The sequence below is a fragment of the Saccharothrix sp. BKS2 genome, assembly GCF_047689505.1.
GTDB lineage: Bacteria > Actinomycetota > Actinomycetes > Mycobacteriales > Pseudonocardiaceae > Actinosynnema > Actinosynnema lopnurensis.
In genome coordinates this window covers 1-115,343 of the sequence record NZ_JAUQOL010000010.1, presented here as the reverse complement: position 1 = coordinate 115,343, position 115,343 = coordinate 1, and the positions used below count along the sequence as shown (strand labels likewise).

Genomic DNA, 115,343 nt, shown 5'->3' with positions numbered 1-115,343 from the left:
CCTGGTCACCGGCTTCATCGCCGAACCCGCGATCGCCGAGCTGATCTCGCCCGTGCTGGGCGCGGTCGGCGTGCCGGACTCCGCGGCCGACCCGATCTCGCTGGCCTTCGCGCTCGCGCTGGCCACGTCGCTGTCGATGGTGTTCGGCGAGCTCGTGCCGAAGAACCTGGCCATCGCCAAGCCGCTGGAGACGGCCCGCGCCGTCGCAGGCGTGCAGGCCGGGTTCTCGGCGGTGTTCCGCTGGCTGATCACCGGCCTGAACGGCGCGGCGAACTGGCTGGTCCGCCGCATGGGCGTGGAGCCCGCCGAGGAGCTGGCCTCCGCCCGCTCGCCGCAGGAGCTCGGCGCCCTGATCCGGTCGAGCGCCGAGCACGGCACGATCGACGCGGGCACCGCGACCCTGCTGGACCGCTCGCTGCGGTTCGGCGACCGCACCGCGGACGAGCTGATGACGCCGCGCGTGCGGGTGGAGTCGCTGCGCTCCGACTCGACCGTGCTCGACCTGATCGCCAAGGCGCGGGAGACGGGGTTCTCCCGGTTCCCGGTGCACCAGGGCGGCTTGGACGAGGTGCGCGGGATCGTGCACGTCAAGCAGGCGTTCGGGGTGCCTCGGCAGCAGCGGGCGACCACGCCGCTGTCGGCGTTGACCAGGCCGGTGCAGACGGTGCCCGCGACGCTGGAGGGCGACGCCCTGCTGGACCGGCTGCGCGGGTCCGGCCTCCAGACCGCGCTGGTCGTCGACGAGTACGGCGGCACGGCCGGCCTGGTGACGCTGGAGGACCTGGTCGAGGAGATCGTCGGCGACGTGCGCGACGAGCACGACCGCCGCGAGACCTCGCCGGTGCGCCCGCTGGGCCGCGACAGCTGGCTGGTGTCCGGCCTGCTGCGCGACGACGAGGTGTCCGAGGCAACCGGGTTCCGGATGCCCGAGGGCGACTACGAGACGGTCGCGGGCCTGGTCATGGCCCGGTTGGGCCGCATCCCGTCCGTCGGTGACGAGATCCGCGTGGACGGCTGGCGGATCACCGTGGTGCAGATGGACCGGCACCGGGTGGCCGAGCTGCGGGTGGCGCGGATCGAGCCGACGCCCACCTCCTCCGACGTACCGGGGGTGACGCGGTGAGCCTGCTGTTCGTATTGCTGCTGGTGGCGGGCAACGCCTTCTTCGTCGGCGCGGAGTTCGCGATCATCACCGCCCGCCGGGACCGGCTGGAGGCGCTGGCCGAGCGGGGCAGCGCCCGGGCGCGGGCGGTGATCCGGGCGGGCCGCGAGCTGCCGCTGCTGATCGCGGGCGCGCAGCTGGGCATCACGCTGTGCTCGCTGGGCCTGGGCGCGCTGGGCGAGCCGGCCGTGGCGGCGATGCTGGAGGCGCCGTTCCACGGCGTCGGCGTGCCGGACGCGGTGCGGCACGGCGTGGCGTTCGCGCTGGCGCTGATCATCGTGGTGGCGCTGCACACGGTGCTGGGCGAGATGGTGCCGAAGAACCTGGCCATCGCGGGCCCGGAGCGCACCGCGCTGCTGCTGGTGCCCGCCCACCTGTGGTTCTGCCGGCTGGTCGCGCCGCTGCTGCGCGGGTTCACCGTGGTGGCGACGGCGGTGCTCAAGCGGGTCGGCGTGACGCCGCGCGAGGAGCTGGAGTCGGCGTACACGCGGGACGAGCTGGCGCTGCTGATCCAGCAGTCCCGCCGGGAGGGCCTGCTGGAGGACTCGGAGCACCGGCGGCTGGCGCAGACGCTGTCGTCCACGGAGCGCACCGTGGCCGACGTGCTGGTGCCGCTGGAGCGGATCACGTCGGTGTCGGCGCGGCCGACGATGGGCGAGGTGGAGGCCGCGGTGTCGGCCACCGGCTTCTCCCGCTTCCCCGTGCGCGACGGGGACCGGCTGGTCGGCTACCTGCACGTGAAGGACGTGCTGGACATCGCCGACGCCGACCCGTCGGCGCAGGTGCCGCCCGGTCGGGTGCGCGGTCTGCCGGAGGTGCCGGTGGACGCGCGGCTGGCCGAGGCGGTGGCGGTGCTGCGGCGCGCGCAGAGCCACCTGGCGCAGGTCGTGTCGCCGGACGGCTCGACGCACGGCGTGGTGGCCCTGGAGGACCTGGTCGAGGAGTACGTGGGCACCGTGCGCGACGGCACGCACGTGCGCCGGGAGCTGTGACGCGGACCGGGCGGGCGCACCCGCGCCCGCCCGGTCGAACCCGCCGGACAGGTGCCCGGTTCGGTCCCGAACCCGGTCCCGAACCCGGTCCCGCACCCGTGACCCGACCCATCCCCGGCACCCGACCCGTCCCCGGCCCCGTTCGACCAGGACCGGAGACCGGGCCGGGCCCCGTCACGCCGAGCGCACGGCGGACATCCCCATCAGCCCCTGGTTCTCACCGCCGGCCGGCGCCCCGTGGCCGGCGGCCTCCCGGGCCTGGCGCTCGACGCCCTCCAGCGACGGCACGCCCATCAGCTCCAGGTCCTGCTCGGCCGCCCGGTCGAGCGCGGAGACCACCCACGCCTCGAAGTCGGCGTTGGCCGCCGCGGCGGCCCGCCGCCACCGGTCCAGGGCCTCGCTCGCCGCGCTGACCCGCGGCAGCACCGCCCGGTAGGACCTGGAGTTCGGGTCCCGGTGCTCCCGCAGCGCCCGGCGCAGCGTGGTCCGCGACCAGCTCTCCCGCTCGGCGCGGTCCAGCCACCGGTCCTGCTCGGCCGGCGACAGGGCCGCCACCTCCGCGTGGTGCTGGAACGGCAGGCCCGGCCGGCGGCGCGACGGCTCGAACTTGCGCGCGATCCACGCGTAGTTGCGCAGCGTCTGGTAGTCCAGCCCGACGGCCTCGACCGCCCGTCGGTACCGATCGGTGTACTTGTCCTGGCCGAACACGAGCCAGTCACCGAGGTACCACGCGGACGAGCTGGCGATCCGGGAGATCCGCCTGCCGGCCTGCTCCCACGACTCGAACGTGACGTCGCGGGGGAACGCCAACCCCACCGGCGTGGTCAGGATCTGCTTCTCGGCCGGGTTGGCGCCCTGTCTGCGCCGCACCACCGCGTTCACCTTGTTCACTGGTACCCCCCAAGTGTCCGCTCCTGGGTCATTGCTTACCGGGAGGCCCTCACACACCGGTCAACTTCCGCTCACACCGCCCGGGACGGGGTGGGACCGGCGGGCCCGGCGCCGGCCCACTACGGTGGCCGCGTGGACCCGCGCGACGACGAAGAAGAAGAGGACGACTTCGACCCGGAGGACGAGTTCGACCCCGAGGTGGAGGACGAGTTCGACGAGGAAGAGGACGAGGACGACCTGTTCGGGGTGACGTCGGACGCGCGCACGATCTGCCAGCTGTGCGGCGGGGCCGGTTTCATCGCCAACCCGACCTCGGCGGTCATCGGCGGCGCGCCGCGCACGGTCGACAACGGCCGGGAGTGCCCGCACTGCAACGGGGGGCGCAAGTTCCCGGGCCTGGTACCCCCGCTCTGACCGGGAGCGGGCCCCTAGCGGCCCGCCGCCACCAGCTCGGCCTCGCGGAACGCCCTCGGCGACAGCCCCGCCCACGTGACGGCCAGCGCGGCGAGCTGGATCAGGGCGCCCATCACCCACACCGCCCGCAGCCCGAACTCGGCCGCCACCAGCCCGCCGGCCAGCGCGCCCAGCGGTGTGCAGCCCCACGCCAGCGCCCGGTGGCTGGTCAGCACCCGCCCCAGCAGGGCGGGCGGGGTGAAGCGCTGCCGGCTCGACTGCGAGCACACGTTCCACACCATCACGATCGCCGACTGCGCGAACCCGTTGACCGCGATCGCCCACGCCCACGGCGGCAGCACGGCGACCAGCCCCACCGTCACCACCATGCCCGCCTGCGAGCAGCGCATCGCCCACGAGTACCCCAGCCACCGCACGACCGGCCCCACGACCAGCGACGACGCGATCCAGCCCGCCGACACGCAGGCCAGCAGCACGCCGTACCCGACGGCCCCCAGGTGCAGGACCTGCTGCGCGTACAGCACGAACATCGAGATCGCCGCGCTGGCCCCGAACGAGCCGAGCGCCACGGCCAGCGTGATCCAGCGCAGCAGCGGCGTGCCGACCAGGTGGCGCAGCCCCTCGGGGATGTCGCGCAGCGGGTGCTGGTCCGACGGCGCGGCCGGCGCCGAGCGCAGCCCCCTGAGCAGCACGAGCGCGACCAGCGCGGCCACCACCGCCACCCACGCGGGCGTGCCCAGGCCGACCCCGACCAGCACGCCCATCACCGGCGGCACGCCGAACTGCACCACGCCCCGGTCGAAGGCCATCAGCCGCGTGTTCGCGGCGGGCAGCCGGTCCGGCGGCACCACCTCGGGCACCAGCGCGCCGGACGCGCCGTCGCCCAGCACCTGCGCCGAGGTCGCCACGAACGCCACGACCAGCAGCAACGGCAGGCTGAACGCGTCGAGCACCCCGGCCGCCGCGACCGCGAGCGCCGCGCCCAGCTGCACCGCGTAGGCCGTGGCCAGCACGGCGCTGCGCCGCACCCGGTCGATCAGCACCCCGGCGAACAGCGAGAACAGCAGCCACGGCGCCTGGCCCACCACGTTGACCAGGGACACCTGGCGCGGGTCGTCCGTGATCGTGGTCGCCACCCACGGCAGCAGGGTCACCACCAGCCCCTCGGCCACCGAACCGGACACCGCGACGGCCTGGAGCCGCACCCACCTGGTCATGGGTCCACCTAACCAACGGGCCCGCGCGGGGCCGAACGTTTTAGCGCGGGGTGACGCCCCCGGCCTCGACCCGTCGCCGTGCCGGCGCCAAGTACGCTGACGGGGTGGGGGAAGCAGTCCTGTCCGAGGTCGAGTGGACCGCGCGCCGCGACGCGCACGCGGCCCGCGCCCGGCGGTGGACCGGCCCGCACCACGAGCGCCGCGCCGCCGGCCGCAAGCACCCGGTGCTGGACTTCCTGTTCTCCTACTACTCGCACCGCCCGTCCCGGCTGGAGCGCTGGCACCCCGGCCCCGGCGTGGTGCTCGAAGGCGCCGCGGCCCGCGACTACCTGCGGTGGCCGGTCTACCGGGAGACCCCCGACGGGGTGACCCTGGACGTGGCGGCGTTCGCGCGGGAGCGGGCGAACACGGTCGACTTCGCCCGCCGGCTGCTCACCGCCACCGCGTCCCGCCCGCCGCGGCTGGGCTGCTTCGGCTTGCACGAGTGGGCGATGGTCTACCGGCAGCGGCCGGAGCAGGTGCGGCACGACGCGTGGCCGCTGCGGCTGGGCGGCGCGGGCACGGACGCGGTGGTCGAGTCGCAGCGCGTGCAGTGCGGGCACTTCGACGCGTTCCGGTTCTTCACGCCCGAGGCCCGGCCGCGCAACGCGCTCCAGCCGACCCGGGAGACCCAGGTGGAGCTGGAGCAGCCGGGCTGCCTGCACGCCAACATGGACCTGTTCAAGTGGGCCTACAAGCTGGACCCGGCGACCCCGTCCGAGCTGGTCGTGGACTGCTTCGAGCTGGCGGTGCGCGTCCGCGGGCTGGACATGCGGGCGAGCCCCTACGACCTGGCCGCGCTCGGCTACCCGCCGGTCCGGGTGGAGACGGCCGAGGGCCGGGCGGAGTACGCGCGGCAGCAGGCCGCGTTCGCGGAGGAGGCCGCCCCGCTGAGAGCCCGGCTGATCGGGCTGACCGACGTGCTGTCGCGCGAGCTCGTTCCCGGTGGGTAACCCGCGGTCGCTTCACCCGATCCCCAAATGTCACCTGTTAGCGTGACGCCCGGTCGGGAGCCGCCAGTCGTGGTCGACGCTGAGAGGGAAGAGACGATGTCTCGACACCGCGCGCTGCGGACGAAGGTGCGGCGCGGCATCGCCAAGTGGCCGGTCGCGATCATCGGCCTGGTGGCCCTGATCGTGCTCGGGTGGCTGGGCTGGACCTGGGTCGGCGGCGTCGCGGACCGGCGCGCGGCGGTCGAGGCCGGCGACTGCAACGAGGGCGAGGCGCCCCTGCGGGTGTCCGCGGCGCCCAGCGTGGCCGAGGCGGTCAAGCAGGTCGCCGAGGCGTGGAGCAGGCAGCGGCCCGTCGTCTACGACCACTGCATCCGCGTCGAGGTGCTGTCCATCGACTCCGAGACCGTGCTGGCCGGCCTCACCCAGGGCTGGGACGAGGCGAAGCTGGGCGAGCGCCCGCACGCCTGGGTCACCGACTCGACGCTGTGGGCGAACCGGCTGAGCGCGCAGGACGCCTCGCTGCTGGGCGCGGTGCCCGAGTCGATCGCGGCGAGCCCGGTGCTGCTGGCCCTGCACCAGGAGCCGGCGCAGGCGCTCCAGGCCGGTGACGGGTTCCGGTGGACCGACCTGCCCGACCTGGTCGGCGCGCCCGACGGGTGGGGCCGGTTCGGCAAGCCCGAGTGGGGCCGGTTCGAGGTCGCCATGCCCGACCCGGCGACCAACGCCGCCACCGCGATGGCCGTGCAGTCCGCGCTGGCCGGCGCGAGCCCGGAGGGCAGGGGCCCGGTGACCAGCGGCATGCTGGCGCTCGACCCGGTGAAGACCACGCTGGGCAAGCTGACCGCGGCCAAGCCGCGGGAGTCGCCCGCCGGGACGTGGGAGGCGCTGAACCTGCTGGCGGACACGACCGGCGTGAACGAGGCCGGGTTCAGCGCGGTGCCCGTGTTCGAGGTGGACCTGTACCGGCACAACACCGGCAAGGACGGCGGGACGGCGCCGCTGCACCCGCTGTACGGGGTGGCCGGGGGCGGGCCGACGCCGGTCGCGGACTTCCCGTTCGTGGCGCTGGCCGGCGACTGGGTCGGCGAGGCGCAGGTGCGGGCGGCGCAGGCGTTCCGGCAGTTCCTCAAGGAGGACGAGCAGCAGCGGACCCTGGCGCTGGCGGGACTGCGGGTGGACTCGACCACCGACCGGCCCAGGGAGTCGCCGGGCGTGCGGTGGGCCGCGATCACCGACCAGCTCGCCCCCGCCGACGCCAACACCACCCAGCAGATCTCGGCCGCGTGGGCGACCGCGGACGACGGCCAGGTGGTGCACGTGCTGGTGGACACCTCCAGGTCCGTGGAGGAACCGGGCGGGGACGGGCGCAGCCGGGTGGAGTGGCTGCGGGAGGCGCTGTCCGGGCAGGTCAACCGGTCCGTGTCGGGTTCGCTGGGGCTGTGGGAGTTCTCCCGGGAGCTCGACGGCGACAAGCCGTACCGGCAGCTCGTCCCGACCGGTCCGGTGGCGACCCAGCGGCAGGCGCTGCTGGACGGGGTGGCCGCGCTGGCGCCGCGCAGCGGCACCCAGCTCTACACCAGCGTGCTGGCGCTCTACGAGCACGCCGTGGCCGACCACCAGGCCGGCAAGCGCAACCGGGTCGTGGTGCTGACCGACGGCGCGAACGACGGCGGCCTGACCTTCGACGAGCTGAAGTCGCGCCTGGCCTCGGCCAAGCAGCCGGGCAGGGACGTCGCGGTCAGCATCATCGCGATCGGCCCGGACCCGGAACGCGCCCCGCTGACCGAACTGGCCCGCTCCACCGGCGGCACCCTGTCGGTGGTCGAGGACGGCCGGGGCATCGACGCCGCCCTGGCCCAACTGCTGTCGACCTGAGCGTTGAACTCGGGGGTCCTGAACGTACGACACGGTGGTCCCGAACGTACGACTCGCGCGCGTGTCGAACACTCGCGCCGCGCGAGTCGTACGTTCAGACCGCGCGAGTCGTACGTTCAGACCGCGCGAGTCGTACGTTCAGGACGCGCGAGTCGTACGTTCAGGTTGGGTGAGTTGTGCGTTCAGGTTGGGTGAGTTGTGCGTTCAGCGCTGCCGGGACCTTCGGCTGGGCCGCTGCCACCGCGCCCGGCTCCGGCTCGGCCGCCGGCTCACCGGCCGTCATCCGGCCGCGCGACCGGAGCAGCAGGAGCACCTGGCGCGGTTGTTCAGCCTTCGTCGTACAGCGGTCGGGCCCCGACCCTGAACAACCCCGGACGGGTAGAACTGGATGCGCCGGAGCAGGGGGGCCGACCTCCGGCACGGGGGAACGGGGGTGGGGGAACGAGGTCTGGTCGTTCCCCCACCCCCGATCACCGGTCGGGGACCCGTCAGCCGCCGTAGGCCGACACCGGCGGGCAGGAGCAGACCAGGTTCCGGTCGCCCTTCGCGCCGTCGACGCGCCGCACCGGCGGCCACGCCTTGACCGCGGTGACGCCCGCCGGGAACACCGCCACCTCGCGGCTGTACGGGTGGTCCCACTCCGCCGTCACGCAGGCCGCCGTGTGCGGGGCGTTGCGCAGCGGGTTGTCGTCCGCCGGCCACTCCCCCGCGCCGACGCGGTCGATCTCGCGCCTGATCGCCACCATGGCGTCGATGAACCGGTCGATCTCGGCCAGGTCCTCGCTCTCGGTGGGCTCCACCATCAGCGTGCCCGCCACCGGGAACGACATGGTCGGCGCGTGCAGCCCGTAGTCGGCCAGCCGCTTGGCCACGTCGTCCACGGTCACGCCGGTCGCCTTGGTGATCGGCCGCAGGTCGAGGATGCACTCGTGGGCCACGAAGCCGCCCTCGCCGGTGTAGAGCACCGGGAAGTGCTCGTCCAGCCGCCGCGCCACGTAGTTCGCCGCGGCCACCGCGGTCAGGGTCGCCCGGCGCAGGCCGTCGGCGCCCATCATCCGCACGTACGCCCACGAGATCGGCAGGATCGACGCCGAGCCCCACGGCGCGCCGCTGATCGGGCCCACGCCGGTCTCCGGACCCGCGGCGGGCTGGAGCGGGTGGTTGGGCAGGAACGGCGCCAGGTGCGCCCGCACGCCGATCGGGCCGACACCGGGGCCGCCGCCGCCGTGCGGGATGCAGAACGTCTTGTGCAGGTTCAGGTGGGACACGTCCGAGCCGAACCTGCCGTACCGCGCCAGGCCGATCAGGGCGTTGAGGTTCGCGCCGTCCACGTACACCTGGCCGCCGGCGTCGTGCACCAGCCCGCACACCTCGCGCACGGTGTCCTCGTACACGCCGTGCGTCGACGGGTAGGTGATCATGATGGCGGCCAGGTCGTCGCGGTGCGCCTCGACCGTCTCGCGCAGGTGCCCCAGGTCGACGTTGCCCTTGTCGTCGCACTTGACCACCACGACCCGCATCCCCGCCATCACGGCCGACGCGGCGTTGGTGCCGTGCGCGCTGGACGGGATCAGGCACACGTCGCGGTGCACGTCGCCGTTGGCGCGGTGGTAGGCGCGGATGGCCAGCAGGCCCGCGAACTCGCCCTGGCTGCCCGCGTTGGGCTGGATCGACACCGCGTCGTAGCCGGTGACCTCGGCGAGCCACCGCTCCAGGTCGCCGATCAGCTCCAGGTACCCGGCGGCGTCCCCGACCGGCGCGAACGGGTGCAGCTCGGCGAACTCCGGCCAGGTGATGGGCTCCATCTCGGCCGCGGCGTTGAGCTTCATCGTGCACGAGCCCAGCGGGATCATGCTGCGGTCCAGCGCCACGTCCTTGTCCGACAGCGACCGCAGGTAGCGCAGCAGCGCGGTCTCCGAGCGGTGGGTGTGGAACACCGGGTGGGTCAGGTAGTCGGAGGTGCGGCGCAGGTCGACGGGGATGCCGTCGGCGGTGTCGGCGTCCAGGGCGTCCACGTCGGTCACGGTGACGCCGAACGCCCGCCACACCAGCCGCAGGTGCTCGCGCGTGGTGGTCTCGTCGCAGGCGATGGAGACCACGTCGTCGTCCACCCGCCACAGGTTCACGCCCAGCTCGCGCGCCGCGGCCACGACCTCGGCGGCCCGGCCCTCGACGCGGGCCCGCACGGTGTCGAAGAACTCGCCGTGCACCACCTCCACGCCGGCCTCGCACAGGCCCGCGGCCAGCACGGTCGCCATCCGGTGGGCGCGGGTCGCGATCGCCTTCAGGCCCTCCGGGCCGTGGTAGACCGCGTACATCGAGGCGATCACGGCCAGCAGGACCTGCGCGGTGCAGATGTTGCTGGTCGCCTTCTCGCGGCGGATGTGCTGCTCGCGGGTCTGGAGCGCCAGCCGGTAGGCAGGGTCGCCGTCGGCGTCCACGGACACGCCCACCAGGCGGCCCGGCAGCTGCCGCTCCAGGCCCTGGCGCACCGCCATGTAGCCGGCGTGGGGGCCGCCGAAGCCCATCGGCACGCCGAATCGCTGGGTGGTGCCGACCACGACGTCCGCGCCGATCTCGCCCGGCGGGCGCAGCAGCGTCAGCGCCAGCAGGTCGGCGACGACGACGGCCTGCGCGCCGGCCCGGTGGATCTCCTCGACGACGGACGCGTGGTCGAGGACCGCGCCGGACGCGCCGGGGTAGGACAGCAGCACGCCGAAGAAGTCGCCGCCCAGGCCGAGGCCCTCCAGGCCCTGCGACAGGTCGGCGGTGACGACCTCGATGCCCAGCGGCTCGGCGCGGGTCTCGATGACGGCGAGGGTCTGCGGCAGCGTGTCGGCGTCGACCACGAACCGGTTCGACTTCGCCCGGCCCGCGCGGCGGACCAGCGTCATCGCCTCGGCGGCGGCCGTGGACTCGTCGAGCATGGACGCGTTGGCCACGGGCAGGCCGGTGAGGTCGCCGACGACGGTCTGGAAGTTCAGCAGGGCCTCCAGCCGGCCCTGGGAGATCTCCGGCTGGTAGGGCGTGTACGCGGTGTACCAGGCAGGGTTCTCCAGCACGTTGCGGCGGATCACCGGCGGCGTGGTGGTGCCGTAGTAGCCCAGGCCGATCATCTGGGTCATCGGGCGGTTGCGGGCCGCCAGGGCGCGCAGCTCGGCCAGGGCCTCGGTCTCGGTGGCGGGCGCGGGCAGGTCCAGCACCAGTTCGCGCTCGCGGATCGAGTCGGGCACGGCGCGCTGGGCCAGCTCCTCCAGGGAGCCGACGCCGATCACGTCGAGCATCCGCGACAGCTCGGCGGGCCGGGGGCCCACGTGCCGGTCGGCGAAGGGGGTGCCGTGCTCAAGAGCGGCGAGGGGGATGCGGTCCTGCGTCATGAAGCGCCTCCGGGCTGCGGGCAGACTCCTGCCGTGGCCCTCCCCCTCTGTCTCCCGCCCGTCGCCGGGCGCCTGAGAGCTTCACCCGGTGGTGACCGGGCTTGCACCGTCGGCGGGGTCGGTGGCCCGACCCGCTTTCCAGAGGCGTCTCACCCACGCGGTCCTTGCGCCTGAGAGGTTCCGGGGAGGATTTGCTCCTTCGGCGCCGAGCGGGCTCGGACTCTCCCGCGCGGGATAAAGCGACTGCGCGCGAATCGTACCCAACCGGGACGCCGCCGGTCCTGCCGGCGCGACGTGGATCTCATCACCTGGACAGCGGGGTTTGAGCGGGTTTTCCAGCGGGCACATTCCTGGTACCCGGCTGTAACAGGTCGTATTCGCGCCGTGCCCGATCCGCGGTTCCGCTCACCCCGCCGCCGGCCTTTTCCGCTTTCGCGCCCGGCGGTCCCCCGCGGACGCTCTCAGCCGGTGGCCCGGGTGCGCCTGCGGCGCGACAGCTCGTCGTTGGAGGCCGCCACGACCTCGGCGCCGTCGGCGCGCTCGGCGGGGAACTCGTGGATGGTGCCGCTGATCTCCCGCATGGCGCCGCTGACCGCGATGCCGAACACGCCCTGGCCGCCCTGGAGCAGGTCGACGACCTCCTCGGGCGAGGTGCACTCGTAGACCGTGGTGCCGTCGCTGAACAGCGTGATGCGGGCCAGGTCCTGCACGCCGCGGCGGCGCAGGTGGTCGACCGCGACCCGGATGTTCTGGAGCGAGACGCCGGTGTCCAGCAGCCGCTTGACGACCTTCAGGACGAGGATGTCCTTGAACGAGTACAGGCGCTGGCTGCCGGAGCCGTGGGCGCTCCTTATGGTCGGGCTGACCAGGTCCGTGCGGGCCCAGTAGTCCAGCTGGCGGTAGGTGATGCCCGCGATCTGGCACGCGGCCGGGCCGCGGTACCCGACCAGCTCGTCCGGCAGCGAGGAGTCCGGGAACAGCTCGCCCTGTTCGCCGGAGCCGGAGCCCGCCCGGATGATGGGCGCTTCCTGGACCACGCCTGCCTCCCCTCGGTCCGGCCACGACGACCGGCGACCAACGTGAAGCCGCCGCGGTGCCTGAATCACACCGTGGCAATTCACCTGAGCTCGACGGTAAGACCGGGTAGGGGGCAGGTCAACGCGACGCGCGGGACGCGTCTGACCTCAACCTGAGGTAGAGGTTGAGAGAGTCGGCCGTTGTAAGCCATTCGGGTGACGTTTAGTGATCGTTTAGCGGCGGAAAGCTGACGTTGTGTAATCCAGAAGTGTGACACCGGGGGGTGGCACGCGGGGTTGATCCACAACGCACCGCACACACCCGCGAGGGGTTCGGCCGCTGGTCGGACCTCTCGCAGGTGGTACTCGCCCGGCGCGGGTGGAGGGTCGGCGGCGGGGGTTTGACGGGGGTCGGCGCGGGGGCCTCCGGCGGCCGGCGCGGGCCGGGGAGGCGGCCTCCCGGAAGTTCGCCCGACCGGTGGGCACGGCGGGCGGGGCCTGAACGCCACCGTCCGGGTCCGGGTCGGCGTGGCGGGACCGCACACCCGGGGCCCACGCACCACACCGGGACCGCTCACCACGCTCGTCCACCGGCGGAGCCGGTCGGTGTGGCGGGGGGACACCGGGGCCGGGCCGTCCCGGCCCGAGAAGCACGACAGGGCCCCCGCACGGGGACCCTGTCGACGAGATGACGGGAGAGCCGGCACCGCTCAGGTGTCGGCACCCCGGAAGTCCTCCGGCGACACGGAGTCGAGGAACTCGCGGAACTTCTCGACCTCGTCCTCCTGCTCGTCCGGGATGATCAGCCCCGCCTCGGCCAGCACGGACTCCTCCGCGTGGATGGGCACGCCGACCCGCAGCGCGAGCGCCACCGAGTCGCTGGGCCGCGCGGACACCCGCACGTCGCCGTCGAACACCAGCTCCGCGAAGTAGGTGCCCTCCTGGAGGTCGGTGATCCGCACCTGCTCCAACTGCCGCCCGAGAGCGCCGATGACGTCCTTGAGCAGGTCGTGGGTCAGCGGGCGGGCCGGGCGCACGCCCTGCTGCTCCAGCGCGATCGCGGTGGCCTCGACGGACCCGATCCAGATCGGCAGGTACCGCTCGCCCTCGGTTTCGCGCAGCAGCAGGATCGGCTGGTTGGCGGGCAGTTCCACCCGCACACCCACGACGCGCATCTCGCTCATCGGGTCTCGCCTCCCTCAGCGCGCTGAAATCCTGGCGTCCCCGCTGTATGAACGAGGATCCCCCAAGTACCCTTTCGACGCTACCCGCCAAGCGGGCCCCGTGCGCAACCGCCCGCCCGCTCCGGCATCACGATGCGGACACTTGTTCACCTCGACGAAACGCGCTTACCTGCGACATCGCGCAACCCGACCTCGACCAGCAGCGCGTGCAGCGTGACCGAGAGCGCCGTCAGCTCGCGCACGACCTCGTCGGCCCGCGCCCGGTGCGCCGCCGCGGCGGCCTGCTCGACCAGGGCGACCTCGCGGTCCGCCGCGGCCCGGAACGGGCGCAGGTGCCGGGCCTGGAGCCCGTGCCGGGCCATCGCCCGCACGGTGGTGGCGATCTGCACCGACTCGTGGTCGTAGAACCCGCCCGGACCGGCGCTGACCAGGCCGTGCTGCTCCAGGTCGGCCAGGTCGGCCGACTCGATGCCCGCGCGCGCCAGCAGGTCGTCGCGGGTGATCCGGTGCCCCTGGCCCGGCGCGGCGTCCGCCGCGCGCACGCCCTGGTCGGCCGCGTCCAGCTGCTCCCTGATGACCTTGAGCGGCAGGTACCTGTCGCGCTGCGCGGACAGCACGTACCGCAGGCGCTCGACGTCCGCCGGGGTGAACTGCCGGTACCCCGAGGGCGTGCGCGCCGGGCGGACCAACCCCTCCGATTCCAGGAACCGGATCTTGGAGATGGTGACGTCGGGGAAGTCGGGTCGGAGCTGCGACAGCACCGCCCCGATGCTCAACCCCCCGCGTGGCCGCCCGGCCGCCGTCACCGGAGCCCCACCGTCAGGCCCCCTGGCCCCCGGCGCCCGGACCGGTCAGGAACACCAGGCGGAACTTGCCGATCTGCACCTCGTCGCCGTTGGCCAGCACGGCCTGGTCGACGGGCTCGCGGTTGACGTAGGTGCCGTTGAGGCTGCCCACGTCGATCACCACGAACTCGCCGCCCTCGCGGCGGAACTCGGCGTGCCGGCGCGAGACCGTCACGTCGTCGAGGAAGATGTCGCTGTCGGGGTGCCGTCCGGCGCTGGTCGTGTCGCGGTCGAGCAGGAACCTGGACCCCGCGTTGGGGCCGCGCTTCACCACCAGCAGTGCCGACCCGGCGGGCAGCGCGTCGACACCGGCGACCGCCGGCTCCTGGGCGGGCGCCTCGGCGCCCTCGACCTCGGCGAGGAAGTCGGCCCGGAAAACGGAGGTCCGCTCCGGGGACTGCTCGGGCGGGACGCCTGGCCCGTCGTTCGTGCTCACCTGAGCTCTCCTCCTGCTGCTGGAACCGTCGAGTTCGTTAGAACCTATCGTGCCCGAACCCTTGTCTGAGGAGCGGCTCCCCCACCGACCGAAGAGCCGCCGGAAGATCGACGTCACCCCTGCGCCGCCAGCTCCTGGTACGCGGCGGCGTCGAGCAGGTCGTCGACCGCGGTCGGGTCGTCGAGCCGGAGCTCCACCATCCACCCCTCGCCGTAGGGGTCGGAGTTCACCAGGTCGGGCTGCTGGTCGAGGAAGTCGTTGCGCGCGACGACCTCACCCGCGAGCGGGGCGTAGATGTCCGACACGCTCTTGGTGGACTCGACCTCGCCCAGCGTCTGACCGGCTCCGACCTGCTCGCCGAGCTCCGGGAGCTGGACGAACACGACGTCCCCGAGCTGCTCCTGGGCGTAGTCGGTGATGCCCACGCGCACGGTGTCCTCGCTCGTGCGCAGCACCCACTCATGTTCCTCGGTGTACTTGAGCTCCTCGGGAATCACCGCGGTGCGCTCCTTCATGACGGTGGATCTTCGGTGCCGGATCTTCCCACGTCCGGTTCAGGCCGGCGCGACCCCCGGCCGCCGGCGCAGTGCGAGGGTGAACTGGTAGACGTACAGGGCGCCCGACCACAGGTACAGGGCCCCGCCCCAGATCATGAACGCGTAGGCGAGGGGCCGGAGCAGCTGGGCGGCCGTCGACCCGCCCTGGGCGAGCAGGAGCATGGGGAACGCGTAGAGCAGGTTGAAGGTGGCGGCCTTGCCCAGGTAGTTGACCTCGAACGGGCCGTAGCCGCGGCTGCGGAGCACGGGCAGGCAGGCGCCGACCACCAGTTCCCGTCCGACCAGGACCACCACCACCCACCAGGGGATGATCCCGCGCACGACGAACGCCACCAGGGTGGCCAGGATGTACAGGCGGTCGGCGGCGGGGTCGAGCAGCACGCCGAGCTTGCTCATCTGGTTGAACCAGCGGGCGATCTTGCCGTCCAGCCAGTCCGACAGGCCGGCGACGACCAGCACGACCACCGCCCACCCGTCCGCCCGCGGCCCCAGCAGCAGGTACAGGAACAGGGGCACGCCGAGCAGCCGGAGGACGCTGAGCGCGTTCGGGACGGTCAGCAGCCGGTTCGCGGGCTCGACGTGATCGTGCGGCACAGGCGGGGACTCTAGTGCCGGACCGGCCGCGGGGCTCGCGACCAGGCCCGGGACGGCGGTGCCGACCGGTGCGGCGCCGCGCGACCGGGACCGGTCGCCGGTGCGGCGGGGGTGGTCCGCGGCGGGGTTCACGCGAACCGGTGACGCGACCCGGCGTCAGTTCGTCCGGCTGCGGCTCCACCCGCGTCGCCGCAGCTCGTCGCCGCTGAGCGCCCGCGGGCGGCCCCGGTCGTCGACGCCGACCCAGCGGCCCTGGGCGCCCTCGAGCACGTAGGCGTGGCCCTTGCTCCAGACCACGCTGCACGGGGTGGTGGGCAGCGCGGTCGCGCCGTCGCCACCGACGCGCGCCGCCACGGGCTTCGCGGGCTCGGACTCGGCTTCCTTCGTGGTGTTCATCATGAGATCCCTCCACCAGGGGTGTCGCTCACGCGGCTCGCGGCGTTATCCCCGACACAGTGGATTCTGCTCCGACCCTGTCGGCGATCAGGTCCGTTCTCACCGGATTTCGGTCACCGGTTGCTTGACGCGGCAAGGTGCGCGACGTCTTACCCCGGGGTGTAGCCGGTGGGTTCGGGATCAAACCGTTCACCGTCCGTCATCCACCGCACACCGAGAACCGCACTACACTGGTACCGATCAAGCCGCACCCGTACGGTGGCGGCGCAGCGGTTGAGCCAACAGCCGCGCCGGGGAGTCCTGGCTCGCGGACGTGTCCGTCACGCTGCCGTTCCACGCTGCTCACGCACCGCCGCGAGCCGTGGAACTCCCACCGGTGTTTCCAGTTGAAGAGGAGAACCTCGTGACGGTTCAGGACCCGGACGTGGTGGCGACGAGCGGAGCCGAGTCCGCCGCGGCGACCGGCCCGCGGGCCGGGCAGATCGGCATCGCCGTCCGCGGGGCGGGTGAGGGTGTCGTCGTGGTCGCGGTCAGCGGGGAGATCGACATGCTCACCGCGCCGCAGCTGCGGGCGGACGTGCTGCCCCGCCTCGACGCAGGCGACACCGTCGTGCTCGACCTGTCCGGGGTCAGCTTCCTGGGCTCGGCCGGGCTGGCCGTGCTCGTGGAGGCGTCCCAGCACGGCAAGCGCCGGGGCTCGGCGTTCCGCGTCGTGGCCGTCGAGCGGGCCGTCATCCGCCCGCTCGCCGCGACCGGCCTGGGCGAGGTGTTCAGCGTGTTCGAGTCGGTCGACCGCGCGCTGGGGGCCGACGAGCCCCGCTGAACGCGGGTCCGGGGCGCCCGCCCGGCTCAGCCGTGCGGCACCACGTCCACGACCTGGTCCACGCCCGCCGCGACGAGTGCGCGGCGGGCGTGGCCGTTCACGGGTGCCCGCACGATGACCTTGTTGCCCGCCGCGGCGGCGGCCTCGGCCACCGGCCGCAGGCTCCTGATCAGCCCGTCGCTGCGCTCACCCAGGGCGCGCAGGTCGACCACGATGGGCACGGTGCCGCCCCGGGCGGCGGTGAGGATGCGGCGGCGGACGGCGGGCGCGGCGTGCGCGGGCACGTCGCCCAGCACCACCACCTCCACCCAGCCCTCGCACTCGGTGACCACCACGGGCTCGGGCGGCGCGGCGTTGAACGTGCCCCGCGTGGCGTGCCGCCGGGCCAGCACGAGGGTGACGGTGGTGCCGGACGGTTGGCGGTCGACGAGCACCTCGTCGACGTTCTCCCGCATCAGCAGCAGGCCCCGGCCGCGCGTGGAGAGCGCGGGGGGTGGCACGCGCCACGTCCCGCGGTCGGTGACGACGACCTGCACGCTGCCGTCGGGCCGCGCGTCCGCGTCGATGGTGACCACGCCGGCCCGGTCGGGGCCGTAGGCGTGCTCCACGGCGTTGCTGGCGGCCTCGTTCACCGCGATGAGCAGGTCGTACCGGTCGTCCTCGTTGAGGCCGGTCCGGGCCAGCCAGCTGTCGAGCTGAGCACGAACCGCCGCGAGCTCCCCGGCCTGCGCCGGGAACTCCACTCCCCAGTGGTGGTCCGCGAGTTGATCGGTCAAGTGGCCCTCCCCGTTGCACCTGTCAGTCTTCCCGGCCGGCGTGTCCGCTACACGTGTGAGCGACGATCAGTTCGGGTACCGATAGCGTCAGCAGCACAACCAGCACAGAAACGGACGTCGAGGTGAGCGTGTCGCACACTGAGCCGCGGAGCGGTGAGTCGGAAAGCGCCCTGACCGGGGTCGAACTGCGGATGTCAGCCGATCCCACGCAGCTGTCGGTCGTCCGGGCGGTGGCCGCCGACATCGCCATGCGCCAGGACTTCGACCTGGACTCCATCGAGGACCTGAAGCTGGCGGTGGACGAGGCGTGCTCGACCCTCATCTCGCTGGCGGCGCCGGCCGCGGTGCTGAGCGCCCAGTTCGTCGTGGTGGAGGGCTCGGTGCAGGTCTCCACGAAGGTCAGCTCGCAGCGGTCGGCCCCGCCGGACCGGGACAGCTTCGGCTGGCGGGTGCTCAGCGCCCTGGTCGACTCGGTCACGACGTGGGTCGCGCCACAGGCCGACGCGTACGAGGTGCACATCGACCTGGTCAAGCGGTCACTGGGGACGGTGGATGCGTGACGGCGTCGGAAGGGAGCACGACGCGATCCGGCACGCAGGGTGATTACGACCACCTGGCGCCGCTCTTCGTCCAGCTCGCCTCCCTCCCCGCCGGCGACCCGGCGCGGGAGCGGTTGCGCGACGAGCTGGTCACCGAGCACCTGCCGGTCGCCAAGCACATCGCCCGGCGGTTCGGCCACCGCGGCGAGCCGCACGACGACCTGGTCCAGGTGGCGACGGTCGGCCTGATCAACGCGGTCGACCGGTTCGACCCGGAGCGGGGCAGCGACTTCCTGTCGTTCGCCGTGCCGACGATCATGGGCGAGGTCCGGAAGTACTTCCGGGACTCCAGCTGGTCGGTCCGGATGCCGCGGCGGCTCAAGGAGCTGCACCTGGCGATCAACGCGGGCTCCGCGCGGCTGTCGCAGGAGCTCGGGCGCGCGCCGACGCCGAGCGAGCTGGCCCAGCACCTGGGCCTGAGCCGCGAGGAGATCCACGAGGGCCTGGCGGCGGGCAACGCCTACCACAGCGCTTCGCTGGACGACCTGCTGGTGGCCGACGACAGCTCCATCTCGCTGGGCAGCACGCTCGGCGAGGAGGACCCGGAGCTGGAGGCGATCGAGCAGCGGGAGGCGCTGCACCCGCTGCTGGAGAAGCTGCCGGAGCGGGAGCGGAAGATCGTGGTCATGCGGTTCTTCGGCAACATGACGCAGACGCAGATCGCCCAGAAGGTCGGGATCTCGCAGATGCACGTGTCCCGGCTGCTGGCCAAGACGCTGCGGCAGCTGCGGGACGGGTTGAGCGAGTAGCACCGCCGGAGGTCCGTATCCACGGAGGTCCGGGTTCACACCGGGGATTCACGCCGAAGGGGCCGCCCGCGCGGGCGGCCCCTTCGGCGTTCTTCGGGGGCCCGGGGGTCGGGAACGGGCCCACCCGCGTGCCGCGGGTCCCGTGTCGGGGTGTGGCACGCGCACGTTCCCGGGCGCCGGTCGTGGCGGATCGGGGACGTGGGATGTCGGTGGTCGAGCCGGGCCGGGCCGCGATGACCGGCGTGCTGCTCGATGGGGTGCGGTGTTCGTGGTGCTCGTGGTGCGGTGGTCTCCGGCGGTGGCCGCTCGGCGTTGAGCGGACCGGTGCCGGGGACGCGAGGTCGGGGCAACCCGGTCGCGGGGTCCGTCCGCGGTGCGGGGGGCCGGTCCGCGGGGTCCGGTCGCGGGTGACCGGGGTGCGCCGGCCGGGAGCCGGCCGGGCGCTGGGTCAGGCCGCGACGCGGCGGCGCGAGGCGGCGATCAGGCGGCGGCGCTCGTCCTCGCCCATGCCGCCCCAGACGCCGTAGGGCTCCTGGACGGCCAGGGCGTGCTCACGGCACCTCAGCAGGACCGGGCATCGGCCGCACAGCTCCTTGGCCCGGTCTTCGCGCGCGGCGCGGGCGGCCCCCCGTTCGTTGTCGGGGTGGAAGAAGACGGCGCTGTCGCGGCCGCGGCAGAGCCCGTCCTTCTGCCAGTCCCAGACGTCGGTCACGGGCTTGGGCAGGCGTGCGGTGCTGGTCATCGGGTGGACCCCCTTGCGGTGTTGCGGTGCTTGATCACGGCTTACCCGCTGTCTGCGGGCGGACAAACGTGGTGTGCTCGATCGGATTAAGCGGTTCGCAGGGCCGGGGCCACGGACCCGGCCCAGAAGCGGAAGAACTCCTCCTGGTCCGGCCCGATCTGCTGGACGTACAGCTCGTCGTAACCGGCGTCGGCGTAGGAGCGGACCGCGTCGACGTAGGGCTCGACGTCCGGGCCGACGGGCAGCGACGAGCCGACCATCTCCTCGGTGACGAGCGTCGACGCCTGCTCGAAGTGCGCGGGCGTGGGCAGCACCTGGGCGAGTTCGCCGGGCAGCTGCTCGTTGGCCCACAGGCGGTGCGCGGTCTTCGCGCCGGCCTCGGCCGAGTCGGCGTGGCAGACCTTGAACCCGGCCTGCGCGGGCTTCGACCCGCCGCCCCCGGAGCGGAACCGCTCGACCAGCGACCCGTCCGGGATGGTCGAGCAGAACCCGTCGCCGATGCGGGCCGCCAACTCGGCCGCCTTCGGCCCGAACGCCGAGACGTACACCGGGACGGGCTCGGGCGGCAGCGTGTAGAGCCGCGCGTTCTCGACCGTGTAGTGCTTGCCGCGGTGGGTGACCTCCTCGCCCGTCCACAGGGCGCGCATCACCTCGACCGCCTCCTCCAGCATCTCCAGGCGCACCGGCGCGGGCGGCCACGCGTCGCCGAGGATGTGCTCGTTGAGCGCCTCGCCGGAGCCCACCCCGAGGGTGAACCCGCCGCGGCACTGGACGGCGGCGGTCGCCGCGGCCTGGGCCACCACCGCCGGGTGGACGCGCACGGTCGGGCAGGTGACCGCGGTGGTGATCGGCAGCGAGGTGACCTCGGACAGCGCCCCGATCACGGACCACACGAACGGGCTCTGCCCCTGCTCGGAGTTCCACGGGTGGTAGTGGTCGGAGATCCACAGCCGCTCGAAGCCCGCTTCCTCCGCCCACCGGGCCTGCCGGACGAGCTCACGAGGGTCGAACTCCTCGCACGAGAGGAAGTAGCCGATGCTGACCATGGCGTCCGGTTACCCCGGCGAACCGGCCTGAACCCCGCGTGACCGAAGCACCACCGACCCGGATGACGTGCGGTGCGACACGTCGCCGCGCACCGGCGGGAGAGGGCCGGTTCAGACCTCGACCGGCAGCAGCACCCGCCCGCCCAGCAGCAGGGCGCCGACCACGACGACCGCGAACAGCAGCACCCACACCAGCCCCGGCACGCGGGTGATCCGGGCCAGCTGGTCGGCGTCGGACCCGGGCGCCCGCCCGCGCAGCCGCCGGCGCTGGAGCTCGCCCACCGGCCGCACCCCGCCCAGCAGCAGGAACCAGGTGACGAACAGCGCGAACGCGGCCTGCCACTCCTCGGACGCGTACCAGGAGACGAGGAACACCACCCCGCCGGTGAGCACGACCGACAGCACCCCGAAGGCGTTGCGGATCATGACCAGCATCCCGGCCAGCAGCACCACGGTCGCCCACAGCAGCGGCCGGACCTGCCCGGCGGTCACCAGCGCGGCCGCGCCCAGCCCCAGCAGGGACGGGGTCACGTAGCCCGCGAAGTACATGAGGACCACGGCGACCCCGGTGGGCCTGCCCCGCGACACCGTTACGCCGGAGGTGTCCGGGTTGAGCTTGATGCCCTCCAACCTGCGGCCGGTGAGCAGCGCGACGACGGCGTGCCCCGCCTCGTGCGCGATGGTGATCACGTGCCTGCTGTACCGCCACAGCCCCGGGCCGGCCACCAGTGCCAGCGCCGCGACGACGGGCGCCCACTTCGCGAGAGTCGACATCGACGTCCAGCATGCCAGGCCCGGCCCGGAGCGCGCTCCGGCACCCGGGCTGCCCTACGGCGGTCGTGGACCGCTCCGCTCCGCCTCGTCGAGGCGACGGCGGGTTCCCGGACGACGCGCGGGCCCGAGGGGTCGGGGCACGACGACGCGGGGCCCGGTCCACTGTGGACCGGGCCCCGTCGTGGTGGTGGTGCGGGGTCAGCGCAGGTGCCGGGCCTTGTGCTGCTCGGCGATGGCCGGGTCGATCGGTTGCGTCGGCCGCATGGCCGGGTCGATCGGGCGGTTGGCCGTGGTCGGGTCCACCGACTCGATCCGGTCGTCGTGGTGGGAGCCGGTGTGGGTGGTGTCGACGCGCTGCGTCGGCATCGGCCGGGTCTCCGGCTCGTCGGCCACCGGGCGCGGGGCGCGGATGGTCTCGTCCCGGTCGAAGTGCCGCGCGTCGTGCTCCGCGATCTCCTCCTCCGGCACCACGATCTTGCGCCGGGCCGGCAGCACCGCGATCAGCAGGCCGGCGGCGGCCAGGCCGAGGTGCAGCCAGTTGTCGTTGGTGTTGAGCGCCAGCGGGTTGCCCAGGCCCGAGACCGGGTTGCTCGCGAAGATGCCCGAGAGGGCCAGGCCCCACAGCAGCACGGCGCCGTAGGACAGGAACACGATCCAGCCGTAGACCCTGGACAGGCCCGAGCTGGTCGCCATCAGCAGGCCGAGCACGCCGAACGCCAGGTGGATCACGTTGTGCAGCGGGTTCACCGCGAACCCGAGCAGCATGGCGTGCTGGTCGCCGGAGAAGTCGCCGAACCCGGTCTTCACGAAACCGGCGATGCCGGCGACGAGGAAGACCAGTCCGAGCAGGCCCGCCAGCACCTGGGCGGGCTGGAGACCCGCGACCTTGACGCGGCCGACGGTCGATTGGGTCATCACGCCCTCCAAACGAGGACCACGAGCCCGCCTTCCGGGCTCCGGACGACCACCGGCTACCCGTGGGCCGGAGAAGGCAAACGGCACGTCCGGGGTGGGTGGTCGGCGGGGTGGGGCGTGGGGCAAAGACGGCGGGACGGGGTGGCGGCGCGAGGCGGGACGGCGCGGCGCTGGACTGGACGATGCGGCAAGGCGGCGGGGGCGGGCGCTCGGGCCCGCCCCCATTGTTCCGACAGGAGTCGGCGCCCCGCCGTGCCGGGTTCACACAATCCCGGTCCACCCCGTCGGAACCGGGAGCACGCGGTACCGGAAATTGAATTCCGATCACCGCGACAAATGAGGGCGATCAGGTTTGCGGATGGCTCGCGGAGCACCGTCCGGGGCCACCTGAGCCCAGGTCAGACGTGCAGTTCAGCGCTGGGAACGACGCGTCGCCGAGCCGTTCCAGTCGGTCTGCCTGCTGTTCACGAAATCCCCCTGCTTGGTCGTGACACCATCGTGGTGTTGAGCTGAATTGTCCCTTCGACGACCCGCGGCCGTCAAAGCAATTACCGCATGCACCAATTGACGCGCGCCATGGTCATCCGGTTCCCGGCGCGGTCCACAACATCGAGTAGCGCCAGTAGAGGTGCCGGCGGAACCGGGCGCCGGGCACGATCCCCGCCGCGGCGGCCCTGATCTCGCGCAGCGACAGCGAGCAGTCCGCGACCGGGGCGGTGCCGCGCGGGTCGTCCCGGACCAGGCGCCGGGCGAGGTTCAGGGGCACCGACGCGAGGCTGAGCGCCCGGTCCCACGCGCCCTCCTCGCGCGCCGGCCCGAGCACGGCCACCACGCCACCGGGCGCGACCAGCGACCGCAGCCGCGCCAAGCCCGCCTCCAGCGGCATGTGGTGCAGGGCGGCGATGCACGACACGAAGTCGTAGGGGCCGCCGAGGTCGTCGGTCAGCGCGTCGGCCCGCCGGAAGTCGATCAGGGAGTCCACCCCGGAGCCCACCCCGGAGTCCAGCCGCGAGTCCACCCCGGGCAACGCCACCCCCGCCGCGCGGTCCACCGCCGTCACCGCGAGCCCCCGGGCGGCGAGGGCGCGCGCGAACGCGCCGTGCCCGCAGCCGACGTCCAGCGCCGTGCGCCCCGACGGGCACCGCGGCCGGCAGGACCGGGTGGTGGTGCGCGTTGTGGTCGAAGTGCCTCACACCCCCTTGACGCGCGGAGCACCGCCCCGGTTGAGCGGCGGTCCCGATCACTTGACCTCCAGCAAGCTCGAACTCCTAGCGTGACCGGCGTTCCGAGAAGAGGGGGGTTCCACATGCGCGCCATCCGGCAGCACGAGTTCGGCCCGGCCGAGAACCTGCGCCACGAGGAGGTGCCCGACCCCGAACCCGGCCCCGGCCAGGTGCGCCTCGCGGTGTCGGCCGCGGGGGTGCACCTGCTGGACACGTCGATCCGGCGCGGCGAGCCGGGCGGGCCGTTCCCGCTGCCCGAGCTGCCCGCGGTCCCCGGTCGCGAGGTGGCGGGCGTGGTCACCGCGCTGGGCGAGGGCGCGGACGCGCACTGGCTCGGCAAGCGGGTCGTCGCCCACCTCGGGCAGGCCGGCGGCGGCTACGCCGAGCAGGCCGTGGCGAACGCCGGTTCGCTGCACGAGCTGCCCGACCACGTGTCCGACGACGCGGCGGTCGCCATGGTCGGCACGGGCCGGACCGCCGTCGGGGTGCTGCGCATCGCGCGGTTGACCGAGGACGACGTGGTGCTGGTGACGTCCGCGGCCGGCGGCCTGGGCGCGCTGTTCGTGCAGGCCGCCAAGGCGGTCGGGGCGCGGGTCGTCGGCGCCGCGAGCACCGCGAAGCTCGACCTGGTCCGCGAGCTGGGCGCGGACCTGGCCGTCGACTACACCCGGCCGGGCTGGTCCGACGGCGTCGGCGCGGTGACCGTCGTGCTCGACGGCGTGGGCGGCGAGGCCGGGCGCGCGGCCCTGGAGCTGCTGGGCGTGGGCGGGCACGTCGTGCTGTTCGGCTGGTCCTCCGGCACTCCCACCCGCGTGGAGACCGCCGACCTGTACCGCCAGGGGCTCACCGCGTCGGTCGCGGTCGGGCCGCGGCTGCTCAAGGGCACGAGCCTGCGCGAGCTGGAGCAGCGCTCGCTGGAGCTGCTCGCCGAGCAGCGGCTCACCCCGCTCACCACGACGTTCCCGCTGCGCGACGCGGCCCGCGCGCACACCGCGCTGGAGACGCGCGCCACCACCGGCAAGGTCGTGCTCAGGCCGTGAGACAGGTCGGGTGGCCCCCGCGCCGGGGGCCACCCGACCCGCTAGACGGGCACGGTGACGATCCGCCGGTCGTCGAAGTCGCGGACCTCGACGGCCACCACGTCCCCCGGCGCGATCAGCGCGGAACCGTCGAGGTTCGTGCCGTCCTGCTCCCCCGCCGCGGAGACCAGCCAGCTGCCGGCCTCCTGCCTGCTGCCGTCCCTGGCGACCACGAAGAGCCTGCACCTCGCGTTGGCCGCGATGCCCGCCACCGAGGCGTTCACCCGCACCCACCCGGCGGCGGGCCTGACCTGCACCGTCATCCGCGCGCCGGTGTCCGGGTCGGTCGCCGTGCCCAGCCTGGTGCCCGCCGGCGGCGCGGGGGCCGTGGACGGGGTGGGCAGCACGAGCTCGTCCGGCGCGGTCCCTCGGCCGACGGCGAACCCGCCGCCCAGCACGACCGCGGCCACCGCCGCCGCGACCAGGCCGAGGCCCACCCGGCGGCGGCGCAGCCGACCGCCGCGCTCCGACCGCACCTGGCGCAGCGTGCGCTGGAGCAGCAGGTCGCCGCCGTCCGGCGGGCCGTCGAGCAGCGCCTCGGGCGGCACCTCGCCCATGGCCTCCTCCACCGCCCTCAGCCCGGCCAGCTCGGCGCGGCACGACGGGCAGGCCGCCAAGTGGTCCTCCACCGCACGCGCCTCCTGCTCGTCCAGCGCACCCAGCACGTAGGCGCCGAGCAGCTGTGGATCGTGGTTCGCGGTCATCCGGCCACCCCCTTCAGCGCGACCTGTTGTCCGGCGAACGTCTCTCTCAGGGCACGTAAGGCGTAGTGCGACCTCGACTTCACCGTGCCGGGCGGCACCCCCAGCGCCTCCGCCGCCTCGGTCACGCTCCGGCCGCGGAAGTAGATCTCCAGCAGCACGTCCCGGTGGTCGGGCGACAACCGGTCCAGCGCCTCCAGCACCACCACCGAGTCCACCACGGCGTCGGCGTGGTCGCGCGCCACCGGCGGGGTCGCCGGCGTCTCGGCCACCTCCTGGGGCCGGGCCGCCCTCGCCCTGACCCGGTCGGTGACGAGGTTGCGCGCCACCGTGAGCAGCCAGCCGCGGACCGAGCCCTTGCCGTTGACCAGGGCGTCCGGGTGCCGCCAGGCGCGCACGAGGGTCTCCTGGACCACGTCCTCGGCCGCCGCCCGATCGCCGGTCAGCCGCGTCGCGTAGGCGAGCAGCGCCCGGCCGTGCTCCTCGTAGAGGGAGCGGATCAGCGCCTCGTCGGCCGCGGCCTCCCGTTTCCGGGACCACAAAGCCGCCATCCACCCGCTCCTCTCGTCGACCCGCCCCCACCCGTCGCCACGGACACGGCTCCCGGGCGGGTTCGGTTCAGCGCGGCGGGGAAAAAAGTTCGCCGGGCCGGGTCACGAACAGGCGCGGCCGGTGTTCAGGCAGGTCACGACCTCGGCCATCAGGGCGTCGGGCATGACGTTGATGAACATGGCGTGGTCGGTGCGCGGGTCCCGGTGCTGCTCGGGGAAGCTGTCGACGGCGAACGGCCGGCCCGGCGGCACGTCCTGGGCCACGACCAGGCGCAGCCTCGGCACCGGGAAGGTGCCCTGCCGGCACACCCCGTTCGGGGCCGGGAACTCCAGGTGCGCGCGGTGGCCGGGGCTGTCGGTGTTGCGGCCGTCCCAGCAGCTGGGGAACTCGAAGGCGCGCAGCACCCGGCTTCCCGGGGCGCACCCGGGGTAGCGGTCGGTCCACCGGTCCTCGAACCCGGTGCAGCTCCACCGCGCCCGGCCGCGACCGGTGGTGGCCGCGGCGGGGTCGCCGGTGATGGCGCGCAGGAACCGGGGCATCGCGACGACCTCGCTGACCGGGCTGCCGGTGAAGGTGACGGAGACGCGGTCCGGGGGCAGCACCTCACCGGTGTTGCCGTGCGCTCCCCCGCCCTGCGCGTGCTCGTCGTGGCCCGTGCGGTCGGTCAGGCGCAGGACGGGCCAGTAGTAGGTGGACAGGTCGCCCGCGGAGCAGGTGGTGCCCGCGGCGGCGAGGGACTCGTCGGTGGAGTGGGCGTCGGTGCCGGTGTTGCCGACGTACTCGTGGGTGTGGTGGGCGCCGAAGGGGCGGCCCGGGGTGATCACCACGTTGTCGGCGTTGAGGTGGCGCCGCTCGTTGCGGCCGCAGTCGAGGGTGAAGGAGCCGGTGGAGGCGTCCCCGGTGGTGGTGACCTCGTCCACCGCGACGGGCACCTCGTCTATCTCCACCGTCCGGCTCTCCGAGCAGCCTGCCGCCAGCGAGAGGACCAGGAGCGCGGATAACCACCTCACGCCGTCCAGCTTATTCGGCCGGGGCCCGGGGTGGCGGCCTCGTCACCGGCTGAGACGCGGCGGTCCTGGGGTCCTGAACGTTGAACTCGGGGGTCCTGAACGTACGACACGGTGGGTCTGAAGGTACGACTCGCGCGGTCTGGACGTACGACTCGCGCTGGATCAGGGGGTGGGGGCGGTGATCAGGGTTTGGTTGTCGGTGGTGACGACGCTGATGGTGGCCAGGTCGGGGAGGGGGACCACGACGGCGCCGGTGAGGGTGGTGCGGGTGGCGGACGGCGCCACCCAGCCGCCCGCCACGTAGTGGTTGCCGGCGGTGTCGGTGACCACCAGGCGGCAGCGGGAGCCGGAGGGGATGCCGTCGACCTCCGCGCGCAGGCGGACCCAGCCCCCGGCCGCGGTGACCTCGGTGGTCAGGTGGACCCCGTCCGGTGAGGAGGCGGTCAGGAGCCGCGTCCCGGGCGCGTGCTGCCGGCCCAGGTGGACGCCGCCGGCCAGCACCGCGGCGGCCAGGGTCGTGCCCAACGCCGCGACGATGCCGCCGCGGCGTCGGCGGTTCCGGGTCCGCTCGGATCGGACCAGGCCCAGGGTGCGGTCGAGGATCGGATCGCGCATCTCGTCTCGTTCGGCCGGGGCCCGGGGCCTGTGCTCCGAGCGGGGGACACCGGCTACACGGGTTTGGCGGGTGGGTGGTTCAACGGAAGGCGGAGGGCGGAGGGTGGAGGGCGGGAAAGGACGCGGGGCCGCGCCGTGGTGGCGTGGCCCCGCATCGGGAGGGTGGGGAGGGGTTAGTTGAGCTGGACGCGCAGGATTCGGCTGTCGGAGTTGTTGGGGACGCTGTCGCGGTCGCCGGTGCTGGTGGTCAGCCACAGGTTGCCGTCCGGGGCCCGTTCCACGGTGCGCAGGCGGCCGTAGGTGCCCTGGAAGTGGGTGGTCTCGCCGCCGACCGAGGTGCCGTTGAGCTGGAGGCGGTAGAGGCGGGCGCCGCGCAGCGAGGCCATGTAGAGCGAGTTGTTGACGATCGCGATGCCGCTGGGCGACGCGTTGGCCGTGCTCCAGGTGCGCTTCGGGGCGACGTAGCCCGAGCAGCTGCCCGAGGTGCCCTCGCACGACGGCCAGCCGAAGTTGCCGCCCCGCTCGACCAGGTTCAGCTCGTCCATGATCGTGTTGCCCAGCTCGGCCTGCCACAGCCTGCCCTGGCCGTCGAACGCCAGGCCCTGCACGTTGCGGTGGCCGTAGGACCACACGTAGCGGGCGTTGCCGCCGCTGCCGTAGAAGGGGTTGTCGGTCGGCGCGCTGCCGTCGGGGTTGAGCCGCAGCACCTTGCCGCCCAGGAAGTTCCGGTCCTGCGCGCCCTGGGCGTTCTGGCCGTCGCCGGTGCCGACGTAGAGCTTGCCGTCCGGGCCGAAGCGCAGCCGGCCGCCGTTGTGGTAGCGGTTGCGCGGGATGCCGGTGAGCAGGACCTGCACCGAGCCGGCCACGATCGCGTTGTTCTGCACCTTCAGCCGCACGACCCGGTTGTCGCCGGTGCTGGTGTGGTAGGCGTAGAGGTAGTTGTCGGTGGCGAAGGTCGGTGAGACCTCGATGCCGAGCAGGCCGCCCTCGGCGTCCGTGCCGACCACGTTGGGCACCACGCCCAGGGTCGTCCGCGCCCCGGACGGCGACAGCTTCACCAGGTCGAACGCGTCGCGCCGGCTGTAGACACCGGAGCCGTCGGGCAGGAAGGCCAGGCCCCACGGCACGTCGGTGTCGGCCGCCAGCTGGGTGACCGCGCCGACCTGGTCGCCGCCGCCGGACGTGGTCGCGGTGACCGGCGCGCTCGGGTCGGAGGCGTTGCCCACCGCGTCGAACGCCCGCACCGTGAACGTGTAGGCGGTGTTCGGCGCGCGACCGCTGATGGTGGCCGAGGTGCCGGTGGCGTCGCCCACCTTCGCCCCGGCCGCGTGGACCTCGTAGCGGGTCACGCCGATGTTGTCGGTGGCCGCGCCCCAGGTCAGCGAGACCGAGTTGGCCGTGACGCCCGTGGCGCGCAGGCCGGTGGGGGCGGTCGGCTTCTCGTTGTCGGCCTGGGCGGGCGGGGTGCGCACCTCGACGTTGTTGCTCGCCTGCGAGACGTTGCCGGCGGCGTCCTTGGCGTTGACGTAGAACTGGTGGGTGCCGTTGGGGTTCAGGCCGGTGACCCGGGTGGAGGTGCCGGCGACGGCCTTGACGAACTGGCCCGACTGGTACACCTCGTAGGAGGTGACGCCGACGTCGTCGGTCGCCGGGTCCCAGGAGAGGTCGACCGAGGTGGCCGTGGTGTTGGCGGCCCGCAGGTTCGCGGGCGGCGACGGCGGGGCGGTGTCGCCGGAGGTCTCGCCGTAGACCTGGAACTCCACCACCGTGTAGCCGCCCGACTGGTTGCAGCGCTGGGTGGCGTACAGCCGCACGTACCGGCCGGCGCCGCCGACCGCGAGGTCCTCGACCCCGCCGGGACCGTTCGCGGTGCTGTGGGCGGTGGTCCAGGCGGCGGCGTCGGGCGAGGTCTCGACGCGGTAGGCGCGGGCGCACGAGTTGCCCCACTGCAACCGGACCCGGCTGAGGCGCGCGGTCACGCCCAGGTCGACCTGGAGCCAGGCCGGGTCGACGCCGGACCGGCTGCTCCAGCGGGTGCCGAAGTCGCCGTCCACGGCGAGCCGCGCCTCCAGGCCCGGTCCGCTCGTGGTCGAGGCGGTGACCGGTTTGCCCTGGGACAGCAGCACGGGGGCCGCGCTCGCGGGCGCGGCGGACACCAGCGCGGTCGCCACCACCGCCAGTGCGGTGCTCAGGGCGGACAGCCGCCGCCGGGTAGGGGGTGCCACAGGTGCCTCCCGCGGTCGTTGGGGAAAGGCGGCGGCGGAGGACTGGTGGCGGCGGCCAGTCGCGGGCGGGGCGTCGGTGGTCCCGATCGGGGAGTTGCGCAACTCCCCGCCCTCGACCACCCGGTCCCCCGCTCGCACCCCGAACGTAAGCGCTGCCGCCGGATCGGTCCAGTCCCGCCTCAATTGGCGCGATCGGGCGAACCGGGCGGCGGCCTGCTGTCTACTGTGGACTGTCCGAGCGGGTGGAGCCGTACACCGACCGCAGCCACACGCAGGTCAGCGTGTCCACCAGCTCGCGGTCGCGGACGGTGGAGCGGCGGGAGCGCGAGCGGCTCAGGAAGCCCTGCTCGTTCATCGACATCAGGACCGCGGCCAACGAGCGGGCGTCCGGACCCGCCGGCGCCGTGCCCGCGGCGCGCTCCAGCTCGATCTGGGACGCCGTCGCCTCGACGAAGCGGCGTGCCACCCCCGACCAGAACTCGCGCATCATCGGGTCGGTGTCGCGGGCCCGGACGGCGGCGCGCAGGACCGCGCCGTGCTTGCGCCACAGCGCGAGGCCCGCGCCCAGGGCCCGGCGGATCGCCACCTCCGGCGGCTCGTCGCCCCGGCGCAGCCAGGTGGACGCCGACTCGTACAGGGCGTCCAGCACGGCTCCGGACAGGGCGTGGAGCACCGCCTCCCGGGACGCGAAGTGGAAGTAGAACGTCGACCGCGAGATGCCCGCGCCCGCGGCCAGCTCGTCGACCGAGATGTCGTCCAGGGAACGGGTCCGCAACAACCGCGCGGCGGTGTCCAGGATCGCCTGGGAGGTCAGGTCGCCCTTGCTGGGCCTGCGCCGTGACCCGACCGTGCCGGCACGTGGGGACATGGCGGACATCCTGGGTTCAGCGGACCGGCAGCCGCAAGCTTTTCGCGCACACCGCGATCGATTCGAGCAGATCGGGCAGGGGGAGGTGGAGGGCGGCAGAGGGCGACGGGCGGCGGGTGTCACCGAGAGCGGCAGGCGTCGGCGGGCGTGCGCCGCCCGGTCGCGGTACACAGGACCCGTGGACCCCCTCTGGGCATTGCGGCAGGTCGCGCTCCGGTTGGAGCGCGCGGGCGAGCCCGTGTACCGCGTGCGGGCGTTCCGGCGGGCCGCCGACGTGGTGGGGGCGCTCCCCCGGGACGAGCTGGAGCGCCGCGCCGAGGAGGGCACGCTGACCGACCTGCCCGGCATCGGCAGGTCCACCGCGGGTGTGGTCGCCGACGCGCTCGCCGGGCGGGAACCCGCCTACCTGAGCCGGTTCCGCGAGCCGCCCGCGGTCGGCGGGCAGGGCCTGCGCGCGGCGCTGAGGGGTGACTGCCACACGCATTCGGACTGGTCCGACGGCGGCAGCCCGATCCGCGAGATGGCCGAGGCCGCCCGGGACCTCGGCCACTCCTGGATGGCGCTGACCGACCACTCCCCCCGGTTGACCGTGGCCAACGGGCTGTCCGCCGACCGGCTGAGCCGGCAGCTGGAGGTGGTGGCGGAGCTGAACGCCGAGCTGGCGCCGTTCCTGGTGCTGACCGGGATCGAGGTGGACGTCCTCGCCGACGGGGCGCTCGACCAGCGGGAGGACCTGTTGGCGCGGCTGGACGTCGTGGTGGCGAGCGTGCACTCGAGGCTGCGGATGCCCGCGCCCGAGATGACCGCCCGCCTGGTCGCCGCGGTGTCCAACCCGCACGTGGACGTCCTGGGCCACTGCACCGGGCGGCTGGTCACCGGCAGGGGGCGGCCGGAGTCGGAGTTCGACGCGGTGGAGGTGTTCGCCGCGTGCGTCGAGCACGACACCGCGGTGGAGGTGAACTCGCGGCCGGAGCGCCGGGACCCGCCGGGGCGGCTGCTGCGGCTGGCCGTCGGCATGGGGTGCACCTTCGCCGTCGACAGCGACGCGCACGCGCCCGGCCAGCTGGACTGGATCTCCTATGGGTGCGAGCGGGCCGAGGACTGCGGGGTCACGCCGGACCGCGTGGTCAACGCCCTGGACGCGGCCGAGCTGCTGGCCCGCTGAGGCTGGGTCAGCGTGCCGGGGGGTGGCTCGCGGGGGTTGGCGGAGGGGTGGCGCGGGAGGTTGGCGCGCCGGGGGGTTGGCGCGAGGGGCGCACCCCGGCTTCAGCACACCCCGGCTTCAGCGGCCCGCGGTCGCCGGCCGCTGGATCCGCGAGGCGCGGACCAGGTGGCCGTACCAGGTGATCAGCGGCCCGGTCCGGCCGTCCAGCAGGCGCTGCCAGGTGGTCCGGCACAGCGCCAGGAACGGGGCCGGGTCCCAGGTCCGCGCCAGCTCGGCCAGCGGCCGGTCCTGGACGTTGCCCAGGCCGTAGCGGCGGTCGAACCCGTAGGAGACCGGGACGGCCGCGCCGTTCGCCTCGACGACCAGCGGGGTGAGCCAGTGGCCCAGCGGGCTGGTGTCCTCGATCGGCGCGGCCATGAACGCCCGCGGCCGGCGGGCCAGCACCGTCCTGGGCACCGCGTCCAGCTGCACTGCCAGGCCGTGCTCCTCCGCGATCCGGCCCAGCTCCACCGCGGCGTAGGCCAGCTCCACCGCGTCGGGCCGCTCGCCCGCCATGAGGCGGTTGGCCGCGCCCTCGGGTTCGAGCGGGTGGACCTGGAGCAGCAGGGCGCCGGACCGGGAGGCGGCCGCGGCGACCTCGCCGAGCTGGGTGGCGTTGCCCTGGGTGAGGGTGGTGACGACGCCGACCGGGATGCCCGCCTCGGTGAGCCGCCGGATGCCGGCCAGCGCCCGGTCGAAGCAGCCCTCCTGGTCCCGGATGCGGTCGTGGGTGGCCCGGTCGCCGTCCAGCGAGACGGCCACCAGGTCGACCAGGCCGCGCACGACGCCGATCCGGCGCTGGTTCAGCGCGACGCCGTTGGTGGTGACGGTCGTCCGCATCCCCGCGTCCCGCGCGGCCCGCAGCAGCGCGGCCAGCTCCGGGTAGAGGAAGGGCTCGCCGCCCGACACGTTGAGCACGTCGTAGCCGAGCGCGGCGGCGTCCCGCACCACCCCCGACAGCACCGGCATCGGCACCGACTCGGCCACGTCGGGCCCCGAGCTGGAGTAGCAGTGCCGGCAGCGCAGGTTGCACAGCCTGGTCGGGTGCACCTGGAGCACCGCCCGACCCCCCGTCCGCCCCATGCCACCCTCCCGAGCGCTCGCCTATCCATATGGAGCACGCGGGTTGGGCCGTGATACGTCGGTGAGTCACGACATTCGGAGCCGGTTCCCACGAACGTGGGAACCTCTGTCCTGGTTGAAACGGCCTATCTCACGGTGACGATTTCCTTGGCAGGCGGACCCGCCCGAGCGCACACCCAGTGGGGAGGGACCATGCGCCGCGAGTTGCCGGTTCCCACCGACGTGGCCGACGAGGTGCGGCGCAGGCTGTTGCGCGACCTGCACGACGGGTTGGGCCCCTCGCTGGCGGCCGTCGCGCTGGGGCTGCGAGCGGCCCGGCACCTGGCGCAGCGGGACCCGGCGTCCGCCGGGCGGCTGCTGGCCCGGCTGGAGGACGAGGTGCACGCCGCGGTGGGCGAGGTGCGGCGGCTGGCCGCGGGCGCGTACCCGGCGGTGCTGGCGCGGCTGGGACTGGTGGGCGCGGTGCGCGAGCACGTGGCCTCGCTGTCGGACCGGCACCCGGTGCGGGTGGACGTGGAGTGCGCCGGCCTGCCGGAGCTGCCGGTGGCGGTGCAGGTGGCGGCCTACCGGATCGTGTGCGAGGCGCTGACCAACGTGGTGCGGCACGCGGGCGCGCGGCACTGCGCGGTGCGGCTGGCGTTCGACGACCGGTTGCGGGTGGAGGTGGTGGACGACGGCGTCGCGCCGTGGCCCGCCGGGGTCGGTGGGGACTGCGGGAACGGGGACTGCGGGGTCGGCGGGGACGGGGTCGGGCTGCGCTCGATGCGCGAGCGGGCGCGTGAGGTGGGCGGCACGTGGCGGGTGGAGCGCGCCGCCGGCGGCACGCGGGTCGCCGCCGACCTGCCCCTGCCCGAAGGGGTGTGACGCGGTGCCTGCGCTGCGGGCCCTCGTGGTGGACGACCACCCGCTGTTCCGCTACGGGCTGTCCGCGGCGCTGGCCGACGCGCCCGGCCTGGAGGTGGTCGGCGAGGCGTGCGGCGGGGTGCCGGCGGTGGCGATGGCCGCCGCGCTGCGCCCGGACGTGGTGGTGATGGACCTGAACATGCCCGACCTGGGCGGGGTCGAGGCGACGCGGCGGATCGTGGCGCGCGACCCCGACGTGCGGGTGCTGGTGCTGACCATGTTCGACGACGACGGGTCGGTGTTCGCCGCGATGCGCGCGGGCGCGCTGGGCTACCTGCTCAAGGCCGCCCGGCCGCAGCAGATCGTGCGGGCGGTGCGGGCCGTCGGCGAGGGCGAGGCGATCTTCAGCCCGGCCGTCGCGGTGCGGCTGCTGGCCTACTTCGGCAGCGCGCCGCCCGACCCGCCGGCGGCGTTCCCGGAGCTGACCGCGCGGGAGCGGGAGGTGCTGCGGCTGATGGCCGGTGGCCGGGGCAACGCCACCATCGCCCGGCACCTGGTGCTCAGCCCCAAGACCGTGCGCAACCACGTCTCGCACATCCTGCGCAAGCTCCACGTGGCCGACCGCGCCCAGGCGGTGTCCCGGGCCAGGCGGGCCGGTCTGGGCGACGGACCGGGACACATCGGGACACCGGGTCCGTAGTGCCGGGGCGCGCCGGCCCGCGACGATGGCCGTGGGCAGTTCGGGCGGCGCCGAGGGGCGCGGGCGCGGCCCGTCGGGGCGGATGGCGGGAGCACGAGATGAACGGTGAGCAGATCGCGGTCGTCCTGCACGCGACGGACTCGATCACCAGGGCGGGGGTCACCGCGGCCCTGCGGTCGCGGCCGGAGGTCAGGCTGGTGGAGCCGCCGGAGCCGGCCCCGGTGGCGCTGGTGGTGCTGGAGCGGTGGGACGCCGAGGCGCGGCAGCTGCTGCGCCGGCTCCAGGTGCCGGGCGGCGCGGGCATCGTGCTGGTGGCGGGCGACATCGCGGACCCGGAGCTGCTCAACGCGGTCGGCGGCGGCGTGTCCGCGGTGGTCCGCCGGGCGGAGGCCACGCCGGACGCGCTGGTCCGGCTGGTGAAGGCCACCGCGGGCGGCCAGGGCGCGCTGCCGGCGGACCTGCTGGGCAGGCTGCTGGACCGGGTGTCGCGGTTGCAGCGCAACGTGCTGAACCCCAACGGGTGGACGATGGCGGGCATGTCCGACCGGGAGACCGAGGTGCTGAGGTTGATCGCGGACGGCTTCGAGACCCGCGAGATCGCCGAGAAGCTGTGCTACTCGCAGCGCACGGTCAAGAGCATCCTGCACGACATCACCAACCGCTTCCAACTGCGCAACCGGGCGCACGCGGTGGCGTTCGCGCTGCGCGAGGGCCTGATCTAACGCAGCGCGCGGACGGCAGCCGGGCAAGTTCTCGAAAAGACCCTCAGGGCACGTCCACCGCGCGGCCGGAGAACGACACCGACGGCGTGCAGTTGCCCTTCTCCGCCGGGTTCTGGCAGCTGACCTGGAGCACGACCTTCTCGCCCTTGCGGAACTGGAGCGGCTCCACGTAGTGCCGGTCGAGGTCGCGGAAGTTGGCCAGGCCCACCTCCAGCAGCACGCCGCGGGCGCCGTCGGCCGCCTCGCGCAGCACCCGGACGGTGCCGGTGTCGCCGCGGGGGTTCTGGAGCACGATGTCCGAGATCAGCAGCACCGCGTCCGCGGGCGGCGCGGAGGCGAAGTCGGAGAACTGCTCGGGATCGGCGGTGACGCGGGCGTCGGCGGCCACCCGGAAGTCGGTCGGCCGGCCCTCGGCGGCGGCGCCGGGCCGCGCGGTGGGCGGCGAGCCGGGCGGGGCGCTCGGGTCCAGGCCGACCTCGCGCATCGCGACCTCCGAGTTCACCTTGGCCCGCTCGGCCTCCCCCTGGGCCTGCCGGGCGCCTGCCTGCGCCTGCTCCGCGACGGCCCTGACCTCGTCGGCCTGCTCCACGGCGGCGTCGCGGGCCGCCGACTTCACGGCCGGCCGCAGCACGGTGAACCACAGCGCCACCAGCGCGATCGCCAGCGCCAGCAGCGCGGCCAGGGCGGGCAGCAGCCACCGGGGCAACAGCTGCCGCTGCACCAGGGTGCCCGCGGTGGTCAGCGAGGGCCCGGCACTGGGCACCACCTCCACCCGGAACGGCCGCGGCTGCGACGGCCCGCGCAGGAAGGTGTTGCGCGGCTTGGCGACCAGCCGCGCGAACGCCACCGTGCCGGGCGCGAGCACCAGGTCCGGGCGGTCGAGCCGGAACTCCAGCTCGCCGTCCGGGTCGGCCGGGTGCAGGCGCACCGCGACCGGCGAGTTGCCGAGGTTGTCGACCGCCACCTCGAAGCGGCCCCTGGCCCCCGCCTCGACCCTGGCGGGCACCAGCTCGGCGGACAGGTCGGTGAACTCCCCGACCTCGATCGAGCCCTCCTCGACCACCGAGCCGTGCGGGTCCTCGCGCGAGGTGACGCGGACGCCGAAGGCCACCGCGCCCGCCGTCACCCCGGGCGCGCGGGGCGGCGCGAACCGCACCGCCACCGAGGCGTCCGCCCCGGGCACCAGGTTCACCGACGCGGGTTCGGCGGTGGCCCAGTCGGCGGCGTCGCCGACGACGTCCACGGCGAAGGCGTCGACCAGGTCGCCGGTGTTGCGCACGACGACCGTGCACGTGACCTCGTCGCCCGGCGCCACGGCCAGGCCGGTTGCGGACAGCGTCGCGGTTGCACCCATGGTGGCGATCCTCCGGGAGTCGGCCGGGTCCGGGGACCGGCGCGGGGGTGGGGAGCGGTGCGCCCGCCGCTTCCCCATCGGGCAGCCGTGCGGGTTCACTCCCGGCTGGCGAAGTCGGGTGGTTGCAGGGTCCGGGGCACCACCAGGAACTCGCCGGACCGCACCGGGCCGAACCTCGGCCCGAGCACGGTCGTGCCCTCCAGCCGTCGAGGTCCGACGAGGTCGTTGTGGAACACCAGGAACTGGGTCTCCCAGGTGCCGTCCGGGCGCACGACGACCTCGCCGGGCACGGGCGAGACGCCGACCGTCCAGGCGAGCCGGACGGTCGCGCCGGGCGGGAAGTCCCGGCCGGTGGCGCGCGGCACGAAGCCGGTGGGCCCGATGCCGGGTTCGACCGCGAGCACCGGCTGCCGCACCAGCACGCGGGCCACGGCGGTGTTGTCGGCCGGGTCGAGGTCGGGCCCGGTGCCGAGCACCGAGCCGCCCGCGGTGGTGTCGACGGCGGCGCGGGCGGGCAGGGTGACCCGCACCTCGGCCTCCTGGCCGGGCGCGAGCGTACCGAGCTCGCAGGTGGTGCAGCCGGCGGCGGGCGGCAGCCGCGGCGGCAGCGCGGTGACCACGCGGACGTCGGTCATCGGCTCCGCCGCGCCGTTGCGGACCCGGTAGGACAGCACCAGGTCCTCCCCGCCGACGAAGGACTCCGCCGGCCGCACCGCCAGGGCCAGCGACAGCGAGCCCGGGTGGTCCGGCGGCCGGACCTCCTCGGCGACCTCCACCGCCGACCCGGCCGCGTTGTCGCCGGGGTTGACGTCCCCGGGCAGCTCCGCCCGGACCAGGTGCCGCCCGGCGGCGACCCCGGTGAGGGCGAGGGTGACCTCGGCGCGGGCGCCGGGGGCGAGGCGGCCCAGCGCGCAGCCGGCCGGCGCGCACGTGCCCGCGGTGGTGGTGACCGAGTCCAGGCGCAGCCCGGCGGGCACGGTCAGCGCCAGGTCCGCCGCGCGCGGCGGGGCCAGGCCGGGATTGGTCACGGTGAACCGCGCGGTGGTCGTGCCGCCGAACGCGACCGCGCCGGGCGCGACCACCCCGGTGACCCGCAGGTCCGGCAGGGGTCGGAACGCGGGCCGCGCCACGTCGTCCGCGCCGAAGTCGACCACCGGGGCGGGGTCGCCGCCGGCGGGCGGGACCACCCACACGCGGGCGGGCCCCTCGCCGTCGTGGCGGGTGAACGCGAGGAGCGCGCCGTCCGGGGACCACGCGGGGCCGTCCGGGTAGCCGCCCACCACGGGGCGGGTGGTCCGGGAAGCCGGTTCCAGCACGCACAGCGCCTCCCCGGACGAGTAGGCCAGGCGGGTGCCGTCGGGTGACCAGGCGGGCGCGTCGTCGGTCCGCCCGCAGCCCTCGGCGAACGCGTGCGTGAGGTCGACCTGGCGGTGGACCCGCGTCCCGACCAGCTCGGCCAGCCAGATCGTCCGCGCCCGCCCGTCCCGCGGCCGCAGGACGGTGGCGGTGGTGCTCGCGGTGGCGGTGCGGCCGGCGTCGGTGGCCGTGCAGGTCACGGTGGTCAGCCCGACCGGGAACAGCGTGCCGGGTCCGGCGTCGCAGTCCGGGGGAAGCGGCCCGCCACCCGCGTCGGTCGCGGTGGCGGTGAGGGGCACGGGCACCGGGTCGCCGTCGGGGCTCACCCCCGCGCCCGCGCCCACCACGACCGAGGGCCCGGCCGCGCGGGTGATGGTGAGGTGCTGCTCGTGGGGCCGGTCGGGGACCTCCCCGTCGAACTCGAACCGGATCGCGCAGCCCAGCTCGCCCGCCGCCCGCGACGACGGCCCGCCGTCGAGCCGCACGTGTTCGGTGAAGCGGACCTCGGTGCCGCCGGGCACGGTCGCCGCGGGCGGTTCGAAGGACACCGACACCCCGGGCGAGCAGTCCGCGACCGGTCGCACGGTCACCGGGATGCCGCTGATGCCCCGCTCCACGGCGGCGGCGACCCGCTCCGGCGGTGCGCCCTCCGCGACCAGCGCGCCGCCGGTGGCCCGGGTGATCCCGGTGGCCTGCCCCCGGCTGTCCAGGCCCTCGTAGGGGGAGGTGACGACGGGCACGCCGACCACGCGGATGTCGCGCGGCTCGTCCTCGCCGCCGCGGGTGGTGAGGTCGGTGACGACCGTGCCGCGCTGCCAGAACGGTCCGCAGCCCGGTGGTTCGGCCGCCGCGGCGGGGCCGGCCGGTCCGGACTCGGTCAGCCGGCACTCCTTGCTGCTCGCGTCGCCCACCAGCACGACGATCCGGCTCGTGCCGGGTCGGTCGAACAGCTCGTACCCGCCGTCGGCGTCGACGCCGCGCGCCACCTCGTGCAGGGCGTTGAACCAGTCCTCGGACACGTCCGGGCCGCCGTGGGCGGGGTCCACCACGACGCCGTCCAGCGCCTCCCGCACCGCCGCCCGCTCCCCCGGTTCGAGCAGCAGCCGGTAGCGGCGGTCGCCGTCGTCGAAGTCCTGGTAGGTGGCCAGGCCGAAGGTCGCGCCCGGCTGCTCCCGCTCGACGCGCTCCATGACCTCGCCCAGGCCGGCGCGCAGCCCCTGGACCGCGTCGCCCATGGACCCGGTGGTGTCGACCAGGAACAGGATCTCCGGCCGCGCCGGCGTCGCCGGGGTCCGCAGGGTCGCGGTGGTGGTGAACCCCTCGGCCGCCGACGCGCCGACGGCGAGCGGCGTGACCCGGGGCTCGGTGACGTCCCCGGTGTCGCGGACGAACGCGATCGCGTCGCCGTCGGGCGACCACGCGGGCCCGCTGTCGTCGGAGTGGGCGTGCGCGGGGCGGGGCACGCGGTCGAGCACGGCCCCGTCCGACACCCGCAGCACGGTGATCCCCCGGTCCCGGTCGGTGACCGCGAGCATCGTGCCGTCCGGCGACCACGTCGGGTCCTCCTCCCCGAACCGGCCGCTCGGGTAGCGGGGGTTCGCGCCGTCGGCGTCCGCGACCACCACCCGGCCGGGCCCCTCCGGGCCGTCGCGCTCGGTGTAGGCCAGCGCCGCGCCGTCCGGCGAGTAGGCCGGGTCGGTCTCGTACCGCTCGGCGGAACCGGTGGCCTGGCGCGGGTCGTCGCCCGCCGCGTCGGTGCTCCAGATGTCGGGGGGCCGGCCGCGCGCCACGCCGATCCGGTAGGGCGTGACGGGGTCCGCCTGGGCGCGGGCCGGGAGCGGCCGGTCCGCCGGGAGCGGGCCGCTCACCAGGCCGCTCAGCAGGAGCGCCACCAGGGCCAGGTGCTTCACCACGTCACCTCACCGCGAAGAACTCGATCTCGGCGAGCGCCACCCGGTCGCCGCGCAGCGACCGGTGCAGCTCGACCACGTGCACCTCGACCTGCGAGGCGCCCGCGCTGTTCCCGATCCCGACCCGCTGCTCGTCCGGCGTGTCGGCCAGCTCCACGTCGAACGCCCGGCCGGTCGGGTAGACCAGGTGCAGCTTCTTCGGGCGGTGGGCGGACTGGAAGTCGTCCGGGTCGCCGATCCGCACGATCGCCTCCCGCAGGTCGACCTCGCGGCCGAAGTCCAGCACCAGGGCCGGTGGCTCCGGGACGACCGGCGCGAGCCAGAACGTGTTCTTCGCGTTGTCGGCCGCCAGCAGCGCCGGGTGGTCGGCGGCCTCGGCGGTGGCGGTGATCGCGGTCGGGCGGACCGGGGTCAGCTCGGCGCCGAAGATCCCCCGGACCTCCCGGGCCCGGTCGAGCGCCCAGGTGTCGACGCCGCCCCGGACGGCGGGCACGAGCCCGTAGAGGCCGACCGCGCCGAGCAGCGCGACCAGGAACGACCAGCGGAGCACCCGGCCGACGAGGCGGCCGACGCCGGTCCGGCGGCGGCGGGTGCCCGCCTTCGCCGGTGCGCGCTCGGGCAGCAGCCGGCGCCACCACGGCCGCGCCACCACCTCGGCCTCGGTGAGCGAGGAGCCGCAGCGGGAGCAGAACCTGCGGGTCGGCGCGTTGGCCTCGCCGCACTGGCCGCAGATCAGGTCGCCGGGGCGGGGTTCGCGGCGCTCGGTCAGGCGGGGGGTGGGGGTGGTCGGGGCCTTCCGGTCGGTCGGCCGCATGGGCGCGGGCCGGCGGGCGGGCGGCTGGTCGCCGGGCGGTGGGGCCGAAACCTGGTCAAGCGGTGGTGCCGGGGTGGGCGGTGCGGTGGACGGCGGTGAGGTGGCCGGCGGTGAAGTGGCCGGTGAAGTGGCCGGTGACGAGGTGGCCGGTTGCGGGGACACCGGCGGGGAGGGCACCGGGTGCGGCGGCACCGGGTGCGGGGCGTTCGGCCGGGGTTCCCACTCCAGGTAGGTCCCGCAGGCGCCGCAGAACTCCGCGCCCGCCCCGTTCCGCTCGCCGCACTGCGCGCACACCATCATGCCCCCACCACCTCCAGGTCCACCTCGACGTGCGCGGGCACCGCCGAGGCGATGGCCGCGCGCAGCCGGGTCCGGTCCACCTCGTCCGGCCGCGCCACGCGCACCCGGACCACCACCCGCGGCGCGTCCTCCGCCACCGGCAGCCCCGGCCGGTCGGTCGAGGTGACGCCGCCGCTGTCGCCCACCTCCACCTGCCCACCGGTCATCAGGGCCACGTGCTCGGCCAGCCCGCGACGCGTGCCGCGCCACCGGTGCAGCTCCACCGCCCGCGCCACCAGCAGCCGGCGGCGCGCCGGCGACCAGCCCTCGCCGACGTCGAGCGCCACCCAGTGCGCGAGCCACTCCAGGAAGTCCTCGGGCGCCAGCCGCGGGTCGAGGTAGGCGGCGAACCCGTCCAGCACCGTGAACACCGGCTCCAGCACCTCGTCGAGCGCCGCCAGGAACCGCTGCGTGAACAGGTCCTCCAGGTACACGGCGGGCAGCCGGTCGGCCAGCGGGTGCGGGGTCACCTCGACACCCGCACCTGGTGCCCGTAGGAGAACGCCAGCCCGTTGGCCGGCAGGTCCAGCCGCGCCGCGGCGGCGCCGCGCTCGCCGGTCACCGGGTCCGCGCCGAACAGCTTGATCTCCTCGACCAGCTCCACCCCGGGCAGGCGCTGGAGCACCGCGAACACCTCGCCCGACTGCACGGGCCGCCCGAACGGCCACCCGGTGCCGCCCGGACCGCCGCTGACCGGGTTGAAGTAGTCGTACAGCGCCCGCACGGCCCGCGTCCGCAGCACCTCCTCGGGCGTGCCCGCGGCGGCGTTGAGCCGCGCCACCACCGTGACCCCCTGGTAGAACGGCGGCTCCACGGACACCCGCGCGCCGACGCACCGGCGTTCCTCCAGGTACCGCTCGATGCGCTCGCGCACCTCCGCACCCGGCTGGAGCGCGCCGAAGTCCGACCCCTCGTCCGCCGCGACCGACGGCACCACCAGCACCCGCACCGCGGCCGACCCCGGCCCGGCGGGCACGCACCGCACGCGGCCGATCTCCGGCGCGGCCTCGCGGGTGAGCAGCTCGTAGTCCTCGGCGGTCACCGCCCGGTCGCGGGTGCGCAGCAGCAGCGGCCCGCGCAGCGCCGCGTCCCGCACCGACTCCCCCGCCACCCCGCCGGACGCGGGCCGCCGGTTGGTCACCGAGCTGACGAACGGCGCCGGGTCCCGCTGCACCCGCAGCTGCCCGCGCGCCACGTTGCCGCGCGGCCCGCCGCCCGTGCGGTACTCGGGCACCCGGACGGCGGCCGACTTCGCGGGCACCGCGCCGTGGTGGCGCACCCCGCCGCCGGGCTGCCGCACGGCCGGGCCGAACAGCACCACGCCGCCGACCCGGTCGAGCACCACGTGCCGGTCGTCCGGCCCGGAGTCGGCGAAGGACCGCACCTCGCGCCACCGCTCCCAGCCGCCGGGCGCGGCGACCTCCACCACCAGCTCGCCGTCGCCCACCACCACGGGGGTGCGGGCCAGCGGGAACCGCTGGCCGGGCACGCCCTCGGACACGCCGACGGTCTCGCCGCGCACCACCTCGGCGTGCGTGGCGGTGGTGGTGCCGCCGACGGTGGCGGCGGTGACCGCGAGCAGCTTCGGCGGGCGCTGGTAGAACGGCCGGTCGGGCGCCGGTTCGACGGCGCGGCAGCGCAACCAGCCCGCGCGCCGCCGGGCGACGACCGACACGGCGTGCGAGGCGGGCACGTGCAGCACCACGTCACCGGGCTGGTTGAAGCCGCCGGTGGTGTCGCGGTCCACCTCGCACGGGCTCCACCCCGCGCCGTCCCACGCCTCCCACGCCCACGGCGGGTCGCGCGGGTCGACGCCGCGGCCCTCGGCGTGCGCCTCGACGCGCAGCAGCACCGCGCACCCCGGCACCGCGTCCGACAGCCCGAACAGCACCGCGTCGCCCGCGGCGGGCGGGTCGGCGAACACCTCGGGCGCCTTGCCGTCGAGCAGCTCGTCGGTGCGGTCCGCGGGCGGCACGTCCCCGTCGCCCACCGCCGTGACCAGGTGTGCCAGCGAGCACGGCACCACGGTCAGCTCCCGATCCACGGTGAACACCACCGGGTCCTCGACCTCGCCGCGCTCGGTGGCGACCTGCGCCCCGGCGGGCACCACCACGGGCGCGTCGCGCGGCGCGGACAGCCAGAACGTCACGTCGCCGCACGCCGTGGTCGGCGGGAACAGCCGCACCCCGATCAGGTCCAGGAACCGCAGGTAGTGCAGGTCGGGCACGCGGTTGAGCCGGTACAGCAGCTCGTCGACCATGTGCGCGAACGCCTCGATCAGCGTCACGCCGGGGTCGGAGACGTTGTGGTCGGTCCACTCGGGGCAGTGCTGCTGGACGCGGCGCTTGGCCTCGTCGACCAGGTCCTGGAAGCGGCGGTCGTCCAGGTTCGGCGTGGGCAGGGACATCGGCGTCGGCAGGGACATCAGGCGCCTTCCTCGTCGGCCTCGTGCGGCGGGATGACGTAGAAGGGGAACACCAGGTTGCGGGGGTCGTTCGTGCCGCGCAGCGCGTACCCGATGTCGATGAGCAGGGTGCCCCGGTCGACCTCGTCGAAGCCGACCGAGACGTCGTGGAGGGTGATCCGCGGTTCCCAGCGCTCCAGGGACAGCCGCACCTCGTAGGCGATGCGGCCCGCGGTGGCGGCGTCGGCGGGCGCGAACACCAGGTCGTGGATGGCGCAGCCGAACTCCGGGCGCATGGCGCGCTCGCCGGGCGCGGTGGCCAGGATCAGCCGGATGCTCTCCACCACCTCGCGCTCGCCGCCGACCAGCGCCAGCGAGCCGGTCGGGTCCGTGTGCACCGGGAAGGCCAGGCCGCGGCCGATGAAGTCCACGTCATCCCCCGATCAAGACGGTCGGGCAGCCGGCCAGCACCGGTGCGCCGCAGCCCGCCAGGTCGCCGACCCGGGCCGCCGGACGACCGCCGATCAGCACGGTCGGGCAGCCGGGCGGCAGCACGGGCGTCGGCGGGTGCGGTGGCAGGCCGGGGAACGAGCACGTGTGCGCGCCGCCGACGGTCGCGGCGGGCAGGCCGCCGACGAGCACGGTCGGCACGCCCGGCGGCGCCAGCACGCCGGGGTGGCCGGTCGGGTCCCCGACCCTCGCCGCTGGTGGCATTCCCCGCACCCCCTAGTTGATCCGGACCACCGCGCCGCGCACCGTGACCGGTCCGCTCGCGGTGAGTTCGGCCTGCCCCTGACCGGCCACGGACACCGTCGCGCCCTCGACCCTGACCCCGGCCCGGCCGGCGGCGGTGAGCCGCGTGCCCGCCTCGATGGCCACGTCGGTCACCGCCTCGGCGGTGATCCGCTGCCCCTTCAGCTCCAGGGGGCCGGCGCCCGCGTCGATGGTCACGCCGTTGCCCGCCTTGATCGTCACGGCGTTGCCGCTGGTCACCTCGACGACCTGGGTCTTCTGGTCGAGCCTGACCACGAACCGCCCGTCACCGCTGGCGATGACGACGCCCTCGTCCTCGACGAACTCGACCCTGTGGTGCCGGCGGGAGACGAACGCGCGCGTGGCGACCGCGCCGGTGCCGGCGTCCACCGGTTCCCGGAGCAGCCGCGGCGGCGCGTCCTTGCCGTTGTAGAGGCCGCCGAGCACGTAGGGCGCGTCGAAGTCGCCGTGCTCGAAGCCCACCAGCACCTCGTCGCCGACCTCGGGCAGCGCGAGCGCGCCGTAGCCGTTGCCCGCGCTCGCGTGCACGGTGCGCGCCCAGCCGCTGGTGAAGTCCGCGGCCAGCCAGGGGAAGGTGAGCTTCACCCGGCCGGTCTTCGCCGGGTCGCGCACGTCGCTGACCACGGCGGGCACCAGGCCGCGGCCCGCCGCGCCGCGCGGGCCGCCGTTGGCCAGCCCGTACAGGGAGCGCTCCTGGCGGCCGGACACGGTGAACTCGGTGGTGTAGCCGACGTCGGCGGAGAACAGGTGCCGGGTGCTGGTCAGGGTGTACCTGCCGGAGAACGGCTCGCCGATGTTGGTCAGCGCCACCGCGGTGCCCGCGCGCAGCTCGGGGTTGCCGCGCGCCACGCCCGCCAGCTCCGCGCACGCCCCGCCGAGCTGCGCGGCCAGCGCCGCGGCGGCGGCCGTGACCGCGCTCTGGGTGCGGTGCGCGCCGGCGGCGAGGAAGGGCGGGGCGGCGAACTTCCCGGCCAGCGCCACCGGGTCCACGCCGGGGATCTCGGTGCCCGCGGCGGTGGCCGGCCGGACGCCCAGGACGTGCTGCTTGCCCTCCACGTCCCAGCCCCGCACCTGCGCCTCGGGCACCTGCTCGGCGGCGGTGACCGCGGCGCGCAGGGACAGCAGGGTGCGGTGCATCTCCAGCACCAGCGGGCTCGTCGCGGCCTTGGCGGTGGGCGCGGGCGCGGCGGTCGGCTCCTCGGGCAGGCGGAACTCCAGCCTGCCCCCGACCACCGCGATCTGGGCGCCGACCAGCGCGGCGAGCCGGGACAGGAAGTCCCAGTCGCTCGTGCCGTCCTGGCTGAGCTGGGTGTGGGGGCGGCCGAAACCGCGCACGTCGTCGACCCGCCCCACCGGGATGCGCGCGCGCCCGGCGACCTTGCGGACCACGTCGGCGATGGTCATGTTCGGGTAGGAGGCCACCCGGTGGCCGCGGAACAGGCGGTGCGCCAGGTCGTAGCCGCGGACCTCGGTGAACGTGCCGCCCGCGTCGAACTCCACGCCGAGCGCGGTGACCTCGCCGGTCATCAGCGGCCGCGGCCCGCCCGGCCCGGAGGTCTGCACCTTCAGCGCGATCGGCGCGCCGATCCGGAAGCGGCCCTTGCCGAGCACGACGTGCCCGGGGTCGCGGAAGCGCAGCACGAACTGGTCCGGCAGGTTGCGGCTGCCGTCCACGTAGGCGTGGGTGAGCATGCCCTTCACGTCCGCGGGCAGCGGACCGCCGCCCACCTCGACCACCAGCGAGTTGGCGAAGGACTCAGCGACCACCGCGCACCTCCTCCAGGGCGGGCACCAGCAGCCGCCGGCCCGGCCGCAACCGCATCGGGTCGTCGATGTCGTTGGCCTCGGCGATCTCCCGCCACAGCCCGGGGTCGCCGTAGGCGCGGTAGGCCAGGGACTGGAGGGTGTCGCCCGAGACCACGACGTGCGAATCGCGGGCCGCGAGGGCGCCCGAGGTCGGGTTCTGCCCGCCCGGCTCGCCGGCGATCTCCTCCAGCTCGACCGAGCAGGTGGCCCGCACCGGCACGCCGGCGGGCGTGAACAGGGTGTACCTGGCGCTGACGCTCGCCACGAACGCGGGGAACCCGGTCATCCCGCCCCACTTGAACACCACCCACGGCGGCGAGCCCTTGCCCTGCCGCCGGCTGTCCTCGGTGGGCACGCAGCAGGCGAACAGCTGCTCGACCTTGCGCACCACGCCGTCGTCCATGCGCTCGGTGGCGTCGAGGAAGACCTCCAGGGCGAGCCGGCACGGCTCGGAGCCCTTGAATTCCGGGGTGCCGCTCTTGGGCACGTTCGGCTGGGGCGTGCGCTCCCACCGGGCGTTCTTGGTCAGCGACAGCTGTTTGGGGTTGAACTGGAGGGTGATGTCGTGCATCAGGCCGCCGGGCTTGGCCGTGCCGCCGGCCTTGGGCGGGTGGTGCACGCTCAGCATGGCCTTCTGGAGGTTGGTCGGGGCGGCGTGGCCGGTGGCCCTGGCGGAGCCGGCCGAGGTGAAGGTGATCGGGGAGGCCACCGCGGCTCACCTCGCCGTGCCGAGGAAGCCGTGGTGGGCCAGCTCCAGGGTCTCGGTGGCGACCTTGGGCGAGTCGGCGGACAGCTGCGGTCCGCTCCACCGCACCGGGACCACGCCGGACAGGGCCCAACTGGCGATCACGGTGCCGCCCAGGGTGCGGGCCTCGATGATCGCGGTCTTGCGCGTGACGCCCGCGGCCATGCCCGCGATCCAGTCGATGATCCTGGCGCTGTCCCGGGTGACCGGGCGGGACAGCCTGACGTTGGAGTACCTGATGCGGGTGGGCAGCTGCCACACCATGCCGTTGTTGCCGCCCTCCTCGCGCTGCTCGAGGGTGAACTCGACGCCCAGCCCGTCGCAGCTGCTGAACGAGCCGAGGCTCTGGTCGTCGATGCGGACCACGAAGCACACCGAGACCGCTTCCTCCACCTGCGTCATCCCTCTCACCGCCGTTCTCGTGTCAGTGCCGTTCCCGTGTCAGTGCCGTTCTCGTGTCAGTGCCACCGGTCGGTCAGCGACCCGCGGCGTTCGCGGTCCAGCCACAGCTCGGCCTTGAGCCGGCGGACCAGCGGGTCGTAGAGCTTGTCGAGCAGTTCTTCCGGGGCCGGGGCCCGCGCCCGTGGTGGCGCCTGGTGGGGGTGCGGCGGCTCGTTCCCGTGGGTGGGCGGTTGTTCGGCCCGCTGCACGGGGGTGGCGGGCGGTGGGGTGTGGACCCGGGGCGGGGGCGGGGCGAACTCGATCCGCTCCGGTGGTGGTGGGGTCGGGGTCGTTTCGGCGCTGCGCTGGACGGCGACCGGGAGACCCAGGCCGCGGCGCGGGGTGCTCGGTGGGGCGGGGTCGGGGGTGGGACCGGGGTCCGGTGGTGCGGGCACCACCGGCATCCGCGACACCACCGGCTCGACCGCAGGCTCCACCACCGGCCCCGCAACCGACCTCATGACCGGTCCGACAGCAGGCCCCACGACCGGCCCCACCACCGGCCGCGCAACCGCCCCGGCAACCTCCCCCGACCCGACCTCCGGCCCCCACCCCCCGGGCGTCTCGACGACGCGCTGCACCACGCCCTCGACCACCCCCGACGGCCCGTCGGCGTCCACCCGGTGCCCCAGCGGCACCAGGTAACCCGGCGACCGCCACGACGCCAACACCCCCGAGAACCGCTCCACCGGGTTCACCAGCGGGTGGTCGGGCACCACCCGCTGGACCGGCGGCAGCGACCGCCACTCACCCCGGTGCACCGGCAGCGCCGGCGGCTCGGCGACGGCCTTCGCCGCCGCTCGTCGGAACGGCCACACGTCCCTCACCGCCCCTGGCTGATCCGGGTGTTGATGCGGGCGATCTCGGCCACGTACCGCAGCCGGTCCGCGTGCTCCAGGTCGAGGATCGAGTCCCACGACCAGTGGAAGTGGTAAGCCACGTACGCGACCTCCTCGTGCAGCCGGTCGGCCGCGTACGTCACGATTCCCCCGGGCGACCGCCCGCGACGTCCACGCTGAACCCGTGCCCGCACCCGGGACAGGCCACCGCCGCGCGCGTGTGCCCCTCGCTGTTGATCCGCCGGTAGACGTCCTGGAGGAACGCCAGGTCGGCCGCGAACAGGTTCTCCACGACCCCGGCGTGCACGTCGGTCACCGAGCCCAGGCGCACGACCACCCGCGCCAGCAGCACCACGGTCAGGTAGGCGGGGTTCTCCCGCACCCGGTCGTCGCGCAGCGGCACCAGCTCGTCCCGCGCGGTGGCCAGGCGCATCACGCCCGACCGGTGCACCACGCCGGTGTCGTCGACGTACCCGCGCGGCAGCTCGAAGGCGAACTCCGTGCGCATCGGTTCGGCCGCCGGGGGGCCGGAGCCCACCGGGGCACCCGCCACCGGCTCCGCGACCGGCGCGGTGGGCGGAACAGCCGTCATCACCCTGCGCATCGCGTCACTCGATTTCCATCATCTCGTAGGTGACGACCAGCTTTTCGGTGAGCACGCTGGTGTCACCTGCCTTGAGCGACCCGATCTCCAGCGACTTCGGCCACGCGTTGGTCAGCTTGTAGCGCTTGATCGCCGTGCCCTCGTAGTCGTAGACGATGATCGCGCCGCCCTTGCGGGCGTTGCCCATCTTCCCGAAGTGCGCGTCCTTCACCCACTTCTCGAAGCTGTTGTCCCCGGTCAGGCCGCGGGTCAGGGTCACCTCGCCCGCCTTGGGGCGGCCGGGCAGCTTCTTGATGATGTACTTGCCGTCGGCCGTGTTCTGCTTCAGCTCGATGACGTCCTGCTCCAGCTTGAGCCCGGACACCTCGTTGATCTGCTTGATCGCGACGCCGTCGACTTCGAGGCCGAACGAGTGGCCGACGGATGTGTCGAGGTCGGGAAGTGCCATCACGAACCGCCTTTACTCGTTGACCAGACTGGTGCCGCCGGAGATCTGCGCCAGGCGGAAGATCACGAACTCGGCGGGCTTCACCGGTGCGATGCCCACCTCGCAGACCACCTGGCCGAGGTCGATGCTCTCGGCGGGGTTGGTCTCCCGGTCGCACTTGACGTAGAACGCCTCGTCGGGGGTGAGCCCGAACAGCGCGCCCTTGCGCCACTCCGTGACCAGGAACGCGCTGATGGTGCGCCGGACCCGGGCCCACAGCGCGTCGTCGTTCGGCTCGAACACGACCCACTGGGTGCCGTTGAGGATGGACTCCTCCAGGTAGTTGAACAGCCGCCGCACGTTGAGGTAGCGCCAGGCCGGATCGGACGACAGCGTGCGCGCGCCCCACACCCGGATGCCCCGGCCGGGGAACGACCGCACGCAGTTCACGCCGATCGGGTTCAGCAGCTCCTGCTCGGCCCTGGTCAGCTGGGTCTCCAGCGCCACCGCGCCCCGGACGACCTCGTTGGCGGGCGCCTTGTGGACGCCGCGCGTGCCGTCGGTGCGCGCCCACACGCCCGCCACGTGCCCGCTGGGCGGGACGTGCAGGTGGTCGCCGCTCGCCGGGTCGAACACCTTGATCCACGGGTAGTACAGGGCGGCGTACTTCGAGTCGTAGCCCGCGCCGTTGAGCCGCCACTCCTTGACCCGCTGCGGGTCGAGGTCGGGCGGCGGGTCGAGCACGGCGACCCGGTTGCCCATCAGCTCGCAGTGGGCGATCATCGCCAGCTGCACGGACTGCACCGCCTCCAGCGGGATCTCGCCGTGCCGGTAGCTCGACATCAGGTCGGGCACCGACACCATGGTGATCTCCTCGACGGCCTCCAGGCCGCCGAAGCCGGTGCGGTCGGCGACGTCGCCCACGTAGTCGTCGGCGGCCACCGCGCGGGGGGCGGGGGGCGCGGCGGGGACGTTGCCCAGCGTGACGCTGCCCCGGTCCGGCCGGGCGAGCGCGGCGGCGGAGGTCTCCTCGACCGAGATCAGCCCGGACTTCTCCCGCACCACGGTGACCACGTTGTCCTTGGTGCGCTTGGTGGTGACGTGGTGCGTCTCGACGACCTTGCCGTCCTGCTTGACCAGCAGGACGAAGCGGTCCTCGGGCGGGTTCTCGCCCTGGGCGTCCGCGACCTCGACGGTGATCTCGCCCGCGTCGAGCCGCTTGGCGGCGAAGCGGTAGCCGCCGAGCGCGGCGGGCCGGCTCGCGGTGGGTTGGTTCACGGCGGGTTGGCCCACGGCGGGTTGGCCGTCGCCGTTCGACCGCTCGCCGCCGACGCGGACCACGTAGCAGTTGGTGCCGCCGTTGAGGAAGTACCCGTACACCGACTGGGCCAGGTAGCGGTCCGGGACGTAGTCGCCGAACACCTGCGTGTACTGGGCCCAGTTGGTCACCAACGTCGGCGTGTTGAACGGCCCCTTCGCCGCGAAGCCGACGAAGGCGGCGACGGCGGTGCCCACGCCCTCGATGGGCCGTGCACCAGCCTCCACCTCCTCGACGTACACCCCCGGCGAGAGATAGGTGGGCATCCGTTGCCTCCCCTGTGGTCGTGCGTGGTCCGAGACGGCTCGCGCCGTGCCAGCGATGTTGCTCGTGGTGCGGTGGGGTGCGGAACGTTCGCTCGGCTGTGCCGGGGTGTGCCGATCGCTGCCCGAAGGTGCAGCCGACCGTTCGGACGGGTGCAATCGCCCGTGTGGTGGGGGTGGTGGCGCGGGCAAGGCAAGGCAGGGCAGGGCGGCACGGAGCGGAGCAGGGGGAGGGCAGAGCAGGGAGGAAGGGCAGAGCAGGGGCAAGGCAGGCGAGGCGGAGTGCGGCAGTGCGATCTCAGTCGTGGCGGAGCGGTTACCCGGCTTCCTCGTCCTCTTCCCGCTGCACCGACACCGACACCGGCGCGGAGGACGGCTCGACGTACGTCTGCGCCACCTCCTCACCCTCCTCCACCACCGGCTCCGCCAACCGCTGCACCGCAGACCCGGACCCGACACCCGGGACCGGGGCCGACATGACGTGGTCGGCGTTGGCGATCGCCTCGCGCTCGAACCGGTCGGAGGGATCGCTGATCCTGACGCCGCCGCCCGCGTCCGTGCCGTCCACCGGCCCGCTGCGCTGCTGCACCACGTGGGTCAGCTCGTGCGCCAGCACGTGCTGCCCCGCATCGGACGACGGGTCGTACTTGTCGCGCTGGAAGACGATGTTCGAGCCGACCGTGTAAGCCTGCGCGTCGACCGACCTCGCGGACTCGTGCGCGGCCCCGTCGGTGTGCACGCGGACGTCGCCGAAGTCCTGCCCGAAGCGGGCCTCCATGTCCTCGCGCACGCCCGCGTCGAGCGGGCTGCCGGCCGAGTTCACCACGTCGTGGACGGACGACTCGTCGACCAGGGCGCCGGCCCCCGCGTTGCCGACGGCGCGCTGGAGGCCCAGCAGTCCCGTCGGGCCGAGGACGTCCGGGCGGCCGGCGGCCGCGGCGCGGCCCAGCAGGTCGTGGTCGTCGCGTTCGACGTGGTCGCCCCTCGGCCGGAACGCGCCGTCACCGGAGAACTCGTGGTCATGCCCGCGCATGTCGCCCCCTTCGGAACTCCTGACCCCATCCTGGACCCGGGCACCCCGCCGGACCACGACCGCGCGGGCGGCGCTCACCGCCCGAACGGGCAGTTCCAGCACCCACCACCGGGATCGCCCGACACCGCGATCACCCGCCCACGCCCTCCGCCGCCAACCCCAGGTACCGGCCGAACTCGCGCTCCCCCACCAGCCGGCCGAGCTTGCGGTACTCGCGGGCCACCGCGCCGACCACCTCGGCCATGCCCACCGGCCGCCCCGCCGCCGCGGCCAGGTACGCGGCGGTCACCGCGGCCGACCGGATGTGCCCGCCGGCCAGCTCGAACGCGGCGGCGAGGAAGTCCAGGTCCACGTCGCCGCGCGGCGCGGACGCGCCCAGGCACCGGTCCCACAACCCGCGGCGCAGCGGCTCGTCGGGCAGCGGGAAGTCGACCACCACGTCCAGCCTGCGGGTGAACGCCTCGTCCAGGTTGGCCCGCAGGTTCGTGGCCAGCACCGCGATCCCGTCGAAGGTCTCCATGCGCTGGAGCAGGTAGGCGCTCTCGATGTTGGCGTACCGGTCGTGCGCGTCGCGCACCTCCGACCGCTTGCCGAAGATCGCGTCGGCCTCGTCGAACAGCAGCACGCCGTTCACCCCCGCCGCCTCGGTGAAGATCCGCTCCAGGTTCTTCTCGGTCTCCCCCACGTACTTGTCGACCACGGTCGCCAGGTTCACCGTGTACAGGTCCAGCCCCAGCGAGGCCGCGACGACCTCGGCGGACATGGTCTTGCCGGTGCCGGAGTCGCCCGCGAACAGACCGGTGACGCCCCGCCCGCGCCCGCCGCCGGGCCTCATCCGCCACCCGTCGATCACCCGGTCGCGGTGCCGGGCGCGCCCGGCCAGCTCGCGCAGCAGGCCCGTCACCGGGGCGGGCAGCACCAGGTCGTCCCAGCCGACGGCGGGTTCGACGCGGCGGGCCAGGCGCTGGAGCCCGGCCGCGTTCTGCGCGCGGGCCCCCGCGCGCAGGTGCGCCTCGGTCACCGCGCCGCCGTCGACCAGCGCGGACACCGAGGCGGCCCGCGCGGCGCGGGCGATCTGGCCGGGGCCGAGCACGAAGTGCGCGGTGGCGGCGGCCGGGTCGGCACCGGGGGCGAGGCGGCCGTCCAGGTGGCTCCGCCACACCCGCGCGCGGTCGGCGGCGGGCAGCGGCTCGGCGTCGTGCGGCAGCGGCGGGTCGGCGTGCCACCGCGGGTCCCACACGCCCGGCCCGAACACCAGCAGCGGCACCGCGGGGTGGGTGAGGTCGGCGGGCGGCGGCTCGTCCTCCACCGGCCCGAGCACCACGCCCGCGCCGCGCAGCACGGCCTCGCGCAGCACGGCGGTCCGCGCGTGCCCGTCCGGGTCGGCGCGCACCCGGTCGGCGTCGACCTCCAGCACCGCGAACCCGGCGCGCCGCAACGCCGCCGCGGCCGTCTCCCGCGCGCCACCGCCCGGACGTTCCCGCAGGTGGACGAGGCGGACCCCGGCGTGGAGGGCGCGCACCAGCGGTTCCACCCCGGTCGCGGCGGGCTCCTCGTCGACGAGCCGGGCGACACCGGTGAGCGCGGCGTCCGGCCGGTCGTCGCCGAGCAGGTGGTTGACCACCCGGTCGGGCACGCGCAGCGACCGGGACAGGAACGGCCGGTCCCCGTCCTCCACGACCAGCAGCCCGCCGGCGGGCAGCGGCGCGGCCGGGTCCAGCCGCGCCCGGCCCGCCGCGTGCGCCTCGGGCAGGCCGCACAGGCGCAGCGCCAGCCCCGCCGTGGCGCGCCGGCGCGTGACGTCGTCGTTGAGGTAGCCGTAGAACTGCTCGAACCGGCTGTCCACGTCCGGGGCCAGCGCCACCAGCAGCAGTTCCACGTCCAGCCCGGTCAGCCCGGCGGTCCCGGCCAGCCGGCCCAGCCGCCCGGAGGCGGGCGAGTCCCGGAACGGCACGAACGGCTCGCGGCGCCCGGCCAGCAGGGCGTCGATGGCCTCGTCGGACAGGTAGAGGCCGCGGAACGGGTCGTCGGGGTTGTGGTCGGCGCCGCGGCGGGCCGCGACCGCGTCCCGGATGCGCCGCTCCAGCGCGGCCAGCCGGCCGAACAGGTGGGGCAGGCTGCCGGTGTTCACGATCGCCCGCGACCGGTGCCGGCCCGGTGCGCGACGTGGTCGCCGCCCATGGCCAGGCTCAGTCCCTCCTCGACCGGCGGCCCGGCGGCCACCGGGCGCCCGGCCTCGACCGGGGCCGACACCACCACGTCCAGTGACGGCTTCAGCTCGCCGCCCAGCGCCGACCACACGTCGGCGAACGCCCGGTCCTCGGGCGGCGGCAGGGCGACGGTCATCGGCACGGGCAGCCCCAGCCCCGCCAGGGAGCCGGTGAGCAGCCGCGCGGGCAGCGACTCGTGCCGCAGGAAGTTGACCAGCAGCTCCGACAGCAGCCGGTGCTCGTCCTCGGAGCGCTGCGTCCACGCCGTGACCAGGTAGGACAGCTTGATGTGGCGCGGCGGCAGGTGCCGGGCGGCGACCCGGCCGTTCTCGTACTCGTTGAGCAGGCCGCGCTGGCGGCGGCGCAGGTCCTCGCGGATGTCGTAGAGGTAGACGTTGACGGTGGGCGCGTTGCGGCGCGCCGACCAGTCCTTCGTGGGGGCGTCGAACGCCACCTCGACATCCGTGCCGCGCAGGGCGTCGTCGCGGACCAGTCGCCGCAGCGCCTCGTCAACCTCGTGGATCACGCTCCCACGATGGCCGGGCGGGCGGCGGCGGACCAGCGGCGGCGCGGCGGACCTCCGGGCAGTGCCGGCTGCCCGTGCGGGCAGCCGCGGGGTGCCGAAGGCCGCGGCCGAGGTGATCGGCACACCACCCCATCGGCCGGTGCGGCGGGGTCCGCGCCGTGGTTAGCCTTCCGTGGGTTTCCGCGCCGGGCAAAGGAGCTCCGCCATGCCGAGCCGTGTTCGCCACGTCCTCCTCGCCACGGCGCTGGCGGCCGGCCTCGCCGCGGTCACGCAGAACCCGGCGCAGGCCGTGACCTGCAACGCGAAGGCGAACCTGACCGCGGCGGGCGCCTCCCTGCACGGCCAGGCGATCACCCTGTGCCGCGGCGGCACCCCGCTCCCGGGCGAGCCGACGCCGGTCCACGTCGTCGACGACAGCGGTGTGGTGCAGCGCCTGGACCCGGGCACCGGCGCCTGGCACGCGGTGGCGGCCGGGTCCGGCGCCATCACCTACACCTGCGTCGGCACCGCCACGAACACCTACCGGACGGTCAACACGTCCGCGGCGAAGACCTCGGCGAACCTGGTCGCGGCCTGCGGCTGATCCCCCGCGCCCCCGACCGCCGGGGGCGCGGCGCACCCGCTCAGGCGTGCCGGACGCGCTCGTTCGGCACGCAGTGGGTCATCTGGAGCCCCTCGACGTCCCGGGGGCCGTTCGCGCCGAGGTTCTCCAGCCGCTTGCGGTCCTCGTCGGTCAGGTCCTGGCTCGCCAGCGGCTCCAGGTGGGCGACGGCCCCCGGCCCGATGCCCAGCCCCTCGCCCACCCGCAGCCCGAGGTCGTCCTCGGCGAGCAGGAGGTGCCAGACCATCCGCTCCCGGACGGGCCGGTCGCACTGCGCGAGCAGGGTGACGAGGTTGTGCACCAGGTCGTCCCGCTCCCACCGCTGCATGAGCAGGTAGCGCTGGCCGGCCTGCGCGTAGTCGTTGGTCCGGGGGATGCGCTTGCGGGTGAGCCGGCCCTGGATCACCGGCCCCTGCTCGTCGTGCGTGGGGTACCGCGCCTCGCGCAGCCCGCCGGTGATCGACGGCTCGTAGTTGACGTGCGGGTTCGTCCCGGCGGTGTCGTTGTAGTAGGCCATCTGGCCGTCGCGCTGGTTGGTGCGGACCTCCACCCCGTCCTTCGGCTGGTTGACCGGCAGCTGGAGGTAGTTGGACCCGACCCGGTAGCGCTGGGTGTCGCTGTAGGAGAAGGTGCGGCCGACGAGCATCTTGTCGTCGGAGAAGTCCAGGCCGTCGACCAGCACGCCGGTGCCGAACGCGATCTGCTCGTTCTCGGCGAAGAAGTCGCCCACGTTGCGGTCGAGCACCATGCGGCCGACCGGCTTGGCCGGGAACTCGTTCTCCGGCCACACCTTCGTGTCGTCCAGTGGGTCGAAGTCCAGCTCGGGGTGCTCCTCCTCGGTCATGACCTGCACGAGCAGCTCCCACTCGGGGTGCTCGCCTCGCTCGATGGCCTCGTACAGGTCCCTGGTGGCGTGCCCGAGCTCGGTGGCCTGGACCGCCGCCGCGTCGGCCTCGGTCATGCTCCTGACCCCGGCCTTGGGCATCCAGTGGTACTTGACCAGGATCGACTCGCCCTCGCCGTTGAGCCACTCGTACGTGTTGACGCCGAAGCCCTGCATGTGCCGGTAGTCGGCGGGGATGCCGCGCGGGCTGAACAGGTTGACGAGCATGTGCATCGACTCGGGCGTCTGCGACATGAAGTCGAAGATCCGGTTGGGCTCCTGCCGGTGGGTCACCGGGTCCGGCTTGAGGGCGTGGATGACGTCGGGGAACTTGATGGCGTCCCGGATGAAGAACACCGCCAGGTTGTTGCCGACCAGGTCCCAGTTGCCGTCCTCGGTGTAGAACTTCACCGCGAACCCGCGCGGGTCGCGGGCGCACTCCGAGGAGTCCCGGCCGCCGATGACGGTGGAGAACCGCACCGCCACGTCGGTCCGCTTGCCCTTCTCCTGGAACAGCTTCGCCCGGGTGTAGGGCGCGATGGGCTCGTCGCCCCAGCCCCCGTAAGCCTCGAAGTAGCCGAAAGCCACCGCCCCGCGCGCGTGGACCACCCGTTCGGGAATGCGTTCGCGGTCGAAGTGGCTGATCTTCTCCAGGAACTGGTAGTTCTCCAGCGTGGCCGGCCCCCGGGCCCCGACGGTCCGCTGGTTCTGGTTGTCGTAGACGGGGTGCCCCTGCCGGTTGGTCAGCACCGGGCGGTCGTCGTCGGCCGCCGACCCCTTGCTCGCCACGTCAGTCATGGCCGTCGCGTCCACCTTCCGCACGTCTTCCCGGGTCCACTGCGTCCAGGCGGTCTACCCCTGGGCCTGGTGGGGTAACGGGAATTCCCCCTAAAGGGTGAGGGTGCGGGTGCCGCGGACCCGTCCGGGCGAAATGCTCGGGAACCGGGCGGCCGGGGCTCGTCGCCACCGGACCGGCGGCACGGGTCGGGGCACCGCCCGACCCGCGCCGCGACCCGTCACGTGTAGCAGGGCTTCTCGAACCTGAACCCCTCCGCCGTCGGCCCGACGAAGAAGTCCTTGACCATCCCCACCCCCGTGGGCTCCGCCTCGTCCGGCCGGTAGATCAGCGACTGCCGGAACGTCGACTCGTCCGGCGTCCCGGCGAACCGCCCCGCGCCCTCGGGCAGCATCCCCTCGTAGTCGACCGACTCCAGCTGCCGCACCGCCGCGAGCACGCCCGCCCGGGTCAGGTCCTTGTTCGCCGCCGCCTTCTCCAGCGCCGCCTTGAGCGGGTACGCCCAGATCCAGCCCGAGGTGTACCCGTCGTTCGGGGTGACGCCCGGCAGGGCCGCCCGCAGGGCCCCGTGCCCCGGCGAGTCGGTGCCCCACGGCTTCCACGGCGCGGACTGGTAGTACAGCGCCCTGATCGCGGGCGCCGCCGGGCTGGCCAGCAGGCCCAGGTTCCACGTCGGCGAGGTGCCGATGAACTTCCCGGTGTAGCCGCGGGCCGCGGTCTGCCCGACGATCACCGCCGCGTCGGTGGGGCCGACGGTCAGGATCACCACGTCCGGCTTGCCCGACACGATCGCGTCGATCGCACCGCCCTGGTTGTCCTGCCCGGTCTGGGTGACGGTGTCGGAGAAGGTCAACCCGCGCCCCTCGGCGGCCAGCTCGGCGCCCGCGGCCGCGTCGTCGCCGTAGTCGCCCTGGAGGTGCACGGCCATGACGCTCTTGGCGCCCAGGTCGTCCGCGGCGAAGTCGACCGCGTTCATCGACTCCACGCAGTAGTTGGCGCCGGACTCCAGCACCACCTCCTCGACGCCCCACAGCGACGTCCACGACGCGGGCACGACGACCATCTGCGTGTCCTCCAGGTCGGGCAGAATGGCCGCGGTGGTCGGCGAGCCCAGGGTCTGGGTCAGCGCCAGCACCTCGCCCTTCATCTCCTGGTAGACCTGGTTGTGGATCTGCGGGTTGTACTTGTTGTCGGCGATGTGCGTGGTCATGTCGACGTCGTAGCCGCCGATGCCGCCCCGGTCGTTGACCCGCTGCCAGAACGCCTTCTGCGCGTCGACGATCGACGTGGCCAGGGCCTTGAACGGCCCCTCGGTCAGGTCGGAGATCGTGCCCAGGTAGATGCAGCCCCGGTCGGCGTGGCCGGTGTCCGGGCAGGGCTCCGACGTCACCCCGAAGTCGATCCTGGTGCCGCTCTCGTCCTGCACCGGCGCCGCGCCGTCACCACCCCGGCAGGCGACGGCGGCCAACGCCACCACCGACAGCACCGCGAGCACCGCTCTGCGCCTTGCCATCCCATCCACCCTTCGACGCGAGGATCTCAGTACGAGAAAGGCCAGGTGCGCCAGTAGTTGCGGACGCGCACCCAGATCCCGACCAGGCCGCGCGGCTCGGCGATCAGGAACACCACGATCAGCAGCCCGTAGAGCACCGCCTCGACCTGGAACACGGTCACCGCGCCGGTCGCGTCGCCGCTGATGAACGGCAGCACCTCCGGCAGCTCGCGGGTGACGCGCGGCAGCAGCGTGATGAACAGGGCGCCCATGATCGCCCCGGAGATCGTGCCCGCGCCCCCGATGAGCACCATGGCGATGTACTGCACCGACAGCAGCAGCCCGAACGAGCCGGGGTCGAAGAACCCGTTCACCACGAACAGCAGCGAGCCCGCCACCCCGGCGTAGAAGGACGACACGGCGAACGCCAGCGCCTTGTAGCGGGTCGGGTCCACCCCGATCACCGCCGCCGCGAGGTCCCGGTCCCGCACCGCCGCGAACGCCCGCCCGATCCGCGACCGCACCAGGTTCCGCGCGAGCACCGCGAACACCACCAGCAGCACGAACATCAGCAGGTACAGCTGCTGCGGCGCGGTGAACCAGGCCGAGGGCCGGTCCAGCCGCACCCCGAACAGCTCGGGCACCGCCGCGGGCCGGCCCACGCCCGGACCGCCGGTCAGCGAGGTCCACTCCCGGAACACGTGCTCGCCGAGGAACACCAGCCCCAGCGTCACGATCGCCAGGTACAGGCCGCGCAGCCGCACCGCCAGCGGCGCCACCAGCAGCCCCGCCAGCCCCGCGACCAGCCCGGACGCCAGCAGCCACACCGGCAGCGAGGTCACGCCGAACCCGAGCACCCGGCCGTCCGGGTCGCCCGACAGCGCCGCGCCCGTGTAGGCGCCGATGGCCAGGAAGAACGCGTGCCCGAGCGACACCTGCCCGGCGTAGCCGGTGACGACGTTCAGCCCGATCGCGCCGATCGCCGCGACGAACGCGGTCGCCAGCAGCACCAGCAGGTCGTCGGTGACCAGGAACGGCACCAGCAGCGCGAACACCGCCAGCGCGCCGGTCCAGGCCCGCTTGGGCCGCGTGTTCAGGAACGCGGTGTCCTGCGCGTAGGAGGTGTAGAGCTCCGGACGACCCCTCACAGCCGCTCCACCTCCCTGGCGCCGAACAGCCCCTGCGGTCGCACCAGGAGCACCACCAGCATCAGCGCGTACGGCGCGACCAGCGCGAAGTTCGGCCCGAGCCACGGGGCCACGTCGCCCTGGTAGGTGCCGACCAGCGACTCCACCACCCCGACCGCCAGCCCGCCCGCCACCGCGCCGCCCAGCGAGTCCAGGCCGCCGAGGATGACCGCGGGCAGCGCCTTGAGCGCCACCACCCACAGCTGCTGGTCCACGCCCGCGCCGGTGGCCACGAACACCCCGGCCAGCGCCGCCAGCCCGCCCGCGAGCGCCCACGACAGCGCGAACACCGACCCGACCCGGATGCCCTGGGCCAGCGCCACCTCCTGGTCGTGGGCGACCGCCCGCATGGCCAGGCCGGTGCGGGAGAACCGGAAGAACGCGAACAGCGCGACCACCACGGTCACCGTCGTCGCGAACATCACCAGGTACCGCTGCTGCACGTCCACGCCGAGCAGCGACACCGTGGCCAGGCCCCACGGGTCGCCCACCGGCAGCACGTCCAGCCCGATGAACGCGTTGGTCACCACCCGCACCACCACGTCCACGCCGATGGTGATGATCGCGACCACGAACGCCGGCTTGCCGATCATCGGCCGCAGCACGGTCCGCTCCACGCCCAGCGCCAGCGCGGCGATCACCAGCGCGGCCACCGGCACGGCCAGGAAGAACCCGACCCCCGGCGACAGGTGGGCGACCAGCACCGCGCCCGCGAGCATGAACGCCGGCTGCGCGAAGCTGATCACCCGCGTCGACTTGTAGATGATCACGAAGCCCAGCGCGAGCAGGGCGTAGACCGACCCGGTGCCCAGGCCCCGGACCAACGACTGGAGGAACTCGCTCACGTCCGCCCCCCGTCCCGCGCGCCGTCGGCGTACATCTCCTCCACCAGGTGCGCGTAGGCCGTGGCCAGCGCGGACCGCTTCACCTTCTGCGTCGCGGTCAGCTCGCCGTCGGAGTGGTCCAGCTCCTTGGGCAGCACCCGGAACCGCCGCACCCGCCCGACCGGGGCGAACCGCTCGTTCGCCGCGCGCACGACCCCGGCGACCAACTCGCGCACCTCGTCCTTCTCCGCGAGGTCGCGGTAGGTGGTGTGGGTGAGGCCGCGCCGCGCGGCCCAGTGGCCGACGGTGTCGGGCTCGATGCCGATCAGCGCCACCAGGTACGGGCGCCGGTCCCCGAGCACGACGGCCTCCTTGACGTACGGGGAGTCCTTCAGCGCGTTCTCGACCTCGGACGGCGCCACGTTCTTGCCGCCCGCGGTGATGATGATGTCCTTCATCCGGTCGGTGATCCGCACGTGCGTGCCGTCGACCCACTCGCCCACGTCGCCGGTGCGCAGCCAGCCGTCCTCGGCGAGCACCCGCCGGGTGGCCTCCTCGTCGCGCCAGTAGCCCGCGAACACTCCGGGGTGGCGGGTCTGGATCTCGCCGTCCTCGGCGATCCGCAGCTCCACGCCCTCCTGCGGCTCCCCGACCGTGCCGAGCCGGACCCGGCCGGGCCGGTTGCCGGTGGCGACACCGCTGTTCTCGGTCATCCCGTACACCTCGTGCACGGGCACGCCGATGCCCATGAAGAACCGGAGCACCTCCGGCGAGATCGGGGCGGCGCCGGACGCGGCGTAGCGGACGTGCCGCAGCCCGAGGCGCGTCTTCAGCGCCCGGTAGCAGCACACCCAGCCCACCGCGTACCGCAGCCGGGTCGCGGTGGTGTGCCGGCCGCCGGCGCGGACCAGCTCGGCGCCGATCCGGTCGGCCACCCGCAGCCAGAACCGCGTGGTCACGCGCTTGACCGGGGAGGCGTTGGCGGTGCCGATGGTGACCGCCGTCAGCACCTTCTCCCAGGTGCGCGGCACGCCGAACAGGATCGTCGGCTGCACCTCGCGCAGGTTGGCCCGCACGGTGTCGACTGACTCGGCGAAGTGCACCTGGATGCCGGCCGCCGCGTTGAGCCAGGTGGTGAAGACGCGCTCGGCCACGTGGCACAGCGGCAGGTAGGACAGGGTCACGTCGCGCGCCGAGGCGGGCGGCGAGGCGCCGGCGGTCACCCCGACGGCGAACTCCACGTTGGCGGCGGTCAGCATCGCGCCCTTGGGCGGGCCGGTGGTGCCGGAGGTGTAGACGAGGGTCAGCACGTCGTCCGGCTCGGCCCCGCGCATCCGGCGGGCGACCGCGTCGGGGTGGTCCCCGCGGTGCCGCGCGCCCAGGGCGAGGAAGTCGTCCCAGGACATCAGGCGGTCGTCGGTGTAGCGGCCCCGGACGCCGCGCGGCTCCAGGTAGACGACGTGCTCCAGGTCGGGCAGCGCGTCCAGCACGGCCAGCACCTTGTCGACCTGCTCCTGGTCCTCGGCGACGAGCACGCGGGCGCCCGAGTGCGACAGCAGGTAGGCGACCTCGTCCGCCGGGCTGGTCGGGTACAGGCCCACGGTGGTGGCGCGCACGGCCACCGCGCCGATGTCGGAGTACAGCCACTCCCGGCGGTTCTCCGAGTGCACGGCCACCCGGTCGCCCGGGTCGACGCCGAGCGCGAGCAGGGCGTGGCCGACCAGCTCCGCCCGCTCCCAGTAGTCCGCCCAGGAGACCTCCTCCCAGACGCCCAGGCGCTTGGCGCGCAGGGCCACCGCGCCCGGCGTGGCCGAGGCCCGGTCGCGCACGCGGGTGGCGATGGTGGTGATCACCCGGCGCCCCCCGCGGTCCGGGGGGACTCGCCGAGGTAGGCGCGGACCACGTCCGGGTCGCGCTGCACCTCGGCGGGCGTGCCGGTGCGGACGGGGCGGCCGAAGTCGAGCACCAGCACCCGGTCGGCGAGGTCCATGACCAGGCCCATGTCGTGCTCGACCATGACGATGGCGATGGCCAGCTCCTCCCGCACGTCCAGCACGAACCGGGCCATGTCCTCGGTCTCCTCGGCGTTCATGCCCGCGACCGGCTCGTCCAGCAGGAGCACCCTGGGCTCCATCGCCAGCGCCCGGCCCAGCTCCACGCGCTTGCGCACCCCGTAGGGCAGCAGCCCGACGGGCATCCGCCGCCACGGCGCCAGCTCCAGGAAGTCGACGACCTCCTCCACCACCGCCCGGTTGGCCAGCTCCTCCCGCCGCGCCCGGCCGAGCCAGGCGAACGCCGACAGGGCGCCGTAGCGCATGTGGTGGTGGCGGCCGAGCATGAGGTTCTCGACCACGGTCAGGTGGGCGAACAGCTCGATGTTCTGGAAGGTGCGGGCGATGCCCATGGCGGCGATCCGGTGCGGGCGCACGCCCAGCAGCTCGCGCCCCTCGAACCGGACCGACCCCGATCGCGGGCGGTAGACGCCGGAGAGCACGTTGAAGATCGACGTCTTGCCCGCGCCGTTGGGGCCGATGATCGCCAGCAGTTCGCCGGGGTCGACGTGGAAGGAGACCCCGTCGATCGCGGTGACGCCGTCGAAGGCCAGCGTCACGTCGTCGAACTCCAGGACCGGCCCCTCGTGCGGGCGGGTCGGGGGCGGGTGGGTCGGGTTCGGGCTGGTCGGGTCCGGGCTGGTCGGGTCCGGGGGTGTCACGACAGCCACCGCTTCCGCCGCTTGTAGTGCTTGACGTCCCGGAACGACCGCGCCGCGCCCTCGCCACCCAGGCCAAGGTAGAACTCGCGCACGTCCTCGTCGGCCAGCAGCGCCGCCGCCGGGGAGTCCATCACGACCCTGCCGGTCTCCAGCACGTAGCCGTGGTCGGCGATGGACAGCGCCATGGTCGCGTTCTGCTCGACCAGCAGCACGGTCGTGCCGTCGGCGTTGATCTTCACCACGAGGTCGCGGATCTGCTGGACCACCAGCGGCGCCAGCCCCAGGCTCGGCTCGTCCAGCAGCAGGTAGCGGGGCTCGGACATGAGCGCCCGCCCGATCGACAGCATCTGCTGCTCACCGCCGGACAGGTAGCCGGCGCTCTGCCCGCGCCGCTCCCGCAGCCGCGGGAACAGCTCGTACATGCGCTCCAGGTTGCGCTTGATCGCGCGGGGCGCGGTGTGGCCGCCGACGCGCAGGTTCTCCTCGACGGTCAGCTCCGCCAGCACGCGCCTGCCCTCCAGCGCCTGCTTCACGCCGAGCGCGGCGATGCGCGAGGGCGGCGCGCGGTGGATCGGCTCGCCGTCGAGCGTGACCCGCCCGCGGGTGACCTTGCCGTCGTGCACGCCCAGCAGGCCGGACAGGGCGCGCAGCAGGGTCGTCTTGCCCGCTCCGTTGGCGCCGAGCAGCGCCACCACGCGCCCCTCGGGGACCTCCAGGCTGACACCGCGGAGCACGAGCACGACGTCGTCGTAGACCACTTCGAGGTTGTTCGCCTCCAGCACCGGCGCCTCCGTGTGGTTGGCGTGGGGAGGCGGCCAGTATGGCTCCGATCACACCGTTACCTACCACTGTTCGCAAACCGTGATGAACCCACCCACGCCCTGTTCGGCTTTCACGATTCTGTTGCTCGGTCCTGTGTGGACTGGTGTAGGGCCCCGGAGGTGCGGGTATCCCCCGGCACCTGGAGCGAGAGGGGTGTTCGCCACTCATGGACGGCCCGGAGGTGGAGCTGAGGGTGGCGGCGCGGCCGGCGCACCTGTCGACGGTCCGCGCGGTCGCGAAAGCGGTGGCCCGGTCCACCCCGGAACTCGCGATCGACCTGGTCATAGCCGTGGACGAGGCGTGCACCGCGCTCATCGCCCGCGCGAGGACCGGCACGCAGCTGCTGTGCCGGTTCGTCCGGGAAGGTGATTCGGTTCGGTTTCGCGCACAGGTCCCGTCCTCGGCCGTCACCGTCCCCGACCACGACTCGTTGTACTGGCGGGTCGTCAGTTCCGTGACCGACGCGGTGGCCACCTGGGTGGAGGGAGACGGCCACTTGCGGGTGGAGCTGAGGTGCCGGGCATGAACGCGGTGGACTACCAACCGCTGTTCCACGAGATGGCGGCGGCGGACGGGGCGAAGCACCAGGCGTTGCGGGACCGGTTGGTCACCGAGCACCTGCCGATGGCCCGGCACATCGCCGACCGGTTCGCCGAGCGCGGCGAGTCGGTGGAGGACCTGAGGCAGGTCGCCGCGGTGGGGTTGATCAACGCGGTGGACCGGTTCGACCCGTCCCGGGGGATCGACTTCCTGGCGTTCGCGGTGCCGACGATCACCGGCGAGGTGCGGCGGTACCTGCGCGACCAGGGGTGGGCGGTGCGCGTGCCCCGGAGGTTGAAGGAGCTGTGCACCGCGATCGACGGCGCGCGGGTCGAGCTGGCCAGGCGCACCGGGCGCACGCCCAAGCCCAGCGAGGTGGCCCGGCACCTGGGCGTACCGCTGGACGAGGTGTACGAGGGCCTGCACGCGGCGTCGGCGCACCACCTGCTCTCGCTCGACGACGGGCTGGCCGACTCCGACGGGCTGGCGTTCGACGACCCGGCGCTGGAGGTGGTCGAGCTCCAGCACGCGCTCGACCCCATGCTGCGCGGGCTGCCGAAGCGGGAGCGGCGGATCGTGGTGCTGCGGTTCTACCGGAACATGACGCAGAGCCAGATCGCCGACTCGGTGGGTGTCTCGCAGATGCACGTGTCGCGTTTGTTGAGCCGGTCCCTGGCGCGTTTGCGCGACCTGCTCGACGATTGAGCGAACAGGGTTGAGAGGGGTTGGTCGCGGTGGTGGCGAACCTGTGCTGGCCGCAGCGGTCGGCCCTCGGGTTGGGTGTGCTGCTCGTGGTGTGGGGCGTGGTCGACCTCATCGCCGGCCGGTCGCCGCTGGGGGTGCTGCACGTGGTGACCGGCGTGGTCGCGGCGGCGTCCGCGACGTCGATGCGCGCCTCCCGGCCCGTGGGTTCGCTGATGGCCGTGGTGTTCCTGGTGGTGTTCGCGTTCGGGGTGGGTGAGGCGGGGCCGGGTGGTTCGGCGATGGATGCCGGGGTGGTCGGCAACGGGCTGCACCTGCTGATCGGCTTCGCGTCCGTGGCGGTGGCGGCCAGTTGCGCCTGGTGCCAGCAGCGCTCGCGCCCGACGACGCGCTCGACCGCGTCGCCGGGTGGGGGTGCGGTGTCGGGTGCGGTGTCGGGCGCGGCTCCCGGCTCGACTCCCGGCCCAGCTTCGGGCTCGACTCCCGGTTCGGCCTCGGGCTCGACTCCCGGCTCGAGCTCGACTCCAGGCTCGGCCTCGGGCCCGGCGCCGGGCCCGGCGGAGCGGTTGCCCTGAGCCACTTCCGGGTACCTCACCGTTGACCCGAACCGGGAGGACCCATGGACACCGCGAGTCTGCACGACGTGGTCGGGATCGAGGGCCCGTTCGTCTCAGTGTTCCTCGACGTGGGCGACCACGTCGAGCTGCGCTGGCGCGCGATGCGGGACCAGCTCCAGGCCCAGCGCGCCGACCCGTACCTGGTGGCTCTGGCGCACAACGCGATCACCAGCGGCGAGACCCCGCGCGGCATGGCGGGACGCGGCCTGGTCGTCGGCGGTGGTCGGGTGCTGGTGGACCGGTACGTCCCGGTGCCGCCGACCGGTTACACGGCGCGGTACGGGGTGCTCCCCTACCTGCTGCCGCTGGCGGACCTCTCCGAACCCCTCCTGCCGCACGTCGTAGTGCAGGTGGGCGAGCACGGCGTGGACCTGCGCGGGGTCGACCCGAGCGGCCGCCCGGTCGCCGTGGCCACGGTCGGCGCGCGCAGACCGGACCACCGCCTCGACGCGACCGAACTGGCCGACGTCGCCCAGGAGGCGACCGCGCTGGTGGACCGCCTGGGCGCACCCCTGCTGGTGCTGGCGGGCCCGCTGGCCGGCCGCCGCTCACTGCGCGTGGCGCTGCCCAGCCGGTACCACCACCTGGTGGTCGAGGTCGAGGGCCCGCCGGACCGCGCGGTGCTCCACCTGGCCGGCCGGGCCAACCAGGACGCGCGCCGCGCCGTGGTCGAACGCTTCCGCGACGAATCCACCCGGCTCACCGGGCGCGCGGTGCACGGGCTCGACGCGGTGTCGCGGGCGCTGGACGAGGGCACCGTGGACACCCTCCTCATGACCGACGTGCTGGCGGGCTCGCGACTGGTGGGCGAACACCGGGCCGACGAACTCCTGCCCCTGCGGGCGGTCGCCTGCGAGGCGGACATCGTCCTGGTGGGCGGCGCCATCCGGCTGCACGAGGACGTCGGGGCGCTGCTCAGGGGCTGATCATCCCCCTGCGCCCGCAGCCGGACTCCCCAGCGGGCCTCCCGCAACGCACCCTCGCAGCCGTCCCCCGCAGCCGTCCCCCGCAGCCGTCCCCCGCAGCCAGGCCCCGCAGCCAGGCCCGGCCGCCGAACCCCGAAGCCGGACCCCGCACCCAGACCCCTCACCCGACCACACCCACCCCGGCCGCCCGCCTGCTCACCAGCACCGGAGCGGGCCGGGAGCCGCTGTGGCGGAGGGCCCAGACCAGGTCCGGCCCCGAGTCCAGCCCCAGGCCGGTCGGCGGCGGCCCAGGCGCCAGGCCGAACCGGTCACATCAACACTTCCGTGGTTCGCGTGGTTCCTCATGTTCAACCGAGTCGCCAACCCCTCGTTTCCGTACATGCCCAGGCCGATGATCACCCGATCGTGTAACCGGCCCGCGCCCCCTCCCGCTACCCCCGCCCCCGCTTCCCCTTGACCCGCAGCATCCGCACCACCGCACGCTCCACCGTCTCACGATCAGCCGACCTCGGCTTGATCACCACCCCACTCCGCCACAGCTCCACCACCCGGGGATCGACGTAAGACTTCCGGGCCACCGCCGGCGTGTTCCCGAGGTGCTCCGACACCTCCCGCACCACCCCCGCCTCCACCCGCTTCGCCGCGCTCTTGCTCCCCGGCACCCCCTCCCGGGCGAACTCCCGGGCGAACGCCGCCGCCGCGAGCACCGTCGCGTGCCACGTCCGCAGGTCCTTCACCGAGAACTCCTCCCCCACCAGCTCCTTGAACCGCTCGTTGATGTCGTCCGACCCGATCTCGTACCCGCCGTCGTCCACGAGCAGCCTCTCCCCCGACCCCGACCCTCCCCGGAGCAACGCCTTCACCGCCCGCGCCAGCGCCGCGTCCTCCACCTCCGTCGTGAACTGGATCCCGTGCTTGGCCGGGTAGCAGAAGTCCACAGTGGACCCCCGCACCCCCACGTGCGAGCACAGCAGCGTCGCCACCCCGTGCGTGCCGTTGTCCGCCGCGTACGTCTCGCCGCCGACCCGGAACACCCCCTGGTCGAGCACCGCCAGCGCCACGGCCAGCACCCGCCGCCGCGACCGCCCCCGCCCGTCCAGCTCACGCGCGACCTCGGCCCGGAACCCCGGCAGCACGGGCGCCAGGTCGAGCACCCGCTCGTGCTTCTCCTCGTCCCGCTCCTGCCGCCACCTCTCGTGGTACAGGTACTGCCGCCGTCCGGCCGAGTCGGTGCCGACCGCCTGGATGTGCCCGTTCGGGTGCGGGCAGACCCACACGTCACGCCAGGCCGGCGGGATCGCCAGGGCCTTGACCCGCTCGACCGACGCGGCGTCCAGGGGCGCGCCGTCGGCGTCGGTGTAGCCGAACCCGCGTCCCCGCGCGCGGCGGTGCCAGCCGGGTCCGTGGGGATCACTGCGACGGAGTCTCACGCCCGCGCAGGTTCCCGCGCGACCTCCCGCCAAACACGATGGTTGGATCATGCACCGATTGGGTATAGGAGCGCTCATGAGGCAGCCGTGGACCGTCGGGGTCGAGCAGGAGTTCCTGCTCGTCGACCCCGAATCACGCCGTCCCGTTCCGCTGGCCGAGTCCGTCCAGCAGCACGCGGGGGCGAGCCTGGACGTGCAGCGCGAACTGACGCCGTTCCAGATCGAGGTCGCCACGCCGGTGTGCGAGTCGACCGACCAGCTGTTCGAGCAGGTCCTGCTCGGCCGCACGCACCTGGCGAAGGCGGCGCACGCGGCGGGCTGCCGGCTGCTGGCCTCGTCGGTGCCGCCGATCGGCACGGCGGGACCGCCGCCGGGCACCGACGACCCCCGCTACCGGATGATGGAGTACTCGCACCGCAAGATGATCGGCGGCTCCGGGGTGTGCGGCATGCACGTCCACGTGGGCGTCCCGGACCGGGACACCGCCGTGCGGGTGGGCAACGCGATCCGACCGTGGCTGCCGACGCTGCTCGCGCTGAGCGTGAACTCGCCGATCGAGCAGGCGGAGGACACCGGGTACGCGAGTTGGCGCTCGATCGTGTGGTCTCGGTGGCCGATCAGCGGCCCCCCGCCGCACCTGGCGTCGGCCGAGGAGTACGACCGGGTGGTCAGCTCCCTGGAGGCGACCGAGGTGCTCCTGGACAGCGGCATGGTCTACTGGGACGTCCGCCCGTCGGAGAACCACCCGACGGTCGAGGTGCGGGTCACCGATGTCCCGATGACGGCCCGCGAGGCCGTGGTCATCGCCGAGCTGATCAGGGCTTTCGCCCGGACCGCCGCCGATTCCGCGGACGTCGAGCCGGTGAGCGAGCTGCTGCTGAAGGCGGCCTACTGGCGCGCTTCGCGCGACGGCGTGGACGGGCTGGCCGTGGACCCCCGCACGGGTCACCTGGTGCCGGCCCGGGAGCTGGCGCTGGAGCTGGCCCGGTGGTGCGCGCCCGCGTTGCGGGACGCGGACGCGCTGGGCACCGTGGAGGGGCACCTGGAGTGGCTGCGCGGGCACGGCAGCGGTGCGGCCAGGCAGCGGCGCGCGTTCGGCGCCTCGCCCGACGCCCGCGAACTGGTGGACGTGGTGATGTCCGAGACGGTCGACGACGGCCGTTGAGGATTACCGTGGAGTACGCGCCGCACCGGGCGGCGGTGAACGAGAGGAGAACGGGCGTGCCAGAACCCGCGGCGACGCTCGCTTCCGTGCGGGTCGACCGACCGGCGGACGGCGTGGTGGTGCTGCACGTGTCGGGAGAGTTGGACACGAGCAGCGCGGATGAGCTTGCCAGGCCGCTGAAGGAGCACCTGGTCGAAGGCGTGCGAGGCGTGGTCGTCGACCTCGGCGGAGTGCGGTTCCTGGGCTCCGCCGGCCTGGAGTCGCTGGTCGTGGGCAACCAACGGGCGTCCGCGCTGGGCGTGTCGTTGGTGCTCGTGGCCACGAGCCGGGCGACCCTGCGCCCCATCCAGGCGACCGGCTTGGACTCGGTGTTCACCGTGGTCGAGTCGCTCGACGACGCGTTGGGCCGGTTCTAGGGGAACCGGCGGACGGTCCTGATGGCGCAGCGCACCGCCCCCACCGGGGGCAGTGCGCCCGCCGGGGGGACCACCCAGCGGGACGCCCGGGCCGGTACGCGCCGGGGGCCCCGCCAGTAGCGCGCGTCCGGCGGCAGGACGTAGCGCGGTTCGGGCTCGGCGTCTGGTTGGGCGAGGAACAGCCACCTCAGCCGGGGGCCGGGGATCGCCAGGATGGGTCCGAGGGGGCCGGTGGAGCGCAGCTGGTGGCTCACCTCGGCGCCCCAGCTCGCGGGCACCTCCACGGCCATCACGTCCTCGTCGAGGACGAGGCAGTCGTCCACGTAGCGGGGTTCCATGCCCGCTGATCTTGACGGCGCCCCGTGTCGGGACTGTGTCCCGGCGCGGTGTTCCGCGTTAACGCCGGCGGGTGTTCGGTCCCAACCCGTGTCGGTCCAGGTCGGTGTTCAGTCCCGGCCGATGTCCTCGAACCAGAGCTCGGGCCGGGCCTCGACGAACCCGGCCATCATCGCCGCGCACCCCGGGTCGTCCAGCAGGGTGATCTCCACGCCGTGCCCGGCCAGCCAGTCGTGGCCGCCGTGGAAGGTCCGGGCCTCGCCGATGACCACCCGGGGGATGCCGAACTGGCGGACGAGGCCGCTGCAGTACCAGCAGGGCGACAGCGTGGTGACCATCACCGTGTCGCGGTAGCCCGCCCGGCGGCCCGCGGCGCGGAACGCGGCGGTCTCGGCGTGGGTCGAGGCGTCGTCGTCCTGCACCCGCCGGTTGTGGCCGCGGCCGAGCAGCTCCCCGTCGGCGGTGAACAGCGCCGCGCCGATCGGTATGCCGCCCTCGGCCAGGCCCGCGCGGGCTTCCGCCACCGCCACGGCCAGCATCTCGCGTGCGTCCACCCGTCCAACCTAACCCGTCCGGGCGCGGCGGTGGCCTGCGCGAAGGGTGAACTGGCCGGCCCCGAACGGGCGACGTGGCCACTCCTGGCGGGCGACCCGCGGTCCTGAACGTTGAACTCACCGGTTCTGAACGTACGACACGGTGGGTCTGAGCGTACGACTCGCGCTGAGGGGGTGAACTGGGGGTCAGGCGCCGAAGCAGAGGAAGCCGGCGGCGGCGGCGAAGGCGGCGTCGCCGCCGCCGCCGCGGTGGGCCTCCTGGGCGTTGGCCAGGGCCGCGGACGGGGGTTCGCCGGCGGCCAGGCGGCGGTGCAGGTCGACCATGAGGGAGGTGGTCACCTCGGCGGGGACGGGCACGACCGGGGCGATGAGGGTGCGCGTGCCCAGGCCGAGGAGGGCGGCGGTGAAGCCCATCAGCTCGTCGCCGGGGCGGACGGCGGACAGGCCCGAGTCGCAGGCGGACAGGACGACCCGGGCGGGTGGGGTGCGCAGGCGTTCCAGGTCGTAGACGGTGAGCGGGCCGTCGGCCAGTTCCAGGGCGGAGAACAGGGGGTTGTCGGCGCGGAACGAACCGTGCGCGGCGACGTGCGCCAGGGGGGCGCCGTCCATCGCGGCGGCCACGGCGTCGACCGTGGCGTCCGGGCCCACCAGGACCGAGGCCGAGTCGGTCAGGGGGGTGATGGCGGCGATCTCGGCCGGGGCGGCGGGCAACCTCGGGCCGGCGGCCAGGACAGGGCGGCCTGGGGAAGGGGGAGGGGAGGAGGGGGAAAGGGGGGAGGAGGGGTGGGGGGAAGGGAGAAGGGAAGGGGGCGGAACAGGCGGGGTGGAGGCTCGTAGCCACACGGTGGCCGAGGGGGCCACCACTACCGAGCGGCCCTGGCAGCCCGGTAGGGCGGACCAGGGCAGGCCGCCGAGCAGGCCGGTGGGGGCCAGCACCAGGGGGCGGGAGCCCAGGCGGCGGCGCAGGGGGGCGAGCAGGCGGGTCTCCAGCAGGTTGGCCGCGTGGTCGGCGCCCGCGCGGACGGCCGAGCGGTCCACGTGCTCGGGCAGGGTCACCAGGCGGTGCAGGGCGAAGCGGAGCAGCCGCACCTCGCGCAGGGCGCCGTCGAGCCGCCCCAGGTGGTGCAGCGACGCGCGGCCGCCCGCCACCACCACGGCCAGCAGGGCGCCGTCGTGGTCGATGTACTCGACCAGGGCGGCGGGGCCGAGCGCGTGGGCCAGGTCGCGCACCTCGGGCGGGGTGGAGACGGCGCCGCCGCCGCTGGTCTGCCGGGTCAGCTCGCGCACCCGCTGCTCGCCGCGCACCTGCCGCTGCCGCAGCGCGGACACGGGTCTGCCCTCCAGCAGGGCGGTCTCCAGGTCGGCGGTCACGGCGCGCAGCTCGGCCAGGGCGTCGGCCAGGCCGGAGTCCTCGGGCGGTCGGGCGGGGGTCATGCGCAGCGCGCCGGCCCGCCACGCCTCGGCCCACGACAGGACCTTGGCCGCGTGGCCGGAGGCGACGGCCGTGCGCAGCCCCTCCAGCGCGAGGGCCTTGCCCTGGGCCCCGCTCAGCGCCCGCAGTTCGGCCGCGCCCAGCGAGACCCGGTACTCGTCGAGCAGCCGCAGGCCGCGCCGCAGGGCGATCTGCGCGCCGCGCGCGTTGCCCTCCAGGTCGCGCCGCAGCGCCTCGGCGTACCAGCCCTGCACGCGGTGCGCCGCCGTGCCGACGCCGCGCCGGGCCGCGCCCGCCACCGCCAGCTCGGCCACCGCGCGCCGCCGGTCGCCCAGGTCGCGGGCGACCAGCGCCGCGTCGACCCGCGCCTCCAGGCCCGCCATCCGCCAGCCCAGCGCGTCGAGCCGGGACGCCACCCGCACCAGCGCGGCCACCAGGGGCCGGTCGCGCCGGCCGCTGAGGTAGGCCGCGCGCAGCTCCACGTGCCGGGCGCCCGCCTCCCACACCTCGCGCTTCTCGCGCCGGAACCCGCGGCGCGCGGCCACGGCCATCCGCACGGCGTGCTCCAGGTCGCCCTCCAGCAGGGCGACGCGGGCCCGGTAGAACATGGCCTCCGAGCGGGCCAGCACGAGGTCGGCGCCCAGCTCCTCCAGCGCCCGGTCGGCCGCCGCCCGCGCCTCCTCCAGCAGCGGCACCGACACCAGCAGCTCCAGCCGGTTGATCAGCAGCGCCGGGCGGGGCACCGCCAGCCGCCGGTACTCGTGCTCGGCCTCGGCGAACATGGTCAGCGCCCGCGGCACGTCGCCCGCCCGGGACGCGGAGATGCCCGCGTTCCACCGCACGTCGGCCACCGCCAGCTCCAGGTCCAGCTCGCGGTAGAGCGCGGCGGCGCGGTCGAAGTCCTCGTCCGCGGCGCGCAGGCCGCCGGTGTAGGCGCGCAGCAGGCCGCGGTTGTTGCGGGCGCGGGCCTCGCCGAGCCGGTCGCCGGTGCGGCGGGCCGCCTCGATGGACCGGTTGTACTCGCGCCGGGCCTCGTCGTACCGGCACAGGTAGTGCAGCACCAGGCCGCGCTGCATCCGGGCGATGTCGGCGTCGCCGCCGTCCAGCTCCCCCAGCGCCGCGTTGATCGCGCGCAACGCCTGCGCGTGCCGCCCGGTGTTGGAGAGCACGAACGCCAGGCTCACCCGGGCCAGCGCCGCCGACCGCGCCGAGCGCGCCCGTTCCGCGATGCGCACCGCCCGGCGCAGGTGCCGCAGCGCGCCGTCGAAGTCGTGCAGTTCGCGCAGCGACAACCCGATCGCCCGTTCGGCGGTCGACGCCTCTTCCGCGTCGCCCGCCGCCCGCGCCGCCCGCAGTGCGGAGCGGCCGATCTCGATGGCCGCGCGCGGGTCCCGCTGCCGGGCCTCCAGCGCTGCGGCGGCGGTTTTTCCGGCCACGAGAACCACTTTATTACCAAGACCGCTGTGGTAGCTTGATCAAAGCTCGCACCACTCCCCTTCTACGCCGTTGTGAGGCCGTGGTGTCCCAACCTTCCGATCGGGCTGCCCTTTACCTCCGGGCATTCGACCAGGCGATCAGTGAGCACAAGGACTTCCGCCTGCACCCCGAGCGCGGCCGCGAATTCGTCTACGTGGCGCGGGAACTGCTCACCATCCCGGAGGACGTCGCGCGGGTCGTCCGGAAGTTGGCGCAGAACAACATCGTCGCCGAACGGGGCCGGGACTTCGCGGGGATGGCGCGCCTGGTGCTGCCGCCGCGCAACGCCGAGGACGTCCCCGACGTCGTGCGGCTGCTGCGCGACCCCCAGCAGTGGCCCGGCGAGCGCACCCCGGTGGTGCAGCCGCACCACGTGCTGTTCGGCCACGGGGGGAACATGCACGGCCACCCGGGTCAACCGCCGCGCGTGGCGGCGCCGCTGGCCGACCCGGACGGGACGGGTTCGGGGCTGGGCAAGGGCGTGACCGTCGGCATCGTGGACACCGGCATCTCGGCCACCGCCGGCGGCGACCACCCGGCGTGGCTGGGCACCGCGTTCCTGTCCCGGGCCGACGAGGTCGACCCCGCCTACTCCGGCGGCGACGTGTTCGCGGTGGAGGGCGGGCACGGCACGTTCGTCGCGGGCGTGGTGCGGCAGGCCGCGCCGGGCGTGCGGTTCGACCCGGAGAAGGCGCTCGACCAGTTCGGCCTGGGCACCGAGGAGGACTTCGCGCGGGCGCTGTCCGCGTTCGACGAGCGGGTGCACGTCGTCAACATCTCGATGGGCTGCTTCACCCAGGGCGACGTGGCCCCCGAGCCGGTCCGCCGGTCGGTCGCGGCGCTGCCCGCCGGCGTGGTGGTGGTCGCGTCCGCGGGCAACCAGGGCACGGCCCGACCGAGCTGGCCCGCCGCGCTGCCCGGCGTGACGGCGGTGGCGGCGGTGGCCGAGGAGCGCGACGGCACGCGCGCCCCCGCCTGCTACTCCAACCACGGCCACTGGGTGGACGCGTGCGCGGTCGGCAACCGGACCAGCACGTTCCTCCGGGGCCGGTGGGTGCTGCCGGGCCTGCCGGACGAGGTCTACGACCGGTTCGCCTACTGGCTGGGCACCTCGTTCGCCGCGCCGCACGTGGCCGGGCGGATCGCCGCGACGATGACCCAGTCGGGCGTGTCGGCCGCCGCCGCCCGCGACCAGCTGCTGGTGGGGCGCCCCGAGTTCTTCCCCGGGTACGGCGTCTTCGTCGCCTAGGGCGTCGAACCGGACGTCGAGCGGGACCGGATGTCACCCGAACAGGGGCACGGATGTATCTGGCGCCCGGGTCCGCACTCCGTAGTGTGTGGCAGCGACGAATCCGAAGTCCGAGACCCGGCCGGGGTCCGCGCCGGCACACGCCCTGGCGGTGGTGACACACCCCCGGGCCCCGAGGAGGGCACGTGATCCCTGTAGCCCCGATCGGCGCGCTGGTGGGCGCGGCGGCGGACGGCGACCGGCGTGCGTGGGACGAGATCGTGGCCCGCTTCACGCCGCTGGTGGTGTCGGTGATCCACCGGCACCGGCTGCGGCCCGCGGACGCGGCGGACGTCAACCAGACGGTGTGGCTGCGGCTGGTGGAGCAGATCGGCAAGCTGCGGGACGCCGACGCGCTGCCCGGGTGGATCGCCACCACCACGCGCAACGAATGTCTGCGGATGCTGCGGATGCAGCAGCGCCTCCAACCGTTCGACCCGCAGTCCGAGGAGGAGCCGGCGAGCCCGGTGGACGCGGAGGCCGAGCTGGACGAGGAGCTGGAGACCGCGCAGCGGCTCCAGGCGCTGCGCGACGGCTTCCGGGCGCTGCCCGAGCACTGCCGGGAGCTGCTGATCGCGCTGATGGCCGACCCGCCGCCGAGCTACTCCTCGGTGGGCGAGCGCCTGGACATGCCGGTCGGCAGCATCGGCCCCACCCGCAGCAGGTGCCTGGACAAGCTGCGCAAGACCCCCGCGGTGTTCCGGCTGGTCAAACCGAGGCGGGTCGACGGAGGAGGTGTGCTCGGTGCTGAAGGGCGATCCGGCGTGGGAAAGCGATGAGGAGCTGCTGAGGGACCTGGCGGTGGCCCTGGCGGAGGAGCGGGACGTGCCCGAGCACGTCGTGCAGGCGGCGCGCGCGGCGTACACGTGGCGCACGGTCGACGCCGAGCTGACGGCGTTGACCAGCTACGACTCGATCCTGGACGCGGAGCTGGCGGTGCGGGCGCGGGCCACGTCGACCGCGCGGCAGCTGGTGTTCGACGCGGAGGGCGTCTCGGTGCAGGTCGAGGTGACCGAGGCGGGCGTGGCGGGGCAGGTGCTGCCGGCCCGGCCGGGCCGGGTGGAGCTGCTGACCGCGACCGGGCCGGTGGAGGAGGCGGAGCTGGACGAGCTGGGCATGTTCCTGCTCGGGCCGCCGCCGGCGGGACCGGTGCGCTTCCGGTGTGCGGTGGGCGGCACGACCGTGGTCACCGACTGGGTTTGCGTGTAGCCCCGTCACGGGCGCCTGCCCGCCCGCGACGGGGCGTTCCGACGCCGGGTAATGCGGGGCCCATTTGTGCCCTCGCCCAATATCCGCCACGAAAGAGTGGCAGCGGTTTCTAACCCGTTTGGCGGATCGTTTTTCCCAGTAGGGTGGCTGAACCGGCGTATTCGACCGGCGGGCAAACCATCACCCGAGAGGTGCACCGTGGTCGAGCGAGCGAGCTGGTCCCCGGACGGTGTCGACGTCGACCTGCCGAGTTCCGCGCGCGTCCACGACCACCTGCTCGGCGGGGGCCCCGACCCGGGCACGGCCGACCTCTGCGCGGTCGTCGGTCGCAAGCCCTGAGCCCCGGCACCGGCCGACCGACGCCGCCGACCCATGACCGAGTCCGGTGGACCCGACCACACCGGGGGCAGCCCTCCCCCGGCCGGCGCCGCGCGCCCCGACCCGGACCCCGCCCACCCGAACCCCGCCGAGGCGTGGACGAGGGCGCTGACCGGCACCGCCTGCGCGCCGATGGCGCGGGCGCGGATCCGCGAGCACCTCGACGGGCACCTGGCGCGCCTGACGGGGCTGCTGGCCGCCACCCCGTTCGACCCCGACGACGGGGCCGCGGTCGGCCGGTGGCTGGTGTCGGCGCGGTTCACCGGGCCGCACAGCCTCCAGCGCACCATCGAGGTGCTGGGCCGGCTGCTCCCGGACCTGGCGGACGCGCCCGCGGACCGGGTGATCACGCTGCTCGGCGCGGTCGCCGCCGGGTACGCCGCCGCCGCGCGCGGGCAGGTCTTCACCGAGCAGGAGGAGGTGCGGTCGTCGCTGCTGCGGGCGCTGGAGCGGGCCCAGGACGACCTGCACGACAGCGAGGCGCGGTTCCGGCAGGTGTTCGCCGGCTCCGGCGTGGGCATCGCGATCTTCGACACCGACGGCGCGGTGGTGGAGGCCAACCCGGCGCTGGTCGCGATGCTCGGCCCGGAGGAGGAGCGGCACGGGGAGGGGCGGTACGGGGAGGAGTGGCACGGGGAGGGCCACCGCGAGGAACCACCGGCCGACGACCGGCGACCCCCGGACGAGCCGGCCGGCGACCGGCCCGGGGAGCAGCACCCCGGCGGGGCGGTGCCGGAGGGTCGCCACGGGTCCTCGGCGCTGTTCACCGCGGAGGACCTGGCGGCCCTGCGCGCGGACCAGGCGCGGGTGCTGCGGTCGGGCGACGACACCTTCCGCACCGAGCGGCGGTTCACCGGCCCGAACGGCGATCCGATGTGGACGAACGTGGCGCTGTCGGTGGTGCGCGACGCCGACGGGCGGCCGAAGTACCACGTCGCGGTCGTCGAGGACACCACCGAGCAGCGGGTGCTGCGCGAGTACCTGCGCCACCAGGCCCTGCACGACGTGCTGACCGGTCTGCCCAACCGCCAGGGCTTCCTGCCGGTGCTGGAGCGCGTGCTGAGCCGACCGGGCTCGGTGACCCTGTGCTACCTGGACGTGCACGGCGTGGGCGTCGTCAACGACGGCCTGGGCTACGAGGCGGGCGACGAGCTGTTGAAGGCGGTGGCGGGGCGGTTGACCGCGGCGGTGGCCGGTGAGGTCGCCACGGTGGCGCGGCTGGGCGGTGACGAGTTCGTGGTGCTGGTCGAGGACTCCCCCGGCACGCCCGGCATCCCGGCGCTGGCCGGGGCGATCGAGGCGGGGCTGGCCGAGCCGGTGCGCCTGGCGGACCGCCGGTTCGTGCCGTCGGCGGCCATGGGGTTCGTGCGCGCCCCGACGCGCGGGGTGGACGCGATGGCGCTGCTGCGCCGGGCGCACAGCACGCTGCGCCGCGCCGAGCGCGGCGGCCGGGGCCAGTGGGAGGTCTACGACGAGGTGCGGGACGCCCGCGACCGGGAGCGGCTGCGGCTCGTCGCGGCCGTGGCGGACGCGGTGGCCGGCGGCGCGATCAACATCGACTACCCGCCGGTGGAGCGGGACGGCGCGCGGGTCGCGGTGTCCGCGCGGCTGCGCTGGCGGGACGGTGGGGGCGAGCCGGTGCGGCACGAGGAGTGCCTGCGCTTCGCCGACGAGATGGGCGTGAGCGGGCGCCTGGCCGGGTGGCTGCTGGACGAGGCGTGCTCGTTCGCGGCGGTGGAGGGGCTGCCGGTGCTGGTGGCGCTGTCGTCGGACCAGTCGCGCGACCCGGAGCTGACCGCGCCGGTGGCCGAGGCGCTGCGGGCGTCCGACCTGCCGCCGCACCGGCTGTGGCTGGCCCTGTCCGCGCACGGCCTGGCGGTGGACCCGGACGCGGTCGAGGACAACCTGACCACGCTGGCGGACATGGGCGTGCGGCGGCTGCTGCACGGCTTCACCTGCGCGCTGGTGGAGCTGTCCGTGCTGGAGCGCCAGCTGCTGCACGGCGTGGTGCCGGTCGACCCGCCGCCGGAGCCGCTGGCGCGCGAGGCGCTGGCGGCGGCGCTGCCGCTGGTGCGGTCGACCGGCGCGCTGGTGGTCAGCGACGGTCGGTGGCCGGGAGCGGACCTGGTCGCGCGATCGTGATGACCTCCCGGCTGGTGGCGGTCAGCGGGGTGCGGTCCCACCAGCCGCAGCGCTCGACCACCTCGAACCCCGTCTCGGCCAGCAGCGCGTCGACCTGCTCGGCGGTGGTGAACCGCAGCGTCGCCCAGTCGACCCTCGGCGCCGGCCAGTCCGGGCTGCTCGCGGTCTCGCTGAGCCGCACCAGCCCGTCCTCCACGCTCGCCACGCGGTGCTCGACGCGCACCGGCTCCCCGCGCTCGCCGACGATGTCGACGCCGTTCTCGGGAATCCACCGCTCCCAGGCCCGCGCGCCCGGGTTGCGGGTCTCGAACGCGTACCGGCCGCCCGGCCGCAGCGCGCGGCGCACGGCGGTGAACTGCGCGCGCACCTCGTCGTCGGTGAGGAAGACCTGGAACACGTGCCCGGTCATCAGGACCAGGTCGAACTCGCCGTCGAAGGCGACACCGCCCAGGTCGCCGGCCACCCAGTCCACGTCGTCGCGCCGGCGGGCCCGGTCCAGCGCGTCGGGGTCGGGGTCGAGGCCCACGAGGCGGCCGGTGTGGCCGGCCGCGCGCGCCGCGCCGAGCAGCACGCCGGTGCCGCAGCCGACGTCGAGCACCGCGTCGGCGGAGAGCACGAGGTCGAGGTAGAAGTCGTCGGACAGGTCCCACTCGTTGAGCGCGTCGTAGCGCGCGGCCGAGTCCTGGTTCTGCGGGTTCGTCGGCACGGCGTCCGAGTGTGGCCCGGCACGGCGGCGGGCCGCGACCGGTTTTTCCGGCCGCGGCCCGCCGCCGTGCTGCTGGTGGTGCCGGTGCTGCTCGTGGTGCGGGTGGTGCGGGGTCAGGCGAACGTCGGCAGGCGCATGGCGTGCTGCACCAGCGTGATGAGCGTCTGCTTGGTCGACTGCCGGTTCCGCGCGTCGCAGGGCACGATCGGGACCGCCTGGTCGATCGTCAGCGCCTCCCGGATGTCCTCGATGCGGTGGTGCAGCAGGCCGTCGAAGCAGTTCACGCCCACCACGTACGGCAGTTCGCGGTCCTCGAAGAAGTCGATCGAGGCGAACGCGTCCGACAGCCGGCGGGTGTCGACCAGCACGACGGCGCCGATCGCGCCGCGCACCAGGTCGTCCCACATGAACCAGAACCGGTGCTGACCGGGGGTGCCGAACAGGTAGAGGATCAGGTCCTGGTCCAGGGACACCCGGCCGAAGTCCATGGCCACCGTGGTGGTGACCTTGTTCGGCGTGCCGGACAGGTCGTCCACGCCGACGCTGGCCTCGGTCATCACCGCCTCGGTGGTCAGCGGGACGATCTCGGACACGGAACCGACGAAGGTCGTCTTGCCGACGCCGAACCCACCCGCCACCACGATCTTGGTCGACGTGACGGTCGGACTCACCGTGGGTGACCCCGGCCGTCCGGGAACGCCACCGCTCATGTTGCTCTGCTTTCCCTAGTGGTCGGTGCCGTCTTCAGCCGCGCATCGCGACGTGCAGCTGCGAACGGATCTCCGGGGTGAGCTGCACGCCGACCCGCTCGACCAGCCGCGTCATGGCGTAGCCGATCAGGCCGATGTCGCAGTTCGGGGCGGCCAGCACGGCCAGGCAGGAACCGTCGCTGATGGACATGAGGAACAGGTAGCCCCGCTCCATCTCCACCACGGTCTGCTTGACGTCACCGGCCTCGAAGCAGCGCGCCGCGCCGAGGTTGAGGCTGATCAGGCCGGACGCCACGGCCGCGAGCTGCTCGGCGCGGTCGAGGGGCAACCGCGTCGAGGACGCCAGCAGCAGGCCGTCCGCGGAGACCACGATCGCGTGCGCGACACCCGCGACCCTGCTGACGAAGTCGTCGACCAGCCAACTGAAGTTGTCAATTTCTTCGGCTGCGGTGGTCACTTCTGCTCCTTGTTGTCTGCGTTGCCGATCGACAAGCCCTCCCAGGGCATGGCGCTGTCGTCGTTCGTCTCGCGACCCATCTGCACACCGCGCTGGTAGGTCGCGAACCGCTGGCGCAACCGGTCGGCCGAGCGGCGCGGCGGGGCCGCGGTCGCGAGACCGGAGGACGCCGCGCCCGCCGCCGACTGGGGCCCGGTGGGCGCCGAGCCGCGGGGCGAGGGCCCGGTGAGCGAGCCGGGGACCAGGCGCGCCTTGGGCACGCGCTTGGGCAGGCCCGCGGTCGTGGTGTCGTCCACCGGAGCCTTGAGCAGGTTCGTGGCGGCCGACCAGCCGTCGTCGCCCGAGCCCCAGCCGGGACCGCCGCCCGACGAGGGGATCGCCGACGGCGCGGGCTCGCGCTTGGGCAGGCCCGCCGGGGTGGCGCCGCGGGGGGCGGGCGGCGTGGGCCGGGCCGACTCCCGCCCAGTACCGACCAGCCCAGTACCGACCAGCCCGGTGCCGACCGGATCGGTGCCGACCAGCTCGGTGCGGTCCGCGAACACGGTCCTCTCCGACGCGCCGGGCTCCGGGCGGGACGGGTCGAGGCGGGACGCGAAGGCGGGCTCGCCCCGGTTGGGCTCGTGGCGGGCCGGCTCGTGGCGGTTCCCGCCGGGGAGCGGGCCGAAGGCGTTGGACTCGTCCATCAGGTCGGTCCGGTCGGCGAACATCGTCTTCTCGGCGGCGGTCTCCGGCGGCACGTCGCCGCCCGGGTCCCCACCGCCGCCCAGGTCGCCGCGCACCGTCGCCTCGGGTGCCTCGGCGCCCTGGAACCAGCGCGACAGCACGTCCTCGTAGATCGGCAGGCGCTGGGTCGAGGCGTCGTCCTCCTCCACGACCGGCGGCGCCGGCCGGGACGGGGAGGGCGGGTACGAGTAGTCGATCGCCGGTTCGCCCGCGGCCGGGGCCTCGACCACGGTCGAGGTGAACAGGTCGGCCGCCGAGGTCTGCTCGACCTCGAAGAACCCGTTGGGCTCGGCCTCGTGGGTGTGCACGACCGGCGGGACCGCCGCGGACTGCGGGGACGGCGGCGCGTAGTCGCCGGGCGTGGCGTCCGGCGTCCACTTGGGCACGCCGGCCAGCACGCCGACGCCGCTCTCCTCCAGTTCGAGGTTGGCCGGTCGCGGCGGCAGCGCGGCCGGCGCGGGACGCGCGGTGAGCGGCTCGGGGCCGCGGTGCAACAGGTCGACCGGCAGGATCACCTGGGCCGTGACGCCACCCTCTATGTCGTCGTTGTTGTTCAACGTGACGCGGATGTTGTGGCGCTTGGCCAGCTGGCCGACCACGTACAGGCCCATCTCGCGCGCCACCGACACGTCGACCTCGGGCGGATCGGCGAGCTTGGTGTTGGCCTCCGCGATGTCCTGCTCCTGCATGCCGACACCGCGGTCGTGGATGCGGATGGACACCTCGCCGCGCCGCGTCTCGATGGCGCGCACGGTGACCTTGGTGGTGGGCTTGGAGAACGCGGTCGCGTTGTCCAGCAGCTCGGCGATGAGGTGCGCGAGGTCGTTGACCACGCGGCCCTGGATCCTCAGCTCCGGCGCGGGGGCGATCTGGATGCGCGCGTACTTCTCGACCTCCGACACCGCGGCGCCGAGCACCTCGGAGATCGGCACGGGCCGGGTGACGCGGCGGTTGACCGTGGTGCCCGAGAGCACCAGCAGGTTCTCGCTGTTGCGGCGCATCTGGGTCGCCAGGTGGTCCAGCTCGAACAGGCTGGCCAGCTGGTCGGGGTCCTGCTCGTCCTGCTCCAGCCGGTCGATGACGGTGATCTGCCGCTCGACCAGCGCCTGCGAGCGCCGGGACAGGTTGATGAACATGTCGTTGACGTTCGCGCGCAGCGCCACCTGCTCGACCGCGAGGCGGACGGCTTCGCGCTGCACGGCGTCGAACGCCCGCGCCACCTGGCCGACCTCCTCGGTCGTGTGGATGGGCACCGGCACCAGCGCCTCCTCCGCAGCCCGCTCGGGGTCGCGGTGCTGGCGGATCCGCTTGATCGCGTCGGGCAGCCGGTTGCGCGCCACCTCCAGGGCGGTGCGGCGCAGCACGCGCAGCGGTGTCAGCATCGAGCGGGCGACGAACGCCATGAGGGCGAACGCGAGGATCAGCGCCACGGCCACCAGGGCCGCGTCGCGCCACGCCGCGGCGCGGGCGTCCTCGGTGAGGTTCACCGCGGCGGCGTCGGCCTGGCGCTCGATGTCCTGCGCGACCGTCCTGAAGAGACCCGCGGTCTCCTCGCCCAGGGTCATGACGTTGGCGCTGTCGAGGTTCACCGCGCCCTCGTCGGCCTGCTGCACCAGGGCGAGCTGCACCAACCGGTTGCGACCGTCCACGGCGGGACCGGACACGGTGTCGGCGAGCAGCTGGCGGTTCTCCTGGCTCGCGGTGCCGGCGAACTCGACGAGCGCGGCGTCCAACCGGGACTGCGCGGCGCGCAGCGCGTTCTCCTGGCCGGGGGCGAACTCGTCGCGCTCCGCGGTGGCCAGCAGGATCGCGTTCTGCTGCGACAGCTGCTCCTTCGCGTTGTACAGCGCGAGGTTGGCGCCCGACAGCGGGTTGATCGTCTCGTTGCTCAGGCTGCCCGCGCTGGCGCGGTGCACCTGCGAGAGGGCGGCGAGGAGCTGGCCGTACGCGGTGTGGACCGAGACGTCGGGGTACCGGCTGTTGGTCACCGTGTTGCGCAGCGAGGCCAGGCCGTCCAGCGACTGGAGGGCGCGCTGGAACGCGTCGCGCACCGAGTCCTCGATGCCCGAGGTGGACGCGGCGACGTCCCGCAGCTTGCCGACCTCGATGTCCACCTTGTTGGACCGCGTCACGAGCTCCGCGGCGTTCTCGTTGCGCCCGCCCGCGACGAACCACACGGCGGCGTCGCGCTCCAGCTGGAGCGCGTCGGACACCGCGGCCGCCTGGGCGGACAGCTGGAGCTCGCGCTGCACCTTGCCGAACAGCTCGACGTCGTCGAGCTGGGTGTTCAGCCGGAGCCCCGCGAGCGCCAGCGTGCTCAGCGCCGGCACCAGGAGCACCACGGCGAGCTTGCTGCGCAGGCGCCAGTTCCGCAGACGCCACCGGGAGACTCCCCGGTCGGCGGGCACGGCGCCTGTGCTGGGACCCGAGTCGGGGGGTCGGCCGTCACCGGCGACACCCGCGTCGAGTTGAATCCGCTCCGGTTCTTCCCCGGAGGCGTGGTCGTCGTGACCGCGCACCGTCAGCACACTCCCCAGCCCCCCAGCCAGTGAAACGACATCCGTCTGCAAACCCGGGCGATCTTGGTGGAAAAAACCCGGGAGTCATACCGCCGTTCGGACCAGGTAGCCGGTAGTTTGCCAATCAACCATTGTCGCGCGGCACCCTGCTGGACGCGCTAAACGATCGCTAACCGGCGTTCACGGCTATTTCATGCTGGTGACCCGAACGGGAAACACCCGAGGGGGAGCCCGACGACCAACCGGGCTCCCCCTCGGGGCGGTCAGCTGCCGGAGCTGCTGACCAACATCGGCTTCACGTCGAACTCTTCCTTGAGCAGGCCATAGGTTCGCATCAGCTCGGCGACCCGCTGCAACCGGGTGGCGTCCAGCGAGGTCGGGAACTCGCCGAAGTGCACCAGGCTGGCGGTCTCCTTGTCCACGCCGGCGTACTCGACCAGCAGCGGCTCCACCGTGGGGCGGTCGGCGGCGTCGCGCTGGCCCTTGGCCATCGCGCGCTGGAAGGCGGCGACGGTCTTGGGGTTCTCGTCGGCGAACTTGCCCGTGGTGGCGTAGCCGCCGATCGGGATGCCGTCGGTGGGGCCGGACGCCGCGTCGAGCACGGTGATCTGGCCACTGGTGCGCTGGGCCCGGCTGATGAACGGCTCCACCATGAAGGCGGCGTCGACCGTGCCGTTCTGGACCGCGGCCTCCATGTCCGGGAAGGGGAACTCCTTGAAGTTCACCTTCGTCAGGTCGACGTCGGCGGCCTCCAGGGTGGCCTTCGCGGTCAGCTCGGCGATGTTCTGGAACGTGTTGATCGCGATCGTCTTGCCCTCGAAGTCCTTGGGCGACTTCACCGGCGAGTCGGCCTTGGCGAGGATCAGGAACATGTCGGGCTTGGTCTGGTAGCCGTCGTTGATGAGCTTCAGACCGCCGACGTCCTTCGCGCCCTGCTTGGACTCGGCCAGCATGAACGAGACCCAGTTGCCGAAGCTGATGTCCAGGTCGCCCTTGATCAGGCCGGGGATGGCCGCGGCGCCACCCTGGATCTTGATCGGCTCGATCTCCAGGCCCTCTTCCTGGAAGTAGCCCTTCTTGATCGCGATGTGGACCGACGCGACGTCGAGGATGGGGAGCAGGCCAAGCTTGATCTTGGCCTTCTCGACCTTGCCCGATCCGGCGGACTCGGCGGGCTGCTCTTCCGAGCCGCCGAGCAGGCCGCAGCCCGACACGGTGGCGAGGAGGGTGACAGCGGACAGAACGCCGAAGATCCTTCGTGCCGAGAGGCCGACTCTTCGAGTCATGGGGTGCATCTCCTGTTGGAGTGGCGACTTTGCGGGGGCAGGATGCACGGGCGACGGGGCGTTGTTGAACCACTCAAAGTGACACGGGTGGCTCGACAAGACCCCAGTCGACCGACACTCGAAGGCTGATCCACTACCTTCGGTGAGCATCTTTGCACAGGCTGTCCAGAGGTTGGGGTATGCGGTGATCGATCATGACTCCGAATGGGCCGTACAGAGCAATCGACGTGCGGTGGGCATCGTCGGCGCGGGCCCGGCCGGATTGACCCTGGGGAACCTGCTCCGCGAAGCCGGTATCCCCTGCGTGGTGCTGGAGAGGAACACCCGCGAGTACATCGAGAACAGGCCCCGTGCGGGGGTGCTGGAGCACCGCGCGGTGCAGATGCTCACCGCCCACGGGTTGGCCGATCGGTTGCTCCAAGAGGCGGACAGGCACGGGGCCTGCGAGTTCCGGGTCGACGGTGTCGCGCACGAGGTGGACTACTCCACGCTCTACGACGGTCAGACGCACTACATCTACCCGCAGCAGGAGGTCGTCCGGGACCTCGTGCGGCACTACGTCGACGAGCGCGGGGGCGACGTCCGCTGGTCCGTGAGCGACGTCGAACTGCACGACGTGGAGGGCCCGGAACCGGCTCTGACCTGGACGAACGCCGACGGCACCCGGGAGCGGCTCGAGTGCTCGTTCCTCGCCGGGGCGGACGGGTTCCACGGGGTGGCGCGGCGCAGCATCCCGCCGGGCGCGGTGCAGGAGTTCAGCCACCAGCACGGGATCGAGTGGTTGAGCATCTTGGCGGAGGCTCCGCCATCCACCCACAAGGTGATTTACGCACTTCACCCGGATGGATTCGCGGGCCACATGCTCCGCAGTTCTACGGTTTCGCGCTACTACCTCCAGGTCCCGGTCGACGACACCGTCGACAACTGGCCGGACGAGCGGGTCTGGGCCGAACTGCACAAGCGGTTGGCGCTCAAGGACTCCGACTGGAAGTTGACCGAGGGGCGCATCACCGAGAAGCGCATCCTGGACATGCGCAGCCACGTGGTCGAACCGATGAACCACGGAAACCTGTACCTGCTCGGCGATGCCGCGCACATCATCACCCCGGTGGGGGCCAAGGGGATGAACCTCGCGCTGCACGACGCCGAGGTGCTGGCCGCCGCCGTGACCGCTTACCACCGAACGGGCGATGACAGCGGACTCCGTTCGTACTCCGACGTGTGCCTGCGGCGCGTGTGGCGTGCGCAGGAGTTCTCGCAGTGGATGGTCTTCATGATCCACCGTTCGCCGGAGCCGTTCCTGAGCCGGTTGGGGCAGGCCCGGCTGGAGCACCTGATCGGCTCGCGGTCGTCGGCCGGGTACTTCGCCCAGAACTACGTGGGGCCCTGAGGAGGACAACTCGCGATTAACGCAGAGGCCGGTCGGTGAGCCGACCCGCCACACCGGGAGGACAACGCCGTCCCGTTCTCCACCGCTCCCCGCAACGGGTTGTCGTGGAGAACGGGACGCACACCGGGAGTCCATTCCCGAATCCCGGAACCGATTCCCCCGAATTCGAACGGTGTCGCCGGGCGGCACCATTGCCGGACACCGGACCGGAGCACCCGCCGCACCCATTCCGCCGCCGGAATCCCCTGACGCCGCAACGAATTCCGCCGAACCCCGCGCACCGTCCTCTCCAGGCCCCGGGAACCGCGTTCCCCGCCCAGTTGACCCGCGCTTCCCCGCGCCGGCGCCCAGGGTGCCCGCAGGGGCCCGAAAACCGCCCCGGACGCGCCGCCGCCGGCCGGTCGGCGCCCGGGAAACGATGTCGAATCGTTGCCAACGACGTCTGTCGAAACCCCGGCGCCCCAACGGCTTCACCCGCCGCGCGACCAGGTCCGATGCCGGCACCGCGCCCGTCCACCCCGGACATGGCGACGGGCGACCCGGACACGGCGACGGGCGACCCCCGGCGCGGCCCTGAGAGGCCCTGTGCGCCGCGGATCGCCCGCCGACCGACTCCCTACTTCACGTGAAGGGCTTTCACGTCGCAGCGCGCTCCTCGGCCTCGACGCGCGAGACCTCGGCGCGCTCGGCCTCGGCCCACTTCGCCGCCTGCGCCTCGTTGGCCCGGCGCCGCGCCGCGACCTGCTCGGCGGTCTTGCCGACGTTCAGCAGCCGCGCGACCTCCGCCCGCAGCGCCACGAACGCCTCGGACTCGCGCGTGGTGATCTGGTCGCGCTGCGCGGGCAGGTCCACCTTCAGGTCCGCCACCACCGAGGCGGGCGAGGTGGACAGCACCAGCACGCGGTCGCCCAGGTACACGCTCTCGTCGATGTCGTGCGTCACCACCAGCACCGTGGTGTCGTGCTCGGTGCGGACCTTCAGCAGCAGGTCCTCCAGCTCGAACCGGGTCTGCGCGTCCACCGACGCGAACGGCTCGTCCATCAGCAGCAGCGCCGGCCGGTAGGCCAGCGCGCGGGCGATGGCGACGCGCTGCTGCATCCCGCCGGAGAGCTGCCACGGGTACTTGCGGTGCGCCGTGGACAGTCCGACCCACTCCAGCGCCTCGACCGCGCGGGCGCGGCGCTCGGCGCGGCCGAGGGTGCGGCGCAGCGGGAACTCGACGTTCTTCAGCACCGACAGCCAGGGGAACAGCGAGCGGCTGTAGTCCTGGAACACCACGGCCAGGTCCTCGGGCACGCCCCGGACCCGGTCGCCGTGCAGGCTGACCTCGCCGCGGGTCGGGTGGATCAGGCCGGAGATGGTGCGCAGCAACGTGGACTTGCCGCAGCCGGACGGTCCGACGACGCAGACCAGCTCCCCTGCGCCGACGGTGAACGACAGGTCGGCGATCGCGGTGTGCGCGCCGTCCTTCGCCTGGTAGGTGTGGCCCAGGTCGGCCACTTCGAGCATCGCGGTCACGCTTTTTCCTCCACCGTCGCGGGGGTGCGCTCCTGCCTCGGCTGCCAGGCGAGGGCCCGGGTCTCGAAGGACAGGAGCACGGTGTTGAAGGCGTAGCCGAGGAATCCCAGGAGGATGATCCCGGCCCACATGTCGGGGAATTCGAAGGACCGTTGGGCCAGCAGGAGTTGCGACCCGATCCCGTTGTCCGTACCGACCAGTTCGGAGACGACCATGAGCACCAGGGCCAGCGACAGGGAGACCCGCAGCCCGGCGAAGATCTTCGGCGACGCGGCGGGCAGGACCACGCCGAGGACCCACTGGGGCTTGGGGATGCGGAACACGGCCGAGGTGTCGAACTTCGTCGCGTCGACGGAGCGGGCGCCGTCGATGCTGTTGAGCAGGATGGGCCACAGCACGCCGAACACGATCGTGGCGAGCTGCATCTGGGTGCCGGCCGTGAACAGCAGGAGGAACACCGGCACCAGGGTGGGTGGCGGGATCGACCGCATGAACGTCAGCAGGGGACCGGCGAACTGCATGGCCGCCGAGGAGCGGCCGAGGGCGATGCCCAGGGCGACGCCGATCACGGCGGCGATGGCCCAACCGCCGAGGAGCCTGGCGATGCTGGGCAGCACGTGCTCGAACACCGTCTCGGTGAGGAACAGGTCCTCCACCGGACCGGACAGCCACAGCGCGTGCGCGGCGGTCGCGATCTCCGTCGGGCGCGGGAAGAACGTGTCGTCGGCGAGCCAGGTGAGCAGTTCCCAGACCACGACCAGGCCCGCGAACACCGCCCACCGCTGGATGAACCGGTTCACGACCGTCCTCCCGTCGTGACCGTGCTCCACCCGACCCAGCGGCGCTGCGCGCGCTCCAGCCCCTCGTTGAGCAGGTAGCCGATCACGCCCGCGACCACGGTCCCGGCCAGGACCAGGTCCATGCGGCCCGAGCCGCTGCGCGCGTCCATGATGAAGTTCCCGAGCCCGCCGCCCGAACCGCCCGCGAGCAGCTCCACGCTCACCAGCACCACGAGACCCGTGGTGGCGGCGAGGCGGATGCCCGTGAACACGAACGGCAGCGCGCTGGGCAGCGCCACGGAGAACAGCACGCGCACCCGGCCGGTGCCGAACGCCCGCGCCGTCTCGACGAGCAGGGGGTCCAGCTCGTCGAGCGCGTAGATCGTGTTGAACAGGATCGGCCACGTCGCCGCGTACACGGCGAGCGAGATCTTCATCTCCGGGCCGATGCCGATCACCACGATCGCCAGCGGGATGAGCGCCACCGACGGGATGGGGCGCAGGAACTCCACCACCGCCCGGGTGGCGTGGCGGACGGAGGGCACGCTGCCCAGCACCAGTCCGAGCGGGACGGCGATCCCGACCGACAGCACCACGGTGATGAGGAGCGCGAGCAGCGTCGCGACCACGTCCCGGAGGAACGCCTCGTCACCCAACAACCTCATCAGCTCCACCGCTACGACGGACGGCGGTGGCAGATAATCCGAGGGAACCAGTCGCGAACGACCGAACAGCTCCCAAACGACGAGGAACCCGGCCACACCGAGCAGTCCTCGGGTGAGCGCACGCACGCGCAACGCCTCTTCCCAGTTGATCAACGCCAGCCAACCCGGCTCAATCTAGAGAGAGAACAGCGCCACCACAATGAGTGGCGGGAAAACTCCATGATGTGATCTTGCGATCCACACTCGACTTTCCCACCCCCGGTTCCACCCCCCAACCCGCGCGAGTCGTACGTCCAGACCCCGCGAGTCGTACGTCCAGACCCCCCGAGTTCAGCGCTCAGGACCCCCGGGTCCAGCGCTCAGGCCCCGCGCGACGGGTTCACCTGCCGCACGGCGGGTCGTACGGCAGCTCCCCGAGGTACACCGCCCACTGCTCCGCGGTGATCCTCGGGTGCGCCGCGGCGCAGATGCGCTCCTCCACCCGCACGAGGTCGGTCGCCCAGAACCGGACCACCGCGTCACCCGCGCTGACCAACCCCCGCCCGTCCGGCGCGAACACCACCGAGTCCACCCCGGACGCGTGCGCCGCGAACGACGCCACCACCCGCGGCGGCCCCGCCCCGCCGATGTCGAACAGCCGCAGGGTCCCGTCCGCGCCGGCCACCGCCGCCCGCTCCCCGCGCACCGAGACCGACCGCACCGCCGACCCGAGCGGTTCCCTCGGCACCACCTCCACCGGCGCGGCGAGGCTCGCGTCCCACCGCAGCTCCGGCCGCCGCACCAGCACCGCCTGCCCGCTCGGCTCCGCGGTCACCAGCTCGCCGCCCACCGCCACCGCCAGGGACTCCACCTGCACCGCGGCGGGGTTCGGCCGGTGGCGGCGCACCAGTTCGCCGGGACCGACCGGCCGCCACTCCTCCACCCACCCGCTGAGCTTGGCCACCACCAGCCGCGCGCCGGTCTCGTCGAACGCCAGGGCGTTGACCGGGCTGTCCCGGTGTTCCCGGTCGGCCACCACCGCGGTCTGGAGCAGGGTCCGCGCGTCCCACAGCCGAGTCGCCCCGTCCGCGCCGCCGGTGGCGAAGGAGGAGCCGTGCGGGCTGAACGCCACCACCCGCGCCGTGCCGGCCTCCCCGACCAGGACCGGCGACGCCGGGTCGGTGACGCGCCACACCCGCACCGCGTCGTCCTCCGCGACGGTCACCAGGTGCCCGCCGTCCGGGCTGAGCGCCGCGGTGCGCACCTTGCCCCGGTGCCCGGTCAGCGGCCGGGCCGTGCGCAGCCCCGACGGGTGGAGGGGGTGGACGAGCCGCAGCACGCCCTCCTCGTCCACGGTCGCCACGAGGTCCCGCCCCGCGGCGACCACCACCGACCGGATCTGCGCGTCCTGCCGGAACGGCAGGTCGGTCACGTCGGTCAGCCGCACGGTCAGGTCGTCACCCGCCGTGACCACCACCCGGCTCCCGGCGAACCCGACGGCGGTCACGGGCCCGAGGTGCCCGACCGGCGCGGCCACCTCGGTCGGCGCGCCCCGGTCGGTCACGTCCCACAGCCGGGTCACCCGGTCCTCCCCCGCCGTCGCCAGCACCCGGCCGGTCGCGTCGAACGCCACGGCGCGCACGTCGCCGCCGTGGCGCAGCACGCCGAGCTGCCGCGCCGGCCCCGACGCCTCACCCACCCCCCACAGCCGCACCGCGCGGTCCTCGCCCGCGGTCGCCAGCAGCCGCCCCGAGTCCGCCACGGCCAGCTCGGTCAGCGCCCCGACCCCGGTGACGGCGGTGGTGGTGGTCGCCCCGGTGGTCACGTCCACGACCTCCACCCGGTCACCGGAGAGCACCGCGAGCGCCGTCGCGGACAGGAACTCCACCGCGCGCGACGCGCCACCGCCCGCCACGGGCAGCAGCCGCGGGTCGGACGGGTCGCCGACGTCCCGCACCACCGCGTACCGGTCCTCGTACCCGGCGGCGAGCCGGCGGCCGTCGGCCGAGAACGCCAGCGACACCGCGCTCCGGGTGGGCACCGGGTCGGTCAGCACCAGCTCCACCTGCGGCCGCCTCGGGTCGCGCACGTCCACCAGCGCGATCCGGCCCGCCCCGGCGACGGCCACCCGGTCACCGCCCGGGGAGAACGCCACCACGCGCACGCCCGCCACGGCGGGCAGCTCGCTCAGGTGCGCCGGCCGGCGCGGGTCGGACACGTCGACCAGGCGCGCGTTCCGGGTGCTGGTGTCGTCCACGACCGCCAGCAGCGACCCGCTCGGCGCGACGGCCACCGACCGCGCCGCCGGAATCCGCGTGGCGTAGGGCTCGGCGAACGCGCCGAACACCGCGTCCCGCGTCTCGGGCAGCTCCGCCAACCGGTGCGCGGCCAGGCTGAGCTGCACCGACAGCGACGGGTCCGCGGTGCGCAGCCCGGCCGCCTGCGTGATGACCTTGTGCGCCAGCGCGATCGCGGCCTGCTCGCTGGCCGACCGCTCGGCGCGCACGGCGAACACGATCGCGCTGAACGCCAGCACCAGCAGCACGGCCATCACCGACACCAGCTGCCGCAGCCGGCGGGTGCGCCGGTGCTCGGCGGCGTGCACCGCGTCGTCCGCGGCGATACCGGCCTCCAGGAACCGCTGCTCACCGGGCGTCAGCCGCGGCCAGACCTCCCCGTCGACCCACTCGCGGGCCAGCGCCAGCCGGGTGCCCCGGTACAGCGCGGACGGGTCCCGGTCCAGCGCCTCCCACGTGCGCGCGGCGTCGGTCAGCATCCGCTGCGCCCGCAGGCCCGCGCGGTCCTCCGCGATCCAGCCGCGCAACCGCGGCCAGTTGTGGATCAGCGCCTCGTGGGCCAGCTCCGCGGAGTCGCGGTCGAGCACCACCAGGCGCGCCGCCGCCAGGGTCGCCAGCACCTCGGGGTGGTCGACCTCGTCCCGGTCCACCCGGCGCTTGGTGTCCCCGGTGCCCTCGCCGACCGCGATCAGCCGCAGGAACACCTGCTTGGCGATCAGCTGCCGGGCCGGGGTCATCCGGTTGTGGACGTCCTCGGCGCTGCGCGCGATCGAGTGCTCGATGCCCCCGGCCTCCTCGTAGGCCGCCAGGGTGAGCACGACCCCGCGTCGCCGCCGCCAGGTCTCCAGCAGCGCGTGCGACACCAGCGGCAGCACCGCGGGCTGGCCCGCCGCGTCCGACACCAGGCGGGTCACCAGGGCGGTCTCCACCTTGCAGCCGACCGCCTGGGCGGGCGCGACGACCGCTTCGCGCAGCTCGTCCGCGGTCATCGGGCCGACCAGCACGTGCCCGCCGCGCAGCGCCTCGACCAGCTCCGGGTACCGGCCGCAGTGGCCCAGGAAGTCGGCCCGCACGCCCAGCACCACCCGGGTCCGGCTGGTCGGCGCGGCCGCGGCGGTGGTCAGCGCGGCGACGAACGCGGCCCGTTCGACCGGGTCCGCGCACAGCGTGAAGACCTCCTCGAACTGGTCCACCACCAGCAGCAGGTCGCCGTGGCGGCCCACCAGGGCCTGCCGGACGCGCAGGTGCAGGTTCTCCGGGTAGGCGGTGAACTCGGCGACCAGCGCGGCCGCGGGCTTGCCGGTGACCGCGGCGATCCGCACGGCCAGCTCCTCCACCGGCCGCGGACCGGGCGTGAGCACGACCGCCGGTCCCGTCGCGCCCGCCACCAGGCCGGCCCGCAGCACCGAGGACTTGCCCGAGCCGGACGCGCCGAACACCCCCGTGCACCGGCGCCGCCCGACCAGCTCGACCAGCTCGCCCACCAGCCGGTCGCGGCCGAAGAACCGGTCGGCGTCCTCGACCTGGAACGCGGCCAGCCCGGCGTAGGGGGCGCGGTCGTCGTCCGGGTCGGCGCGCGGCACGGCGAGCTGGTCGGCCAGCCCGCGCCAGCGGGCCTCCCACGAGGAGACCTCGCCGCCGCACGCCCGCACGTACGCCAGGGTGACCGCGAGGCTGGGCAGCCTGCGGCCGTTCGCCGCCTCGGACAGCGCGGCCGGCGAGTAGTGCGCCTGCCTGCTCAACTGCCGGTAGGTGGGGCCACCGGCCTCCTCGCGGAGCTTGCGCAGCCCCGCCGCGAACTCGCCCAGCCCGTGGTGCTCGACCCGTAACGGGCTCTCCCGTCTGGCCATGTCGCCCTCCCCTTCGACGAGGGCGATTGTTCAGCGGGTCCCGTTCAGCGTCTACGCGCTGACGCTGAACAACTACAGGCCGACGGCCTTGTAGAGGGAACCGACCTCCTGGCGGTTGAGCACGCGCATGGAACCGGGCCGCTGGTTGCCCAGGCGCACCTCGCCCACGGCGGTCCGGACCAGGGTCTGCACCGGGTGGCCGACCTGCTCCAGCAGGCGGCGGACGATGTGCTTGCGGCCCTCGTGCAGGACGACCTCGACCAGCGCCCGGCCCGGCAGCGCCGAGATCAGCCGGAACGAGTCGACCTTGACCGGGCCGTCCTCCAGCTCGATGCCCGCGCGCAGGGTGCGGCCCAGGTCCCGGGGGATGGGGCCGGGCACCTCGGCCAGGTAGGTCTTGGGCACCTCGTAGGAGGGGTGCATCAGGCGGTGCGCGAGGTCGCCGTCGTTGGTCAGCAGCAGCAGGCCCTCGGTGTCGGCGTCGAGCCTGCCGACGTGGAACAGGCGGTCCTTGCGGTTGGCGAGGTAGTCGCCGACGCACGGGCGGTGCTGCTCGTCGTGCATGGTCGAGAGCACGCCGCGCGGCTTGTTCAGCACGAGCGTGATCACGTCGTCCTTGAGCTGCACGCGGACGCCGTCCACGTGGACGACCGCGGTGTCCGGGTCGATCCGGCGGCCCTGCTCGCGGACGACCTCGCCGTCCACCTGGACGCGGCCCAGCTCGATCAGCTCCTCGGCCACGCGGCGGGAGGCGACCCCCGCTTTGGCGAGCACCTTCTGGAGCCGGACCCCTTCGGGCTTGTCCTGGTCAGACATCGTCGATCGCATCCACTTCGGGCAGGAGGGGAGCGATCGGGGGCAGGTCGCCGAGCGACGACAGGCCCAACCGCTCCAGGAACAGTTCGGTCGTGCGGTAGAGGATGCCACCCGTGTCGGAGTCGGTGCCCGTCTCGGCGATCAGGCCGCGCGCGACGAGCGTGCGGATGACGCCGTCGACGTTCACCCCGCGCACCGCCGCGACCCTGGCCCGGGTGACGGGCTGCCGGTAGGCGATGACCGCGAGGGTCTCCAACGCGGCCCGGGTGAGCTTGGCGCGCTGCCCGTCGAGCAGCAGCTTCTCCACGAGTGGCGCGAAGCGGTCCCGCGTGTAGAACCGCCAGCCGTCGCCGATTCTACGCAGGTCGATCCCGCTGCCCCGCTCGGTGTAGTGGGCGGCCAGCCGGTGGAGGGCCCGGGTGACGCGCTTCACGGGCTGCCCGAGGACGCCGGCGAGCTGCTCCTCCGCGATGGGGCTGTCGACGACGAGCAGGACGGATTCGAGGGCGCCGTCCAGTTCGGCGTCCTCGGACAGGTCGGGCAGGCCGTCCTCGACCTCGGCCCCGTCGGCTCCCGGGGGTTCCGGCGGGTCGAGCGCGAGGGCGGTACCCCGGCCCGGCTCGGCGGCGGTGCCCGGCGGGAGCGCGGGATCGGCGGCCCCGGGTCGGCTCGGCTCGTTGGGGGTCACCCGTACTCCTCGTCGTCCTCGGCCCGCTCCGGGGCGTGGGTCTGCCCGTCGGTCCCCACCCAGGTGATGCGCAGCTCGCCGAGCGGGTCCGGCTGCTCGAACGCCAGCGCCCTCTCCCGGTACAGCTCCAGCAGCGCGAGGAACCGGGCGACCACCTCCATGGTCTCCGTGCACCCGGCGATCAGCTCGGCGAACGTCGTCGTGCCCAGCTCGGCCAGCCGTTCCCGCAGCAGGTCGGCGTGCTCGCGCACGGACACCCGGTGCTGGTGGATGTGCTCGGTGGACACCGTCGGCGGCGGTTTGGGCCGGAACGCGACCGCGGCGATCTCGGCGAACCGCCGGGCGTCCACGCCGAGCATCACCTCGGGCAGCAGCCCCTCGTACCGCTGCTCCAGCGCCACCGAGCGCGGGTAGCGCCGGTACGCGCCCTGCTCCAGCTCCGCGAACAGGGCCGCGACCTGCTTGTACGCCCGGTACTGGAGCAGCCGCGCGAACAGCAGGTCGCGGGCCTCCAGCAGGGCCAGGTCCTCCTCGTCCTCCACGTCTCCCGCGGGCAGCAGCCGGGCCGCCTTGAGGTCCAGCAGGGTGGCCGCGATGACCAGGAACTCGGTGGTCTCGTCCAGGTCCCACTGGTCGCCCATGGCCCGGATGTAGGCGATGAAGTCGTCGGTGACCTGGTGCAGGGCCACCTCGGTCACGTCCAGGGTGTGCTGCGAGATCAGCTGGAGCAGCAGGTCGAAGGGGCCCTCGAAGTTGGTGAGCCGGACCTGGAACCGGCCGTCGCCGGGCGGGGTCGCCGGGTCGGGGGTCACCTGGCCGGGGGTGGCTTGACCGGGGGTCGCCTGGCCGGGCGCGGCCTGGCCTCGGGTCGCTTGGCCGGGCGCGGCCTGGTCGGGCGCGGGCGGGTGCTCGACGGTGACCCCGGCCGCGCCCGCCGCGGTCCCGGGTGGTGGCGCCTCTCCCCTCACCGGTCGCGCAACCTGCGCACCAGCAGGGAGTCCTCGCCGTGGCCCTCCAGGTCGTCCAGCACGATCGCGATCGCCTCGCGCACCACGCGACCCCGGTCCACCACCAGTCCGTGCTCGCCGCGCAGCGCCAGCCGGGCGTGCTCCAGCGCCAGCAGCTCCTCGTCGGACACGTACACGGTGATCTTGGTCGAGTGCTTCTGCCGCCCGCTGCCCCGCCGCGGTCCGGGCGCGGGCTGGTCTGCGGCGGGCGGGTCGACCGGCTGGTCGACGGCGGGCCGGGTCGCGGGTTCGAGGGCGGAGCTCGTGAGGCGGAACAGTTCGGACGCGCCCGGCAGAGAGGGGCGTCGGGTCACCGGCCGATCACCTCGCGCGCCAGCGCGCGGTACGCCTTCGCGCCCGCCGAGCGCGGCGCCCAGCGGGTGATCGGCTCACCGGCGACGGTCGTCTCCGGGAACCGGACGGTGCGGTTGATCACCGTGTCGAACACGACCTCGCCGAACGCCTCGACCACGCGCGCCATCACCTCGCGGGAGTGCAGCGTGCGCGGGTCGTACATGGTGGCGAGGATGCCGGTGATCTCCAGCTTCGGGTTCAACCGCTCCCTGACCTTCTCGATCGTGTCTATCAACAGGGCGACCCCGCGCAGGCTGAAGAACTCGCACTCCAGCGGGATGAGGACGCCGTCGGCCGCCGCCAGGGCGTTGACCGTGAGCAGGCCGAGCGACGGCTGGCAGTCGACCAGCACGTAGTCGTAGCGGTCGATCACCGGGCGCAGCGTGCGGACCAGCGTGTGCTCCCGCCCCACCTCGGAGACCAGCTGGATCTCCGCCGCGGACAGGTCGATGTTGCTGGGCAGCAGGTCCATGCCCTCGACCGGCGTGTTCATGATGACGTCGTTGATGCCGACGTCGCGCTCCATGATCACGTTGTAGATGGTCTGGTCGAGCTGATGCGGGTGCACGCCCAGGCCCACCGACAGGGCGCCCTGCGGGTCGAAGTCGACCAGCAGCACCCGCCGGCCGTACTCGCTCAGGGCCGCGCCGAGGTTGATGGTGGACGTGGTCTTGCCGACCCCGCCCTTCTGGTTGCACACCGCGAGGATGCGGGCCGGGCCGTGGTGGGCGAGCAGCGGCGGGTCGGGCACGAAGCGCAGCGGGCGCCCGGTGGGGCCCATGTCGCCCGCGGACTGCTCGACGGCGTCCTCGTCGACCGGCGCGGCGTGGGGCGCCAGGCTGAGTTCGACCTGGGCCCGGGGTACACCGGTCTGCTGCGGCGGCGGGGGTTGAGCTCCCCACGACCCGCTCGCGTGCCCCGGTGTCGACATCGCCTTCCGATCCTTAGTCCTCTGCCTGGGCGAAGCCTAGGCACCGGGGGGCCGGGCGGCAACGCGCCCCGCCGGAGCGGGTGCGAAGAGTTGTCACGCCGCGGTGGCGCGCGTCACCGCGCCGCGCCCGCCCGGTCGGCGGCCCGGAGCACCACGTCGAGCAGCCCCGGGAACAGCCGGTCGAGGTCGTCGCGGCGCAGCGAGACCCACCGCTGGTTGCCGCAGGCCCTGGTCCGGGTGATGCCGGCCTCGCGCAGCACCCGCAGGTGCTGGGACAGGGTGGACTTGGCCACGTCCACCAGCAGCGCGCCGCACAGGCGCTCGCCGTCGGCCTCGACCTGCCGCACGACCGCCAGCCGCGTGGGGTCGCTCAACGCGTGCAGCACCGACCCCAGGTCGATGGCGGTGGGTTCCGGCTCGTCCAAGTTCGGCACCTGGTCGGCACCTCCAGCTCGTCTGGTCGGGTGGTTTCCGGTCCGGCCCCCGGCCCCCGCGTCACCCCGAAGCGCGGGGGTGGGCGGTGGCGTAGACCTCGCGCAGGGTGTTCACGGTTACGAGGGTGTAGACCTGGGTCGTCGTGACGGAGGCGTGCCCCAGCAGCTCCTGCACCACGCGCACGTCCGCCCCGCCCTCCAGCAGGTGGGTGGCGAACGAGTGGCGCAGCGTGTGGGGCGAGACCTCCGCCGTGATGCCAGCCCGCTCGGCGGCGGTCTTGAGCACGTGCCAGGCGGTCTGCCTGGTCAGCCGGCCGCCTCGGGCGTTGAGGAACACGGCCGGGTTGGCGCGCTTGGCCAGCGCGGGGCGGGCGCGCACCAGGTAGGCGTCGAGCGCGGCGAGCGCCGGCCTGCCGACCGGGACCACCCGCTGCTTGCCGCCCTTGCCGTCGAGCAGGACGGTGCGCTCGGCGGCGTCGAGGTCGTCCACGTCCAGGCCGACGACCTCGGAGATGCGCGCGCCGCTGGAGTAGAGCAGTTCGAGCAGGGCGCGGTCGCGCAGCTCGGCGGGGGTGTCGCCGCGGGCGGTGTCGAGCAGCCGCAGCACGTCGTCCACCGGGATCGCCCTGGGCAGCCGCTTGGGCGGCTGCGGCGGGCGCACCTCGCGGGCCGGGTCGTGGGCGGTGAGGCCCTCGCGGTGCGCGAACCGGTGCAGCCCGCGCACGGCGACCAGGGTGCGGGCGGCGGAGGAGGCGGCCAGGCCCGACTCGCGCAGGCCGGCCAGGAAGTCGGTCACCACGGGCTCGGTGACCCCGCCCAGGTCGGTGACGCCGCGCCCGGCGAGGTGGGCGGCGTAGCGGCGCAGGTCGCGGGCGTAGGAGTCCAGCGTGTTGTGGGCGGTGCCGCGCTCCACGGCCAGGTGGTCGAGGTAGGCCGTGATCGCCGCACCCGCAGGGGTCCCCGCCGGTGCGCCTGCCGGGGTCGCCGCCGTCACGCATGGCAGTGTGCCGCCCCCGCCCGCCGGCGTCGAGGGCGGCCGGCGCCGCGCTGGTCCCGGCCTGCCGCCGCGCCCCCTCCTGTTAGCGTTGTGAGGTGTCGGAACCACACCAGGTGCGCATCGGCGACCAGCAGCGCCAAGAGGCGATCAGCGCGCTGAACGAGCACTTCGCGGCCGGTCGCCTGGAGATCGGCGAGTACGAGCAGCGCGTCGGCTTCGCGTCCGGCGCGCAGACCGCCCAGGAGCTGGCGGCGCTGTTCAACGACCTGCCGCACCCCAGGTTCCAGCCGCCGACCGCCGAGTACCCGCGGACCACCGGCTACGCCGCGCCGGGCTACCCGGGCGGCGGTCCCCAGACGAGCGGGTACCCGACCGCCGGCCACGTCCCCGGCTACGGGCCGCCCACCGCCGGCGCGAAGGGCTACGCCGACCCCGCGCACGCCTACCCGCCGGGGTTCGCCCCGGCCGCCCCCTACGGCGTGGACCCGCTGACCGGGCAGCCGCTGTCGGACAAGTCGCGGATCGCCGCGGGCGTGCTCCAGCTGGTGCTGCCGTTCGGCATCGGCCGGTTCTACATCGGCGACACCGGGATCGGCATCGCGCAGCTGCTGACCTGCGGCGGGTGCGGCATCTGGTCGCTGGTCGACGGGATCGTGCTGCTGGTCAACGGCGGCACCGACAGCCAGGGCCGCAAGCTACGCGACTAGGTTGCGCACCAGCATCCACGTCACCGCCAGGGCCACCACCGGCACCCCCACGGCCCGCGGCACCGGCGGGGCGGGCTCGCCCCGCCGCGACGCCCGCGCCCACCGCGCCCACAGCCACACCAGCAGCGGCAGCCCGGCCACCAGCACCACGGCGTTGAAGTGCCAGGCCGCGACGAGGTCGCCGTGCAGCAGCGCGTGGACCATCCGGGTGGACCCGCACGCCGGGCACTGGATGCCGGTCAGCGCGTAGAGCGGGCACGGCGGCAGCGGGGACCCCGGCTGGTTGGGGTCGACGACCAGCAGCACCCCGCACCCGACCACCGCCGCCGCGGCCACCGCCAGCGGACCTCGTCCACGCACACCCGCCATTATCCGCCAGCGGACGGGGCCCGCGGTCGGGGAGACTGGGGTGCGTGAGCTTCGCCGTGCACGCCCGCCGGGTGCGTGACGCCTCGCTGCCGATGGGCAGGCGGGTGTCCGCGCTGGGGTCGTGCGTGCAGCTGTTCCGGCCGTACGGGTACACCGGGACGCTCGCCTACCTCGAACTGGAGGTGGGGCCGTTCCAGTGCGACGGCGAGGCGCTGGTCCGGGCGCTGGAGCTGCTGGAGGCGCGGCGGGCGCGGTGGAAGGCGGAGGTGGCGGCGTTCGCCGAGGTCCGCCGGGTGGAGAAGCGGGCGGGACGGCGGACGCCCTCGGGGCCCACGCCGTTCAGCCGGCCGGAGGACCTGGCGGCGGGCGCGCGGTGGCGGGAGATCCTGACCGCCACGCGCCGCGCCCACCGGCTGGTCCTGGGCCGCCGCCGCTGAAAACCCGGGCCGCGTTCCCGCCCGGACGGGCGCACCGGCCCGACCGGCGCCGCCCGTGAGCCCGTTCCCGCCCACGAGCGGCCCCTCGGCACAGCCCGGTCAGTCCTGCGACCGCCGGGCGAACCGGGTCGGCCGGTCGCCGAACGGCGCGTCCGCCGGGCGGCTCACCGCGCGGCCGGCGACCACCGCCTGGGCCGCCAGCAGCCCGGACACGGCCGCCCCGTTGACGATGTCACCGGCCAGGGCCAGGGCCACCGCCTCGTCCAGCGGGAAGGTCCTGGCCTCCAGGTCGGCCTCCTCCTCGCCCTGCTCGTCGCGGTCGACCTCGGTCAGCCCGCGGGCCAGGAAGACCCGCACCACCTCGTCGGTGAAACCGGGCGAGGCGGCGACGTCCACCAGCGTCTCCCACGACGAGGCGGCCAGCCCGACCTCCTCGGCCAGCTCGCGCTGGGCCGCCAGCAGCGGCGACTCGCCCGCCGCGTCCAGCAGGCCGGCGGGCAGCTCCCACAGCCGCCGCCCGAGCGGGTGGCGGTACTGGTGGATGAGCGTGACCGCGCCGGCGTCGTCCAGCGCGACCACGGCCACCGCGCCCAGGTGCTCGACCACCTCGCGCTTGGCGGTGCCGCCGCCGGGCATGGCGACCTCGTCCACGCGCAGCGCGACGACCCTGCCCACGTGCACGTCCCGCGAGGAGACGGTGCTGAACTCGTGCCTGCCGGTCACTTCGCGGCCCCCGCGGTCTCGGGCAGCGGCAGGCGGTCGGCCAGCCGGTAGTCCAGGGCCGCCTTGACGAACGCCGCGAACAGCGGGTGCGGGCGGGTCGGCCGCGACTTCAGCTCCGGGTGCGCCTGGGTGGCCACGAAGAACGGGTGCGCGTCGGCGGGCAGCTCGACGAACTCCACCAGCCGGTCGTCCGGCGAGGTGCCGGAGAACACCAGGCCCGCGTCGGCCAGCCGGTCGCGGTAGGCGTTGTTGACCTCGTAGCGGTGCCGGTGCCGCTCGGACACCTCGGTCGCGCCGTACGCCAGCGCGACCTGGGAGCCGGGGACGAGCTTCGCCGGGTACGCGCCGAGCCGCATGGTGCCGCCCATGTCGCGCTGGCCGGCGACCACGTCCTGCTGGTCGGCCATGGTGCTGATCACCGGCGAACCGGTGTCCTCGAACTCGGCGGAGTTCGCGTCGGCGATGCCCGCCAGGTTGCGGGCCGCCTCGATGACCAGGCACTGGAGGCCCAGGCACAGGCCCAGCAGCGGGAGGCCGCGGGTGCGGGCGTGGGTGATGGCGCCGATCTTGCCCTCGATGCCGCGCACGCCGAAGCCGCCGGGGACGAGGACCGCGTCGAGGCCGGACAGGGCGTGCGCCGCGCCGGACGGGGTCTGGCACTCGTCGGACGGCACCCACACGATCTCGACCTTGGTGCGGTGGGCGAAGCCGCCCGCGCGCAGCGCCTCGGTCACCGACAGGTAGGCGTCGGGCAGGTCGACGTACTTGCCGACCAGGCCGACGCGGACCTTCTCGGTCGGGTTGTGCACCCGGTCGAGCAGGTCGCCCCACACGGTCCAGTCGACGTCGCGGAACGGCAGGTCCAGCCGGCGCACCACGTAGGCGTCGAGGCCCTCGGCGTGCAGCACCTTGGGGATGTCGTAGATCGACCGCGCGTCCACGGCGGCCACCACGGCGTCGGTGTCGACGTCGCACATCAGGCCGATCTTGCGCTTGAGCGAGTCGGGGATCTCCCGGTCGGCCCGGCACACGATGGCGTCGGGCTGGATGCCGATGTTGCGCAGCGCGGCGACCGAGTGCTGGGTGGGCTTGGTCTTCAGCTCGCCCGAGGGCGCCAGGTACGGCACCAGCGAGACGTGCAGGAAGAAGACGTTGTCGCGGCCCACGTCGTGGCGCACCTGCCGGCACGCCTCCAGGAACGGCAGCGACTCGATGTCGCCGACCGTGCCGCCGACCTCGGTGATGACCACGTCGGGCGCGACGCCGTCGGCGCCCGGCTCGGCCATGGCCCGGATGCGGCGCTTGATCTCGTCGGTGATGTGCGGGATGACCTGGACGGTGTCGCCCAGGTACTCGCCGCGCCGCTCCTTGGCGATGACCTCGGAGTAGACCTGGCCGGTGGTCACGTTGGCCTCGCCGGACAGGTCCCGGGCGAGGAAGCGCTCGTAGTGGCCGATGTCGAGGTCGGTCTCCGCGCCGTCGTCGGTGACGAACACCTCGCCGTGCTGGAAGGGGTTCATCGTGCCGGGGTCGACGTTGAGGTACGGGTCGAGCTTCTGCATGGTGACCCGCAGGCCACGGGCGGTGAGCAGCTGTCCCAGGCTGGACGCGGTGAGGCCCTTGCCCAGGGAGGAGGCGACACCTCCGGTGACGAAAACGTGCTTTGTCGTACGTGCCTGCTGCACCAAGGAGGCTCCCCGTGGTCTGGATTTCCGCAGGGCCAACGGCCCTGTCCACGGGCCCTAACGCTAACACGCCACCCATCACCCAGCGCGCTGGTGGGTCCGGTTGGGCATCACTCGGATGGCCTACCCCCACCCACCCCCGCGCGAGTCGAACGTCCAGGCCCACCGTGTCGTACGTTCAGGACCCCCGAGTTCTACGTTCAGACCACGTATGCCTCACGTTCGGGCGCCCGTGTCCCACGTTCGGGTTCCCCGTGTCCCGCGCCCGGTCCCGGCACGTCCCCGCGCCCGAGCTCCCGAACGTAGAACTCGGTGGTCCCGAGTGTTCGACACGGTCGTCCCGGGTGTTCGACTCGCGCTGTGGTCAGTCGGGGATGCCCGGGGCCGCGCCCTCCGCGTTGCCCGCGACCCCGTAGCGCCCGGCCCCGCCCTCCAGCTGCTCCCGCAGCGCCAGCACCGTCACCACCCGCCCGGCCGCCGTGTCGAGGTGGTCGACCGTCGACAGCACCGACGTCGCCGCCGTGTCCGCCCGGACCACGCCGACGGCTCCCGTGCCGTCCGCCGAACCCCGGTCGCCCGCCAGCACCGCGCCCGCCCCCGACCGGTCCAGCTGCGAGGCGAACCGGGCCACCACCGCCGCCCGGTCGCCCGCCGAGTTCCCCGAGGCCGCTCCCCCGGTCAGCACCACGGCCAGCTGCGCCGGCCGCACCGGCGCCTTCTGCCGGACGAACCCCGCGCCGGCCAACCCGCCCAGCGCCGCCGCCGACTCCGCCTCGGTCGCCCGGGGCCGGCCGTCGCCGCCGATGAGCAGCACCGACCCCAGCAGCGCGCCGGCCCGCGTGCCCGGGTCGGCCCCGGTGGGCAGCTGCGTCCCGGCGGGCTGGAGCCGCGCCACCATGTTCAGCAGCTGGTCGGCCTTGTCGGGGTCGGCGAAGGACTCGGTGAGCTGCACCTCCCCGGTCACGTCCGCCCCGGCCGCGCGCAGCAGCTCCACCAGCGCGTCCCGGTCACCCGGCGCGGCGTCGGCCGTGGTCACCAGCACGACGGTCCGGTCGGCGAGCTGCTCGCGCACCGCCGACGGCCCGACCGCGCCGGCGAACCGGTCCGCCTCGGCCAGCCGCGCGTCCAGCGCGACCCGGTCCGCCCGCAGCGCGGCGACCTCCCGACCCAGCTCGCTGTTGTCGTCGGTCAGCCCCGACAGCAGCCGGCCGCTGATCGCGGTCGACCCGAGCACCACGCCCACGGCCAGCGCCAGGAACACCGCGGTCACCGAGACGACGTGGTAGCGCAGGGAGATCACCCGAACCACCCCCTCACCCGGTCGACGGCGGAGCCGACCGCGTCGGCCGCCACGTCCAGGTAGGCCGACCCGACGCCGGACACGGTCAGCGCGGCCACCATCGCCGCGACCGCCGCCGACACCAGCAGCACGACCACGCCGGTCGAGATCCGGCCGCGGTGCAGCACCGCCACGGCCCGCCCGTCCACGAGCTTGTCGCCCAGCTTGAGCCGGGTCAGGAACGTCGACGGGTTCGACCCCGAGCGCCCCCGGTCCAGGAACTCCCGCAGCCCGGCCTGCACCCCCACGGTCACCACCAGGCTCGCGCCGTGCGCCTCGGCCAGCAGCAGCGCCAGGTCCTCGGCGTTGCCGTCCGCGGGGAACGTCACCGCGCCGATGCCCAGGTCCTGGATGCGCTCCAGGCCGGGCGCGTGGCCGTCGGTCTGCGCGGGCACCACGACCTCGGCCCCGGCGCGCAGCGCCTCGGTACCGATGCCGTTCGGGTCGCCGACGATGACGTCCGGCTTGAGCCCCGCCCGGTGCAGGGTGTCCGCGCCCGCGTCGACGCCGATCAGCACGGGCCGGTGCTCGCGGATGTACCGGCGCAGCTTCCGCAGCTCCTCGGCGTGCCGCGGCCCGCCGGCCACCACCAGCGCCTGCCGGCCGCGCACCGGCACGTCCAGCTCGGGCACGCCCACCCCGTCCAGGAGCAGGTCGCGCTCCCGGCGCAGGAACTCGATGGTGTCGGCGGAGAACGCCTCCAGCTGCGAGGCCATGCCCGCCCTGGCCTCCACCACCGCGTCGGCCACGGACTCGGCGGTCTGCTCGACGCCCCGCGCGACCTCGCGGTCCCCGACGAACACCCCGCCCTCGTGCAGGCGCAGCCGGGAGCCGTCCTTCACGTCGCGCAGCACGCCGGTGCCGGTCCCGTCGACCAGCCGGACGCCCGCCTCGACCAGCACCTCCGGCCCGAGGTTGGGGAACCGCCCGGAGATCGACGGCGAGGCGTTGACCACGCCGACCACCCCGGCCGCCACCAGGGCCTCGGCGGTGCGGCGGTCGACGTCGACGAGGTCGAGCACCGCGATGTCACCGGGTTCGAGCCTCCGCAGCAGGTCACCCGCGCGCCGGTCGACCCTCGCGACACCGGTCACGCCCGGCGGTTCGTGGTTCGTGCGGTGGAGCAACCCGGAGAGCTTCATGACCCGATGGTCGCCCACACCGCACGCGCTCCCGGGCCAACACGCCGGGCCCGGTACCGCTCCACAGTGGACGGACTACCCGGTCGGGTGATCCCGGTCGTCCTCGACGGGCCCCAGCTCGATCACCGGGACGGCGATCCCGAACGGCGGCGTGGCGTCGTCGTCCACCCGGTGCACCGCGTCCCCGGCGGGCCGTGGCGCGCGGGGCGGCCACTCGGCGCCCAGCACGGTCCCGGCGACGATCAGCGCCACGGCCACGCCCAGCAGGTAGCCGCCCGCGCCGACGAACGTGCGGACGCCCTCGTCCGGCAGGGGGCCGCCGAACAGCACCGACCACGTCTCCACCACCGCCCACAGCACGCCCGCGACCAGGCCCGCGCCGGCCCCCGCGGCGAGCCCGCCGACCGCGGCCTGACGGGGCGTGCGGACCCGCAGCACCGCGCCGGCGCCGGCCAGCAGCGCCGCCACGACCAGGGCGTAGCCGTAGACCGGGTCCTCGCCGTCCAGGTCCGCCGCGGCGTCGGGCTCGGGCTCGCGGACCACCTCCCACCCGGTGATGCCGACCGTGACGGTCCGGCTGTCCGGCTCCCGGCCGCCCGGCCCGAACAGCTCCACCTGCTCCACGGCGAACAGCGGGAACAGCGAACCGAGCAGCACCAGCAGCGCGCCCACGACGAGCAGGCCGACGGCGACCGCGCGCCGCGTCACGCGGGTGCCCCGACCGGCCGGGTCACGGCGCGCGCTCCGGGCGCGGGGTCTCCTGACCGGAACCGCCGGAACCAGGACCGGTGGGATCGATGAGGTCGGCAGGACCAGCAGGACCAGCAGGACCAGCAGGACCGGCGGAACCGGCAGGCACCGTCGACCCCGAGGCGCCCGGCCCCGGGTAGTCGCTCTCCGGCAGCCGCGCCACCTCGATCACCGGGATGCCGAACGGCGGGGTGTCCTCGTCCTCGCCACCCACCGCGTACACCACCGCGCCCTCGGCTCGCGGCTCCGCCCGCCGGGCGTGGACCAGCACCAACCCCGCCACCGCGGCCAGCACCGCCGCGCTGAGCACCCAGATCCCGCCGCCCGCGGTCTCCCTCAGGTAGTCGCGCTCGGGCCCGCGCGGCGAGCGCACCGCCGCGGACACCGCCGACCACACCGCCCACACCGCGCCGAACAGCACGCCGGTCGCGCCGAGCGCGGTGTAGCGGGTGATCCCGCGCTGGTGCTCGGGCAGGAACACCATGGCCGCGGCGACCGCCAGCAGCAGCCCCGCCGCCGCGATCGGCACCCCGTACTGGGGCGTGCCGTCGAACCTCAGCGCCTCGATCGTGTCCGGCTCCACCCGCACCGACCACGACGTGGTCGTGATCCGCAGCCCCTCGTCCCCCGGGCCGAACCCCGTCTCCAGCACCGACAGCGGCAGGAAGGTGCCGACGACGGCCCCCGCGGCGGCCGCCACCAGCAGGGCCGCCCCGAGCAGGCGTCGGTTCACCTGCGCTTCGCCCTGCGCCGCACCACGGGCACGCTCTCCTTGTCCGCCTTCGCCGCCGCCAGCAGCTCCTCGGCGTGCGCGCGGCCGGTGTCGGTGGAGTCCATGCCGGCCAGCATCCGGGCCAGCTCGACCACGCGCTGCGCCTCGTCCAGCCGCCGCACACCGCTGCGGGTCAGCACGCCGTCCGCGGTCTTGTCGACCACCAGGTGCCGGTCGGCGAAGGCCGCCACCTGCGGCAGGTGCGTGACCACGACGACCTGGTGGCTGCGCGCCAACCTGGCCAGCCGCCGGCCGACCTCGACCGCCGCCCGGCCACCCACACCCGCGTCGACCTCGTCGAACACCAGCGTGGGCACCGGGTCGGAGTGCGACAGCACGACCTCGAGCGCCAGCATCACCCGGGACAGCTCGCCGCCGGACGCGCCCTTGTGCACGGGCAGCGCGGGCGCGCCGGGGTGCGCGATGAGCCGCAGCTCCACGTCGTCCACGCCGGACGCGCCGGCGTGCAGCAGCCGGCCGTCGACCTCCAGCGCCTGCGCGTCACCCGCCTCGGCCACCCGCGGCCGCACCACGACCTCGACCGAGGCGTGCGGCATGGCCAGGCCGGTCAGCTCCTCGGACACCGCCTTGCCCAGCTCGTCGGCGGCGTCCACGCGCGCCCCGGTCACCCGCAGCGCGTAGCCCGCCAGCTCGACGGCCAGCTCGTCGCGCCGCGCGGCCAGCGCCGCCAGCGCCTCGTCTGAGGTGTCCAGGCCGGCCAGCCGCGCCGACGCGTCCTGCGCCCACGCGATCACGCCGTCCACGTCCGCGGCGTACTTGCGGGTCAGCGACTTCAGCTCGGACTGGCGGGCCAGCACCTGCTCCAGCCGCGTCGGGTCGGCCTCCAGGTGCTCCAGGTAGGACACGATCTCCGCGCCCACGTCGGCCAGCAGCGTCTCCGCCTCGACCAGCCGGGGCTCCAGCTCGCGCAGCTTCGGGTCCTCCGAGGCCGCCAGCCGCCGCCGCGCCTCGCCGATCAGGCCCAGCGCGCCCGGGTTGTCCGGGTCGCCGTCCGGGGAGCCCGCCACCGCGTACTGGGCGCCCGACGCGGACTCGCGCAGCTGGTCGGCGTCGGCGAGCCGGCGCGCCTCCGCGATCAGCTCCTCGTCCTCGCCGGGCTTCGGGTCGACCGCGGTGATCTCGGCCAGGCCGTGCCGCAGCATCTCGGACTCGCGGGCCAGCTCGCGGGCCCGGCGGGTGCGCTCGGCCAGCTCACCGGCCACGCGCAGCCACTCGTCGCGGATCTTCCGGTAGGCGCGCAGCGGCCCGGCGACCTCGTCACCGGCGAACCGGTCGAGCACCGACCGCTGCTCGGCGGGCCGCAGCAGCCGCAACTGGTCGTTCTGACCGTGCACGGCCAGCAGCTGCTCGGCCAGCTCGCCCAGCACGCCGACCGGCACGGACCGGCCGCCCAGGTGGGCGCGGGACCGGCCGTCGGCGCCGACCGTGCGGACGGCGATCACGCTGCCGTCCTCGTCGGGCTGGCCGCCGACCTCCTCGGCGACCTTCGCCGCCGGGCTGCCGGCGGGGGCCTGGAACCGGCCCTCGACCACCGCCTTCTCCGCGCCGTTGCGCACGCGTGACGCCTCGGCCCGACCGCCACCCAGCAGGTGGAGGCCGGTGACGACCATCGTCTTGCCCGCGCCGGTCTCGCCCGTCACCACGGTGAACCCGGGGTCGAGCTCAAGGGTGGCCTCGTCGATCACACCGAGGCCCTGGATGCGCATCTCGGCCAGCACAACAGGGAACACTACTGGGCGACGCCGACGAACCGTGTGCTCGGGGGCCGGGTTTCCCCAGTTGATCTACCTGGCCGAGGGACCCCGCCACCCCTGCACGGGCAGCTCGAACTTCTCCACCAGCCGATCGGTGAACGGCCCCTGCCGCAGCCTGATCAACCGCAGCGGGGTGCGGCCGCCCACCACCTCGACCCGCGCGCCGGGCGGCAGGTCGACGGTGCGGCGGCCGTCCGCGGACAGCACCGCCGGGTAGCTCTCCGGGTCGACCTCCAGCGCCACCACCGACGCGGGCGAGACCACCAGGGGCCGCGCGAACAGGGCGTGCGCGTTGCTCGGCACCACCAGCAGCGCCTGCACGTCCGGCCACACCACCGGCCCGCCCGCCGAGAACGCGTAGGCCGTGGACCCGGTCGGGGTGGCCACCAGCACGCCGTCGCAGCCGAACGCCGACACCGGCCGCCCGTCCACCTCGACCACCACGTCCAGGATGCGCTCCCGGGTGCTCTTCTCCACGCTGGCCTCGTTGAGCGCCCACGTGCTGCCCAGCACCTCGCCGCCGGCGAACGCGGTCACGTCGAGCGTCATCCGCTCGTCGACCTCGTAGTCGCGGTCCAGGACGTGCCGGATCGCGTCGTAGAGCGCGTCCGAGTCGGCCTCCGCCAGGAACCCGACCCGGCCCAGGTTCACCCCCAGCACCGGCACCCCCGCCGCGCGCGCCAGCTCGGCCGCGCGCAGCAGCGTGCCGTCACCGCCGAGCACGAACACCAGCTCGGCGCCCTCGGCCGCGTGGTCGTCGGCGGGCAGCACCCGGGTGAAGCAGGACGCGTCGAGCTCGGGCGCCTCGTCCTCCAGCACCCTCAGGTCCACCCCACCCGCCGCGAACCGCGCCGCGACCTCCTGGGCGACCAGCACGTTGCTGCGCCGCCCGGTGTGGACGACCAGCAGGATCTCCCTCGTCACCACGTTCCCCTCACCGAGGTCCTTCGGCCACGGCCGTGCGCACGAGCGCGGCGGCGGCCTCGTCCGGCAGCGGCTCGCCCCGGCGAAGCCAGGCGAAGAACTCGACGTTGCCCGACGGCCCCGGCAGCGGGCTCGCGGTCACCCCGTGCAGCCGCAGGCCGAGCCCGGCGGCGGACGCGACCACGTCCAGCACCGCCTCGGCACGCAGCTCCGGGTCCCGCACCACACCGCCCGAGCCCAGGCGCTCCTTGCCCACCTCGAACTGCGGCTTCACCATCGGCAGCAGGTCACCACCCTCCTCCAGGCACGCCGCCAGCGCGGGCAGCACGAGCCGCAGGGAGATGAACGAGAGGTCCGCCACCACCAGCTCCACCGGACCGCCGATGGCCTCCGGCGCCAGCGACCGCACGTTGGTCCGGTCCTTCACCACGACCCGGTCGTCCGTGCGCAACCGCCAGTCCAGCAGCCCCCGCCCCACGTCCGCGGCCACCACCTGCCGGGCCCCCGCGCGCAGCAGCACGTCGGTGAACCCGCCGGTGGACGCGCCCGCGTCCAGGCAGCGCCTGCCCGCCACGACCACCCCGGAGAACGCCTCCAGCGCGCCGACCAGCTTGTGCGCGCCCCGCGAGGCGTAGTTCGGGTCGTCGTCGACGCGGACCACCAGCGCGGTGTCCAGCTCGACCGCGGTCGCGGACTTGGTGGCCACGGTGCCCCGGACGGTCACCCGGCCCTCGGCGACGAGTTGGCTCGCGTGCTCCCGGGACCTGGCCAGCCCGCGGCGGACCAGTTCGGCGTCGAGCCGAGCCCTGCGCGGCACCGGATCAGACCCTGTCGACGCTGGACAGCGCGGTGGTCAACGCCGCGTGCACGTCGTCGAACCTGGCCACGTGCTCGACCACGTCCACCTGGTCCAGACCCTCCAGGCCGGCCAGCGCGTCCTCGATCCCGGCCACCGGGTCACGCGGCGGGCCGGGCGGGGGAACCTCGAAGCTCACGGTTTCACGGTAGCCGATGCAGGATCGACAGGTCCGCCGCGATGTGCGTGGGCCGCTGCCCGTCGGGCAGGCCGAGCGCCTCCTCCTCGGTGGACACGCCGGTCAGCACCAGCAGCGAGTCCATGCCCGCGTTGACCGCGCCCGCGATGTCGGTGTCCAGGCGGTCGCCCACGACCAGCGGGCGCAGCGCGCCCAGCGACTTCGCCGCCTGCTCCAGCAGCGGCGTCGCGGGCTTGCCCGCCACCAGCGGCTCGACCCCCGTGGCGGTGCGCAGGGCGGCCACCAGGGCGCCGTTGCCGGGCAGCAGGCCCCGCTCGGTGGGCAGGGTCGCGTCGACGTTGCAGGCGATCCACCGCGCGCCCGCCCGGATCGCCACGCACGCCTCGGCCAGCTCCCGCCACCCCAGCTCCTGCGACAGCCCCTGGACCACGGCCCCGGCGCCGTCCGCGCGCTCCACCGGCTCGAACCCGCGCGAGCGGATCTCCTCGGCCAGCGCGGCGGTGCCCAGCACCAGCACGCGCGTGCCCGGCGGCACCAGGTCGATCAGCATCGCCGCGCCCGCCTGGGCGCTCGTGCTGACCTCCTCCAGCGCCGCGCCGAAGCCCAGCTCCACCAGGTGCCCGGCCACGTCCGAGGGCGACCGGGAGGCGTTGTTGGTGACGAACCGGATGCCGACACCCCGCTCCCGGGCGGCGGCCACCGCCTCCACCGCGCCGGGCACGACCTCCCGGCCCCGGTAGACGGTGCCGTCGAGGTCCAGCAGCAGGGCGTCGTAGCGGTCCAGCAGCACGGGCCGCCTCCGTTCCGGTGGTCGCGGGTGGTGCCCCCAAGTCTGGAGGCCCGACACCGGGTGGTGTCGGGCCTCCAGGGGGTGACTTCAGTCGCTCGGGCCGGTCCCGGTGGGTTCGGTCGGGAGGTTCGGTCCTGCCGGCTCAGTCCTGCCGGCTCAGTCCTACCCGGCTTGTTGCCGCCGGCTCGGTCCTGCGGGCTCAGTCCTGCGGGCTGAGGTCGAACGCGCGCTCGGCGGCGTCCGTCTCGTTGTCGTCGTCGGCCTGCGCGGCGTTGAGGAACCACCGCACGGCCTCCTCGGTCCGCCCGGCCGCCTCCAGGTTGTCGGCGTAGGCGTAGAACAGGCGGGCGCTCCACGGGTCCCGGCGCTTCGCGTCCAGGTCGTCGCCCTGGAGCGCCACCACGGCCGCCTCCAGCTGCCCCATGTCCCGCCGGGCGCCGGCCGCCACGATCCGCAGCTCCACCGCCTCCTCGGCCGACAGCGGCGAGCCCTGCGCCTCGCGCGCCAGCTCGATCGCCCGCTCGGGACGCCCCAGCGCCCGCTCGCAGTCGGCCATCACCGCGACGTGCCCGGCACCGTGCGACATGCGACGGGCGGCCCGCAGCTCCGACAGCGCCTCGGACCACTCACCGGCGTGGTAGGCGGTCAACCCGGCGGCCTCGCGCACCACCGCGACCCGAGCGGCCTTCGACCGCGCGTACCGGGCGTGCTCCAGCGCCAGCTCGGGCTCGCTGTCGACCAACATGCCGGCGGCGGCCAAGTGGCGACCGACGATCTCGGCCAGGCCCTTGGGCAGCCCGCGCAGCTCCTGCTTCACCTCGGGGTCCAGCACGGAGATGTCCGCGTCCTGAGGCAGCTCGGGCGTGCGGGACCGGGTGAACGCCCGCTCCCGATCCTCGCCGGCCTCCGGGAGCTCCCGCTCGACCTCGGGGGTCTCGTCGGTCGCGCCCTCGGTCGCGGTCTTGGTCCCGGCGTCGGCCCCGGACTCGGCGGCGTCGACCTCGGTCCCGGTCTTGGCCTCGGCCACCGGCTCACGCTCGGCCCGCGCCCCAACGGACTCGTCCGCGTCGTCCCGGTCGTTCTTGGCGGCCTCGTCGGCGCGGTCGCTCGCGTCGTCGTCCGCGCCGTCCACGGCAGTCGGCTCGACCCGCTCGTCGGCGCCGGTCGCGCCGATCGCGACCACAGCCGCGCCGGTGCTCACCGACTCGTCGACCTCGACCGCGGTGTCCTCGGCGGCGCGCTGGTCCTCGGGCTGCGTGATCCGGTCCTGGAACCGGGCGGCCCGGTCACGGCTGCGCTCGTCGCGCCGGTCGTCCCGGCGGTCTTGACGCGGCTTGTCGTACTGCGGCTTGTCATAGCGCGGCCGGTCCGAACGCGGCCGGTCACCGCTGGGCCGGTCATCGCGACGCTGGTAGCCGCCGCGATCGCCGGTGGAGCGGTCGTCACGGCGCTGGTAGCCGCCGCGGTCGCCGCTCTGGCTGTCCCGACGCGGGTAACCACCACGGTCACCGCTGGGCCGATCGTCCCGACGCTGGTAGCCGCCGCGATCACCGGTAGGTCGATCGTCCCGACGCTGGTAGCTCCCACGGTCGCCGGCGGGCCGGTCATCCCGGCGCTGGTAACCGCCACGGTCACCGCTGGGCCGGTCACCGCTGGGCCGGTCATCGCGACGCTGGTAGCCGCCGCGATCGCCGGTGGAGCGGTCGTCACGGCGCTGGTAGCCGCCGCGATCGCTGCTCTGGCTGTCCCGACGCGGGTAACCACCACGGTCCTCGCGCGGCCGGAACTCACGACGCTCACCGCCGCGGTCGTCCCGCCGGAACCCGCCCCGGTCGCTGGAGCTGCGGTCGCCACCGCGGTCATCGCGACGCTGGTAACCGCCACGGTCGCCACCGCGATCACCGGAACGGTCATCGCGCCGGTCGTCCCGACGCGGGTAACCACCGCGGTCGCCGCCCTGGTCGTCCTTGCGCTGGTAGCTGCCGCGGTCGCCGGTGGGCCGGTCGCCGCTGGGCCGGTCGTCACGACGCTGGTAGCCGCCGCGATCGCTGCTCTGGCCGTCGCGACGCGGGTAACCACCACGGTCCTCGCGCGGCCGGAACTCACGACGCTCACCACTGCGCTCAGTACCCCGGTTGAACCCGCGGTCGTCACGCCGCTGGTAACCACCGCGGTCACCGGAGCGGTCGTCCTTGCGGTCACCGGTCCGGTCGCTGCTGCGGTTGTCGGTCCGGTTGTCGGTTCGACTGTCGGTCCGGTCGTCGCGCCGCTCGAACCGAGGCCGGTTCTCGTCGCGCCGGAACCCGCCCCGATCACCGGAGCGGTCGTCGCGTCGCGGATAACCGCCGCGGTCACCACTGGGCCGGTCGTCCCGACGCTGGTAACCGCCACGGTCGCCGGTGGACCGGTCATCACGTCGCGGGTAACCACCGCGGTCGTCGCGGGGCTTGTCGAAACGGGGACGCTCGCCCCGGCTGTCGCTGCTCCTGCTGTCGCCCCGGTTGTCGTCGCGGCGCGGATAGCCGCCACGCTCGTCCCGACGCGGAGAATCATCCCGACGCTGGTAGCTGCTCGACCGCTCGCCCCCACGAGCGTCGCGGCTACCCGCCGGCTTGCGATCGCCCTGGGCTCGGCCACCGTCGTCGGATCGGCGCGGGCGGTCTCCCTGGCCACGCTGACGGTCGCCGGGTCGATCCCCGAACCTGGACACTAGCTCCTCCTACTGTGGACACGCCGAAAGGGCTTGTGGTGTTGCGGCACAACCTAATGTGCCCCCACCACAAGCCCTTTCAGGGAAGAATGTTCGGCGGCGTCCTACTCTCCCACACCCTCACGAGTGCAGTACCATCGGCGCTGGAAGGCTTAACTACCGGGTTCGGAATGGGACCGGGTGTTCCCCAACCGCAATGACCACCGAAACACTATGAAATTACCAACCCGTAGGCACCAACCCAAACCCCCGATGAGGGTTCCGGTGGTGGTCCGGTTCGGTTCTTTCAGAACCGCACAGTGGATGCGTAGCGTCTTCATGACAAGTCCTCGGCCTATTAGTACCGGTCAACTCCAGCCGTTACCGACCTTCCATCTCCGGCCTATCAACCCAATGGTCTGTTGGGGGCCTTAACCCACAAAGGGGTGGGATACCTCATCTAGGAACGAGCTTCCCGCTTAGATGCTTTCAGCGGTTATCCCTTCCGAACGTAGCCAACCAGCAATGCCCTTGGCAGGACAACTGGCACACCAGAGGTCCGTCCGTCCCGGTCCTCTCGTACTAGGGACAGCCTTCCGCAAGTATCCTACGCGCGCGGCGGATAGGGACCGAACTGTCTCACGACGTTCTAAACCCAGCTCGCGTACCGCTTTAATGGGCGAACAGCCCAACCCTTGGGACCTACTCCAGCCCCAGGATGCGACGAGCCGACATCGAGGTGCCAAACCATGCCGTCGATATGGACTCTTGGGCAAGATCAGCCTGTTATCCCCGGGGTACCTTTTATCCGTTGAGCGACCACGCTTCCACAAGCCATGGCCGGATCACTAGTTCCGACTTTCGTCCCTGCTCGACCTGTCGGTCTCACAGTCAAGCCCCCTTGTGCACTTGCACTCGACACCTGATTGCCAACCAGGCTGAGGGAACCTTTGAGCGCCTCCGTTACTCTTTGGGAGGCAACCGCCCCAGTTAAACTACCCACCAGGCACTGTCCCTGATCCGGATCACGGACCGAGGTTAGACATCCAGTACGACCAGAGTGGTATTTCAACGATGACTCCACACCGACTGGCGTCGACGCTTCACAGTCTCCCACCTATCCTACACAAGCCGAACCGAACACCAATACCAAGCTATAGTAAAGGTCCCGGGGTCTTTCCGTCCTGCCGCGCGTAACGAGCATCTTTACTCGTAGTGCAATTTCGCCGGGCCTGTGGTTGAGACAGTCGAGAAGTCGTTACGCCATTCGTGCAGGTCGGAACTTACCCGACAAGGAATTTCGCTACCTTAGGATGGTTATAGTTACCACCGCCGTTTACTGGCGCTTAAGTTCTCAGCTTCGCCCCGAAAGACTAACCGGTCCCCTTAACGTTCCAGCACCGGGCAGGCGTCAGTCCGTATACATCGTCTTGCGACTTCGCACGGACCTGTGTTTTTAGTAAACAGTCGCTTCTCGCTGGTCTCTGCGGCCAACTGGTCCTAGCCCGCAAGGGGCTTCAAACCCTTTGGCCCCCCTTCTCCCGAAGTTACGGGGGCATTTTGCCGAGTTCCTTAACCACAGTTCGCCCGATCGCCTCGGTATTCTCTACCTGACCACCTGTGTCGGTTTGGGGTACGGGCCGCGTGAACACTCACTAGAGGCTTTTCTCGGCAGCATGGGATCACTCTACTTCGCCTCAATCGGCTATGCATCACGTCTCAGCCTGTATGCCTGGCGGATTTGCCTACCAGACGGCCTACACGCTTACACCAGTACTACCACTCACTGGCGGAGCTACCCTCCTGCGTCACCCCATCGTTTGACTACTACAAGCTCGGTTCCCGCGCTCC

General features: G+C 74.0%; 109 protein-coding genes, 2 rRNA genes, 1 pseudogene and 1 riboswitch (1 of these 113 running past the window's edge). Of the genes and pseudogenes, 29 read left to right on the top strand and 83 right to left on the bottom strand.

What is annotated here, in order from left to right; genetic code table 11:
• Together Q5530_RS22155 and Q5530_RS22150 are read left to right on the top strand one after the other, a co-directional pair.
• Positions 1–1,123: the 3' portion of a hemolysin family protein gene (locus tag Q5530_RS22155; protein ID WP_415364699.1), read on the top strand. It extends 224 nt beyond the left edge of the window; the window shows 1,123 of its 1,347 coding nt (coding positions 225–1,347); its start codon lies off the left edge, out of view; it ends in the stop codon at positions 1,121–1,123.
• Complete coding sequence (locus tag Q5530_RS22150) at positions 1,120–2,154, top strand: hemolysin family protein (protein WP_380632957.1); 1,035 nt, start codon at positions 1,120–1,122, stop codon at positions 2,152–2,154. Before Q5530_RS22155 ends, Q5530_RS22150 begins: the two co-directional genes overlap by 4 nt.
• Before the next feature lie 174 nt (positions 2,155–2,328).
• Here Q5530_RS22150 and Q5530_RS22145 read toward each other — a convergent pair whose 3' ends face one another.
• A complete protein-coding gene (locus tag Q5530_RS22145; RefSeq protein WP_415364698.1) occupies positions 2,329–3,027 on the bottom strand; it encodes an LmbU family transcriptional regulator in 699 nt (232 codons plus the stop codon).
• A gap of 150 nt (positions 3,028–3,177) precedes the next feature.
• On the opposite strand from Q5530_RS22145, the gene Q5530_RS22140 reads away from it, so the two are divergent.
• Entirely contained in the window at positions 3,178–3,459 is a 282-nt protein-coding gene (locus Q5530_RS22140; RefSeq protein ID WP_415364697.1) for a hypothetical protein, read from the top strand.
• Positions 3,460–3,473: 14 nt separating this feature from the next.
• Here Q5530_RS22140 and Q5530_RS22135 read toward each other — a convergent pair whose 3' ends face one another.
• On the bottom strand, positions 3,474–4,676 hold the full coding sequence (locus tag Q5530_RS22135; protein WP_415364696.1) for an MFS transporter: 1,203 nt from the start codon (positions 4,674–4,676) through the stop codon (positions 3,474–3,476).
• Positions 4,677–4,780: 104 nt separating this feature from the next.
• Here Q5530_RS22135 and Q5530_RS22130 point away from each other — a divergent pair, with 104 nt between their 5' ends.
• On the top strand, positions 4,781–5,668 hold the full coding sequence (locus tag Q5530_RS22130; RefSeq protein ID WP_415364695.1) for a 3-methyladenine DNA glycosylase: 888 nt from the start codon (positions 4,781–4,783) through the stop codon (positions 5,666–5,668).
• Between the two features lie 96 nt (positions 5,669–5,764).
• Positions 5,765–7,543, top strand: a complete 1,779-nt coding sequence (locus Q5530_RS22125; RefSeq protein WP_415364694.1) for a substrate-binding domain-containing protein — start codon at positions 5,765–5,767, stop codon at positions 7,541–7,543.
• Positions 7,544–8,031: 488 nt separating this feature from the next.
• Here Q5530_RS22125 and gcvP read toward each other — a convergent pair whose 3' ends face one another.
• The 8 genes from gcvP to Q5530_RS22085 all read right to left on the bottom strand — a co-directional run bounded on the left by gcvP (position 8,032) and on the right by Q5530_RS22085 (position 15,948).
• Positions 8,032–10,920, bottom strand: coding sequence for an aminomethyl-transferring glycine dehydrogenase (gene gcvP / locus Q5530_RS22120; protein ID WP_415364693.1), 2,889 nt, complete (start codon positions 10,918–10,920; stop codon positions 8,032–8,034).
• A 148-nt stretch (positions 10,921–11,068) separates the two neighbouring features.
• Positions 11,069–11,158, bottom strand: a riboswitch (glycine riboswitch).
• Between the two features lie 223 nt (positions 11,159–11,381).
• Entirely contained in the window at positions 11,382–11,957 is a 576-nt protein-coding gene (locus Q5530_RS22115) for a MerR family transcriptional regulator (RefSeq protein WP_380632945.1), read from the bottom strand.
• Between the two features lie 689 nt (positions 11,958–12,646).
• Entirely contained in the window at positions 12,647–13,120 is a 474-nt protein-coding gene (locus tag Q5530_RS22110; protein WP_380632943.1) for a bifunctional nuclease family protein, read from the bottom strand.
• Between the two features lie 146 nt (positions 13,121–13,266).
• Positions 13,267–13,926 (bottom strand): MerR family transcriptional regulator, encoded by a 660-nt coding sequence (locus Q5530_RS22105; RefSeq protein WP_415364692.1) that lies wholly within the window; start codon positions 13,924–13,926, stop codon positions 13,267–13,269.
• Between the two features lie 13 nt (positions 13,927–13,939).
• The gene (gene garA / locus Q5530_RS22100; protein ID WP_033427969.1) at positions 13,940–14,401 is read right to left on the bottom strand and encodes a glycogen accumulation regulator GarA; all 462 of its coding nucleotides are present in this window, start codon (positions 14,399–14,401) and stop codon (positions 13,940–13,942) included.
• 113 nt (positions 14,402–14,514) lie between these two features.
• The gene (gcvH, locus tag Q5530_RS22095) at positions 14,515–14,916 is read right to left on the bottom strand and encodes a glycine cleavage system protein GcvH (protein WP_415364691.1); all 402 of its coding nucleotides are present in this window, start codon (positions 14,914–14,916) and stop codon (positions 14,515–14,517) included.
• 39 nt (positions 14,917–14,955) lie between these two features.
• A complete protein-coding gene (locus Q5530_RS22090; RefSeq protein ID WP_415364690.1) occupies positions 14,956–15,552 on the bottom strand; it encodes a CDP-alcohol phosphatidyltransferase family protein in 597 nt (198 codons plus the stop codon).
• A 156-nt stretch (positions 15,553–15,708) separates the two neighbouring features.
• Positions 15,709–15,948, bottom strand: a complete 240-nt coding sequence (locus Q5530_RS22085) for a hypothetical protein (RefSeq protein ID WP_415364867.1) — start codon at positions 15,946–15,948, stop codon at positions 15,709–15,711.
• Positions 15,949–16,351: 403 nt separating this feature from the next.
• Between Q5530_RS22085 and Q5530_RS22080 the strand changes: the two genes are divergently transcribed.
• Positions 16,352–16,771: an anti-sigma factor antagonist gene (locus Q5530_RS22080; RefSeq protein WP_415364689.1), complete on the top strand. Its 420-nt coding sequence runs from the start codon at positions 16,352–16,354 to the stop codon at positions 16,769–16,771.
• A gap of 26 nt (positions 16,772–16,797) precedes the next feature.
• Here Q5530_RS22080 and Q5530_RS22075 read toward each other — a convergent pair whose 3' ends face one another.
• The gene (locus Q5530_RS22075; protein WP_415364688.1) at positions 16,798–17,547 is read right to left on the bottom strand and encodes an ATP-binding protein; all 750 of its coding nucleotides are present in this window, start codon (positions 17,545–17,547) and stop codon (positions 16,798–16,800) included.
• Positions 17,548–17,738: 191 nt separating this feature from the next.
• Between Q5530_RS22075 and Q5530_RS22070 the strand changes: the two genes are divergently transcribed.
• Together Q5530_RS22070 and Q5530_RS22065 are read left to right on the top strand one after the other, a co-directional pair.
• Entirely contained in the window at positions 17,739–18,107 is a 369-nt protein-coding gene (locus Q5530_RS22070; protein WP_415364687.1) for an ATP-binding protein, read from the top strand.
• Positions 18,104–18,895: a SigB/SigF/SigG family RNA polymerase sigma factor gene (locus Q5530_RS22065; RefSeq protein WP_415364686.1), complete on the top strand. Its 792-nt coding sequence runs from the start codon at positions 18,104–18,106 to the stop codon at positions 18,893–18,895. Before Q5530_RS22070 ends, Q5530_RS22065 begins: the two co-directional genes overlap by 4 nt.
• 448 nt (positions 18,896–19,343) lie before the next feature.
• Here the strand turns inward: Q5530_RS22065 and Q5530_RS22060 are convergent, their stop codons facing one another.
• The 5 genes and pseudogenes from Q5530_RS22060 to Q5530_RS22040 form a co-directional block, all read right to left on the bottom strand.
• A complete protein-coding gene (locus Q5530_RS22060) occupies positions 19,344–19,637 on the bottom strand; it encodes a WhiB family transcriptional regulator (protein WP_380632927.1) in 294 nt (97 codons plus the stop codon).
• A gap of 86 nt (positions 19,638–19,723) precedes the next feature.
• Positions 19,724–20,683, bottom strand: a complete 960-nt coding sequence (locus Q5530_RS22055; protein ID WP_415364685.1) for a TIGR03557 family F420-dependent LLM class oxidoreductase — start codon at positions 20,681–20,683, stop codon at positions 19,724–19,726.
• A gap of 111 nt (positions 20,684–20,794) precedes the next feature.
• Positions 20,795–21,457, bottom strand: coding sequence for a M50 family metallopeptidase (locus Q5530_RS22050; protein WP_380632924.1), 663 nt, complete (start codon positions 21,455–21,457; stop codon positions 20,795–20,797).
• A gap of 198 nt (positions 21,458–21,655) precedes the next feature.
• Positions 21,656–22,372 carry a DUF4383 domain-containing protein gene (locus Q5530_RS22045; protein WP_415364683.1) on the bottom strand — a complete coding sequence of 239 codons (717 nt, stop codon included), beginning with the start codon at positions 22,370–22,372 and terminating at the stop codon, positions 21,656–21,658.
• Between the two features lie 580 nt (positions 22,373–22,952).
• Positions 22,953–23,513 (bottom strand): annotated as a pseudogene (locus tag Q5530_RS22040) (class I SAM-dependent methyltransferase); the annotation flags it as partial.
• Between the two features lie 165 nt (positions 23,514–23,678).
• Here Q5530_RS22040 and Q5530_RS22035 point away from each other — a divergent pair.
• Positions 23,679–24,635, top strand: coding sequence for a zinc-binding dehydrogenase (locus tag Q5530_RS22035; RefSeq protein ID WP_415364682.1), 957 nt, complete (start codon positions 23,679–23,681; stop codon positions 24,633–24,635).
• A gap of 41 nt (positions 24,636–24,676) precedes the next feature.
• Here Q5530_RS22035 and Q5530_RS22030 read toward each other — a convergent pair whose 3' ends face one another.
• The 6 genes from Q5530_RS22030 to Q5530_RS22005 form a co-directional block, all read right to left on the bottom strand.
• Complete coding sequence (locus Q5530_RS22030; RefSeq protein WP_415364681.1) at positions 24,677–25,378, bottom strand: anti-sigma factor family protein; 702 nt, start codon at positions 25,376–25,378, stop codon at positions 24,677–24,679.
• Positions 25,375–25,926, bottom strand: coding sequence for a sigma-70 family RNA polymerase sigma factor (locus tag Q5530_RS22025; RefSeq protein ID WP_415364680.1), 552 nt, complete (start codon positions 25,924–25,926; stop codon positions 25,375–25,377). The genes Q5530_RS22030 and Q5530_RS22025 overlap by 4 nt, the downstream gene beginning before the upstream one ends.
• A gap of 102 nt (positions 25,927–26,028) precedes the next feature.
• The gene (locus Q5530_RS22020) at positions 26,029–26,937 is read right to left on the bottom strand and encodes a DUF1996 domain-containing protein (RefSeq protein ID WP_415364678.1); all 909 of its coding nucleotides are present in this window, start codon (positions 26,935–26,937) and stop codon (positions 26,029–26,031) included.
• Between the two features lie 162 nt (positions 26,938–27,099).
• The gene (locus tag Q5530_RS22015) at positions 27,100–27,552 is read right to left on the bottom strand and encodes a hypothetical protein (RefSeq protein ID WP_415364676.1); all 453 of its coding nucleotides are present in this window, start codon (positions 27,550–27,552) and stop codon (positions 27,100–27,102) included.
• Positions 27,553–27,725: 173 nt separating this feature from the next.
• Entirely contained in the window at positions 27,726–29,777 is a 2,052-nt protein-coding gene (locus Q5530_RS22010) for a PQQ-dependent sugar dehydrogenase (RefSeq protein ID WP_415364675.1), read from the bottom strand.
• 220 nt (positions 29,778–29,997) lie between these two features.
• Positions 29,998–30,645, bottom strand: a complete 648-nt coding sequence (locus Q5530_RS22005) for a TetR/AcrR family transcriptional regulator (protein WP_415364673.1) — start codon at positions 30,643–30,645, stop codon at positions 29,998–30,000.
• A gap of 178 nt (positions 30,646–30,823) precedes the next feature.
• On the opposite strand from Q5530_RS22005, the gene Q5530_RS22000 reads away from it, so the two are divergent.
• Positions 30,824–31,810, top strand: a complete 987-nt coding sequence (locus tag Q5530_RS22000) for a PHP domain-containing protein (RefSeq protein WP_415364672.1) — start codon at positions 30,824–30,826, stop codon at positions 31,808–31,810.
• A gap of 117 nt (positions 31,811–31,927) precedes the next feature.
• On the opposite strand, the gene Q5530_RS21995 is transcribed toward Q5530_RS22000, so the two are convergent.
• Complete coding sequence (locus tag Q5530_RS21995) at positions 31,928–32,932, bottom strand: radical SAM protein (RefSeq protein ID WP_415364670.1); 1,005 nt, start codon at positions 32,930–32,932, stop codon at positions 31,928–31,930.
• Between the two features lie 192 nt (positions 32,933–33,124).
• Between Q5530_RS21995 and Q5530_RS21990 the strand changes: the two genes are divergently transcribed.
• From Q5530_RS21990 to Q5530_RS21980, 3 genes are all read left to right on the top strand, one after another.
• A complete protein-coding gene (locus tag Q5530_RS21990; RefSeq protein ID WP_415364669.1) occupies positions 33,125–33,796 on the top strand; it encodes a sensor histidine kinase in 672 nt (223 codons plus the stop codon).
• Positions 33,797–33,800: 4 nt separating this feature from the next.
• Entirely contained in the window at positions 33,801–34,475 is a 675-nt protein-coding gene (locus Q5530_RS21985) for a response regulator (RefSeq protein WP_415364667.1), read from the top strand.
• Positions 34,476–34,573: 98 nt separating this feature from the next.
• Positions 34,574–35,197: a response regulator transcription factor gene (locus Q5530_RS21980; RefSeq protein WP_415364666.1), complete on the top strand. Its 624-nt coding sequence runs from the start codon at positions 34,574–34,576 to the stop codon at positions 35,195–35,197.
• A gap of 43 nt (positions 35,198–35,240) precedes the next feature.
• Here the strand turns inward: Q5530_RS21980 and Q5530_RS21975 are convergent, their stop codons facing one another.
• The 18 genes from Q5530_RS21975 to Q5530_RS21890 form a co-directional block, all read right to left on the bottom strand.
• Positions 35,241–36,551, bottom strand: coding sequence for a hypothetical protein (locus tag Q5530_RS21975; RefSeq protein ID WP_415364664.1), 1,311 nt, complete (start codon positions 36,549–36,551; stop codon positions 35,241–35,243).
• 95 nt (positions 36,552–36,646) lie between these two features.
• The gene (locus Q5530_RS21970; RefSeq protein WP_415364662.1) at positions 36,647–39,817 is read right to left on the bottom strand and encodes a translocation protein TolB; all 3,171 of its coding nucleotides are present in this window, start codon (positions 39,815–39,817) and stop codon (positions 36,647–36,649) included.
• A 4-nt stretch (positions 39,818–39,821) separates the two neighbouring features.
• On the bottom strand, positions 39,822–40,931 hold the full coding sequence (locus Q5530_RS21965) for an NADase-type glycan-binding domain-containing protein (protein ID WP_415364661.1): 1,110 nt from the start codon (positions 40,929–40,931) through the stop codon (positions 39,822–39,824).
• Complete coding sequence (locus Q5530_RS21960) at positions 40,928–41,440, bottom strand: phage tail protein (RefSeq protein ID WP_415364659.1); 513 nt, start codon at positions 41,438–41,440, stop codon at positions 40,928–40,930. The genes Q5530_RS21965 and Q5530_RS21960 overlap by 4 nt, the downstream gene beginning before the upstream one ends.
• The gene (locus Q5530_RS21955) at positions 41,437–43,377 is read right to left on the bottom strand and encodes a putative baseplate assembly protein (RefSeq protein WP_415364866.1); all 1,941 of its coding nucleotides are present in this window, start codon (positions 43,375–43,377) and stop codon (positions 41,437–41,439) included. Before Q5530_RS21955 ends, Q5530_RS21960 begins: the two co-directional genes overlap by 4 nt.
• A 17-nt stretch (positions 43,378–43,394) precedes the next feature.
• A complete protein-coding gene (locus Q5530_RS21950) occupies positions 43,395–43,805 on the bottom strand; it encodes a GPW/gp25 family protein (protein ID WP_380632892.1) in 411 nt (136 codons plus the stop codon).
• Position 43,806: 1 nt separating this feature from the next.
• Complete coding sequence (locus Q5530_RS21945) at positions 43,807–44,088, bottom strand: PAAR domain-containing protein (protein ID WP_380632889.1); 282 nt, start codon at positions 44,086–44,088, stop codon at positions 43,807–43,809.
• A 12-nt stretch (positions 44,089–44,100) separates the two neighbouring features.
• Entirely contained in the window at positions 44,101–45,915 is a 1,815-nt protein-coding gene (locus Q5530_RS21940; protein WP_415364658.1) for a VgrG-related protein, read from the bottom strand.
• Positions 45,905–46,663, bottom strand: coding sequence for a LysM peptidoglycan-binding domain-containing protein (locus Q5530_RS21935; protein ID WP_415364657.1), 759 nt, complete (start codon positions 46,661–46,663; stop codon positions 45,905–45,907). The genes Q5530_RS21940 and Q5530_RS21935 overlap by 11 nt, the downstream gene beginning before the upstream one ends.
• Positions 46,664–46,669: 6 nt before the next feature.
• The gene (locus tag Q5530_RS21930; RefSeq protein WP_380632882.1) at positions 46,670–47,101 is read right to left on the bottom strand and encodes a phage tail protein; all 432 of its coding nucleotides are present in this window, start codon (positions 47,099–47,101) and stop codon (positions 46,670–46,672) included.
• Positions 47,102–47,157: 56 nt separating this feature from the next.
• Positions 47,158–47,967 carry a hypothetical protein gene (locus Q5530_RS21925; protein WP_415364654.1) on the bottom strand — a complete coding sequence of 270 codons (810 nt, stop codon included), beginning with the start codon at positions 47,965–47,967 and terminating at the stop codon, positions 47,158–47,160.
• Positions 47,964–48,122: a DUF6760 family protein gene (locus Q5530_RS21920; RefSeq protein ID WP_380632877.1), complete on the bottom strand. Its 159-nt coding sequence runs from the start codon at positions 48,120–48,122 to the stop codon at positions 47,964–47,966. Before Q5530_RS21920 ends, Q5530_RS21925 begins: the two co-directional genes overlap by 4 nt.
• Positions 48,119–48,583, bottom strand: a complete 465-nt coding sequence (locus tag Q5530_RS21915; RefSeq protein WP_415364652.1) for a hypothetical protein — start codon at positions 48,581–48,583, stop codon at positions 48,119–48,121. The genes Q5530_RS21920 and Q5530_RS21915 overlap by 4 nt, the downstream gene beginning before the upstream one ends.
• A 4-nt stretch (positions 48,584–48,587) precedes the next feature.
• The gene (locus Q5530_RS21910) at positions 48,588–49,031 is read right to left on the bottom strand and encodes a phage tail protein (protein WP_380632871.1); all 444 of its coding nucleotides are present in this window, start codon (positions 49,029–49,031) and stop codon (positions 48,588–48,590) included.
• 12 nt (positions 49,032–49,043) lie between these two features.
• Complete coding sequence (locus Q5530_RS21905) at positions 49,044–50,594, bottom strand: phage tail sheath family protein (protein ID WP_415364651.1); 1,551 nt, start codon at positions 50,592–50,594, stop codon at positions 49,044–49,046.
• 313 nt (positions 50,595–50,907) lie between these two features.
• Positions 50,908–51,624, bottom strand: coding sequence for a DUF4157 domain-containing protein (locus Q5530_RS21900; RefSeq protein WP_415364650.1), 717 nt, complete (start codon positions 51,622–51,624; stop codon positions 50,908–50,910).
• 130 nt (positions 51,625–51,754) lie between these two features.
• Complete coding sequence (locus Q5530_RS21895) at positions 51,755–53,755, bottom strand: AAA family ATPase (protein ID WP_415364649.1); 2,001 nt, start codon at positions 53,753–53,755, stop codon at positions 51,755–51,757.
• Positions 53,752–54,360 carry a DUF4255 domain-containing protein gene (locus Q5530_RS21890; RefSeq protein WP_415364648.1) on the bottom strand — a complete coding sequence of 203 codons (609 nt, stop codon included), beginning with the start codon at positions 54,358–54,360 and terminating at the stop codon, positions 53,752–53,754. The genes Q5530_RS21895 and Q5530_RS21890 overlap by 4 nt, the downstream gene beginning before the upstream one ends.
• Positions 54,361–54,565: 205 nt before the next feature.
• Between Q5530_RS21890 and Q5530_RS21885 the strand changes: the two genes are divergently transcribed.
• Positions 54,566–54,943: a hypothetical protein gene (locus Q5530_RS21885; RefSeq protein ID WP_415364647.1), complete on the top strand. Its 378-nt coding sequence runs from the start codon at positions 54,566–54,568 to the stop codon at positions 54,941–54,943.
• Between the two features lie 40 nt (positions 54,944–54,983).
• Here Q5530_RS21885 and Q5530_RS21880 read toward each other — a convergent pair whose 3' ends face one another.
• The 7 genes from Q5530_RS21880 to Q5530_RS21850 all read right to left on the bottom strand — a co-directional run bounded on the left by Q5530_RS21880 (position 54,984) and on the right by Q5530_RS21850 (position 63,638).
• The gene (locus tag Q5530_RS21880; protein WP_415364645.1) at positions 54,984–56,642 is read right to left on the bottom strand and encodes a catalase; all 1,659 of its coding nucleotides are present in this window, start codon (positions 56,640–56,642) and stop codon (positions 54,984–54,986) included.
• 218 nt (positions 56,643–56,860) lie between these two features.
• On the bottom strand, positions 56,861–58,153 hold the full coding sequence (locus Q5530_RS21875) for an ABC transporter substrate-binding protein (RefSeq protein ID WP_415364644.1): 1,293 nt from the start codon (positions 58,151–58,153) through the stop codon (positions 56,861–56,863).
• 26 nt (positions 58,154–58,179) lie between these two features.
• Entirely contained in the window at positions 58,180–59,280 is a 1,101-nt protein-coding gene (locus Q5530_RS21870; RefSeq protein ID WP_380641820.1) for a branched-chain amino acid ABC transporter permease, read from the bottom strand.
• Positions 59,277–60,164 (bottom strand): branched-chain amino acid ABC transporter permease, encoded by an 888-nt coding sequence (locus Q5530_RS21865; protein WP_415364641.1) that lies wholly within the window; start codon positions 60,162–60,164, stop codon positions 59,277–59,279. Before Q5530_RS21865 ends, Q5530_RS21870 begins: the two co-directional genes overlap by 4 nt.
• Positions 60,161–61,996: an AMP-dependent synthetase/ligase gene (locus Q5530_RS21860; RefSeq protein ID WP_380641825.1), complete on the bottom strand. Its 1,836-nt coding sequence runs from the start codon at positions 61,994–61,996 to the stop codon at positions 60,161–60,163. The genes Q5530_RS21865 and Q5530_RS21860 overlap by 4 nt, the downstream gene beginning before the upstream one ends.
• The gene (locus Q5530_RS21855) at positions 61,993–62,856 is read right to left on the bottom strand and encodes an ABC transporter ATP-binding protein (RefSeq protein WP_415364639.1); all 864 of its coding nucleotides are present in this window, start codon (positions 62,854–62,856) and stop codon (positions 61,993–61,995) included. Before Q5530_RS21855 ends, Q5530_RS21860 begins: the two co-directional genes overlap by 4 nt.
• Positions 62,853–63,638, bottom strand: coding sequence for an ABC transporter ATP-binding protein (locus Q5530_RS21850; protein ID WP_415364637.1), 786 nt, complete (start codon positions 63,636–63,638; stop codon positions 62,853–62,855). The genes Q5530_RS21855 and Q5530_RS21850 overlap by 4 nt, the downstream gene beginning before the upstream one ends.
• A gap of 206 nt (positions 63,639–63,844) precedes the next feature.
• Here Q5530_RS21850 and Q5530_RS21845 point away from each other — a divergent pair, with 206 nt between their 5' ends.
• Genes Q5530_RS21845 through Q5530_RS21830 form a run of 4 tightly spaced genes read left to right on the top strand, consistent with a single transcriptional unit; the run spans position 63,845 to position 66,463 of the window.
• Entirely contained in the window at positions 63,845–64,204 is a 360-nt protein-coding gene (locus Q5530_RS21845; protein ID WP_415364636.1) for an ATP-binding protein, read from the top strand.
• Positions 64,201–64,923: a SigB/SigF/SigG family RNA polymerase sigma factor gene (locus tag Q5530_RS21840; RefSeq protein ID WP_415364635.1), complete on the top strand. Its 723-nt coding sequence runs from the start codon at positions 64,201–64,203 to the stop codon at positions 64,921–64,923. The genes Q5530_RS21845 and Q5530_RS21840 overlap by 4 nt, the downstream gene beginning before the upstream one ends.
• 29 nt (positions 64,924–64,952) lie before the next feature.
• On the top strand, positions 64,953–65,495 hold the full coding sequence (locus Q5530_RS21835) for a hypothetical protein (RefSeq protein ID WP_415364634.1): 543 nt from the start codon (positions 64,953–64,955) through the stop codon (positions 65,493–65,495).
• A gap of 44 nt (positions 65,496–65,539) precedes the next feature.
• Positions 65,540–66,463, top strand: a complete 924-nt coding sequence (locus Q5530_RS21830; protein WP_415364632.1) for a hypothetical protein — start codon at positions 65,540–65,542, stop codon at positions 66,461–66,463.
• A gap of 431 nt (positions 66,464–66,894) precedes the next feature.
• Here the strand turns inward: Q5530_RS21830 and Q5530_RS21825 are convergent, their stop codons facing one another.
• Positions 66,895–67,893 (bottom strand): DNA topoisomerase IB, encoded by a 999-nt coding sequence (locus tag Q5530_RS21825; RefSeq protein ID WP_415364631.1) that lies wholly within the window; start codon positions 67,891–67,893, stop codon positions 66,895–66,897.
• Positions 67,894–67,969: 76 nt separating this feature from the next.
• On the opposite strand from Q5530_RS21825, the gene Q5530_RS21820 reads away from it, so the two are divergent.
• Positions 67,970–69,058 (top strand): glutamate--cysteine ligase, encoded by a 1,089-nt coding sequence (locus tag Q5530_RS21820; RefSeq protein WP_380641849.1) that lies wholly within the window; start codon positions 67,970–67,972, stop codon positions 69,056–69,058.
• A gap of 56 nt (positions 69,059–69,114) precedes the next feature.
• Positions 69,115–69,474, top strand: coding sequence for an STAS domain-containing protein (locus Q5530_RS21815; protein WP_415364630.1), 360 nt, complete (start codon positions 69,115–69,117; stop codon positions 69,472–69,474).
• Here the strand turns inward: Q5530_RS21815 and Q5530_RS21810 are convergent.
• From Q5530_RS21810 to Q5530_RS21800, 3 genes are all read right to left on the bottom strand, one after another.
• Positions 69,471–69,812: a hypothetical protein gene (locus Q5530_RS21810; protein WP_380641855.1), complete on the bottom strand. Its 342-nt coding sequence runs from the start codon at positions 69,810–69,812 to the stop codon at positions 69,471–69,473. The two genes, Q5530_RS21815 and Q5530_RS21810, sit on opposite strands and share 4 nt — an antisense overlap.
• Positions 69,813–69,920: 108 nt before the next feature.
• A complete protein-coding gene (locus Q5530_RS21805) occupies positions 69,921–70,349 on the bottom strand; it encodes a nucleoside deaminase (protein WP_415364865.1) in 429 nt (142 codons plus the stop codon).
• Positions 70,350–70,550: 201 nt separating this feature from the next.
• On the bottom strand, positions 70,551–73,232 hold the full coding sequence (locus Q5530_RS21800; protein WP_415364629.1) for a CHAT domain-containing protein: 2,682 nt from the start codon (positions 73,230–73,232) through the stop codon (positions 70,551–70,553).
• A gap of 83 nt (positions 73,233–73,315) precedes the next feature.
• Here Q5530_RS21800 and Q5530_RS21795 point away from each other — a divergent pair, with 83 nt between their 5' ends.
• From Q5530_RS21795 to Q5530_RS21775, 5 genes are all read left to right on the top strand, one after another.
• Complete coding sequence (locus tag Q5530_RS21795; protein ID WP_415364627.1) at positions 73,316–74,521, top strand: S8 family peptidase; 1,206 nt, start codon at positions 73,316–73,318, stop codon at positions 74,519–74,521.
• A 185-nt stretch (positions 74,522–74,706) separates the two neighbouring features.
• Positions 74,707–75,339 carry an RNA polymerase sigma factor gene (locus Q5530_RS21790; protein WP_415364625.1) on the top strand — a complete coding sequence of 211 codons (633 nt, stop codon included), beginning with the start codon at positions 74,707–74,709 and terminating at the stop codon, positions 75,337–75,339.
• Positions 75,305–75,769 (top strand): hypothetical protein, encoded by a 465-nt coding sequence (locus tag Q5530_RS21785; protein WP_380641865.1) that lies wholly within the window; start codon positions 75,305–75,307, stop codon positions 75,767–75,769. Before Q5530_RS21790 ends, Q5530_RS21785 begins: the two co-directional genes overlap by 35 nt.
• A 198-nt stretch (positions 75,770–75,967) precedes the next feature.
• The gene (locus Q5530_RS21780) at positions 75,968–76,108 is read left to right on the top strand and encodes a hypothetical protein (protein ID WP_415364623.1); all 141 of its coding nucleotides are present in this window, start codon (positions 75,968–75,970) and stop codon (positions 76,106–76,108) included.
• Positions 76,109–76,141: 33 nt separating this feature from the next.
• Positions 76,142–78,289, top strand: a complete 2,148-nt coding sequence (locus Q5530_RS21775) for a diguanylate cyclase domain-containing protein (protein WP_415364622.1) — start codon at positions 76,142–76,144, stop codon at positions 78,287–78,289.
• Here the strand turns inward: Q5530_RS21775 and Q5530_RS21770 are convergent.
• From Q5530_RS21770 to Q5530_RS21750, 5 genes are all read right to left on the bottom strand, one after another.
• Positions 78,243–78,995, bottom strand: a complete 753-nt coding sequence (locus tag Q5530_RS21770) for a class I SAM-dependent methyltransferase (protein WP_415364620.1) — start codon at positions 78,993–78,995, stop codon at positions 78,243–78,245. The two genes, Q5530_RS21775 and Q5530_RS21770, sit on opposite strands and share 47 nt — an antisense overlap.
• A gap of 113 nt (positions 78,996–79,108) precedes the next feature.
• Positions 79,109–79,705 carry a GTP-binding protein gene (locus Q5530_RS21765; protein WP_380641877.1) on the bottom strand — a complete coding sequence of 199 codons (597 nt, stop codon included), beginning with the start codon at positions 79,703–79,705 and terminating at the stop codon, positions 79,109–79,111.
• 34 nt (positions 79,706–79,739) lie between these two features.
• Positions 79,740–80,162 carry a roadblock/LC7 domain-containing protein gene (locus Q5530_RS21760; protein WP_380641880.1) on the bottom strand — a complete coding sequence of 141 codons (423 nt, stop codon included), beginning with the start codon at positions 80,160–80,162 and terminating at the stop codon, positions 79,740–79,742.
• A complete protein-coding gene (locus tag Q5530_RS21755) occupies positions 80,159–83,404 on the bottom strand; it encodes a nitrate- and nitrite sensing domain-containing protein (protein ID WP_415364618.1) in 3,246 nt (1,081 codons plus the stop codon). The genes Q5530_RS21760 and Q5530_RS21755 overlap by 4 nt, the downstream gene beginning before the upstream one ends.
• A gap of 263 nt (positions 83,405–83,667) precedes the next feature.
• A complete protein-coding gene (locus Q5530_RS21750; protein ID WP_415364616.1) occupies positions 83,668–84,690 on the bottom strand; it encodes an ABC transporter substrate-binding protein in 1,023 nt (340 codons plus the stop codon).
• 232 nt (positions 84,691–84,922) lie between these two features.
• On the opposite strand from Q5530_RS21750, the gene Q5530_RS21745 reads away from it, so the two are divergent.
• Positions 84,923–86,080: a 4-hydroxybenzoate 3-monooxygenase gene (locus Q5530_RS21745; RefSeq protein ID WP_415364614.1), complete on the top strand. Its 1,158-nt coding sequence runs from the start codon at positions 84,923–84,925 to the stop codon at positions 86,078–86,080.
• A gap of 636 nt (positions 86,081–86,716) precedes the next feature.
• On the opposite strand, the gene Q5530_RS21740 is transcribed toward Q5530_RS21745, so the two are convergent.
• From Q5530_RS21740 to xerD, 11 genes are all read right to left on the bottom strand, one after another.
• Positions 86,717–87,598 carry an ABC transporter ATP-binding protein gene (locus Q5530_RS21740; protein WP_415364613.1) on the bottom strand — a complete coding sequence of 294 codons (882 nt, stop codon included), beginning with the start codon at positions 87,596–87,598 and terminating at the stop codon, positions 86,717–86,719.
• Positions 87,595–88,398, bottom strand: coding sequence for an ABC transporter permease (locus Q5530_RS21735; RefSeq protein WP_415364611.1), 804 nt, complete (start codon positions 88,396–88,398; stop codon positions 87,595–87,597). Before Q5530_RS21735 ends, Q5530_RS21740 begins: the two co-directional genes overlap by 4 nt.
• Positions 88,395–89,168 (bottom strand): ABC transporter permease, encoded by a 774-nt coding sequence (locus Q5530_RS21730; RefSeq protein ID WP_380641955.1) that lies wholly within the window; start codon positions 89,166–89,168, stop codon positions 88,395–88,397. The genes Q5530_RS21735 and Q5530_RS21730 overlap by 4 nt, the downstream gene beginning before the upstream one ends.
• 253 nt (positions 89,169–89,421) lie before the next feature.
• On the bottom strand, positions 89,422–93,168 hold the full coding sequence (locus Q5530_RS21725; RefSeq protein ID WP_415364610.1) for a hypothetical protein: 3,747 nt from the start codon (positions 93,166–93,168) through the stop codon (positions 89,422–89,424).
• A gap of 72 nt (positions 93,169–93,240) precedes the next feature.
• Positions 93,241–93,984 (bottom strand): pseudouridine synthase, encoded by a 744-nt coding sequence (locus Q5530_RS21720; RefSeq protein WP_380641896.1) that lies wholly within the window; start codon positions 93,982–93,984, stop codon positions 93,241–93,243.
• Positions 93,977–94,672, bottom strand: coding sequence for an SMC-Scp complex subunit ScpB (scpB, locus tag Q5530_RS21715; protein WP_415364608.1), 696 nt, complete (start codon positions 94,670–94,672; stop codon positions 93,977–93,979). The genes Q5530_RS21720 and scpB overlap by 8 nt, the downstream gene beginning before the upstream one ends.
• On the bottom strand, positions 94,669–95,640 hold the full coding sequence (locus Q5530_RS21710; RefSeq protein WP_415364606.1) for a segregation/condensation protein A: 972 nt from the start codon (positions 95,638–95,640) through the stop codon (positions 94,669–94,671). The genes scpB and Q5530_RS21710 overlap by 4 nt, the downstream gene beginning before the upstream one ends.
• A complete protein-coding gene (locus Q5530_RS21705; RefSeq protein ID WP_415364604.1) occupies positions 95,637–95,993 on the bottom strand; it encodes a hypothetical protein in 357 nt (118 codons plus the stop codon). Before Q5530_RS21705 ends, Q5530_RS21710 begins: the two co-directional genes overlap by 4 nt.
• Positions 95,990–96,964: a ParA family protein gene (locus tag Q5530_RS21700; protein WP_380641907.1), complete on the bottom strand. Its 975-nt coding sequence runs from the start codon at positions 96,962–96,964 to the stop codon at positions 95,990–95,992. The genes Q5530_RS21705 and Q5530_RS21700 overlap by 4 nt, the downstream gene beginning before the upstream one ends.
• A 113-nt stretch (positions 96,965–97,077) precedes the next feature.
• Positions 97,078–97,398 carry an ArsR/SmtB family transcription factor gene (locus tag Q5530_RS21695; protein ID WP_415364603.1) on the bottom strand — a complete coding sequence of 107 codons (321 nt, stop codon included), beginning with the start codon at positions 97,396–97,398 and terminating at the stop codon, positions 97,078–97,080.
• A 61-nt stretch (positions 97,399–97,459) separates the two neighbouring features.
• Positions 97,460–98,392 carry a site-specific tyrosine recombinase XerD gene (xerD, locus tag Q5530_RS21690; protein WP_415364602.1) on the bottom strand — a complete coding sequence of 311 codons (933 nt, stop codon included), beginning with the start codon at positions 98,390–98,392 and terminating at the stop codon, positions 97,460–97,462.
• Between the two features lie 98 nt (positions 98,393–98,490).
• Between xerD and Q5530_RS21685 the strand changes: the two genes are divergently transcribed.
• Positions 98,491–99,102: a DUF1707 domain-containing protein gene (locus Q5530_RS21685; RefSeq protein WP_415364601.1), complete on the top strand. Its 612-nt coding sequence runs from the start codon at positions 98,491–98,493 to the stop codon at positions 99,100–99,102.
• Here the strand turns inward: Q5530_RS21685 and Q5530_RS21680 are convergent.
• Complete coding sequence (locus tag Q5530_RS21680; RefSeq protein WP_380641916.1) at positions 99,091–99,462, bottom strand: DUF2752 domain-containing protein; 372 nt, start codon at positions 99,460–99,462, stop codon at positions 99,091–99,093. The two genes, Q5530_RS21685 and Q5530_RS21680, sit on opposite strands and share 12 nt — an antisense overlap.
• A 53-nt stretch (positions 99,463–99,515) precedes the next feature.
• On the opposite strand from Q5530_RS21680, the gene Q5530_RS21675 reads away from it, so the two are divergent.
• The gene (locus tag Q5530_RS21675; protein WP_380641918.1) at positions 99,516–99,908 is read left to right on the top strand and encodes a hypothetical protein; all 393 of its coding nucleotides are present in this window, start codon (positions 99,516–99,518) and stop codon (positions 99,906–99,908) included.
• Positions 99,909–100,007: 99 nt separating this feature from the next.
• On the opposite strand, the gene Q5530_RS21670 is transcribed toward Q5530_RS21675, so the two are convergent.
• The 12 genes from Q5530_RS21670 to Q5530_RS21615 form a co-directional block, all read right to left on the bottom strand.
• A complete protein-coding gene (locus Q5530_RS21670; RefSeq protein WP_415364600.1) occupies positions 100,008–100,631 on the bottom strand; it encodes an NUDIX domain-containing protein in 624 nt (207 codons plus the stop codon).
• A complete protein-coding gene (locus Q5530_RS21665) occupies positions 100,628–102,316 on the bottom strand; it encodes a CTP synthase (RefSeq protein WP_415364599.1) in 1,689 nt (562 codons plus the stop codon). Before Q5530_RS21665 ends, Q5530_RS21670 begins: the two co-directional genes overlap by 4 nt.
• 364 nt (positions 102,317–102,680) lie before the next feature.
• Positions 102,681–103,616 (bottom strand): copper transporter, encoded by a 936-nt coding sequence (locus tag Q5530_RS21660; protein ID WP_415364597.1) that lies wholly within the window; start codon positions 103,614–103,616, stop codon positions 102,681–102,683.
• Positions 103,613–104,797, bottom strand: coding sequence for a putative cytokinetic ring protein SteA (gene steA / locus Q5530_RS21655; RefSeq protein WP_415364595.1), 1,185 nt, complete (start codon positions 104,795–104,797; stop codon positions 103,613–103,615). Before steA ends, Q5530_RS21660 begins: the two co-directional genes overlap by 4 nt.
• A gap of 75 nt (positions 104,798–104,872) precedes the next feature.
• Positions 104,873–105,505 carry a hypothetical protein gene (locus Q5530_RS21650; protein ID WP_415364594.1) on the bottom strand — a complete coding sequence of 211 codons (633 nt, stop codon included), beginning with the start codon at positions 105,503–105,505 and terminating at the stop codon, positions 104,873–104,875.
• A gap of 22 nt (positions 105,506–105,527) precedes the next feature.
• Positions 105,528–106,280: a hypothetical protein gene (locus Q5530_RS21645; RefSeq protein WP_415364593.1), complete on the bottom strand. Its 753-nt coding sequence runs from the start codon at positions 106,278–106,280 to the stop codon at positions 105,528–105,530.
• Positions 106,277–108,058, bottom strand: a complete 1,782-nt coding sequence (gene recN, locus Q5530_RS21640) for a DNA repair protein RecN (RefSeq protein ID WP_415364591.1) — start codon at positions 108,056–108,058, stop codon at positions 106,277–106,279. The genes Q5530_RS21645 and recN overlap by 4 nt, the downstream gene beginning before the upstream one ends.
• 66 nt (positions 108,059–108,124) lie before the next feature.
• Complete coding sequence (locus tag Q5530_RS21635) at positions 108,125–109,018, bottom strand: NAD kinase (RefSeq protein ID WP_380641938.1); 894 nt, start codon at positions 109,016–109,018, stop codon at positions 108,125–108,127.
• A gap of 10 nt (positions 109,019–109,028) precedes the next feature.
• Positions 109,029–109,835, bottom strand: a complete 807-nt coding sequence (locus Q5530_RS21630) for a TlyA family RNA methyltransferase (RefSeq protein ID WP_380641940.1) — start codon at positions 109,833–109,835, stop codon at positions 109,029–109,031.
• Positions 109,836–109,839: 4 nt separating this feature from the next.
• Positions 109,840–110,013 (bottom strand): hypothetical protein, encoded by a 174-nt coding sequence (locus tag Q5530_RS21625; RefSeq protein ID WP_380641942.1) that lies wholly within the window; start codon positions 110,011–110,013, stop codon positions 109,840–109,842.
• 4 nt (positions 110,014–110,017) lie between these two features.
• Positions 110,018–110,803, bottom strand: coding sequence for an HAD-IIA family hydrolase (locus Q5530_RS21620; RefSeq protein WP_415364588.1), 786 nt, complete (start codon positions 110,801–110,803; stop codon positions 110,018–110,020).
• A 199-nt stretch (positions 110,804–111,002) separates the two neighbouring features.
• The gene (locus tag Q5530_RS21615; RefSeq protein WP_415364587.1) at positions 111,003–112,004 is read right to left on the bottom strand and encodes a hypothetical protein; all 1,002 of its coding nucleotides are present in this window, start codon (positions 112,002–112,004) and stop codon (positions 111,003–111,005) included.
• A gap of 123 nt (positions 112,005–112,127) precedes the next feature.
• On the opposite strand from Q5530_RS21615, the gene Q5530_RS21610 reads away from it, so the two are divergent.
• Positions 112,128–113,516 (top strand): hypothetical protein, encoded by a 1,389-nt coding sequence (locus Q5530_RS21610; protein ID WP_415364586.1) that lies wholly within the window; start codon positions 112,128–112,130, stop codon positions 113,514–113,516.
• A gap of 88 nt (positions 113,517–113,604) precedes the next feature.
• Here the strand turns inward: Q5530_RS21610 and rrf are convergent.
• Together rrf and Q5530_RS21600 are read right to left on the bottom strand one after the other, a co-directional pair.
• A 5S ribosomal RNA gene (gene rrf / locus Q5530_RS21605) occupies positions 113,605–113,721 on the bottom strand.
• A 109-nt stretch (positions 113,722–113,830) separates the two neighbouring features.
• Positions 113,831–115,343, bottom strand: a 23S ribosomal RNA gene (locus Q5530_RS21600); the annotation flags it as partial.

Coding starts and splice junctions, on each gene's coding strand:
- Q5530_RS22135 (WP_415364696.1), bottom strand. CDS start 4,676: ATGACCAGGTGGGTGCGGCTCCAGGCCGTCGCGGTGTCCGGTTCGGTG.
- Q5530_RS22125 (WP_415364694.1), top strand. CDS start 5,765: ATGTCTCGACACCGCGCGCTGCGGACGAAGGTGCGGCGCGGCATCGCC.
- gcvP (WP_415364693.1), bottom strand. CDS start 10,920: ATGACGCAGGACCGCATCCCCCTCGCCGCTCTTGAGCACGGCACCCCC.
- Q5530_RS22110 (WP_380632943.1), bottom strand. CDS start 13,120: ATGAGCGAGATGCGCGTCGTGGGTGTGCGGGTGGAACTGCCCGCCAAC.
- gcvH (WP_415364691.1), bottom strand. CDS start 14,916: ATGAAGGAGCGCACCGCGGTGATTCCCGAGGAGCTCAAGTACACCGAG.
- Q5530_RS22085 (WP_415364867.1), bottom strand. CDS start 15,948: ATGAACACCACGAAGGAAGCCGAGTCCGAGCCCGCGAAGCCCGTGGCG.
- Q5530_RS22070 (WP_415364687.1), top strand. CDS start 17,739: ATGTCAGCCGATCCCACGCAGCTGTCGGTCGTCCGGGCGGTGGCCGCC.
- Q5530_RS22060 (WP_380632927.1), bottom strand. CDS start 19,637: ATGACCAGCACCGCACGCCTGCCCAAGCCCGTGACCGACGTCTGGGAC.
- Q5530_RS22055 (WP_415364685.1), bottom strand. CDS start 20,683: ATGGTCAGCATCGGCTACTTCCTCTCGTGCGAGGAGTTCGACCCTCGT.
- Q5530_RS22050 (WP_380632924.1), bottom strand. CDS start 21,457: ATGTCGACTCTCGCGAAGTGGGCGCCCGTCGTCGCGGCGCTGGCACTG.
- Q5530_RS22045 (WP_415364683.1), bottom strand. CDS start 22,372: ATGACCCAATCGACCGTCGGCCGCGTCAAGGTCGCGGGTCTCCAGCCC.
- Q5530_RS22035 (WP_415364682.1), top strand. CDS start 23,679: ATGCGCGCCATCCGGCAGCACGAGTTCGGCCCGGCCGAGAACCTGCGC.
- Q5530_RS22030 (WP_415364681.1), bottom strand. CDS start 25,378: ATGACCGCGAACCACGATCCACAGCTGCTCGGCGCCTACGTGCTGGGT.
- Q5530_RS22025 (WP_415364680.1), bottom strand. CDS start 25,926: ATGGCGGCTTTGTGGTCCCGGAAACGGGAGGCCGCGGCCGACGAGGCG.
- Q5530_RS22015 (WP_415364676.1), bottom strand. CDS start 27,552: ATGCGCGATCCGATCCTCGACCGCACCCTGGGCCTGGTCCGATCCGAG.
- Q5530_RS22005 (WP_415364673.1), bottom strand. CDS start 30,645: ATGTCCCCACGTGCCGGCACGGTCGGGTCACGGCGCAGGCCCAGCAAG.
- Q5530_RS21995 (WP_415364670.1), bottom strand. CDS start 32,932: ATGGGGCGGACGGGGGGTCGGGCGGTGCTCCAGGTGCACCCGACCAGG.
- Q5530_RS21990 (WP_415364669.1), top strand. CDS start 33,125: ATGCGCCGCGAGTTGCCGGTTCCCACCGACGTGGCCGACGAGGTGCGG.
- Q5530_RS21980 (WP_415364666.1), top strand. CDS start 34,574: ATGAACGGTGAGCAGATCGCGGTCGTCCTGCACGCGACGGACTCGATC.
- Q5530_RS21975 (WP_415364664.1), bottom strand. CDS start 36,551: ATGGGTGCAACCGCGACGCTGTCCGCAACCGGCCTGGCCGTGGCGCCG.
- Q5530_RS21965 (WP_415364661.1), bottom strand. CDS start 40,931: ATGATGGTGTGCGCGCAGTGCGGCGAGCGGAACGGGGCGGGCGCGGAG.
- Q5530_RS21955 (WP_415364866.1), bottom strand. CDS start 43,377: ATGTCCCTGCCCACGCCGAACCTGGACGACCGCCGCTTCCAGGACCTG.
- Q5530_RS21945 (WP_380632889.1), bottom strand. CDS start 44,088: ATGCCACCAGCGGCGAGGGTCGGGGACCCGACCGGCCACCCCGGCGTG.
- Q5530_RS21930 (WP_380632882.1), bottom strand. CDS start 47,101: ATGACGCAGGTGGAGGAAGCGGTCTCGGTGTGCTTCGTGGTCCGCATC.
- Q5530_RS21915 (WP_415364652.1), bottom strand. CDS start 48,583: ATGCGCAGGGTGATGACGGCTGTTCCGCCCACCGCGCCGGTCGCGGAG.
- Q5530_RS21910 (WP_380632871.1), bottom strand. CDS start 49,031: ATGGCACTTCCCGACCTCGACACATCCGTCGGCCACTCGTTCGGCCTC.
- Q5530_RS21905 (WP_415364651.1), bottom strand. CDS start 50,594: ATGCCCACCTATCTCTCGCCGGGGGTGTACGTCGAGGAGGTGGAGGCT.
- Q5530_RS21900 (WP_415364650.1), bottom strand. CDS start 51,624: ATGCGCGGGCATGACCACGAGTTCTCCGGTGACGGCGCGTTCCGGCCG.
- Q5530_RS21885 (WP_415364647.1), top strand. CDS start 54,566: ATGCCGAGCCGTGTTCGCCACGTCCTCCTCGCCACGGCGCTGGCGGCC.
- Q5530_RS21880 (WP_415364645.1), bottom strand. CDS start 56,642: ATGACTGACGTGGCGAGCAAGGGGTCGGCGGCCGACGACGACCGCCCG.
- Q5530_RS21875 (WP_415364644.1), bottom strand. CDS start 58,153: ATGGCAAGGCGCAGAGCGGTGCTCGCGGTGCTGTCGGTGGTGGCGTTG.
- Q5530_RS21845 (WP_415364636.1), top strand. CDS start 63,845: ATGGACGGCCCGGAGGTGGAGCTGAGGGTGGCGGCGCGGCCGGCGCAC.
- Q5530_RS21840 (WP_415364635.1), top strand. CDS start 64,201: ATGAACGCGGTGGACTACCAACCGCTGTTCCACGAGATGGCGGCGGCG.
- Q5530_RS21830 (WP_415364632.1), top strand. CDS start 65,540: ATGGACACCGCGAGTCTGCACGACGTGGTCGGGATCGAGGGCCCGTTC.
- Q5530_RS21820 (WP_380641849.1), top strand. CDS start 67,970: ATGAGGCAGCCGTGGACCGTCGGGGTCGAGCAGGAGTTCCTGCTCGTC.
- Q5530_RS21810 (WP_380641855.1), bottom strand. CDS start 69,812: ATGGAACCCCGCTACGTGGACGACTGCCTCGTCCTCGACGAGGACGTG.
- Q5530_RS21805 (WP_415364865.1), bottom strand. CDS start 70,349: ATGCTGGCCGTGGCGGTGGCGGAAGCCCGCGCGGGCCTGGCCGAGGGC.
- Q5530_RS21775 (WP_415364622.1), top strand. CDS start 76,142: ATGACCGAGTCCGGTGGACCCGACCACACCGGGGGCAGCCCTCCCCCG.
- Q5530_RS21765 (WP_380641877.1), bottom strand. CDS start 79,705: ATGAGCGGTGGCGTTCCCGGACGGCCGGGGTCACCCACGGTGAGTCCG.
- Q5530_RS21750 (WP_415364616.1), bottom strand. CDS start 84,690: ATGACTCGAAGAGTCGGCCTCTCGGCACGAAGGATCTTCGGCGTTCTG.
- Q5530_RS21725 (WP_415364610.1), bottom strand. CDS start 93,168: ATGGCCAGACGGGAGAGCCCGTTACGGGTCGAGCACCACGGGCTGGGC.
- Q5530_RS21720 (WP_380641896.1), bottom strand. CDS start 93,984: ATGTCTGACCAGGACAAGCCCGAAGGGGTCCGGCTCCAGAAGGTGCTC.
- Q5530_RS21700 (WP_380641907.1), bottom strand. CDS start 96,964: ATGTCGACACCGGGGCACGCGAGCGGGTCGTGGGGAGCTCAACCCCCG.
- steA (WP_415364595.1), bottom strand. CDS start 104,797: ATGAAGCTCTCCGGGTTGCTCCACCGCACGAACCACGAACCGCCGGGC.